Origin of the sequence: Aquimarina sp. AD10, from assembly GCF_003443715.1 — a bacterium.
In the GTDB taxonomy this organism is placed as follows: domain Bacteria; phylum Bacteroidota; class Bacteroidia; order Flavobacteriales; family Flavobacteriaceae; genus Aquimarina; species Aquimarina aggregata.
Window position 1 is genome coordinate 5,304,401 of record NZ_CP031965.1, and the last position, 115,343, is coordinate 5,419,743.

The 115,343-nt window shown below is 33.2% G+C and carries 108 protein-coding genes (2 of these 108 running past the window's edge); 74 read left to right on the forward strand and 34 right to left on the reverse strand.

The annotated features are described in order from the left end of the window. Nucleotides 1–143 carry the start of a 5-(carboxyamino)imidazole ribonucleotide mutase gene (purE, locus tag D1816_RS21985; protein ID WP_066314523.1) on the reverse strand. 343 nt of this gene lie to the left of the window's left edge, so only the first 143 of its 486 coding nucleotides appear in the window; it begins with the start codon at nt 141–143; the stop codon falls past the left edge of the window. A gap of 20 nt (nt 144–163) precedes the next feature. After that, complete coding sequence (locus D1816_RS21990; RefSeq protein WP_118506318.1) at nt 164–1,318, reverse strand: 5-(carboxyamino)imidazole ribonucleotide synthase; 1,155 nt, start codon at nt 1,316–1,318, stop codon at nt 164–166. A 157-nt stretch (nt 1,319–1,475) separates the two neighbouring features. Between D1816_RS21990 and D1816_RS21995 the strand changes: the two genes are divergently transcribed. Then, a complete protein-coding gene (locus D1816_RS21995; protein ID WP_082832441.1) occupies nt 1,476–2,582 on the forward strand; it encodes an adenylate kinase in 1,107 nt (368 codons plus the stop codon). A 56-nt stretch (nt 2,583–2,638) separates the two neighbouring features. Continuing rightward, complete coding sequence (gene obgE, locus D1816_RS22000) at nt 2,639–3,637, forward strand: GTPase ObgE (protein WP_066314519.1); 999 nt, start codon at nt 2,639–2,641, stop codon at nt 3,635–3,637. Between the two features lie 89 nt (nt 3,638–3,726). Here the strand turns inward: obgE and D1816_RS22005 are convergent, their stop codons facing one another. From D1816_RS22005 to D1816_RS22015, 3 genes are read right to left on the reverse strand one after another with little or no spacing between them, the layout of a single operon-like run. After that, entirely contained in the window at nt 3,727–4,869 is a 1,143-nt protein-coding gene (locus tag D1816_RS22005) for an FAD-dependent monooxygenase (protein WP_118505727.1), read from the reverse strand. Between the two features lie 37 nt (nt 4,870–4,906). Beyond that, a complete protein-coding gene (locus D1816_RS22010) occupies nt 4,907–5,329 on the reverse strand; it encodes a DoxX family protein (RefSeq protein ID WP_066314517.1) in 423 nt (140 codons plus the stop codon). A gap of 14 nt (nt 5,330–5,343) precedes the next feature. Continuing rightward, nucleotides 5,344–5,796, reverse strand: coding sequence for a carboxymuconolactone decarboxylase family protein (locus tag D1816_RS22015; RefSeq protein ID WP_118505729.1), 453 nt, complete (start codon nt 5,794–5,796; stop codon nt 5,344–5,346). Between the two features lie 193 nt (nt 5,797–5,989). Here D1816_RS22015 and D1816_RS22020 point away from each other — a divergent pair, with 193 nt between their 5' ends. After that, nucleotides 5,990–9,562, forward strand: a complete 3,573-nt coding sequence (locus D1816_RS22020) for a T9SS type A sorting domain-containing protein (RefSeq protein WP_118505731.1) — start codon at nt 5,990–5,992, stop codon at nt 9,560–9,562. A gap of 269 nt (nt 9,563–9,831) precedes the next feature. Here D1816_RS22020 and D1816_RS22025 read toward each other — a convergent pair whose 3' ends face one another. After that, nucleotides 9,832–10,419, reverse strand: coding sequence for a Crp/Fnr family transcriptional regulator (locus D1816_RS22025; RefSeq protein ID WP_118505733.1), 588 nt, complete (start codon nt 10,417–10,419; stop codon nt 9,832–9,834). 107 nt (nt 10,420–10,526) lie between these two features. Further along, nucleotides 10,527–11,573: a strictosidine synthase family protein gene (locus tag D1816_RS22030; RefSeq protein WP_118505735.1), complete on the reverse strand. Its 1,047-nt coding sequence runs from the start codon at nt 11,571–11,573 to the stop codon at nt 10,527–10,529. Between the two features lie 398 nt (nt 11,574–11,971). Between D1816_RS22030 and D1816_RS22035 the strand changes: the two genes are divergently transcribed. After that, complete coding sequence (locus D1816_RS22035; protein WP_066314509.1) at nt 11,972–12,592, forward strand: fasciclin domain-containing protein; 621 nt, start codon at nt 11,972–11,974, stop codon at nt 12,590–12,592. 78 nt (nt 12,593–12,670) lie between these two features. On the opposite strand, the gene D1816_RS22040 is transcribed toward D1816_RS22035, so the two are convergent. After that, entirely contained in the window at nt 12,671–18,703 is a 6,033-nt protein-coding gene (locus D1816_RS22040) for an alpha-2-macroglobulin (protein ID WP_233565304.1), read from the reverse strand. A 458-nt stretch (nt 18,704–19,161) separates the two neighbouring features. Between D1816_RS22040 and murC the strand changes: the two genes are divergently transcribed. Beyond that, on the forward strand, nt 19,162–20,514 hold the full coding sequence (gene murC / locus D1816_RS22045; RefSeq protein WP_118505739.1) for a UDP-N-acetylmuramate--L-alanine ligase: 1,353 nt from the start codon (nt 19,162–19,164) through the stop codon (nt 20,512–20,514). 6 nt (nt 20,515–20,520) lie between these two features. Here the strand turns inward: murC and D1816_RS22050 are convergent, their stop codons facing one another. From D1816_RS22050 to D1816_RS22060, 3 genes are all read right to left on the reverse strand, one after another. Continuing rightward, a complete protein-coding gene (locus D1816_RS22050) occupies nt 20,521–21,120 on the reverse strand; it encodes an FMN-binding negative transcriptional regulator (RefSeq protein ID WP_066314503.1) in 600 nt (199 codons plus the stop codon). Nucleotides 21,121–21,123: 3 nt separating this feature from the next. After that, nucleotides 21,124–21,567, reverse strand: a complete 444-nt coding sequence (locus D1816_RS22055) for a DUF1569 domain-containing protein (RefSeq protein ID WP_118505741.1) — start codon at nt 21,565–21,567, stop codon at nt 21,124–21,126. A gap of 113 nt (nt 21,568–21,680) precedes the next feature. Further along, nucleotides 21,681–22,130, reverse strand: coding sequence for a hypothetical protein (locus D1816_RS22060; RefSeq protein ID WP_066314499.1), 450 nt, complete (start codon nt 22,128–22,130; stop codon nt 21,681–21,683). Nucleotides 22,131–22,359: 229 nt separating this feature from the next. Between D1816_RS22060 and radC the strand changes: the two genes are divergently transcribed. From radC to D1816_RS22090, 6 genes are all read left to right on the forward strand, one after another. Next, entirely contained in the window at nt 22,360–23,058 is a 699-nt protein-coding gene (radC, locus tag D1816_RS22065) for a DNA repair protein RadC (protein WP_118505743.1), read from the forward strand. 243 nt (nt 23,059–23,301) lie between these two features. Further along, nucleotides 23,302–24,606 carry a hypothetical protein gene (locus tag D1816_RS22070; RefSeq protein WP_118505745.1) on the forward strand — a complete coding sequence of 435 codons (1,305 nt, stop codon included), beginning with the start codon at nt 23,302–23,304 and terminating at the stop codon, nt 24,604–24,606. Then, a complete protein-coding gene (locus D1816_RS22075; protein WP_369886797.1) occupies nt 24,599–25,285 on the forward strand; it encodes a YjjG family noncanonical pyrimidine nucleotidase in 687 nt (228 codons plus the stop codon). Before D1816_RS22070 ends, D1816_RS22075 begins: the two co-directional genes overlap by 8 nt. Before the next feature lie 72 nt (nt 25,286–25,357). Continuing rightward, entirely contained in the window at nt 25,358–25,909 is a 552-nt protein-coding gene (locus D1816_RS22080; protein ID WP_205504651.1) for a hypothetical protein, read from the forward strand. Further along, nucleotides 25,906–27,303, forward strand: coding sequence for a DUF5723 family protein (locus tag D1816_RS22085; RefSeq protein ID WP_118505751.1), 1,398 nt, complete (start codon nt 25,906–25,908; stop codon nt 27,301–27,303). Before D1816_RS22080 ends, D1816_RS22085 begins: the two co-directional genes overlap by 4 nt. A 5-nt stretch (nt 27,304–27,308) precedes the next feature. Beyond that, nucleotides 27,309–28,169, forward strand: coding sequence for a hypothetical protein (locus tag D1816_RS22090; RefSeq protein ID WP_147405096.1), 861 nt, complete (start codon nt 27,309–27,311; stop codon nt 28,167–28,169). Nucleotides 28,170–28,193: 24 nt separating this feature from the next. On the opposite strand, the gene D1816_RS22095 is transcribed toward D1816_RS22090, so the two are convergent. Continuing rightward, entirely contained in the window at nt 28,194–29,471 is a 1,278-nt protein-coding gene (locus D1816_RS22095) for a replication-associated recombination protein A (RefSeq protein ID WP_099098790.1), read from the reverse strand. 153 nt (nt 29,472–29,624) lie between these two features. Here D1816_RS22095 and D1816_RS22100 point away from each other — a divergent pair, with 153 nt between their 5' ends. Continuing rightward, nucleotides 29,625–30,386, forward strand: coding sequence for a rhomboid family intramembrane serine protease (locus D1816_RS22100; protein ID WP_118505755.1), 762 nt, complete (start codon nt 29,625–29,627; stop codon nt 30,384–30,386). On the opposite strand, the gene rlmB is transcribed toward D1816_RS22100, so the two are convergent. From rlmB to D1816_RS22140, 8 genes are all read right to left on the reverse strand, one after another. Beyond that, on the reverse strand, nt 30,381–31,115 hold the full coding sequence (gene rlmB, locus D1816_RS22105; RefSeq protein ID WP_118505758.1) for a 23S rRNA (guanosine(2251)-2'-O)-methyltransferase RlmB: 735 nt from the start codon (nt 31,113–31,115) through the stop codon (nt 30,381–30,383). The two genes, D1816_RS22100 and rlmB, sit on opposite strands and share 6 nt — an antisense overlap. 158 nt (nt 31,116–31,273) lie before the next feature. Next, nucleotides 31,274–32,704, reverse strand: coding sequence for a hypothetical protein (locus D1816_RS22110; protein ID WP_118505760.1), 1,431 nt, complete (start codon nt 32,702–32,704; stop codon nt 31,274–31,276). A 23-nt stretch (nt 32,705–32,727) separates the two neighbouring features. Continuing rightward, nucleotides 32,728–35,544 (reverse strand): TonB-dependent receptor plug domain-containing protein, encoded by a 2,817-nt coding sequence (locus tag D1816_RS22115; protein ID WP_118505761.1) that lies wholly within the window; start codon nt 35,542–35,544, stop codon nt 32,728–32,730. Between the two features lie 260 nt (nt 35,545–35,804). Next, on the reverse strand, nt 35,805–37,397 hold the full coding sequence (locus D1816_RS22120; protein ID WP_118505762.1) for a SusD/RagB family nutrient-binding outer membrane lipoprotein: 1,593 nt from the start codon (nt 37,395–37,397) through the stop codon (nt 35,805–35,807). Nucleotides 37,398–37,402: 5 nt separating this feature from the next. Further along, nucleotides 37,403–40,609 (reverse strand): SusC/RagA family TonB-linked outer membrane protein, encoded by a 3,207-nt coding sequence (locus D1816_RS22125; RefSeq protein WP_118505763.1) that lies wholly within the window; start codon nt 40,607–40,609, stop codon nt 37,403–37,405. A 304-nt stretch (nt 40,610–40,913) separates the two neighbouring features. Further along, complete coding sequence (locus D1816_RS22130) at nt 40,914–41,963, reverse strand: hypothetical protein (protein ID WP_147405095.1); 1,050 nt, start codon at nt 41,961–41,963, stop codon at nt 40,914–40,916. Nucleotides 41,964–42,007: 44 nt separating this feature from the next. Beyond that, entirely contained in the window at nt 42,008–43,726 is a 1,719-nt protein-coding gene (locus D1816_RS22135; RefSeq protein WP_118505764.1) for a SusD/RagB family nutrient-binding outer membrane lipoprotein, read from the reverse strand. A gap of 16 nt (nt 43,727–43,742) precedes the next feature. Beyond that, nucleotides 43,743–47,000: a SusC/RagA family TonB-linked outer membrane protein gene (locus tag D1816_RS22140; protein ID WP_233565303.1), complete on the reverse strand. Its 3,258-nt coding sequence runs from the start codon at nt 46,998–47,000 to the stop codon at nt 43,743–43,745. Between the two features lie 511 nt (nt 47,001–47,511). Between D1816_RS22140 and rpsL the strand changes: the two genes are divergently transcribed. From rpsL to D1816_RS22330, 38 genes are all read left to right on the forward strand, one after another. Next, entirely contained in the window at nt 47,512–47,886 is a 375-nt protein-coding gene (gene rpsL / locus D1816_RS22145) for a 30S ribosomal protein S12 (RefSeq protein ID WP_024770883.1), read from the forward strand. 22 nt (nt 47,887–47,908) lie between these two features. Then, on the forward strand, nt 47,909–48,385 hold the full coding sequence (gene rpsG, locus D1816_RS22150) for a 30S ribosomal protein S7 (RefSeq protein WP_024770882.1): 477 nt from the start codon (nt 47,909–47,911) through the stop codon (nt 48,383–48,385). A 10-nt stretch (nt 48,386–48,395) separates the two neighbouring features. Continuing rightward, complete coding sequence (gene fusA / locus D1816_RS22155; RefSeq protein WP_118505766.1) at nt 48,396–50,522, forward strand: elongation factor G; 2,127 nt, start codon at nt 48,396–48,398, stop codon at nt 50,520–50,522. Nucleotides 50,523–50,534: 12 nt separating this feature from the next. Continuing rightward, entirely contained in the window at nt 50,535–50,840 is a 306-nt protein-coding gene (gene rpsJ, locus D1816_RS22160) for a 30S ribosomal protein S10 (protein WP_010181931.1), read from the forward strand. A gap of 195 nt (nt 50,841–51,035) precedes the next feature. Further along, nucleotides 51,036–51,653: a 50S ribosomal protein L3 gene (rplC, locus tag D1816_RS22165; RefSeq protein WP_066314467.1), complete on the forward strand. Its 618-nt coding sequence runs from the start codon at nt 51,036–51,038 to the stop codon at nt 51,651–51,653. After that, complete coding sequence (gene rplD / locus D1816_RS22170; protein ID WP_118505767.1) at nt 51,653–52,282, forward strand: 50S ribosomal protein L4; 630 nt, start codon at nt 51,653–51,655, stop codon at nt 52,280–52,282. The genes rplC and rplD overlap by 1 nt, the downstream gene beginning before the upstream one ends. Before the next feature lie 5 nt (nt 52,283–52,287). Next, complete coding sequence (gene rplW, locus D1816_RS22175; RefSeq protein ID WP_066314464.1) at nt 52,288–52,578, forward strand: 50S ribosomal protein L23; 291 nt, start codon at nt 52,288–52,290, stop codon at nt 52,576–52,578. A 9-nt stretch (nt 52,579–52,587) separates the two neighbouring features. Then, complete coding sequence (gene rplB, locus D1816_RS22180) at nt 52,588–53,412, forward strand: 50S ribosomal protein L2 (RefSeq protein WP_066314463.1); 825 nt, start codon at nt 52,588–52,590, stop codon at nt 53,410–53,412. A gap of 6 nt (nt 53,413–53,418) precedes the next feature. After that, on the forward strand, nt 53,419–53,697 hold the full coding sequence (gene rpsS, locus D1816_RS22185) for a 30S ribosomal protein S19 (protein ID WP_019386271.1): 279 nt from the start codon (nt 53,419–53,421) through the stop codon (nt 53,695–53,697). 8 nt (nt 53,698–53,705) lie between these two features. Further along, nucleotides 53,706–54,113, forward strand: a complete 408-nt coding sequence (gene rplV, locus D1816_RS22190; RefSeq protein ID WP_066314462.1) for a 50S ribosomal protein L22 — start codon at nt 53,706–53,708, stop codon at nt 54,111–54,113. 8 nt (nt 54,114–54,121) lie between these two features. Further along, nucleotides 54,122–54,850, forward strand: a complete 729-nt coding sequence (gene rpsC / locus D1816_RS22195) for a 30S ribosomal protein S3 (protein ID WP_066314461.1) — start codon at nt 54,122–54,124, stop codon at nt 54,848–54,850. Nucleotides 54,851–54,870: 20 nt separating this feature from the next. Beyond that, on the forward strand, nt 54,871–55,290 hold the full coding sequence (rplP, locus tag D1816_RS22200; RefSeq protein ID WP_066314459.1) for a 50S ribosomal protein L16: 420 nt from the start codon (nt 54,871–54,873) through the stop codon (nt 55,288–55,290). Nucleotides 55,291–55,303: 13 nt separating this feature from the next. Then, the gene (rpmC, locus tag D1816_RS22205; protein WP_066314458.1) at nt 55,304–55,498 is read left to right on the forward strand and encodes a 50S ribosomal protein L29; all 195 of its coding nucleotides are present in this window, start codon (nt 55,304–55,306) and stop codon (nt 55,496–55,498) included. A 12-nt stretch (nt 55,499–55,510) separates the two neighbouring features. Further along, nucleotides 55,511–55,768 carry a 30S ribosomal protein S17 gene (rpsQ, locus tag D1816_RS22210; RefSeq protein WP_025741866.1) on the forward strand — a complete coding sequence of 86 codons (258 nt, stop codon included), beginning with the start codon at nt 55,511–55,513 and terminating at the stop codon, nt 55,766–55,768. A 2-nt stretch (nt 55,769–55,770) separates the two neighbouring features. Continuing rightward, nucleotides 55,771–56,139: a 50S ribosomal protein L14 gene (gene rplN / locus D1816_RS22215; RefSeq protein WP_027392543.1), complete on the forward strand. Its 369-nt coding sequence runs from the start codon at nt 55,771–55,773 to the stop codon at nt 56,137–56,139. 13 nt (nt 56,140–56,152) lie between these two features. After that, on the forward strand, nt 56,153–56,464 hold the full coding sequence (gene rplX / locus D1816_RS22220) for a 50S ribosomal protein L24 (protein ID WP_066314456.1): 312 nt from the start codon (nt 56,153–56,155) through the stop codon (nt 56,462–56,464). Between the two features lie 2 nt (nt 56,465–56,466). Beyond that, nucleotides 56,467–57,018 carry a 50S ribosomal protein L5 gene (gene rplE, locus D1816_RS22225; protein ID WP_066314455.1) on the forward strand — a complete coding sequence of 184 codons (552 nt, stop codon included), beginning with the start codon at nt 56,467–56,469 and terminating at the stop codon, nt 57,016–57,018. A 2-nt stretch (nt 57,019–57,020) separates the two neighbouring features. Next, complete coding sequence (rpsN, locus tag D1816_RS22230; RefSeq protein ID WP_025666456.1) at nt 57,021–57,290, forward strand: 30S ribosomal protein S14; 270 nt, start codon at nt 57,021–57,023, stop codon at nt 57,288–57,290. A gap of 69 nt (nt 57,291–57,359) precedes the next feature. Further along, on the forward strand, nt 57,360–57,758 hold the full coding sequence (rpsH, locus tag D1816_RS22235; protein WP_066314453.1) for a 30S ribosomal protein S8: 399 nt from the start codon (nt 57,360–57,362) through the stop codon (nt 57,756–57,758). 20 nt (nt 57,759–57,778) lie between these two features. Continuing rightward, the gene (gene rplF / locus D1816_RS22240; RefSeq protein ID WP_066314671.1) at nt 57,779–58,321 is read left to right on the forward strand and encodes a 50S ribosomal protein L6; all 543 of its coding nucleotides are present in this window, start codon (nt 57,779–57,781) and stop codon (nt 58,319–58,321) included. A gap of 10 nt (nt 58,322–58,331) precedes the next feature. Further along, nucleotides 58,332–58,688, forward strand: coding sequence for a 50S ribosomal protein L18 (rplR, locus tag D1816_RS22245; protein WP_066314452.1), 357 nt, complete (start codon nt 58,332–58,334; stop codon nt 58,686–58,688). Between the two features lie 6 nt (nt 58,689–58,694). Further along, nucleotides 58,695–59,219, forward strand: a complete 525-nt coding sequence (gene rpsE, locus D1816_RS22250; RefSeq protein ID WP_066314451.1) for a 30S ribosomal protein S5 — start codon at nt 58,695–58,697, stop codon at nt 59,217–59,219. Nucleotides 59,220–59,229: 10 nt separating this feature from the next. Next, nucleotides 59,230–59,409: a 50S ribosomal protein L30 gene (rpmD, locus tag D1816_RS22255; RefSeq protein ID WP_027392536.1), complete on the forward strand. Its 180-nt coding sequence runs from the start codon at nt 59,230–59,232 to the stop codon at nt 59,407–59,409. 9 nt (nt 59,410–59,418) lie between these two features. Then, nucleotides 59,419–59,871, forward strand: a complete 453-nt coding sequence (gene rplO / locus D1816_RS22260) for a 50S ribosomal protein L15 (RefSeq protein ID WP_066314449.1) — start codon at nt 59,419–59,421, stop codon at nt 59,869–59,871. 10 nt (nt 59,872–59,881) lie between these two features. After that, complete coding sequence (gene secY, locus D1816_RS22265; protein WP_118505768.1) at nt 59,882–61,219, forward strand: preprotein translocase subunit SecY; 1,338 nt, start codon at nt 59,882–59,884, stop codon at nt 61,217–61,219. Further along, a complete protein-coding gene (gene infA / locus D1816_RS22270) occupies nt 61,219–61,434 on the forward strand; it encodes a translation initiation factor IF-1 (RefSeq protein ID WP_010181908.1) in 216 nt (71 codons plus the stop codon). Before secY ends, infA begins: the two co-directional genes overlap by 1 nt. Nucleotides 61,435–61,551: 117 nt before the next feature. Next, a complete protein-coding gene (ykgO, locus tag D1816_RS22275) occupies nt 61,552–61,668 on the forward strand; it encodes a type B 50S ribosomal protein L36 (RefSeq protein ID WP_013621733.1) in 117 nt (38 codons plus the stop codon). Between the two features lie 2 nt (nt 61,669–61,670). After that, entirely contained in the window at nt 61,671–62,045 is a 375-nt protein-coding gene (rpsM, locus tag D1816_RS22280) for a 30S ribosomal protein S13 (RefSeq protein WP_066314446.1), read from the forward strand. Between the two features lie 8 nt (nt 62,046–62,053). Then, complete coding sequence (gene rpsK / locus D1816_RS22285; protein ID WP_024770858.1) at nt 62,054–62,437, forward strand: 30S ribosomal protein S11; 384 nt, start codon at nt 62,054–62,056, stop codon at nt 62,435–62,437. A 133-nt stretch (nt 62,438–62,570) separates the two neighbouring features. Beyond that, nucleotides 62,571–63,176 (forward strand): 30S ribosomal protein S4, encoded by a 606-nt coding sequence (gene rpsD / locus D1816_RS22290; RefSeq protein ID WP_066314444.1) that lies wholly within the window; start codon nt 62,571–62,573, stop codon nt 63,174–63,176. A 24-nt stretch (nt 63,177–63,200) separates the two neighbouring features. Then, complete coding sequence (locus D1816_RS22295) at nt 63,201–64,193, forward strand: DNA-directed RNA polymerase subunit alpha (protein ID WP_118505769.1); 993 nt, start codon at nt 63,201–63,203, stop codon at nt 64,191–64,193. A gap of 60 nt (nt 64,194–64,253) precedes the next feature. Further along, the gene (rplQ, locus tag D1816_RS22300) at nt 64,254–64,730 is read left to right on the forward strand and encodes a 50S ribosomal protein L17 (RefSeq protein ID WP_066314442.1); all 477 of its coding nucleotides are present in this window, start codon (nt 64,254–64,256) and stop codon (nt 64,728–64,730) included. Between the two features lie 128 nt (nt 64,731–64,858). Continuing rightward, the gene (gene carA / locus D1816_RS22305) at nt 64,859–65,974 is read left to right on the forward strand and encodes a glutamine-hydrolyzing carbamoyl-phosphate synthase small subunit (protein ID WP_118506319.1); all 1,116 of its coding nucleotides are present in this window, start codon (nt 64,859–64,861) and stop codon (nt 65,972–65,974) included. A 185-nt stretch (nt 65,975–66,159) separates the two neighbouring features. Continuing rightward, complete coding sequence (gene eno, locus D1816_RS22310) at nt 66,160–67,449, forward strand: phosphopyruvate hydratase (protein WP_066314440.1); 1,290 nt, start codon at nt 66,160–66,162, stop codon at nt 67,447–67,449. A 176-nt stretch (nt 67,450–67,625) separates the two neighbouring features. Next, nucleotides 67,626–68,912 carry a citrate synthase gene (locus D1816_RS22315; RefSeq protein ID WP_066314436.1) on the forward strand — a complete coding sequence of 429 codons (1,287 nt, stop codon included), beginning with the start codon at nt 67,626–67,628 and terminating at the stop codon, nt 68,910–68,912. A 261-nt stretch (nt 68,913–69,173) separates the two neighbouring features. After that, complete coding sequence (locus tag D1816_RS22320) at nt 69,174–70,028, forward strand: dimethylarginine dimethylaminohydrolase family protein (RefSeq protein ID WP_082832449.1); 855 nt, start codon at nt 69,174–69,176, stop codon at nt 70,026–70,028. A 39-nt stretch (nt 70,029–70,067) separates the two neighbouring features. Further along, nucleotides 70,068–71,003, forward strand: a complete 936-nt coding sequence (ctlX, locus tag D1816_RS22325; RefSeq protein WP_118505770.1) for a citrulline utilization hydrolase CtlX — start codon at nt 70,068–70,070, stop codon at nt 71,001–71,003. A gap of 75 nt (nt 71,004–71,078) precedes the next feature. Continuing rightward, entirely contained in the window at nt 71,079–71,489 is a 411-nt protein-coding gene (locus tag D1816_RS22330; protein WP_066314433.1) for an Rrf2 family transcriptional regulator, read from the forward strand. A gap of 5 nt (nt 71,490–71,494) precedes the next feature. Here the strand turns inward: D1816_RS22330 and D1816_RS22335 are convergent, their stop codons facing one another. Next, nucleotides 71,495–72,118 carry a chromophore lyase CpcT/CpeT gene (locus tag D1816_RS22335; protein ID WP_118505771.1) on the reverse strand — a complete coding sequence of 208 codons (624 nt, stop codon included), beginning with the start codon at nt 72,116–72,118 and terminating at the stop codon, nt 71,495–71,497. An 86-nt stretch (nt 72,119–72,204) separates the two neighbouring features. Further along, the gene (locus D1816_RS22340) at nt 72,205–73,626 is read right to left on the reverse strand and encodes an SDR family oxidoreductase (protein WP_118505772.1); all 1,422 of its coding nucleotides are present in this window, start codon (nt 73,624–73,626) and stop codon (nt 72,205–72,207) included. A 135-nt stretch (nt 73,627–73,761) separates the two neighbouring features. On the opposite strand from D1816_RS22340, the gene argS reads away from it, so the two are divergent. After that, nucleotides 73,762–75,540, forward strand: coding sequence for an arginine--tRNA ligase (gene argS, locus D1816_RS22345; RefSeq protein WP_118505773.1), 1,779 nt, complete (start codon nt 73,762–73,764; stop codon nt 75,538–75,540). Between the two features lie 264 nt (nt 75,541–75,804). Continuing rightward, entirely contained in the window at nt 75,805–76,272 is a 468-nt protein-coding gene (locus D1816_RS22350) for a GNAT family N-acetyltransferase (protein ID WP_066314426.1), read from the forward strand. On the opposite strand, the gene D1816_RS22355 is transcribed toward D1816_RS22350, so the two are convergent. From D1816_RS22355 to D1816_RS22365, 3 genes are all read right to left on the reverse strand, one after another. After that, nucleotides 76,269–78,686 carry a TonB-dependent receptor gene (locus D1816_RS22355; protein ID WP_147405094.1) on the reverse strand — a complete coding sequence of 806 codons (2,418 nt, stop codon included), beginning with the start codon at nt 78,684–78,686 and terminating at the stop codon, nt 76,269–76,271. The two genes, D1816_RS22350 and D1816_RS22355, sit on opposite strands and share 4 nt — an antisense overlap. An 86-nt stretch (nt 78,687–78,772) precedes the next feature. Continuing rightward, complete coding sequence (locus tag D1816_RS22360) at nt 78,773–79,681, reverse strand: FecR family protein (protein ID WP_066314423.1); 909 nt, start codon at nt 79,679–79,681, stop codon at nt 78,773–78,775. 118 nt (nt 79,682–79,799) lie between these two features. Then, entirely contained in the window at nt 79,800–80,315 is a 516-nt protein-coding gene (locus D1816_RS22365; RefSeq protein ID WP_066314421.1) for an RNA polymerase sigma factor, read from the reverse strand. 102 nt (nt 80,316–80,417) lie between these two features. Between D1816_RS22365 and D1816_RS22370 the strand changes: the two genes are divergently transcribed. The 5 genes from D1816_RS22370 to D1816_RS22390 all read left to right on the forward strand — a co-directional run bounded on the left by D1816_RS22370 (nt 80,418) and on the right by D1816_RS22390 (nt 87,377). Next, nucleotides 80,418–81,080: a hypothetical protein gene (locus tag D1816_RS22370; protein WP_147405093.1), complete on the forward strand. Its 663-nt coding sequence runs from the start codon at nt 80,418–80,420 to the stop codon at nt 81,078–81,080. Between the two features lie 176 nt (nt 81,081–81,256). After that, a complete protein-coding gene (locus D1816_RS22375) occupies nt 81,257–82,603 on the forward strand; it encodes a fasciclin domain-containing protein (protein WP_118505776.1) in 1,347 nt (448 codons plus the stop codon). A gap of 134 nt (nt 82,604–82,737) precedes the next feature. Continuing rightward, nucleotides 82,738–84,906: a fasciclin domain-containing protein gene (locus D1816_RS22380; RefSeq protein ID WP_118505777.1), complete on the forward strand. Its 2,169-nt coding sequence runs from the start codon at nt 82,738–82,740 to the stop codon at nt 84,904–84,906. Between the two features lie 208 nt (nt 84,907–85,114). Then, complete coding sequence (ffh, locus tag D1816_RS22385; protein ID WP_118505778.1) at nt 85,115–86,443, forward strand: signal recognition particle protein; 1,329 nt, start codon at nt 85,115–85,117, stop codon at nt 86,441–86,443. A gap of 43 nt (nt 86,444–86,486) precedes the next feature. Continuing rightward, entirely contained in the window at nt 86,487–87,377 is an 891-nt protein-coding gene (locus tag D1816_RS22390) for a bifunctional 5,10-methylenetetrahydrofolate dehydrogenase/5,10-methenyltetrahydrofolate cyclohydrolase (RefSeq protein ID WP_118505779.1), read from the forward strand. A gap of 254 nt (nt 87,378–87,631) precedes the next feature. Here the strand turns inward: D1816_RS22390 and D1816_RS22395 are convergent, their stop codons facing one another. The 3 genes from D1816_RS22395 to rho all read right to left on the reverse strand — a co-directional run bounded on the left by D1816_RS22395 (nt 87,632) and on the right by rho (nt 91,868). Continuing rightward, entirely contained in the window at nt 87,632–88,780 is a 1,149-nt protein-coding gene (locus tag D1816_RS22395) for an SH3 domain-containing protein (protein ID WP_066314413.1), read from the reverse strand. A 558-nt stretch (nt 88,781–89,338) separates the two neighbouring features. Next, the gene (msrA, locus tag D1816_RS22400; RefSeq protein ID WP_118505781.1) at nt 89,339–90,004 is read right to left on the reverse strand and encodes a peptide-methionine (S)-S-oxide reductase MsrA; all 666 of its coding nucleotides are present in this window, start codon (nt 90,002–90,004) and stop codon (nt 89,339–89,341) included. A 169-nt stretch (nt 90,005–90,173) separates the two neighbouring features. Beyond that, complete coding sequence (gene rho / locus D1816_RS22405; protein ID WP_118505782.1) at nt 90,174–91,868, reverse strand: transcription termination factor Rho; 1,695 nt, start codon at nt 91,866–91,868, stop codon at nt 90,174–90,176. 197 nt (nt 91,869–92,065) lie between these two features. Here rho and D1816_RS22410 point away from each other — a divergent pair, with 197 nt between their 5' ends. Continuing rightward, entirely contained in the window at nt 92,066–92,476 is a 411-nt protein-coding gene (locus tag D1816_RS22410) for a DUF4293 domain-containing protein (protein WP_066314408.1), read from the forward strand. A 57-nt stretch (nt 92,477–92,533) separates the two neighbouring features. Here D1816_RS22410 and D1816_RS22415 read toward each other — a convergent pair whose 3' ends face one another. Beyond that, complete coding sequence (locus D1816_RS22415) at nt 92,534–93,028, reverse strand: metallophosphoesterase (RefSeq protein ID WP_066314406.1); 495 nt, start codon at nt 93,026–93,028, stop codon at nt 92,534–92,536. Between the two features lie 119 nt (nt 93,029–93,147). On the opposite strand from D1816_RS22415, the gene truA reads away from it, so the two are divergent. Next, the gene (gene truA, locus D1816_RS22420; RefSeq protein WP_066314405.1) at nt 93,148–93,894 is read left to right on the forward strand and encodes a tRNA pseudouridine(38-40) synthase TruA; all 747 of its coding nucleotides are present in this window, start codon (nt 93,148–93,150) and stop codon (nt 93,892–93,894) included. Continuing rightward, entirely contained in the window at nt 93,895–95,664 is a 1,770-nt protein-coding gene (locus D1816_RS22425) for an ABC transporter ATP-binding protein (RefSeq protein WP_066314403.1), read from the forward strand. It abuts the gene before it with no gap. 29 nt (nt 95,665–95,693) lie between these two features. On the opposite strand, the gene D1816_RS22430 is transcribed toward D1816_RS22425, so the two are convergent. From D1816_RS22430 to folP, 3 genes are all read right to left on the reverse strand, one after another. After that, nucleotides 95,694–96,479 (reverse strand): DUF3667 domain-containing protein, encoded by a 786-nt coding sequence (locus D1816_RS22430; RefSeq protein ID WP_066314402.1) that lies wholly within the window; start codon nt 96,477–96,479, stop codon nt 95,694–95,696. Next, entirely contained in the window at nt 96,479–97,255 is a 777-nt protein-coding gene (cdaA, locus tag D1816_RS22435) for a diadenylate cyclase CdaA (protein ID WP_066314400.1), read from the reverse strand. Before cdaA ends, D1816_RS22430 begins: the two co-directional genes overlap by 1 nt. Before the next feature lie 99 nt (nt 97,256–97,354). Further along, on the reverse strand, nt 97,355–98,194 hold the full coding sequence (gene folP / locus D1816_RS22440; protein WP_118505783.1) for a dihydropteroate synthase: 840 nt from the start codon (nt 98,192–98,194) through the stop codon (nt 97,355–97,357). A gap of 91 nt (nt 98,195–98,285) precedes the next feature. On the opposite strand from folP, the gene D1816_RS22445 reads away from it, so the two are divergent. The 7 genes from D1816_RS22445 (at nt 98,286) to D1816_RS22475 (ending at nt 104,558) form a co-directional block, all read left to right on the forward strand. Continuing rightward, a complete protein-coding gene (locus tag D1816_RS22445; RefSeq protein WP_118505784.1) occupies nt 98,286–98,822 on the forward strand; it encodes a DUF1599 domain-containing protein in 537 nt (178 codons plus the stop codon). 95 nt (nt 98,823–98,917) lie between these two features. After that, nucleotides 98,918–100,012: a BT_3928 family protein gene (locus tag D1816_RS22450; protein WP_118505785.1), complete on the forward strand. Its 1,095-nt coding sequence runs from the start codon at nt 98,918–98,920 to the stop codon at nt 100,010–100,012. A 10-nt stretch (nt 100,013–100,022) separates the two neighbouring features. Beyond that, on the forward strand, nt 100,023–101,096 hold the full coding sequence (locus tag D1816_RS22455; protein WP_118505786.1) for an ABC transporter permease: 1,074 nt from the start codon (nt 100,023–100,025) through the stop codon (nt 101,094–101,096). A gap of 62 nt (nt 101,097–101,158) precedes the next feature. Next, the gene (gene tpiA / locus D1816_RS22460; protein ID WP_118505787.1) at nt 101,159–101,911 is read left to right on the forward strand and encodes a triose-phosphate isomerase; all 753 of its coding nucleotides are present in this window, start codon (nt 101,159–101,161) and stop codon (nt 101,909–101,911) included. A 106-nt stretch (nt 101,912–102,017) separates the two neighbouring features. Further along, nucleotides 102,018–102,857: a 50S ribosomal protein L11 methyltransferase gene (gene prmA / locus D1816_RS22465; RefSeq protein WP_118505788.1), complete on the forward strand. Its 840-nt coding sequence runs from the start codon at nt 102,018–102,020 to the stop codon at nt 102,855–102,857. Nucleotides 102,858–102,915: 58 nt separating this feature from the next. Next, nucleotides 102,916–103,191 (forward strand): ATP-dependent Clp protease adaptor ClpS, encoded by a 276-nt coding sequence (locus D1816_RS22470; RefSeq protein WP_066314389.1) that lies wholly within the window; start codon nt 102,916–102,918, stop codon nt 103,189–103,191. 527 nt (nt 103,192–103,718) lie between these two features. Next, complete coding sequence (locus D1816_RS22475; protein ID WP_066314388.1) at nt 103,719–104,558, forward strand: M57 family metalloprotease; 840 nt, start codon at nt 103,719–103,721, stop codon at nt 104,556–104,558. A gap of 65 nt (nt 104,559–104,623) precedes the next feature. Here the strand turns inward: D1816_RS22475 and D1816_RS22480 are convergent, their stop codons facing one another. Continuing rightward, entirely contained in the window at nt 104,624–104,989 is a 366-nt protein-coding gene (locus D1816_RS22480; protein WP_066314387.1) for a hypothetical protein, read from the reverse strand. A 244-nt stretch (nt 104,990–105,233) separates the two neighbouring features. Between D1816_RS22480 and D1816_RS22485 the strand changes: the two genes are divergently transcribed. The 6 genes from D1816_RS22485 to D1816_RS22510 all read left to right on the forward strand — a co-directional run bounded on the left by D1816_RS22485 (nt 105,234) and on the right by D1816_RS22510 (nt 113,074). Then, complete coding sequence (locus D1816_RS22485) at nt 105,234–105,908, forward strand: TetR/AcrR family transcriptional regulator (RefSeq protein WP_118505789.1); 675 nt, start codon at nt 105,234–105,236, stop codon at nt 105,906–105,908. A 3-nt stretch (nt 105,909–105,911) separates the two neighbouring features. After that, nucleotides 105,912–107,579, forward strand: a complete 1,668-nt coding sequence (locus D1816_RS22490; RefSeq protein ID WP_118505790.1) for a peptidase domain-containing ABC transporter — start codon at nt 105,912–105,914, stop codon at nt 107,577–107,579. Nucleotides 107,580–107,585: 6 nt separating this feature from the next. After that, nucleotides 107,586–108,935, forward strand: coding sequence for an HlyD family secretion protein (locus D1816_RS22495; RefSeq protein ID WP_118505791.1), 1,350 nt, complete (start codon nt 107,586–107,588; stop codon nt 108,933–108,935). Between the two features lies 1 nt (nt 108,936). Next, nucleotides 108,937–110,340, forward strand: coding sequence for a TolC family protein (locus tag D1816_RS22500; protein WP_233565325.1), 1,404 nt, complete (start codon nt 108,937–108,939; stop codon nt 110,338–110,340). A gap of 126 nt (nt 110,341–110,466) precedes the next feature. Then, nucleotides 110,467–111,963 (forward strand): xylulokinase, encoded by a 1,497-nt coding sequence (locus tag D1816_RS22505; protein ID WP_118505793.1) that lies wholly within the window; start codon nt 110,467–110,469, stop codon nt 111,961–111,963. A 70-nt stretch (nt 111,964–112,033) separates the two neighbouring features. Further along, entirely contained in the window at nt 112,034–113,074 is a 1,041-nt protein-coding gene (locus D1816_RS22510) for an aldose epimerase family protein (RefSeq protein ID WP_118505794.1), read from the forward strand. Here D1816_RS22510 and D1816_RS22515 read toward each other — a convergent pair. Beyond that, nucleotides 113,071–114,105 carry a LacI family DNA-binding transcriptional regulator gene (locus D1816_RS22515; protein WP_118505795.1) on the reverse strand — a complete coding sequence of 345 codons (1,035 nt, stop codon included), beginning with the start codon at nt 114,103–114,105 and terminating at the stop codon, nt 113,071–113,073. The two genes, D1816_RS22510 and D1816_RS22515, sit on opposite strands and share 4 nt — an antisense overlap. Before the next feature lie 340 nt (nt 114,106–114,445). Here D1816_RS22515 and D1816_RS22520 point away from each other — a divergent pair, with 340 nt between their 5' ends. After that, a protein-coding gene (locus tag D1816_RS22520; protein WP_118505796.1) for a PAS domain-containing sensor histidine kinase crosses the window boundary here: on the forward strand, nt 114,446–115,343 show its 5' portion. It continues 341 nt past the right edge of the window; the window shows 898 of its 1,239 coding nt (coding positions 1–898); its start codon is at nt 114,446–114,448; its stop codon lies beyond the right edge, outside the window.

The following is a 115,343-nucleotide window of genomic DNA, read 5'->3' on the forward strand; positions in this document are numbered from 1 at the left end:
TAATCAAATAGTTTTTCGGGTGTTCGATGTGCAGAAACAATGTCTACTTCTATTTCTATATCAAAACCTTGTAGTATATCAATAGCTTTTTCCATTACTGGCATGTCACTAGTACTACCCATTATAATCCCAACCTTGCTCATTATGATATTTATTATATTATTTATCTACTAATTACTTTTATAGTCTTTTTTACCTTTTCGGCTATTATTCTGGCTTCTTCTATGCTTTCATGAACAATTGTAACATGTCCCATCTTTCTAAAGGGGCGTGTTTGTTTTTTTCCATAGATATGGGGGGTTACACCACTCCAAGCCATTATTTTTTCTATATTTTTATATACAACGTCTCCTGTATGTCCATCGGCACCAACCAAATTAACCATAATACCAGCTACTTTACTTTCTGTTGCACCTAAGGGCAGGTCAAGAATTGCTCTAACATGTTGCTCAAATTGATTAGTGTAGCTAGCTTCAATACTATAATGTCCACTATTGTGAGGCCTAGGAGCAACTTCATTAACTAAAATTTCATCATTTTGCGTTAAAAACATTTCTACAGCTAATATGCCCACATGCTCAAATGCAGTTGATACATTTTTAGCCACTTCAATCGCTTTTAAAGCAATTTTTTCATCAATTCTTGCTGGACAAATTACATATTCTACTTGATTAGCTTCAGGATGAAATTCCATCTCTACTACAGGATAAGTTTTGATTTCTCCTTGCGGATTACGAACGACAATTACAGCAATTTCATTTTTAAAATTGATCATTTCTTCAGCAATGCATTCTACATCAGGTAATTTTACTAGATCTGCTCCTGATTTCACAATAGAAACTCCTTTTCCATCATATCCACCTTGTGTACTTTTCCATACAAAGGGAAGTTTAACCTTGTTGTCGGTTATTCCTTCTGTGAGATGCGCTTTATTAGAGAACCTTCTAAATTTAGCTGTGGGAATATTATGATCTTCATAAAAGAGCTTTTGCTTTCCTTTATTTTGTATTTTTTCTAAGGTTTTGGCACTAGGAAAAACCTTTTTGCCTTCTTTTTCTAGATCAGCAAGTGCTTTAATATTAACGGTTTCAATTTCAAAAGTTAATACATCGACTTTTTTTCCAAAATTGTAGACGGTCTCATAATCCATTAAACTACCTTGTTCAAAATGATTACAAGCGATCTTACATGGAGCATCAGGATTTGGATCCAAAACATATGTTTGAATATCATATTTACGGGTTTCATAAAGCATCATTTTGCCTAATTGACCACCTCCTAAAATTCCTAATTTAAAATTTGATGAAAAAAAGTTTATCATTACGGGGATTTGAAATTAACCTACTGTGAGCAAAAATAAATTTTTCATAAAGAATAACCATAATAATACGAAGTAAATGCTATAGTCAAACTTTTATAATCACTATCTTTGCCGCTTTAAATTGAAAACCAGTAGAGAGTAAGTAAACGAAGGCATGATAAAACTGCACGATTTACAATTTGTTCCATTCATTGCAGAGGATGAAATAGCTACAGCAATTGATAGGGTTTCTGATCAGTTAAATAAAGAGCTATCGGATAAAAAACCCTTATTCATTGGGGTGTTGAATGGTGCATTTATGTTTGTTTCAGAAGTAGTTAAACGTTTTAACTATGATTGTGAGGTAAGCTTTGTGAAATTTTCTTCATATGAAGGTACCAAAACAACTCATGAAGTTAAAGAGTTAATTGGCCTCAATGAAAAATTGACAGGAAGAACCGTTGTTGTTCTAGAAGATATAATTGATACGGGAAATACTATTGCTTTATTATCCGAAACTTTAAAGGATAAAGGGTGTAGTGATGTGAAGATAGCTACTTTGTTTTTCAAGCCAGAAGCATATACAAAAGAGATTAATATAGATTATATCGGATTTGAAATTCCGAATAAATTTATAGTAGGATACGGTTTAGACTATGATGGACTAGGTCGCAATCTTACTCAAGTTTATCAACTAAAATCAAATAACATGACAAATTTGGTGTTATTCGGCCCTCCAGGAGCTGGAAAAGGAACACAAGCAGAAGTTTTAAAACAAAAATATGATCTAGTACATATCTCGACAGGAGATGTGTTTAGATATAATATAAAAAATGCAACAGATTTAGGTACTTTAGCAAAATCTTATATCGATAAGGGACAATTAGTGCCTGATGAGGTTACTATTAATATGCTTAATGCCGAAGTTGATAAAAACCCAAATGCTAAAGGTTTTATATTCGATGGTTTTCCAAGAACCGAAGCACAAGCGGATTCATTATCCGAATTATTAACTTCTAAAGGAACAGAGGTAAGTGCTATGGTGGCATTAGAGGTGGATGATGAGGTATTGGTGCAACGCTTACTTGAAAGAGGAAAAACCTCTGGACGTGCTGATGATGCTGATGAAGGAGTAATTCGTAACCGTATCAAAGTATATTATGACGAGACGGCTATCTTAAAAAATTACTACCAAAAACATGATAAATATTTTGGGGTAGATGGAGTAGGAGCTATTGAAGAGATTACAGAACGTTTAAGTTCTACTATCGATAAACTTTAATTGTTTTATTTATTACCAGTTCTCCGCAATTTATCGGGGATAACATGCACTGAGTTATGACAGAAGGAAATTTTGTAGATTATGTAAAGTTACATGTGACTTCCGGAAACGGAGGGAAGGGATCTGTGCATTTACATCGAGAAAAATATATTACTAAAGGAGGCCCGGATGGAGGTGATGGAGGACGAGGTGGTCATGTTATCCTTCGTGGTAATCCCAATATGTGGACACTTCATCATCTTAAATTTAAACGACATTTAAGAGCTGAACATGGTGGGCATGGAAGTAAAAGTAGAAGTACTGGAGCAGATGGAACAGATGTTTATGTTGATGTACCGCTGGGAACTGTAATACGCGATACAGAGACTCAAAATATTATTTCCGAAATCACTGAGAGTGGCCAAGAATATATTGCTGCAGAAGGCGGTATGGGAGGTAGAGGAAACTGGCATTTTAAAAGCTCTACAAATCAAACACCTAGGTATGCGCAACCTGGAGTCGAAGGACAAGAACATGATATTACTCTTGAACTTAAGATATTAGCAGATGTGGGATTAGTAGGATTTCCAAATGCAGGAAAATCAACCTTATTGTCTGTAATTACATCAGCAAAGCCTAAAATTGCAGATTATGAGTTTACCACACTTAAACCTAATTTAGGGATTGTAGAGTATCGGGATTTTCAAACTTTTGTTATGGCAGATATCCCGGGTATTATAGAAGGAGCTGCAGAGGGTAAAGGGATTGGTCATCGTTTCTTACGACATATAGAACGTAACTCAACACTTTTATTTTTAGTACCGGCAGACGCTCCTAATATTACTGAACAATATGAGATTTTACTAGACGAATTAAGGCGCTATAATCCCGATTTATTAGATAAAGAAAGACTCGTTGCGATTTCTAAATGTGATATGCTAGACGATGAGCTTCAAGAAGAATTAAAAGTAGAACTTGATAGTCAACTTAAGGTTCCATATTTATTTATATCATCTGTCGCACAACAAGGTTTACAGGAATTAAAAGACAAGCTTTGGCAAATGCTTAATGCATAGTTTATCTTACTTCAATCATTAACTAGAGATAGAGTTTGAAAAGTTGATTTATTTTAAAAATCTATAGTGTTTTGGACTTGAATTTTTACTCAATTCATTTTTTCAATCTGATACATTTTAATCATTTTCTTTTCTAAAATTTTATTTGGAGTACTTTTTAGTATAAAATTTCGAAAGCTCTGTCCGTATTTCCAATGTGCTATTTTTTCGGTACGTCTCGATAATTTAACAATAGTATTTACTTTACTGTATCTTTTCTTTTGAAATTTAGAAAATGCTATTTCCGTATTTTCTTCATTATTGATAAAATGAGACAGGTAATACGCATCTTCAATTGCTTGAGCACCTCCTTGTCCCATATCTGGAGTAGCACTATGGCAAGCATCGCCAATCAAACAAATAGTATCTGTATGCCATTGTTGTAAAGGAGTTATATCATTAATATCACCTCTAATAATTTTATCATTCATTGTATTGGAGATGAGTTGATGTACAATAGGATGAAATTTTGAAAAGATTTCTAAAAGTTTGTTCTTAAGATGTGTTGTATTATCTTTTTGATTTGGTTTACTAGTTACTACTGCAAACCAATATACTTTTTGGTCAGATATTCTCGAGATTCCAAATCTAATTTGATTTCCCCACATTTCAATACCTCTATGTTCAAAACCTGAGTCAATTTTGATATCTGCAACTCCCCTCCAGCAGGTTTGACCAGAGTAACGAATTTTGCTTTTTGGAAATAACTGTTTTCTAATTTTAGAATGAATACCATCGGCACCAATTAAAGTGTCTGTTACCGTAGAAGAATTGTCTTCAAAAATCACTTTTATTTTTTGAGGAGTTGCTTTTTCGAATTTATGAAAAGCCTTACCCAAAGTGATTTTATGTTTCGGGATGGAGTTTAATAGAATTTCTTGAAGTTCGGCACGATGAATTGCTATTGTAGAAAATCCAAATGTATCAACTACGAATCCTTGATGTGTGTCAGAAAGAGGCGACAAGTCTTGATTAGTGACAGATATTCTGTCAATAGTATTTCCTTTTTCTGCTATTTTATCTAAGATACCAAGCCAATCTAGTACCTGCAAAGCATTAGGGGCAAGCCATATACCAGCCCCTGCCGTTTTTAAAGAAGGTGCTTTTTCAAAAATATGATAATCAATTCCGTGTTTTTCGAAAGCTAAAGCAGTTGTCAGCCCTCCTATTCCTCCCCCTATAATTGTAATCATAGTATGCGTATTTTATTTAGCTTAAAATTAAAGTAAACTATTGTTTTTCTGTATGTATTAGTGTGTCTATTTCAAAGAATTTCTCTTTAATGAGACTTAAACCAAATGCAGCTGCAGCGGCTGTAAAAACAGAATAATCTAGAGGTGCTTTTATACCTGTTGAAATAGTCATTGCCAATGCAAAAGTAAGTAGTATTACACCACTCAATTTGGCTACAAATGTAGTTTTGAAGCCTATAATTAAGAATATTGCAAGTAACAATTCTGCTATTGTAACCGCTATGGCAATTGGATTTATAACAGCGTCTGGAAACCAGGGATTAAGTAGTTGTGTGTACTCTAAAAAGTTATCCCAATTTCCCCATGCAGATTTTTCTTGTGACCACATTCCAAACCTATCAGCTATGGCAGATAAAAAACCTATAGCTAAGGTTAGTCTTAAAAACAGTTTGATGTACATAGTTTTATATTTGCCTAGTTTTGCGATGGAATAGGTGTCATTAATGTAGCTCTACCAATTCTGTTCCATGTGTTAATACAGCATATGCCCATGATGATATCGGCTACTTTTTCTTTGCCAAAAATAGTAATTGCATTTTGATATAGGGCATCCTGTAATCCATCAATAGAAATGTTGGTTATTTGCTCTGTCATTTCAAGAATAATTTGCTCTTCTGTACTAAAAAAAGGAGATTCTTTCCAGTTTGCTAGGGCATGAATTCGAAATTGTTTTTCTCCTTGTTCAACAGCTTCTTTAATATGCATTTGTATACAATATGCGCACCCATTAATTTGGGATGCTCTAATCTGGATTAATAAAAATTCTGATGCTGTTAATGAACTTTTTTTTATGTCGTCATATAATTTATATAGAGGTTGATATGCGTTAGGATTAACTTCATTGATGTTGATTCTTTCGGTATTCATGTCTTTGTTTTTATAGTACAATACAAAAATCCGAATAAGGGATGGTCAAAAAATTAATCTAGATTAAGAAATAGTTCGTGATTATTACATCTGGAGATTTTATTTAGCATTTGAAATTAAATGATAATGGGGTAACATTTTGTTTGATTAAGACACCTACCATTGATATTAATCAAAACTATAAAAAAACAAAATGAAACTTAAAACCTTATTATTAACCAATTCAGCAATACTTGAGTATTCTCAGATAAAAATTGCAGATTTAAATTTTGCCTTTTATAAATTCAAAACTTCATATAAAAACTTTAATAAACAAAGTGTTCTTGTAGTAATTTTATTACTTTTTTCTACTATTTTTTATGCTCAAACAGTTACAATTCCTGATGCCAACCTTAAAAACACATTAATTAACAATTTAAGTATCAATACAAATGCGGATACTGAAATACAGGTAACCGAAGCGAATGCCTATACAGGATATTTAAATTTGTTTAATAAGAATATTGGAGATGCAACAGGTATTGAAGCTTTTGTAAATATTAAGGGACTAAATTTATCGAGTAATAATTTGTATACTGTAGATGTGTCTAAAAATATAATGCTTGCTAGTTTAGCATTAAATAGGAATAACATTGCTGAACTAGATGTTACCAAGAATACAAAATTAGTATCATTAGGAGTTGGAGAAAATGATTTAAAAAGTATTGATATATCAAAAAACACATTTCTTAGAACATTTTATTGTAATGATAATGCGTTACGGTCATTGGATTTTTCTAAAAATATATTGTTAGAATTTTTGATTGTTTCGTATAACGAGATAAGTGTTCTAGATGTCTCTAATTTATTGTATTTAGATACATTAGTTTGTACAAAAAATTCATTGTCTAGTCTAGATTTGTCCACTAATGTTAATTTGACGTATTTGCTTTGCGATCAAAATCAAATATCACATTTAGATGTTTCCGGTAACGATAAGCTTGAGATTTTTGCATGTGGATATAATGATATGACCACTTTATTGTTACCATCGTTATCTACTTCTCTAAGGAGTTTTTCATGTAATAATAATTTATTAGAATCAATAGATGTTAGTCCTTTTCCAAATTTAGAAGTTTTAACATGTTCTAGTAACCCTATTCCATCATTAGATTTGTCTGAGATCTCAAGTTTGAAGTCTATTACTTGTGGTAATAATAATGTGATTACCAAATTAGACGTTTCTACTCAAAAAGGGTTGACCTATCTTTCTGCAGGGTTTAGTCGTAAATTATCTTCAGTAAATGTTAACAATGGGAACAATACAAATATGACCACTTTGTATTTAAGAAATATAGCTCCAACGGCTAAAATTTGTGTTGATGATGTAGCGTATGCTAGTGAGCAGTTTACCGATATTGATAGCTCTACTATATTTACAAATCAATGTTCGGTTGTTTATATTCCGGATGTTAATTTAAAGCAAGCATTAGTCGATAACTTAGTTATTAATACGAATGCAGATACAGAAATACAGGTTACAGAAGCAGAGGCTTATACAGGAAATCTAAATTTGTTTAGTAAGAATATTGTCGATATGACAGGTATTGAGGCTTTTGTAAATATTAAAGCATTATTTGTCGAGGACAATAATATTTCTAGTGTTGACCTTTCTTCTAATACTCTTTTAAAGTATTTAAGTATTAGTAAAAATCAATTAGATAGTTTAGATGTCTCAAATTTATTGAATTTAACTAATTTAGTATGTACAAAAAATTCACTGTCAAGTCTAGATTTGTCCACTAATATTAATTTGACGTATTTGCTATGTGATCAGAATCAACTATCGAGTTTAGATGTTTCTGGTAATGATAAGCTTGAGACTTTTATATGCGGATATAATGATATGACCACTTTAATATTACCATCGTCATCTACTTCTCTAAAGCGCTTTGCATGTAATAATAATTTATTAGAATCAATAGATGTTAGTCCTTTTCCAAATTTGGAAGTTTTAACATGTTCTAGTAATCCTATTCCATCATTAGATTTGTCTGAGATCTCAAGTTTGAAATCTATAACTTGTGGTAATAATAATGTGATTACCGAATTGGACGTTTCTACTCAAAAAGGATTGACCCATCTTTCTGCAGGGTTTAGTCGCAAATTATCTTCAGTGAATGTTAAAAATGGTAACAATATAAATATGACTACTTTGTACTTAAGAAGTATAGCTCCAACAGCCAAAATTTGTGTTGATGATGTGGCGTATGCTAATGAGCAGTTTACAAATATTGATAGCTCTACGGTATTTACAAATCAATGTTCTATTGTTTACATTCCAGATGTTAACTTCAAAAATCGAATATTAAGTCATGACCCTATAATAGATAGTAACGCAGATGGAGAAATTCAGGTTTCTGAAGCAGAAAAATTTAATGGTTTTTTGAAAGTAGGAAATTATAATTTTAGTTATGAAAACTTAATAGAAGATCTTACGGGTATTGAAACTTTTGTAAATCTTAAGGGTTTTGATTGTTCAGAACAATCGGTAAATCAAGATTTAGATTTTTCTACCAATACATCTCTTATAGAAATAAATATTGGCGGAAATGAGATTTCAAATATAAATCTGTCTAAAAATCTATCATTAAAAATACTAGATGTTTCGGGTAATTATTATTTATCTAATCTTGATGTAAGGGCAAATATTAACTTAGAAGAGCTTAACATAAGACATACAGAGTTTTCTGCTATCGATATATCTAAAAACACTGTTTTAGTGAAATTAGAAGCATTTGCAAGTGATTTAACCTCTCTTGATTTATCAACCAATATAGAATTGAAAGATCTTTCTCTGGGAGGTTCTAAAATAACTACTATAGATTTAAGTGCTAATACTAAGTTAGAAAAATTAGAATGGCAATCTGATTTATATAACGAGATTGATTTATCTTCTAATATTAATTTAAAAAGTTTTGCAGGTTATGGCACTAATTTTTCCGATTTTAATATATCTAATAATGTTAATCTGGAAAGTTTGTACATAGGAAATAATAAAAACCTGAAAACTTTAGATGTAACAAATAATGTAAAATTAAAAATTCTTTCGATTGCAAATACTGAACTCTCAATATTAAATCTTTTAAATAATGTAGCCTTAGAGCGATTAGATATTGCGAATGCAAAGTTTACTGAACTTGATCTTTCAAATAATAAGATGTTGCAGTCGTTGAATGTGAAAAATAATAAATTTGCCAATTTAGATTTATCATGTGTAAATTCATTGACTAGTTTAGATGTTAGTAATAACGCATTTTTAGAATCTTTAAATATTAAAAATGGTAATACAAGTAATATATTCTATTTTGTAGCTACTGGTGCTCCTTTGTTGCAATTTATATGTGTTGATAATGTTGATGTTGCAACTGTAAAATTTAAAAGAATCGATAGCAGTATCACAACTTTTACTCAAAATTGTAATGGTGATACATGTAATTCTAATACGATAAAGGCTGATGTGGTTTATAACGATAAGTTTATTGCGAACAATTCATATAAAATATTTCCGATGCCATTTAATGATGAACTTATTGTGAATGGCATAACAAATGAGAAGATATTTGAGGCGGACTTTTATTCTATAACAGGGAAACATTTTTCTGTAGGTTATATTACAGAAAATAATAAACAAGTATTTAATACAAGTCAACTTCCATCAGGTGTTTATTTTTTAAAATTTAGAACAGATAAAGGCTTCTTAGTAAGAAAAATTATTAAACAATAAATTATAACTAAACCACCCTGAAACAGGGTGGTTTAGTATGTGTTTAATGCTTTTTCCTCATTAGATTTGCTTTAATAGATATAGAACTTGCCTTGATTTTTATATTTCCTAAAAAAATGGATAAAACTGATTCGTTTTTTTTTATTCTCGACTCTTCTATGCTGTGCACAAAGTGTTTAATCTGTATAATTTATATCTTATTTTGATTAAAAAGAAAAAATCAAAATAGTTCTACTTTATGAAGTTTTAGACTTAAAAAAGGAATTAAATTAAAAAAGAGTTCTTGGTTTTTTACGAGCTCTTATTTTACTTAAAAATTCAGGAGTAAATCCTAGATATGAGGCAAGCATATATTGAGGTACACGTTGAACGAAATCAGGATTATATTTGCAAAAAACAGTATACAGCTCTTCACCTGATAATTTATACATAAATTGAATTCTACGTTGATCTGCTATACGTACTTTTTCATGTATGATTCTAAAATATTGATTTAAGGAAAGAGAGTCCTTTAGAATACAATCTAATTTTTCTTTATTAATTTTTAAGATCAATGAATCTTCTGCGGCTTGGATACTAAATTCTGAAGGAGTTTGATTAATAAAACTATCAAAATTGGTGTACCACCAATCTTCTATTCCAAAATTAATCACTTTTTCGACACCTTTACTGTTTAAGAAATAAGATCTAAAACAGCCTTTTATTATAAAATATATATGTTTGCAGTATTGCCCTTCTTTTAAAAGGTATTCTTTGTTGTTGACATCTTGATATTCTAACGCTCTTAAGAATAAGGAGAGTTCATTACTAGGTGGGGTGACAAACCTTAATATGTGATTTTTTAATGGTTCTACCATGATAAGAATAGCGTAAAGGTTTTGTGCTATAAAAATAATACATTGTATCAAAATTATGGTAAGAATTCTATGTAAAGAAATGCTAATATGGTAGATAAGTATTGATATTACTTTTTAGGTTTTAAAATTAAAAAGTCCTTATCCATGACATTTCCGGTAATGATTAAATCTTCATAAGGTGTGGCAACTGTCGAGCCAGACATTGTACTGCCATCTTCTACATAAATTTTTTCTACAGAATAATCATTTTTTTCACGATAACTAATTTTTAAAATTTCTGAGGGAGAGGTTTCCTTTTTTCCTTGGGCATATGCTTTAAATCGTAATAAGTTAGGATGAGCCCCTACCCAAAGGTTGCCTTGCGGATCGATTTCAATATTATCCACGCCTGTACCGCAGGGAATATCTTCTATGAATTCTAGATCTCCATTTTGTTTGATGCTATAGACCTTAATTAAGAAACCACGAGGAGAGGCTACATAGAGTAATTGTCGTTTAGGGTCATGATTTATTCCGTTAGCATATGCGATACCATTTGCTACTTCTCTATAGTTTTTGCCGTCAAAGTAGATCACGTTAGCAACAGAAAGCCCACCATATTCTTCCATGAATTTTCCGAAGCCTTCATTATAACCATGATCATTAGTGAAGTAGAATCTATTTTCGTCTACCAAAACAATATCATTAGGACTAATCATAGTTGAATCGATTAATGATTTTTCGAAAATAAGTTGCTCTTTATTTTTCGTAAACACCTCTATTGAATGTCCTTTTGGAGTGTGATTGACCGCCATAACGATATAGGTGCTATCTTTTTTAAGTATAGAAATTCCATGTGGAGCAAAAGACTTAGAGAAAGACGAAGTAAGATGTGTAAGATTAAAATTACCAGATGTTAGGTCCATGCTATATAAGCCTCCATGCTCTTCTTTTGTAGGAGGGTAAATCTTTCTATCTGTTGACGAGATTAAGGCAAATCCATCTATATGACTCACTGTAATATCTTCTGCACCTACTAAAGGTATTTTTTTCAAGATTTCACCATTAAAATGAGGTTCAATGGTTCTGAAATAACCAGTAGATATTAAGGTGTATGCTACAAAACTTATAACGATTAGAGAGAGTGCTAAGATAATTTTTTTTAAAAAACTCATGAATTAATTTTTTCAGATTACATCGATTAAGATAGCGTTACTTTTTAATGCAATCTAAGATACCTAAAAACTATATATTTTAAGGTATGTTAAAGCACATGAAGGTTATTTATAGTAACAGTAAACGATAATAGCACATTAAATTGAATGATAAGGAAAGTAAAAACGAATTCTAAAAGAATGGCTACAGATAATAATTTTACATCACGTATGTGCTGATCATGATACTATATTTATCCTTTATTATTACTGTATTATTTACGTCTTTTATATTCTATGTGATAGAATGAATTTAAGATTCTGTTAAGAGTTATTTAACCTAAGATTACCAAAGCTAAATAATTTTTCAACGTTTAAAAAAAGCTAGATTAAATTAAACTAAAATCAAACCCGTCATAATGAATATTAGAAATTTATTTCCTGTTTTTGTAGGTGCTATTTTATTATTAACCACTGCATGTAGTGACTCTGAAAAATATATAGTCACAAAAGATGAAAACGGAAAGTTAATAGCTCAAAAAATATCAGATTTGCCTGAAATTAATGCAAATAAGGAGCTGGAAGAAAAATTACCAACCATTATAGAGTTTACTTCTGTTGATAAGGGTTTTTCGGTTCTTTCTGATGCTATTAAAACAGCAGAAGTTACAGAAACATTCACGCAAGAAGGAGGTTTTACTATTTTTGCTCCCATCAATAATGCATTTGATAAATTTCCGCCAAAATCAAAAGAAAAGTTGCTGAACCCTGAAAATAAGGAGCAATTAGCAACAGTATTAAAATACCATATCATTCCAAGTGTAATATCTAAAGGAGATATTGTAAAAGCGATAAGAGAAGGTGGAGGAAGTATTCCTTTAAAAACTCTTGAGGGGTCTCGTATAACAGCTTCTCTAAAAGGGGATACTGTATATTTGATAGACGAAAGTGGTAACGGAGGTCGATTGATTACAACTGATGTTGAAGCATCTAACGGATTTATACACACAGTGGATGCTGTTATGATGCCTAAGAAATAAGACTTTATTTTTAAGTCCCAATATATAATTGAAAAAAAGGAGCGCTATTTATAGCGCTCCTTTTTTTATTGCTAATATCTAATTTACTTTAATTCTTACACCTTCAGAATGACTAGAAAATTCGGGAGCATACATACTTTGGATTGTTGTAATACCGTTAGAAAAATCTCCTTTATTATTTACGCGTAAGTCATATTCAAAAACGAATACTCCTTTTGGTAAATAATCGAAGAAAAAGTTAGTTGATGCATCTTTAGTGCTTTCATAGTATCCTAGATTATCCTGCCATTTGTATTGTGAAATTACATTGATAGGCTCAAGTCCAGAAGCACGCATGTCTTTCATATGTACAAACTGCATTGCACGATCAGATCTTAATTCGATACGCACTCGAACCAGATCTCCTAGTGCTAATTTGGTTTTATCGGTAATCTCTGTAATTTTTTCACCAGTATCCGTATTCTTTTTTAAGTATAGTTTTTTCTTAAGGAATAATGGGGTTTTTGCAGGTGTAATCTTATCTAGGTTTTCAAAATATTGCCAGTATAAAGCTCCCCAAGCAATACCTTTTCCTTTTTTTGAAATTTTAGCAGTTCCCATTTCAGGTTTGATATCGTTTCCGTTCCAGGATGTTTTAAAGTAGCCCGTACCTGCTTCTACCTTTACATCTTCTAATTGATTTGGATCAATAGTTTGATTACCAAGTACAATTGATACCATATCTGTAACAGATAACCAATCATTTCCTTGTAGCAACAAAGCATATACAGCATCAGCTGTTGCTTTAGTTGTTTTCCAACGATTAGTTTGTTTGTTTTTTAATAACCAAACCTTTAGATTATCTACAATCTTCGTTTTTAGCGGTTCTTTTTCAATTTCAGAAAATACTTCGATCATTAAAGATTGGGTTTCTATAGGCGCTTGATACCAATACCAACTAGAAGTGTTAGATTTCCAATACATTCCTAATTCTTCACTTGTAATACTTTTCTCATCTAATGATCTAATGATTTTTGTAGCAATGTCTGGATTATTATTTCGGTGCAAAACAAGAGCCAGTAAGCCTTGAGTATATAGACTTTGCTTTAACCAATATTTTTTTGATTGACCTAAATAATAGTCCCAAGCTTCATTCGTTTTTTTCGGCCTAGCAATGTCTTCAAAGAAACTACGCATGTATAGATAATGCACTTGTGTGTAGCTTAAGTGATTCTTATTGATATCTATCTTATTTTTTGCACAATATCGTTTTAAATCGGTATACTCTTTAACAAATTCGGTGTCTAAAAAACGAATTGCATTTTGTAACATATTCTTAGTATTGCTATCAAATTGCGTTACACCAAGTTTTTTAAGATGCCCAAATCCAGTAGCTATATGTTGTGTAATAAATCGATTTTCTAGTCCTCCTTTAAACCAAGGAAAACCACCCGAACCATATTGCATTTGCTGTAGTTTTAGCAATGCAGATTGTAGCTCATTATTCATTTTGTTTAAGTCAAATAATAAAGCAATTCTCTTCTTTTGTTCTGTTTCACTTTGTGCATCACGTAGCCACGGAGTCTCTTGTATTATTAAAGATTTAAGTTCCTGATTCTTTTCAAGATTACTTACTAAAGCATCACTAGATTTCCATTGATTAAAAACTTCCTGAATTCTAGGGTTGCTGTTTGCAATATGACTAGCTAGTGCGTTGGCATAATACCTTGAGAATGTTTGTTCTGAACACTCATAAGGATATTCCATAAGATACGGAAGTGCCTGTACGGCGTACCATGCAGGATTAGAGGTCATTTCTAGAGTTAGCTTATGGTGTTTTAAAGTGGTAGAATTGTTATCTCTTAGTTTAGTAAGCGTAAATGTTTTAGTTTGATCAGAACGAATCCACATAGGCAGTGTTTCGGTTACTAACATTCTATTACTTAACACAGGTAAAACATTTTGTTCTCCATCAGAAAAATCCCCTGCTTTTGCAACGATTTTGTATTGTACTGTTTGTACGTTATCAGGGATTGATAGCTCCCAAGAGATATTTGTATTTCCTTTGCTTTTTACTTCGAAATTTTGACGTGCAGTAGTATTTTGTAACTGAGTATCAATTGCTTTATTTGTTAAAGCATCAAATAATTGTAATTCTACTATACCATTTAAATCTTTGGTAGCTAAATTAGATATTTTAGAGCTTATTACAATTTTATCACCTTCTCTAAGAAACCTTGGAGGATTCGGAAGAATCATCAATTCTTTTTGAGTAACCGTTTCTAATGTGGTGGTCGCAGAGTTTAGTGTTTTAGTATGCGCTAGTAGTTGTAGTTTCCATTTTGTTAAGGCTTCTGGAGCCGTAAAATTAAAACTCACATTACCCTCTTTATCTGTTGTAAGTTTTGGAAAGAAAAAAGCAGTTTCTTGAAGATTTTTCCGGATTTTCACACCTTCTAAAGAAGTTTCTTTTTGAGACTTGTCTTCTTTAGTTTTTTCAGAAGATGCTAGAGCAATACTATCTCCTTCTACAGATTCTTTATCTGTATTAGCAAAGTTTTCTACGGTTATCTCTTCTAATTCTGCATCATCAGCCATTTCCATTGCAGCCATAGGAGCAGGAGAAGATTTCATCATTCGTCTACTTCTAAAATATTGTTGTTGACCAAAATACAATCCAAACCAATTTAATCGATCATATTCTTGATTTGAATAATAGTACCCAGACCCACTGTGGTTTTGTAGATTAAAAGATATACTACCAAAACTTTGTGTGGCAGTCCTTTTGTTTTGAGAATAATATTCTGGACGATTAATTGGGTCAAAATACCATTGATGCGGAGAAAACTGATCTAAAGAAATGTCATACATGCTTGCAAGAAGTTCTGCACTTACACGATCTCCTTTAGGGCCTTTGATAGTGAAACTCCAAGTTTCTTGTTGACCGGGTTTTAATTTGTCTCTAAATGTCTTAGTTTCGATACTAAGTGATGTTGGAGCATATGGCACGGGTATCAAAACCGAACCATTTTGATATCCATTATAATTCACAAAGCTATAACGTATTGCAAAACCACCTAAGTCTTCTTTGGTGACTGGGATTTTTATGATTTTACTGTTGTTAGAAAGCTTGATGAATCTCGTTTCTATAACCTTGTGGTTTTTTTCGATATCAACAGTAATTGTAATATCATTTGATGCAGAACTTAGTTTGACAATAGCTTCATCACCAATGATATATGAGTTTTTGTTCGTAGTAACTTCAAATAATTGTTTGTCACTTATGTTAGTATCCTTTTGACTATACATTGTTGTGTAACGTATGTCCTTTACAGATTGTCCAAAACGATCTTTGGTAGTTAGTTCTATGACATACTTACCGGATTCCCACTTTTTAGTGTTGTTTAAGACAATTTCTTGTATTCCTTTTGTGTTGTCTTTCGTTTTTGCAGTATTAAAAGCTTTTTCAAAAACTAATGTCCCTTTTTTCCAAGTTCTATAATCATGTTCGTTTTCAAAAGCGTCATGAGGGAATAATTTTTCAAACTCTTCTTTTTTAAAGCCTTCATAATCGGGTGCTTTCCATGGGCGTATACGTATTGGTTTGTTGGGAGCTTTTAGTTTGAATATTTTTATTTTCCCAGAAGCTGCAATTGCTTCATTGTTCAGGTTTAGAGTGCTTACTTTAAGTGAACTTCCTTTTTGGGTTTTGTCAATCTTATCTTTTAATTCGATACTAGCAATCATAGCATGATATCCCACACGAACTGTGGTAGTTGTACTTCTAGTTTCACCATTTATATCTGTAACATCAGCTGTGACTTCATATGTAAATATGGGTAAATCATCTTTGTTTGCACTAAGGTCAGGAATTGCTTGAAAATCGATGAAATATTCTCCTTGATCATTGGTTTTAGTTTCACCATGTGTGATTTCTTGTGGTTCAACATTGTACCTTGGATACCAATAGCACCATCTAGGGTATTGTACTTTTCGATGTACTCGATATACCACTTTGGCGTCTGTTATCGTACTACCTGCGTAGGCAGCTGCAATAGCTTTTAACTTGATGGTGTCATTTACTTTATACGTTTGCGTTACAGGATCAAATTTTGTTTCAAATTTTGGTCTTTTGTATTCTTCTACAGAAAAAGAAACGCTATGATAGTCATTAGTTTGTATGGTATAGGTACCTGTAAGTCCAGATGTTGGAAGAATAAATTCACCATTAAAAGACCCATAATCATTTGTGGTGTGATTGGCAACCTTGACTTCTTGACCATTTACATCTCTAAGTGTAATGTATGCAGGTTGTTGCGGTGAAACTTTAAAATCATCTTTTCCACCAGATTGCATTACAATTCCTTTATAATATACTGTTTGGCCAGGTCTGTAAATACTTCTGTCTGTAAACAAAAATGTTTGTTGTCTACTCTGATTATTATGTTGTGGCTGGTACGATTGATTTAAGTAATAACCACTAAAATATGCGTTATCTTTTTCGTAAGAAATAGTAATAGTAACATCGTAATAATGTGTATTTACGATAAGACTTGCCTGGCCATTTTTATCAGTCATTAAGGTTTTATCTAATTTTTTACCATATCCTCTTCGGTCATTCGCTTTAAGGTGCATTTTTGCATTGGCAATAGGCGTACCTGTAATTCGATCAAGGACTTGAAAAATAGTCTTTTCAGGCGTCTTATTTTCAATAAGTGCTAAATTGCTTACTTGCACAGTACCATATGAGAATAAGTTTTTTTGTGAAAGATCTTTTGTGATTGTACTAACGATAAGATAGTTGCCATTTTCTAAAGGCGGAAGTAGGACTTCGGTTGAGTGTGATTGAAAATCATGTTCGTCACAAATTTCAGATTCCCAAACTTTACTTGCTTTAAGATTGTTTAAAAATTTAATTTGATCTGCAGATTGATATAATTTTCTTAAAGCTACTAGTTGATTTTGATTTATTTTTAAAGCTTTAAAGTATAATTTATTTAAATTCTTATAGTTAACGAGTAATCGCCCAGATTTGTTGATCGGAACATATTTCTCAGTCTTTAAAGAAAGTTCGATATGCAGTATCTGACTTTTTAGAGACTTACATTTATAAGCACCTCTTGAATCAGGAAATTTTTTTATGATACTATCACATAACTCTAAAGCTTCTTTTAGTTTCCATCTGTGTGTTTTGTTTTCTTTAGGAATATATGTTTCTCCTTGATGTTTATATTGATTAGCTATTTCATATGCATATAAAGCAGATGTTTTATTCGTGCCTATTTTTTCTTGTTCTTCGGATAGTGTTTTTAGTAAAATATCTTGTTTGTTCGAAAAATTAGCATTTTGATAAACAAAGTTCAAACGCTCAATATTTACCTCTGTTAGCGCTTCTGGAGAATTATCCTTACTATGAAATCGTATTAAATTTTGATATAGTTTTAATGCATTTCCTTGTAGGGATAATGAATCTTTTGGGATTATAACTAAGGTAGAAAACTGTTTATGCTCTTTAAGGTAGTCTGAGCTATTTATGGTAAATGCATAAGCTGGTTTGGTAATATTAGTTTCTGAAGTTTTATAGAAGGACAAGGCATTATGGACTAGAAAATCATATAGCGTAGGGCGGTATTTTTTAGAGCCTTCTTCTTCGTCTAGTATTTGATTAAAGATAGAAAGATCGGTTTGTTGTGCCAAAACCCCATTTTGTATAGACTTTTGATAGTATAGATGTACTTCTGTAAACAAAGTTTCTAAATCCCAGGTTCTAAAATCTTCTTGGTCAGATTTTTCTGAAGTTTGAGTCCTGTTATAAAATTTCCATCTATTTTGTTGGAAATATTGCCAATACATATTGGCAAGAATGCTTTCAAGAATATTTCTTTTGGGAAATTTACTTTCATCAATTTCTCTTTTAAAGTCTTTTATAATATTAAGCTGTGCATCTTCTTCAAGGGTAAGCATATATTTAGCTTTGTGAAGAAGCGCTTTTATGATCTGATTATCGTTATTTTCCTTTTTAGCACTGGTATATATGGTCTGGACTACCTCTAATGCAGATTTAGGAAGCCCTTGTTGGTTAAAAACTTCAACTTTTTTCCAATTAGCTTGGTATTCATTTTGACCTTTCATAGTATATTGATTTGATATACATAATATAATAAGGATGATAAATTTTTTCATCATAAAGATTTTAAGTTGTTAAATTAACATAAGCAAGAGATGTACCAAATTAATGCTCTTTTATATATCTTTTAAATAACATGATAAAGCTAAGTATTTGTATTGAACCCTAACAATTTTGTTTTGATAAAACATTACTAATAAAATACTAAAATGAATAATGGCGAAGTAATATTGAGGGAAACCCTGATTTCAATTATTCTAACACGCTATTAGTTTAGTGAATAAGTTTTCTTAAATAATCAAGAGAGAAGCATATAAACTAGGTTTATTTCTTTTTTGTTCTCTGGTGCTTTTATTATTCATTGTAGGTTGTATCTTTACTTCTTTATATAAAATCATTCGGGCTTTGTTGTTATACTTTTGTTAGTATTCAATCAGTTTCGGATTTGAAGATTATTACAATTATGCGTGTACATTTTATAGCAATTGGAGGAAGCGCAATGCATAACCTCGCTATTGCATTACATCAAAAAGGATATAAAGTAACAGGAAGTGATGATACTATTTTTGAACCTTCGAAATCAAGATTAGATAAGTACGGGTTACTGCCTGCTGCATTTGGTTGGTTTTCGGATAAGGTGACTTCTGATCTTGATGCGATTATTCTAGGGATGCATGCTAAAGAAGATAATCCAGAATTACAAAAAGCAAAGGAGCTTGGTTTAAAGATTTATTCCTACCCAGAGTTTTTGTATGAACAGTCCAAAAATAAAACGCGAGTAGTAATCGGGGGATCTCATGGTAAAACAACTATTACTTCTATGATTTTACATGTGTTACATTATCACGATAAAGAAGTAGATTATATGGTAGGTGCCCAATTAGAGGGATTTGATACTATGGTACATCTTACAGAAGATAATGATTTTATGGTTTTAGAAGGGGATGAATATTTGTCGTCTCCTATAGATCGTAGGCCAAAATTTCATTTATACCAACCAAATATTGCTTTAGTCAGTGGTATTGCATGGGATCATATTAATGTATTTCCAACTTTTGAGAATTATGTTGATCAATTTAGAATATTTATGAGCGCTATTGTTAATGGTGGAGCATTGGTATATAATGAAGAAGATACAGAAGTCAGAAAATTGGCAGAAGCTACAGAAGCCCCTATTCGTAAGTTCCCATATGTGACGCCAAAATATAGTGTAGTAAATGGTGAAACCCTCTTAGATACTCCAGATGGTGAAATGCCTGTTGAGGTATTTGGAGCACATAATCTAAGTAATCTTGCAGGAGCGAAATGGATATGCCAGCATATGGGTATTGATGAAGAAGATTTTTATGAAGCTATAGCGTCGTTTAAAGGAGCTTCGAAACGATTAGAAAAGATAGCAGAAAACGCTACAGGTATAGCTTATAAAGACTTTGCACATAGTCCTTCAAAAGTAAAAGCTACAACTAATGCTGTAAAAGAACAGTATGCAAATAGAAAAGTGATTGCTTGTTTGGAGTTACATACATATAGTAGTTTAAATGCCGAATTCCTTAAAGAATATGAAGGAGCTCTTGATGCAGCCGATGAAGCAGTTGTTTTTTATTCTCCAAAAGCAGTTAAAATTAAACAATTAGAAGAGGTTACCGCAAATCAAATAGGTGAATCATTTAATAGAAAAGACTTAATTATTTATACCAATCCAGAGGATTTTCAAGAATATTTAAAACAAAAAGATTTTTCTGATACTGCCTTAGTTTTAATGAGTAGTGGCAACTATGGTGGGTTAAATTTTGATGAAGTGAAAACTTGGTTTTAAGAGATTTTAAAAATGTTGTTCAAATAATTTGTTGACAAAATTAGCAACATCCTTTTGGTTATTTAAAATCAATTCTTGTTTTGCGTTTTCAATATCTGAAGGCACTTTGTCTTGACTTAGCTTAAACTTTCCTTCCCAATGTTCTACCTCAATCTCAAAACAATGAATATAGGGAACTAGTCGATCCATTCTTGTATCATCAAGATCTAGTATAAATTTTTGATGGGGAGCTTCAAGAAATTCTGTCATAGTGACTATTGATTTTTTGATCGCATCTGTATCTCTTAGCTCTGTTACCGTTCCTGTAGCATGAGCAATGATGTAGTTCCAGGTAGGTAATTGCTTTGTAGTATATATCGAAGGGGAGATATAGGTTTGAGGACCTTGAAAAATAGCCGTAATAGGGTAACCGTCCTTTAGTAATCTAATATGTGGGTTGTTTTTATCGATATGTCCAATTAATTTTTCGCCATGAAATACTAGTGGAGCATGGGTGATAAAGGGAGTCTTATTTTCTGCGGATACTAATACCGAGAACGGATAAGATTTAGCAACTTCTTTACTATTTTCGGGGTTGTAATCTTGGTGATGTTTAGGTGGATACACAGTTTAAACGTTAAATTGTTGAAGATGATGATCTAAATGTTTGTATTGCATTTGGCCCCATTGCTCGTTAGTGAATTTCCCAAACATAGGATGTGGGCCCCATTCTTTTTTATTTCTCTGGTTAGCGAATTCAGACACAAGAGACAATAGCTCATCTTTTTCCTTAATAAATTCTTTCTGGTCTGTTACTTTTAATTTAGCATGTGTAGGTAAGCTTTTTCTCCAAGGTTTATCATTATATAAACTTTTCTTGAAAAATATTTTAGCCAATACGTTAGGCTTAAGATGTGGATGGTTTTTTTGAAGTGCTATTTTTAATGGAAATTGACAATGATTAAGCATTTGTGATGTGGTCATTTTTCCCCACAAAGGTTTTTCGTCATCAGATAATTGTTTAATTCTATTTTCTATTTCATCCAAGGTAGACTTTTCAAACAAAGACTTCATAACTAAAAAATTATAGTGAATAGCTATATCCAAAAATACTGCATTAAAACTATAGAAACAAATAAAGGCAAATCATATGATTTGCCTTTATTTCTATTTATATGTTGTTCTGATTAACTTGCTTCGTCAAAAAATAAACCTAAAAACCCTTCAAGATCATCACTGGTATTAATATCTTTAGGTGTACCTAAATTCATCATAAGCGGTTGATCTTTTATTGTTCCTTGTAGAAAATACTGAAATGTAGTTCCCATTTTAAATTTATATCCTTTCAATTGACTACCAAAAGAAGTAAAAGTTACTTCAGTTGCTGCATCATCACTTTTTCCTTCAGTAAAGGCAGTGATTGTTGCATAAAAAACATCTTTTAACATGTCTGCACTATAGTAATCCCATCTAATTGATGTTCCATCACAGGCTTGCAATTCATACTCTGATGTAGCTTCGCATCCTCTAGGAACTTGTATGTTATTTCCTACTAAATTTAAAAAGGAAACCTTCTTGTCTTGACCGTAAAAACTTAACGCTGTAAATAGTAAAACGAAAGTAAAAATATTCTTCATAAATAGGTTAATTTGAAGTTGTTAATTTGTTCATTTTGGGATTTCGGGTGCCCAAATATAGTAAAACTTTCATTTTCAAACAAATATATATGTAAATTAATGTTAAAAAAGTATAAAATCAAATGTTAAATCCCTGCTTGATTGAGGTAATAATGTGTTGTTATTGAGGGAAATAGTTTATACTTTAGAGGATAAAAAAATATTGTATTATTATATATAAATTAAGCAAATGAGTGAGTTAAATTCTTCATTTTCTATCAAGAAATGGAGTGAAAATGATCGTCCAAGAGAGAAATTGATCGCTAAAGGGAAGAATTCTTTGTCTGATTCAGAATTAATGGCAATTTTAATCGGTTCTGGTAATCGTGAAGAAAGTGCAGTTGCTTTAAGTAAACGAATATTAGCTAGTGTGGATCATAAAATTAATACTTTGGGTACACTATCTATAAAACAGTTAACAAAATTTAAGGGTATTGGTGAGGCTAAAGCAATTACGATAATTGCAGGTTTAGAACTAGGGCGAAGAAGAAAAAAAGAGGAAGTAGAAATTAAACCTAAAATAACCAGTAGTAAAGATGCTTTTATTCTTTTACAACCTATTATCGGTGATCTTGATCATGAAGAATTTTGGGTGTTGTTTTTAAATAATGCCAATAAAGTTCTGTACAAAAGACAAATTAGTATTGGAGGAAAGACAGGAACGTTAGTAGATGCGCGTATCGTTTTTAGAGCAGCTTTAGAATCAGGAGCCACTGCAATTATACTCGCGCATAATCACCCTAGTGGAAAATTATCCCCAAGCCAATCTGATAAAGATTTAACTAAAAAACTAAAAACTGGAGGGGCTAGTTTAGATATCAATGTGCTAGATCATTTAATTATTACAGAAAAAACCTACTTTAGCTTTGCCGATGAAGCAATGATCTGAAAATTTATTAAGCTAATAGAAGCAATACTTTACGTGTAGATTTGAATTATTCTTAAGAATTTAGAAAAGTTAAAGTTTATTCTTTTTCAATTTTAGGAGTAGGGTGTTTCAAAGTTAGTTTGTTTTATATGTAACATGATTACAAAAAAAGGAGTATTTAGATAGAAGAACTAATAGAACTTTATATAGAAATATCGTTCGATTAGTCAAGAAGATAATCATAATTAGGGATAAAATTAAAATATGGTATTAATCCATGTACAAAAGGTTACACCAAGAGTTTCTTATACATTTAAACATATTTGTAGACGAATTTTAAAATTGGATGTTGATTTTACAGCCAAAATAGAAACTTTTATAGCACATGATGGGCCTAAATTTTCATACGGAAAACAACCATTAGGAAAAGAGTTGTATTTTCAAAGTGTAGAGTTGTTATTTGAACATGGGTTAAATGATGTAGATATTCATGTTCAGGATTGGGAAGAGACGAAGTGTTTTTTTCAAGTACAACATGAAAATGCAGCATTGCCTTTTGATATTTTTGCGGCGACATTCTATCTTTTAACCCGTTATGAGGAGTATCTGCCGCATGTAAAAGATAACCTAGGACGTTTTCCTGCTACCGAAAGTATTGCATACATACATGACTTTTTAAAAGATCCTGTAATAGATATTTGGGCATACAAATTCAAAAAAATCCTTTTAGAAAAGTACGCCAATCTTGAATTAGAGGAGAAAAAATTTAATATTATACCTGTTGTTTCGGTATCTCAGGCATTTGCATATAAAAATAAAGGCTTTCTAAGGTCTATAGGAGGTGGTTTTCGAGATTTATGGGGATTAAAATTAGATGAATTAACAGATAGAATAAAAGTTTCATTAGGTTTAAAAAAAGATCCCTACGATACTTTCGACTTTATAATTGATTTACAAAAGCAAAAGAAGAGAAAAGCTAAAGTTTTATTCGGCTTAGGTGATTATTCTAATTATGAGAAAAATATTGGTTTTAACCATTTAAAACATAGGACATTAATTAAACATATTGCTGATTATCTTGATGTAGGTTTAAAAGTATCATATGAAGCGATAAGTAATTTGTCTATACTAACCAAAGAAAAAGAACGAAGCGAAAATATTCTTAACAGAAGACTTAAATATGTGATTTGCGGTTTTTTTAAGATTAAGCTGCCAGAAGCGTATCGCAATTTTATTGAATTGGAGGTAGAAGAAGATTACTCTATGGGGTATTCTGGATATCCTGGGTTTAGAGCAGGTACATGTACTCCTTTTATGTTTTATGATTTGGATTATGAAGTACAAACTCCATTAGTAATATATTCTTTTTGCCTGGCTAATTTAGGAGGAGAAGAATTTGTTAAAAATGAAACATTTGCCCGAAATGAAGTAGTTGCTTATATAGAAAAAATTAAAAAGGTAAAGGGATGTTTTATTCCAGTTTTCGGTAACACCTTGTTTAGCGATTTACAAGAACAACCCTACTGGAAGTCAATCCTTGAAGATATTTGGAATATAGATGATGAATAAAAATATAAAACATGTTTTTTTTGATTTAGATCACACGCTTTGGGATTTCGATAAGAATTCATCTTTGGCTTTCGAAATGATTTTTGAGAAGTTCAATATCAATCTTGAAGTTGATGTTTTCTTAAGCCAATATCAACCCGTTAATTTGAAGTATTGGAAATTATATCGAGAAGAAAGAGTAAGTAAAGAAGAATTAAGAAGAGGCCGGTTAATAGATACGTTTACTAAACTAGAAAAGAAGTATTCATTACAAGTAATTGATGAAATATCTCATGATTATATAGCCTTTCTTCCACTTAATAACTATTTGATTGAAGGTACACTAGAACTGCTTGAATATCTTAGACCGAAATATCACATGCATATTATAACAAATGGTTTTAAAGAAGTGCAAAACACTAAGTTAAATAATGCTGGTATAAAAAAATATTTTAAAACGGTTACAAACAGCGAAGAAGTAGGGGTAAAGAAACCAAATCCGTTAATTTTTGAGCATGCTTTAAAGGTTTCTGGAGCACAAGTATTTGATAGTGTTATGATTGGTGATAATTATGAAGCAGATATTTTAGGTGCTGAGTTATTTGGATTAAATACGATATGTTTTAACTATCATAAAGAGAAATTACCCAAAGACAATGTAGAAGTTTCAAAGCTAATACACATTAAAAATTACTTATAAGTGATAAAAATTCGTATTTTAGGAGGCTATAACCTATTATGCCCCAAGATGAAAACAAAAAAAATATGCGTAATGCTAAGCATTATTTGCACAGCATTATTAATGGCTTCCTGTGTCAAAGATCTAGATTTTGATCAAAGCGAGGATATCGTTCTAACACCAATTGTAGAACTAGATTTTATTTTTTCTAAGTTTGATACCAATCAATTTGTGGACCCTAGTATCGACCCTGCTATTACGGTACCAGAGGTTGAAGTTGATGATACTTTAAATTACGATTTATTAGGTTCAAGTTTTGCTGTTGATAACCTAGAAAGAATTGAGCTTTCTTTTGAATTTAGAAATACTATTGAGAGAGATTTTGTTTTTGAGTTTGGATTCTTAAATGAAGCAGATCAACGTATTGGCCCATTTTTTACACTTACTGCTAATGCAGGTAGGGGAGAAGGAACAACCCCTGTCGTTACAGCCGAAATAATTGTCTTAGACAATGCAACCATTAGAACTTTAGCCCCTACAAAGAGACTTTTCTCAATCATTCGAGTGCAGAATGTAAATAGTGGTTTAAGAGGGATTCTAGATGTGAGATCCAAGGGTACTTACTTCATTAATTATGACTTATGAGAGTTTTTATATTCGTTTTTATAGGTATATGGAGTATTTCTGTGTGTTCTCAAAATAAAGAAACTCTATATGATTTTACAGACATTCCTCAGGCACTGTTATTAAACCCAGGAGCAGAAACTAACTTTAAATTTCATGCTGGAGTTCCATTTTTGTCTCAGTTTCATGTAAATGCAGGATTAAGAGGTGCGTCTCTTTTCGATGTTTTTGGTGATGATGGTAGAAATATTAATGAGAAAATCGAACAAACATTAAATAAACTAACGAGTAATGATTTTGTGACTTTGACCCAACAATTAGAATTGTTTAATTTTGGGTGGCAAAGCAAAAAAGATCCTAATGTTTATTTTTCGGGTGGTGTATATCAAGAGTTAGATCTAATAGGGTATTTTCCAAAAGATTTTGCAGTTTTGGCTTATCAAGGAAATCGAGATTTTATTAATCGACCTTTCCGTTTTTCGACAATAAATGGATCGGGCGAATTGCTTATGGTATATCATTTTGGATATAACAAAAAGGTAAGCAAAAAATTAACTTTTGGTGCAAGAGCAAAATTATATTCAAGTATGCTTCATGTACGTAGCGCAAGAAATAGTGGTACGTTTACAACTGTAGAAACTCCTCAAGGAAATAATTTTTACCAACATATAATTAGTAATGCTGATGTTACTTTGCGAACTTCTGGCCTTGCATCTCTTAGAGAATTAGAAGGTGAAAATAGCGGAAAAGAAGTTGTTAATAAATTGGTAGGAAGAGCACTTCTTGGAGGAAACTTAGGTTTAGGTGTTGATGTAGGTTTTACTCATCATATAGATGAACAATGGTCTTTAACAGGTAGTATTAATGATTTTGGAGCAATTTTATACACCAAAGATGTAGAAGCCTATAGGGCAAGAGGTAATTTTGTTTTTGAGGGTTTTGAAACACCAGTTCAATTTTCAGGTAATGGGGATCAGGATTTTCTAGATGAATTAGAAGCGGCAGTTCCTTTAGATACTTTGTCTACAACGTACTTAACCATGCGTCCTTTAAAACTCAATGGATCTATTAAATATTCATTTAACCCTTATGAGGACGAGAGTTGTAATTGTTCCCTTTATGGGGATAGTCCTGTTTATCGAGATGCTTTTGGCTTACAAGTGTTCTCACAATTTAGACCCAAAAGGCCACAGTATGCAGCATCTTTATTCTACTATAAAAGGATTTTTAATTTTTTAAGAGCTAAAGTGACTTATACAATAGATGATTATTCATATAATAACATAGGTTTTTTGTTATCTACCCATATTGACAAAATTAATTTTTATATTTCGGCTAATAATGTATTAGAATATTCTAATCTTGCAAAAGCAAGATCAGTTTCTATGCAATTTGGGTTTAATTTTATAATGTGATAGGTATGTTACGCTTTTTATTTTTGGGGATTATCTTAATGTCAAGTTTTAATTCTTTTTCGCAAAAAAATGTCAATGATTATAAATATGTATTAATTCCGCAAAAGTTTGATTTTCTTAAAGAGAATGATGCATATCAATTGAATTCTTTGACAAAATTTTTGTTTAATAAGCATGGGTATAAGGCTTTTATTCAAGGAGAAAATATTCCTGAGGACCTGGCAAAAGATGGTTGTAAAGCTTTAAAAGCTAATTTGGTTAAAGGTTCAGGACTTTTTATTACAAAAGTAGCTATTAGGTTGACTGATTGTGGAAATAATGTTGTTTTTACTTCGTCTGAAGGTGCGAGTAGAGAAAAAGAGTTTAAAAAAGGGTACCATGAAGCAATTCGCAAAGCTTTTAAGGATGTTCAGGCACTCAATTATGTTTATAATGGAGGAAGAGAACAACAATTAGAAAGTAACAATATAGCATCCAAAGATATTGGGGCTAAGCCTAAAGTGTCTAAAGTAGAAGAAAAAAATACTATTTCGACAACTGTAGCAGTAGAACAGTCCAAAACAGAAATATCCTCAAAAGAAATTCCTGCTGATAAACCTCAGTCAGTAAAAACATTAAGATATCTTTTAAATGAAGATGCTTTTGAGTTTAAAAAGGAAGAATACGGATATGAACTGCTAAAAGGCGACAAAGATAAGGCTGCTCTTGTGGGTAAAATTTATGTGTTAAAAAGAAGTAATACTTATTTAGTTAAAGCTGGAGATTTAAGTGGTGCAGGACATTTTGATAGCTATGGAAACTTTATACTAGAAAGAGTCAATCCTATAACCAATAAGTTAATATCTGATATTTTTGCAAGGCAGTAGATACTTTACATTTCCTGTAAATATTTAATAATTATACTTATCACCCCATCGGGATTTTAAAAATGCTCTAAAAGAGTTTTCTCTTTGATTGTTTCCTGGTTCGTAAAGTTTTGTGTTTACAATTTCTTGAGGTAAAAACTCTTGACTTATAAAATTATCTTTGTGATTATGAGCATACTTGTAATCTTCACCATAACCTAGTTCTTTCATTAATTTTGTAGGTGCATTTCTAATATGTAAAGGAACAGATAAATCTCCTGTTTGTTTTACTAATTGCTGTGCTTGGTTTATTGCCATATATGATGCATTGCTTTTCGCAGAAGTAGCCAGATAAACAGCGCATTGACTCAAAATAATTCTTGATTCTGGATATCCGATAGTAGTTACCGCTTGAAAAGTATTGTTGGCCATAATCAATGCTGTAGGATTTGCATTTCCAATATCTTCAGAAGCCAAAATAATCATTCTGCGAGCAATAAATTTAAGATCTTCACCACCTTCAATCATTCTTGCAAGCCAATAAACAGCAGCATTGGGATCACTACCTCTAACCGATTTAATAAATGCAGATATAATGTCATAGTGCTGTTCGCCTGTTTTATCATAACGCACTGTGTTTTGTTGAATTAATTTTGTTACTAAGTCATTCGTGATAATAATATTCTCTTGGTCTTGACTGGATATAATAAGTTCAAATATATTGAGTAGTTTTCGGGCATCTCCTCCGCTCAATCTTAGTAATGAAGAGGTTTCTTTAAGCTCAATTTTTTTTAATTTTAAATACTCATCCTCACGCATAGCACGATCTAGCAGTGCTTCCAGTTCTTCTTTGCCAAAAGCATTTAAGACATAAACTTGACATCTTGATAAAAGTGCAGGAATAACTTCGAAGCTGGGGTTTTCCGTAGTAGCTCCAATAAGAGTTATCCATCCTTTTTCTACAGCACCTAACAGTGAATCTTGCTGTGATTTACTAAACCTATGAATTTCATCAATAAATAAAATAGGATTTTTTGACGTGAATAAGCCACCACTTTGTTTAGCCTTCTCGATAACGTCTCTAACTTCTTTTACACCACTATTTATCGCACTGAGTGAGTAAAAAGGTCTGCCTGATTCTTTAGCAATAATATTGGCAAGAGTTGTTTTTCCTACACCAGGAGGTCCCCAAAGAATTAATGATGGGATTATACCTTTTTTAATCTGTTGGGTAAGAGAACCTTTATCTCCAACCAAGTGTTCTTGACTAAGGTATGATGATAGTGTTTTAGGGCGTATTCTTTCTGCCAAAGGCTTATTTATATCCATATCTGCAAAGTTACAAAGCTTTATATAATCTAAGATATAAATAATATTTCTTGAAGAATTAATTAGCAGCTTATGATGATTTAATAAAAACCTGCCATTTTAGCGGTTCATATTGGTTTGGAATTTTTTTTGATATATAAAATCATTATGAGTGAAGAACAAGATGTTTTTAAGTTTAATACTGGTGTAATAGGGTATCCCTTATTATTTGTGCTAATTATTTGGATAGTTTTTTGGTTTGAGATTCGTTTTGGTTTTGATTTCAATTATCTGGGTGTTAATCCAAGAACTTTTTTAGGACTTAGAGGAATCTTTCTTTCTCCATTTATTCATGCAGATATCACTCATTTATGGCACAATACTTTGCCACTACTTATCTTATCATCGGCGCTTTTTTATTTTTACCAAAGCAATGCTTGGAAAGTAATGCTTGTAGGGCTTCTGTTAACAGGTGTCTTTACTTGGTTACTTGGTCGACCCGCTAATCATATTGGTGCAAGCGGGGTGATTTATATGCTTTTTGGCTTTCTGTTTTTTAAAGGGATTGTAGCCAAGCATTTTAGGCTCATAGCGTTATCATTAATTGTTGTTTTTATTTATGGAAGTATGGTAATGTATGTATTGCCCATAGATCCAAAAATTTCTTGGGAGGGACATTTATCAGGTTTAGTGTCTGGTGCAGGTTTGGCATTTTTTATAAAAAAGGGGATAGCAAAGCCTAAACTGTATACATGGCAGTCAGAAACCTATGACCCTGAAGAAGATGAATTTTTAAAGCATTTTGATGAAGATGGTAATTTTATCGAAAATATTCCCGAAGACTTTCCTGAAGTAGATATTACCATTACTTATGACTATACGGATAAAAGTAATAATCAGAAAGGGTATGATAAAGATAGTTCTTTATAGTCGCTGTCTTACAGTTTCATAAACAATTACACCACAAGCAACAGAAACATTAAGAGAACCAATTTCTCCATACATTGGTAATTTAGCTTTATGGTCAACAAGTTTTAATACAGAAGATGCTATTCCTTTACCTTCACTTCCCATAATAATTGCTGTAGGCATAGTAAGATCTACATCATAGATAGTAGTCTCTGCTTTCTCTGTAGCAGCTACTGTCTGTATCCCTGATCCTTGTAGATAAAAAATTGCATCTTTAATATGGTCAACTTTACATATTGGGATCTTAAACACTGCTCCTGCAGAAGTTTTAATAGTGTCTGCATTTACAGGTGCTCCACCTTTTTTTTGTATAATAATACCATGAACTCCAGTGCATTCTGCTGTTCTGATGATAGCACCAAAATTTCGAACATCAGATAATTGATCTAAAACTAAAAACAGAGGAGTTTGTCCCGATTCCACAACATTCATGACAAGATCTTCTAAATTGTGAAAGTCAATAGGGGATATGTTAGCTACAACACCTTGATGGTTGTTTCTAGTTAATCGGTTTAACTTTTCTATGGGTACATAAGTAAAAGTAATGTTTTGTTTCCTAACAATTTGCATTAATTCTTTAGCTAAATCTCCTTGCAGTCCTTTCTGAATAAAAAGCTTGTCTACGGTCTTACCAGAATGTATAGCTTCAAGAATAGCTCGAATACCAAAAATTAATGTTTCGCTTTTCATTTGTTAACTTTTATCACTTTCTATGCTATAGAGTAATTGATTATATATCTGAACTCTTTAAAGCTTGAATCTATTGAATAGGGGGCAAATATACTATAAAAAAACAACCCTCTGAATATTTTCAGAGGGTTGTGAATTATTTTGATTAAATCTCTTTCTTAGTGGAAAGGTAATACTTGATTAGATGTTTTGTTAGCAACTAAAATAGCATTTAAATCTATAGCTGTAGTTGCAGTAGTTCCACCTTCAGTAAATGTGATTGTGTCTAAATCACCTTTGATTGCATCAATAAAAGGAGGTATTACTGCTACAGTACTAGGATCTCCATCAGAAATATTTGGATTTTGAAGAATTTCATTGTCATGGATTACTAATTTAACTCCCATGTCAGCAAAACGAATTCCTTCTGCGATAAAAACTTCCTGTCTTGTTCTGTACAATAAAGCTAAAGTTGCATCATCAGCTGCAGTTAAAGCATCTACATCTCCTTGCACAAGTGATGTTCCAGATACAGAAGGTATCATTACATCACCAGCCTGACGGTCTAATACTAATCCAGGTCTTCCATTTACAACAACATTTGTAGTTTTAGGACGAGCTGGAAAAACAGAACTTGCATCAGGTCTTCCTTCAATTGAATCATCAATTTCTCTTACTTCTCTTGATGCAATAAGTGTTAATAGGCTTGTTAAATTAGTACGAGCACCTGCGATGTTGTTATCTGCTAGAGCAGCTTCTGCAAGTATTAAATATGCTTCTTCTGCTTTAAGAATGTGAATAGGCGCGTCATCATTAGCATCAATACGAGAATACTTAGGATCTAAGAAATCTAGTGTTGGTAATGGTTGTAGATCATCAAAAGTAGCTCTTTCATAAAGTGCGTCTTCAAAGGTATTATCAGGATTATTTAATTCATCAAACTGAATTGAATTAAGAAAATCGTCATCAAGTGCTAAAGCAGCGTTTGCAGAAGCAACAGCCTCAGCCTGATTTCCTAAATAGTAATTAGCTCGTGCTTTGGCAAGATGATATTGTGCTTGTGGATTAGCCGCAATAGCAATATCAAATGAAGCAATAGCACTTGCATAGTTATCAGCAGCCGAAACAGGAGCTCCACCGTCTTCTTGAGGTAATGCAGAGAAATACATTGCTGCATATAAGTAAGATAGTCCTTCAAAGAAATTAAATTCAGCTTCAGTAGCTGCATCATATGCTGGATCATTAGGACCAACAGATTCTATTCCAAACTTAGACATAACTCTTAAACGAGCTATTGCAAACTGAGTTTGAGAAATTTCAGGATCATCAGTTCTAATTTCTAAACCATCTAAAAACTGATCAAAAAAGGTCTGAGTGTTAACATAGTTATCTGAACCAAGTTCAGCCAACATAACAGCCTCATTTAATAAGTTTGATGTTTGACGTCTCAAACCTGAAAGCCAAATTGTAGCAGAGTTTTCTTTCCCGATGATAGCCGCTTCATCTAAATTAGGATTTGTTACCGATGTAAAATCCGTAGCATCCTTTAGGTTATCTGTACAACCCACCAAAAGACCGATTGCTAAGATATATATTGATATTTTTTTCATTTTAATTATATTTTTAAATTATCTTAAAACTGGAATCTAAGAGATGTCATGAATATTCTTGGAGCAGATTCTGTACCATAAGCGAATCCACCACTACCAAATCCATTTTGGTTTCCGATACCGGAACCAGTTGTTTCTGGATCAAACTGACCGTCAATTGCAAAGTTGAAAGGATTGGTTACTGTAAAGCCAATTTTTAAATCATCAAATAGACCTAAAACGTCTCCAAAAGCATAGCTTGCTCCAATATTTCTAATTTTTATAAAGTCATTATCAAAAGTAAAGAAGTTTACATAATTAAAAGGACTAGTAGTTCCCACTAAATCAGCTGGAATACCAGTGTCATCCACACCTCTTAAGTGTCTTAATAAGAAACTTAAATCTACGATTTTACCTCCGAACTGATAATCACCAGTCATGAATATATTTAACTTGTTATTCCAAGTATAATTAAAACCAAACGATCCGAAGTTTGGAGCAAAAGTATCTCCTAATGCATCATTTGGAGTTTGTAAAAATGTTCCATCGGCTTGTCTTACAGAGCTTGTACCTCTTAAATATCCAAGGCTTTGACCTTCTTCAACCCATGAACCAATTACGTTAAATCCACCTACGTTAAAAGCAGGAGCTCCACCAGTACTTACTACAACATTGTCATTAATGTTGTAAGAAGCATTAATGTTTAAATTGTGCTTCTCTGTTTTGATAACATCTGCACTTAGAGCAAATTCCCAACCTTCATTTTTAATTTCACCAATATTTCTGATTTGATTTAATTGACCAGATGTTGGTAGAGAAGGAGGAGTAAACAATGCATCTTCAGTAGTAGCTACATAACGAGTACCACTTAAGTTAATTCTATCATTAAATAAACCTAACTCCATACCAAATTCTGTCGTTATAACCGTTTCCGATATAAGGTCTGGGTTTCCAGGGTTAAGGAATGTAAATGAAGGTTGTCCTAAGAAAGGATTTAAAGCAAATGTTCTATCTTCTGAGAATGCCTGAGCGAAGTTTGTTGCTTCACCGTAGTTTGCTCTAAGCTTAACAGTTGATAATACTTTACTAATACCACTGTCATAATAAAAATCATGATCAGATATATTATAAGTAATACCTACTTTAGGTAATAATAATGGATCTGTGTCATCACCTGCTTGAGTATTCTGGTCTAAACGAGCTCCAAATTCAAGGAATGCTACGTCATAAATACCAATATTTTCTAAGAAATACACACCGTAGTTTGCATTTTCCAAGAAGAAATCATCAGTTAATTGCGTTGGGAATAATCCAAGGTCAGTAGTACCATCAACTCCACCTGATCCACTTGTTTGGTATTGTCTATCTGTTGTTCTAAAGAATTGACCACCTAAAACTGTAACAAATTCAAAGTTATCTATTCTTCCTCTGTGTGTGAAGTTAAGATCTCCTGTTACTGTAAAAGCATTTCTTATCAATCTATTAAGTATTGCTTGATCAGATGTACCTGCAGCAATAGATCCTAGAGCAATTTGAAAAGCATTTGTTTGATTTTCTTCTTGAACTTGAGTTCTAGTATCTATACCAATAGTAGCATTAGCTTGAATGTTGTCAGTGAAATCGTATATAAATTTATTTGAATTTGTAAGACGATTTACAGTGTTGTTAATTGATACCTCTTCTCCAATAGCATTAGAACGATCTAATTCTGCTTGCCATTGTGCATCAGTTAATTCATCAAGATTTCCACGACCTCCACCTTCAAATGCAGAGAATCTAGAAAAACTAGTGTTTGCATTGTAATCAAGGTTTGATTCAAATCCTACATAAGAAAAAGATCCTTGGTATCTTAATTTGTCATTAACTTGAGCACCAAGACCAAATGAAAGGTTTCTTCGTACTTGTTCATTTAATAAGTTAAATGAATCATCAGCATATAAGCTACCGGCAAAATTGTAAGTAACTTTTTCGTTACCACCATTGATACCTATTTTATGTTCTATAGAAAGTCCTGGCTTAAATAATGCTTCTCCAGTTCTTTCATACCATAAATAATCATCGGTTGCTTTGATAACACCAACTCTTGCTTCATATGAAAAACGAGCTTTTCCTGAAGTACCTTTTTTAGTGATAATCTGGATAACACCATTTGCCGCATCGGCACCATATAATGTAGTTGCCGCACCACCCTTAATATATTCTATTTTTTCAATAGATTCAACAGGGATATCTGCAAGAGCTGATACATCTGCACCACCTGTTGCAAGACCAAGTTGTGGATTTGAGTTAAGGTTGTCTACACGAACACCATCAATGATAACTACTGGAGTAGCAGAAGAAGAAGCTGAAATAGCACCCCTTGTTCTAATAATAGCAGCAGTACCTGGTTGTCCAGAACTTAACCTAATCTGCGCACTTGGCGTTGTAGATTGTAATAATTGGTCGATTTGGTTTGAAGGAAGTTTATCAACTTCGTCTGCTGTAAGAAAATCTACAGTAGTTGAAAGTTTTCTTCTAGAAATTCCCGAACCTTGACCTGTAATTACTACCTCTTCAAGTTCTGCAGCAGATGGCGCTAATTGGGCATTAACAGTATCCCCGTCGCCTACTACTTTGTCAACAACCTGAAATCCTACATAACTAAAGGATAATACAGCACCTTTATTCGCAGTGATGGAATAGTTACCATCAAAGTCGGTTTGTGTACCGTTCGCAGTGTTTTTAATAATTACATTAACTCCAGGTAGAGGTAAACCTTTATCGTCGGTTACAGTACCTGAAACTGTTTTTTCTTGTGCAAAAGTGAATTGCACAATAAACGCTAGAAATAGCGTTAAAATTCCACTAAACTTTGTTCTCATTTTACAATTTATTTGAATTAGCCAGTTCCAAAAATGATAATAATATCTTTATAAAACAACTTTTTAGTATTAAAATTTGAATTATTGAGTAATAGGGAACGTGACTTATTAAAATCTTACTATAACGTTATAGTAGGGGTTTTTGAGAGATTTGTGTAATGTTTTATTTGGGGTTTGATTGGCATCCGAAGAGTGTTTTAAAACAAAAAGAGCCTGAAAATCAGACTCTTTTTAATTTTATTTTTTAGATGACAATCTAATTAATTCTGATCCCAGAATAGTTTACTTGTTATGACATCACCATCACTTAATCTTGAAACCGCTGTAGCTCTATTGGTTCCGTTAAGAGACTGTAATGTAACTGGGTAACGCAATCTTGTGGGTAAATCTGTAATTGATACTCTAGGAACAAAAGTATAAGTAGATGCAGATCCTGTAGGTAAATCAGCAGCTTGAGCTGTAGTTAAATTGGCCATTTGTCCTGGTAACAGTAATGTCTGAGGAAAGCCTGTTCTCCTGTATTCTGCCCAGGCTTCATATGGCTGCATGTATAAAGCAATATATTTTTGAGTAAGTACGTTTTCTTCTGAGGCAGCTGGTAAAGTACCTATATATGTTGTGATGTCTGTATCCGCAACACCCCAACGCTCCATAGAAGCTCTTACTCCTTGCTCATATTCTGCTTGACTCCACCCATTACGTTCTGATATAATAAAAGATACTTCGGCATATTCCATTAAAACTTCGCCATAATCGGCACGTAATACTTGGTCGCTAGGAAATGAGTAGTTTGTGAACTTGATGAAATTTACACTTTCAAACGCATAAGGAACACCTTCATAATCATCAAAATTAGTAGAGACTGTGTAATTTTGATCTCTAATGTCCTCAATTGATACTGTAATTGGTGCTGCAAATTGAAATAATCTTGGGTCAGGACCAAAGTTTCCTGTGCGATTCTTCAATAAATTAATAAAAGGAGCCGCTACACCAAAATCTGTTCTGTTATTAACAAAATAGGCTCTGTATAAAGGAGATCCGGTAGCATCTGTATTTTCATAAGCTTGAATAGCATTGTCTGCATTAGATGTAAAAACTCCCGAAGCTATGGCTTCATCGATTGCTGCATTTGCTGCAGCGGCATCGACGCTTCTTAATCGGTTTGCAACTCTTAAAATTAAAGAGTTTGCAAATTTTCTCCATTTTTCTGCATTTCCGCCAAAAATATTATCCCCACTAGTAAATACAGATTCTGTAGTAGTAAGCATGTTTACAGAAGCTCTTAATTCAGAAAGTATGTCGGCATATATTTCTTGTTGTGTTACAAAAACAGGAGATAATACATTATCCACATTTAATGCCTGAAAATTCGGATCATTGTTTCCAAAAGAGTAGTAAGGTACATCACCAAATGTATCTGTTAACTGATGAAAAATATATGATAGCATAATTCTACTTGCAGCAATTTGATTATCATTATTTCCAACAGAGGACATTTGTTCTCTGGTTTCAGCGTTGGTATTAAGCTCTATTATTTTCTTTAGATCTGTTCCAACTCTATAATAATTAGCCCATAAATCTTCTGCAGTAGATTCGCGATACAAGTAACGATCTTCATCTGCATAACTGTTTTGCCCCCAATACTGCATCCATGGTAAGGCTGCTCGTCCAGAAGAGAAGGCACCTCTTGAAATATCTGTCAATTCTTTAGTTGCACTGTTAAAAATTGTATTGGTGAGCACAACCTCTGGGTTGTTGGGATTAGAGTTTATATTCTCAAGATCATCCGAACATGAGGTAGACAACAGTGTAATAACTGTTGCTACAAATAATGTTATATATGTGTTTTTCATTTTTCTTAGAATTTTAATTGAAGATTAAAACCATAGTTTCTTGTAGATGGTAAAGAACCTCCCTCAGAACCTTGAATGTTTCCACTTCCAGAAGTTGCTACTTCGGGGTCAAAATTATCATTTGCTAATCCCCAAACAAATAGGTTTCTTGCAAACAATGATAATTTTATTGTATTTAAAGGTCCTCTCCATTTAGCTGGTAATGAGTACCCAAGAGTAACTTCTCTTAATTTTACATAACTTGCATCAAATACATTTTGAGCATCAGCTCTAAAGAAATGATCTTGCCCGTATTGTTGAGCAGAAAGTACAGTTGTATTGGGCGCGGTATTTGCTACAGTATAAGTGCCATCGGCATTAAATGTTACATCTCCGGTCACACCATCTAAAATAATACCTTGTTCACGAATATTATTTGCCGCTGTCTCTTCTAAAATACCAGAATAGTTACCCCAAATATTGGTTAATGATCTGTAAACACCACCCTCTTGTATGTCAATTAAGAAACCAAAGTTTATGTTTTTATAAGTAAGTGTATTTCGTATACCCATGTTATAGTCGGGTAAAACACTACCTAGGTTTTCAACATTTCTAGATTCAAGAAATCTACCATCAGCATCAACGACACGATTTCCTTGGTCGTCAAAAACAAAATTAGTACCTCGTATAACTCCATACGGCTCACCAACAACAGCATTAAGTGTTACTCCATTAAATGGGAACCTTGCTATTTCAAGAGTTTCTACTCCAGGAATTAATTCTTCTAGTTCATTTACATTTTTAGAGAAATTCCATGTAACGTCCCAGCTAAAATTTTCGTTTTGAACAGGTGTAACTGTTACAAGAGCTTCAACACCTTTATTTGATAGTTTACCAGCATTTACAAATGTAGAACTGTATCCGGTAGATGGATCTATTTGTACTGGTGTGATCAAGTCCTCTGTAAGTTCGTCGTAATAGGTGACGTCAAGACGTACTCTATTTTTGAAGAGCGCTATTTCTAGACCAACTTCCCAAGTTGTCTTTTCTTCTGGTCGTAGATCTGGGTTCCTATTCTCATCTGGTTGTGTGTATCTTATATTACCAAAAAAAGCAGTTCTGTTATTGAATACATTTCTTAAGCTGTAAGGATCGGTATCGTTACCTACACTTGCCCAACTTCCTCTTACTTTACCATACGAAAGCCAACCAGCATCTACTAATTGAGAGAAAAGAAAACTACCAGTTACTGCTGGATAGAAATAAGAATTGTTTTCTGGAGGTAAAGTAGAAGACCAGTCATTTCTACCTGTAACATCTAAATAAAGAAAGTTTTTGTAACCTAAAGATACAGAGGCGAAGATACTGTTTGTTCTTCTTTCTTCGTCAGTGTCAATAATTCTAGGGTCTTCGTTTGAGTTGTTTAGGTTGTAAATACCTGGAACAGCTAAACCACCTCTTGTGTTTCCTTCAAGACTAGAGAAAATAGAATTTCTTCTATTTGCTCCAACAATAGCATTAAGGCTAACTTTGTCTTCAAAAAGACTTTCGTTGTATTGAAGACGCAGTTCATAATTTAATTCCTGAAAAGTTCTGATATCCTCGTCATATCTTGATTGAGCTTGAGACCCTGATGCAACTCTAGTGCTTATTTTAGAATCGTAGCTATCTAAAAAGATACTTCCTAATGCAGAGATTTTATCGGTAAAATCATATTTGAATTTTGTGTTTCCAAACCATCTATTTCTTCTATCAGCAGAAGTGTTTTCAAATATTGTCCAATATGGGTTGTCCGAGAATCTTGGCGTGGGATCATCAAATGCTCTTCTGTTCCATGTTCTCTGATTTCCGTTTGGAAGAAGGTAATTTCTTAATCTGTCATAGTCCAAAGAAGTTTGACCAAATTGGTAGAACTTCTGTATTAAACTATTATCGCCATATCCAGATTCTGGTCGGTTAAAACCATCAGTGATAACATAGTTAATACCAGCATCTACTCTGAATTTTTTAGAAAGTTTAGTTGACCCACTGAAACTAATAGTTGTTTTTTCAAGCTCACTATTAGGAATAATCCCTGTAGTTCTTACATTAGAAAAAGAAAGTCTTAGTTTAGAATCTTCAAAAGATTTAGAAAAAGAAATACTATTGTTTAGGGATACTCCAACATCGTAGAAGCTTTCTGCATCAGCATTTGGATATACCCATGGTCTTGGGTTAAGAAATTCATTAGGGAATTCAGGGTCAAAGGCGTCCCATCCTAATACAGATATGTTAGGATCATATCTAGGACCCCAAGATTCATCTGTTGCATAGTCTACTAAATTAAATGTAGTTCCATTAATATTTTGAGTAGCAAAATTACTTTGGCCAATTGTTCCTGGATCTCCAGCACCTCCACCATATAGTTTTTGTACTTTAGGGAAAATATTAATGCTTTCAAACGAAACACCAGAGTTTACAACTATTTCTGCTTTACCATCTTTAGCTGTTTTGGTCGTGATAATAATAACTCCATTATTGGCACGGTTACCATAAAGAGCAGCTGCCGCACCTCCTTTAAGTACTGATATATTTTCTATATCATCAGGGTTAATGTCGAAACCTGTATCACCAAAGTCTCTACCACCTCCACCATCTTGAGTGTCTTCGTCGTTGTAATTCGAATTGTCAAGAGGTGTTCCGTCAACTACAATTAAAGGTCTGTTTTCTTGTGTTATTGAACCTGCACCTCTAATAAGGATTCTTGTAGAACCTCCAATGTTACCAGCAGCATTGTTGATTTGTACCCCCGCAACTTGACCAGTTAATGCTCCAAGTGCATTAGTGCTTCTGGTTTGGGCAATGGCGTTACCATCTACTTCTTGTACTGCATATCCAAGAGATTTTTTTTCCCTTGAAATTCCAAGAGCAGTGACTACAACTTCGTCTAGCTCTGCAGTTGAAGCCTGTAACTGCATATCGATTGTGTTGCTAGCACCTACAGTTACCTCTTGACTAGCAAATCCAAGATAACTAAATACTAAGATGTTGCCTTCAGAAGCCTGGATGCTGTAGAGTCCGTCGAAATCAGATTGTGCTCCATTGTTTGTTCCTCTGATAACGATATTCACTCCAGGAAGAGGAAGTCCGCTATCATCTGTAACTTTTCCGGTTACAGTTTTTTCTTGTGCATAACTAAAATGCACAATTAGCGCCATAAGCAGCGCTAAAATTGCTTTACAGTTTGTTTTCATTTGTTAATTGTTAGAATTAGCCTGAGCCAAAATTGATGATAATTATGTAAGTAGACAATTTTTTTTCCGACTAAAAATGCCTTTTTATGATAAAATTATCTACAAGAAATGTTATTGTTTTCCTAAAGAAAATGTATTGAGTTGAAGTTGTGAGTAGTGTGTTTGGATTTAAGGTATTGGGTGTGTGGGTTCTATGATAATTTTGGTAAGAATTTGAGTATTCGAAGTGATAATTTAAAATAAAAAAAGGTTTCTCATTTTGAGAAACCTTTTCTAGCTAATTTAAATTTGTGAATAAGATATGTTATTCCATTCTTCTAAGAAGTATTGGCCATACTTTGCCTGCTGGTCTTGTAAGTACGACTGTACCTCGATCTCCTTCAGAATTACTAAAGTCAATAGTCATATCTGATCCTGAAGTTTCTTTGATAGTATATACGTATGTAAAATCTATCTCTTTGTTAGTATCGTTTTCTACTGTCTCGATAGTTCCACCTGCTTTTAAATTGGTGCAATCCCACGTGATTAAAATTTCATCAAATTCGATTTTACTAAAAGTATCAACGTAACAGTTGTCAAATTGACCAAAACTAATATCTGATGTTGAATATTCACCTGGAGTATCGGTTTCGGACCAAGTTACAGTACCGCTTGGGAGATCTCCCGGATCTGTTTGGCACTGGCTTCTTCCACCTGGGGCTGATTGTAAAGAGGTTACTGTATACGTATAGGTGTCTGCAAGACTTTCCGTAATATCACAACTAATGCTGCTTCTATATGCAAAAGGGGATGAGAAATACGATCCACCTGATACATTACCATTTACATCATCTTCAGAAAAAGATCTACCATCTGTTAAGTTTATTTTAAACCTAAGTGCGAAATCATCACTTCCTTGAATCTTACTTTCGTCAACACCAGTAAAAGCTACAAGTTCATCTGCAGTGAATGTCACTACAGATTCTGGTAAGTTTCTTGGTCCTGTCGTGAAATCTGCTATTGTCAAAGTTCTAATTAACCCTTCGGTTGTAGTAAGGTTGTCATCGTCAATAGTGCCATCGCTATTTGCGTCATCTTTTGTGTTTTCAACAAACCGAGCAAAAATTTCAATGTTATCAAGTAAATCCCCATTACTAGCGTCCTGTTCTTCGAGTGTAAGGATGTAATTTGATGTCGCAGTAAATTCTCCTGTAAGGTTATTGTAAACCATATTATTGTCAGTGTCTCTCGTACGTAATACTGCTCCACTGGTCACATCGTCTAGAATTCTATCTACAATCTTATCATCTCCGCTACATCCTAAAGTAAGTATGCTGAGTAATGTAAGACTTAAATATTTTGTTATGTTTTTCATGTTTTTCATGTTTTTGGTAAATCCAATATTATTTATTCTTAGCATTAATTTGAGCTAGGAAATGTTGGAGAGTCTGGGTTATTGTCCCAGAATACTTTTTGATTAGTGTCTTTAGGACTAACAGATGAATTGTTAGTTGTTAAATCTGCCGGGTAAGGGAAAGACCTAATAAAGTTTCCTGGATTTGGTTCTACATTAGGTTGTAATGTATTTGGATAACCTGTTCTTCTGTAAAAATTATAAGCATCAACACCGTTCCCAAATAAAGCAACCCAATATTGCTGAGCAATAGCATTCCAGCGTTCTTGATCTGTTGTTGCGGCATCGAAACTACTTGTTCTTTCATTAACAAAGTTTGATACGGCAGTTGCATCTGGTTCGAAAGATAAATTTGCTGAAGGGTCTAGACTACTGAAAGTCTGAACTTTTGTAATAGATTTAGTAATTCCATTACTTAAAGCAGTTCTAGCAGCCATTATATTCATTTCTTCCATGGCAACTTCTGCAATCATAAAATCTACCCAAGATGATAACATGATAGGGGTAATACCAGCTCCTTGACCTCCATCTCCTTGAGAAGTTCCTTCAAAACTACTGTCGTCGAATCTTCCTCCTGCTGGATATACTCCAAAATTAGTTCTTAAGAACCCGTCTGGTGGAATACCATCATCGTCACCATGATCTCTACCCCAGTAACCGCTATTCAAGAAGCAAAAAGTAAACCCTCCGTCAATATAATGTTGGGGTGCACTTTCTAAAGAACAACTTAGTGTTTCTTCATTTGGTGCAATTTCGGCACCTGGTACAGCGTTAGTTTGTCTGTAATAGTAGTATCTAATTCTTGGGTCATCCGTCGTGAGCATTAAATTCATTAGCCAATTAGACATATATTCATCGGCACCATCTCCTTCGTAATTGTTCGCATATCTAGGATGACGGTTGTCTGGTTGTATAACATTTGTTCCCCAAGTAAATTGAAAATCTTCGTCAACTGTTTGAATATAATTCCCTGCTGTGACAATAGCATTAAAACTAGAAATGGCATCACTATCAACAAGCCTTTGTTGTAGGTAAATTTTCATTCTTAATGTATTGGCAGCTTTAATCCATTTATCCCAATCTCCATCATAAAAGAAATCATTAATAGGATCATTTTGTGGAGTACGACCAAAATTTACAATTGCATCTTCTAATAGGTTTAATGCAGCTTGGTAAACAACATTACCTGCATCAGGTTCAGGATTGAAATTTCCGATATTAGCTTGTAATGCTTCAGTATAAGGGATGTCACCAAAAAAATCTACTAAAGTTACTATAGTATATGCTTCAATCACCTGGCTTATGGCGGTATGTCTGTATAGTTCTCCTTCTTCTGCTAGGGGAGTTAACGCTCTAATATCTGCTAGAATGCCATTAAATGTTTGGCTATGACCAAATTGATCGTTGAAAGAAACACCGGTAGATTGATAAGAACCACTCCATACGTCATTAAAGTCTGCAGGAGAATATGTGTTAGGGTAATCCCTACCATTCATATAATCGATTCGAGTTACTTGACCTGCGATCGCCCCAAAACGTTCAACTACTTTTCCAAAATCCACTTGAATAGAATTCAAAAATAGATCGGGATTAGATTGTTCAGGGGTTAACTGGTTTGGGTCATTTGCTAAATCCAACTCAGTACTTTCGCATGATATGAATAGTAATCCTAGTATTAAGGTCGTTACTATTGAAATTTTATATGATAATCTTAATTTAATCATGATTTTATGTTTTTTGTTAGAATGAAGCTTTGATACTTACACCATATCTTCTAGAACTAGGTCCATTTAAAAAGTCAAAACCTCGACCATTTCCTACACCTAGCCCTGCTACATTAGGGTCGAAATTAGTTCCATCAGGGATATTAAAGGCATTAAACCATAGGTTGTATCCCGTTAAGTTCATACTAACAGCTCCAAAAGGAGTGTTATCTAAAAATTTAGTAGGTAGACTATAACCTAAAGAAAGTTCCTGTAGTCTAAGAACTGTTCCGTCAAATACACCTAATTCATCAGGTCCAAATAATACATTTGAAAAGTAAAATGTTGAGTTGTTAATTTGAACATTGTTTGGTGAACCGTCTTCTTGCACACCAGGAAGAATAAAAGTATTTATACGATCTTCTGTGTCTGTTGTAAGTCCTCTACCTAATAATGTAGATACGGTTCTAGAATAAATATCTCCACCTTTTACAAAAGCGAAAAGAAAACTAAGATTGAAATTTTTATAAGAAAAAGAATTTGAAACATTCAATAAGTAATCTGGATTCGGATCTCCAATAACAAAAGTCCCTTCTTCTTCAACATAATTTCCAGCACTATTTACCAAGAAATTCCCATCGTCGTCTCTTTGAATTCTGCTTCCTACGATAACACCAAGAGGTTCTCCTTCGATAGCTGCATTTCCTAAGTTTGAAAAACCTGAATATACAATGATATCTGTATCTGCTCCTAGATCCTCAACAGTTGTTTCTGATGTGGTAAAATTGATGTTTGTATTCCATGTAAAACCATTATCTGGTGATGTAACAATATCAACTCCAAGATCTGCTTCGAAACCTGTACTTTTAATTTCTCCAATATTCTCACTTCTTATAGTTGCTCCTGTTGAATTGTCAAGAGGTCGATCAATGATTAAATCTTTTGTGATTCTACTGTAGTATGAAGTGTTTAAGCTGATTCTGTTTTTGAAGAAACGGGATTCGATACCAAATTCGATTTCGTTTAATCGTTCTGGTTTTAAATCTGGATTACCTAATCTTGGTGCTGCAGAGTTTGTTACGATATCTCTTCCTGAATCTCTAAAGTTTTGTGTATCTATAAGTAAGGTTGTTGCAATAGGAAAACCTGTAGGGAAGTTTGCAGAGGTTCCGTATCCAGCTCTCACTTTTAAGTAATTGATACCGTTCTCACTTTTTATCCCCTTAAAAGCTGTAGTTGGAAGAAAAGACATACTTGCACTAGGGTAGAATATAGATCTATTCTCTGTACTTAAATTTGACACCCAGTCATTTCGTCCTGCTACAGTTACATATAACATTCTTCGATAATCGAAATCTGCTTGACCATAAAGACCAACAATATTTCTTTCTTGTTGGAATTCTATCTCATCTTGTACAGCAAAATTTTTGTGTTGGAATACATTAAAAACTTGTTGGTTTGTACTAGCGACACCATTTCGTTCAAAAATTTCTCTTCTTGATGTAGCACCTACGTTGAATGTCATCCCAACATCATCATTTAAAGAGTAATCTCCATTTATGATAAAGTTATGATCGAATATTGTGTTAATGTTCGTCCACGTTTGGTAAACACCGCTTCGTAAACCTGCATCATCACTAACTCCTCCTCGGTTTTGTTGATTCGTGTTAGATTCGGTATAGTTATCTAGTCCAAATCGGTACACTAAATTTAAATTTTCAGAAAGGTCGTATTGCAAAGTTCCATTACCAAAAACACGATTTGTGATTTGTCTATTTTGAGCATTGTTTACTGTCCATAAGGGATGTTGAATACTATTATTCTGTCTGTAATAAGTACTTGATCCATCAATTGGATTTTGAAAAGGTAATCCAATTAAATCAACACTACGAGGAGTGAAAAATAACTCTCCAAAAACAGAAGAACCAGTACCAAAAGCTCCATTACCTTGACTTGCTGCAACGGGTGGAGTTCTAAAGTCTGTTTTAGAATAATTTAAAGTATTTGAAAGTGTAAATTTATTTGATAGTTTAGCTCTTCCACCAAACCCTAGAGTGTTTCTTCTTAGCTTGTTTCCAGGTGTAAAACCTTCATCTTCAAGATAACTGTAGTTTGCATTGTAACTTAATGTGTTGTCTGCTGTAGTGCCTCTAAAATTTATAGCGGTATTAGATACTGCACCTGTTTTGAAGAAATTATCTACACTGTCATAAGGTCTCCAATCATATCGAGCTCCTGCAAATTCTGGAAAAGCGGCTGGGATTCCAGTAGCAGATGATGCTGTGCTATATGGGTGTGCAAGTGTCCCGTCTGGATTAAATCCTCTATTTGGGTCATCGTTTATACCATTACCCCAACCAGCTACACCATCTCTTTCAAAACTTGGTCCCCAGTTACTAAAAAACCATCCAAAGGCTTGATCAAAACCGTTACCAAAGCTATCTTGGTAATCAGGTAAAGATGCTATTTCATTAAAGAAAAACGATGAGGTAATGGTTACCTCATTTTTCTTAACGGCATTACCTGCAGATCCGTTTTTTGTGGTAATTAGAATTACCCCATTTCTACCTGCAGTTCCATAAAGTGTAGCTGCTGCTAAACCTTTTAATACATTAACACTCTCGATACTATTAGGATCTAAATCTAAGAACCTACTAGATCCTGAGTTTCCATCGATAAAGTCATTTTGACCATTGCCATCATTTCCACCCTGTGAGTTTGTGTCACTACTAAATGGAACACCGTCAACAATAAATAGAGGCTGATTACTACCACTAAATGAGCTGAGTCCTCTAATCACGATGTTTGTTCCAGAACCAGATAATCCGTTCTGCTGTGTAATGTTAACACCCGAAGCTTTACCTAGTAAAACTCGACCAATATCACCTTCTGCTCGTTGTTCTAATTGTTCGTTTTTTACCTCTGCAACAGCGTATCCAAGAGCTTGTTTCTCTCTTTTAATACCCTGCGCTGTTACAATAACTTCTTCTAATTGAGAAGTTGAAGCATCAAGTTGTACATTAATAGTAGTGCTAGCTCCTACGGTAACTTCTTTATTAGTGAAGCCGACAAAACTAAAAACCAGAACGCTTCCTGCAGAAGTTTCAATAGAGTATAATCCATCAAAATCTGATTGGGTTCCATTGTTTGTGTTTTTGATAATGATGTTTACTCCGGGTAAGGGAGAACCGTTATCATCTGTTACTTTACCAGTTATGGTTGTTTCTTGTGCAAAAGAAAATTGCACGACTAATGCCATGAAAAGCATTAGAATTTGCCTCCTAGTTAAATTCATTATTTGTGTGTTTATTTTAATTAGCCTTTACAAAATTGATAATAAAAAGCGATAAAAAAGGTTTTTTTTTGAATATTTTAACGTTTATTAACGTGTAGGTTTGTTAATTTATAATAATTTAATAATCTTTTTGTTTTTTCATAATTAGAGGTAATTGAGACTAGAGTAGTAGGTTTTTTTCTTTTCTTTTTTTAGCGTCTGGTGTTTGAATTCGTGTATGTAATATACTGTTTTTCAGAATATTAAAACATGTTTCTGTTAAAAAGGTGTAGCTTGAAAGTGTCTCTAAAATCTTGTAGTAGTCTATGTTTGAAATGTAGGAATTGAGTTTTAGCAATGCGATTTTTTGCCATACGGAAAAACAGTAATTCTTGTGTACTTCTTTTGTTGCTTTTTAAATCTATTTGAAAATTAATCCCTTAGGATTTGATTTGCTGAAAAATATTTCTACCTTTGCAGCCCTTTAAAAAGGGATATTATAAAATTATTTAAAAATAGTGTAAAGCAAATTATGCCAACAATTTCACAATTAGTACGAAAAGGTAGAGCCAAAATAACTAAGAAGAGTAAATCGGCTGCTTTGGATTCGTGCCCGCAACGCCGCGGTGTTTGTACACGTGTTTATACTACTACACCTAAAAAACCAAATTCAGCTATGCGTAAAGTAGCTCGTGTTAGGTTAACTAATGGTAAGGAAGTAAATGCGTACATCGGTGGTGAAGGTCACAATCTCCAGGAGCACTCGATAGTATTAGTTAGAGGTGGAAGGGTAAAAGATTTACCAGGAGTTAGATATCATATCGTTAGAGGAGCTTTAGATACCGCGGGTGTTGAAGGTAGAACTCAACGTAGATCTAAGTATGGTGCAAAACGCCCTAAGAAGTAATTAAAAACTTTAAGAAGAAGACATGAGAAAAAGAAAGGCTAAAAAAAGACCTATTTTACCGGATCCACGTTTTAACGATCAATTAGTGACTCGTTTTGTAAATATGATGATGTGGGATGGTAAAAAGTCAACTGCTTTTAAAATTTTCTATGATGCTATTGATATCGTAGAAGAGAAAAAACAAAATGATGAAAAGACATCATTAGAGATTTGGAAAGACGCATTGTCAAATGTTATGCCACACGTAGAGGTAAGAAGCCGACGAGTTGGTGGAGCTACTTTTCAGATTCCAAACCCAATCAGACCAGACCGAAAAATTTCTACTGCTATGAAGTGGTTGATCCAGTTTTCGCGTAAAAGAAATGAAAAATCTATGGCTCAAAAACTTGCTGCAGAGATTATAGCTGCAGAAAAAGAAGAAGGAGCAGCTGTTAAAAAGCGAGTAGATACTCATAAAATGGCTGAAGCAAATAAAGCATTCTCACACTTTAGATTTTAATCATTAAGAAATGGCTAGAGATTTAAAATACACAAGAAATATAGGAATTGCTGCGCATATTGACGCAGGAAAAACTACAACTACAGAACGTATACTTTATTATACAGGTGTTAGTCACAAGATAGGTGAGGTGCATGATGGTGCAGCAACTATGGACTGGATGGAGCAAGAGCAAGAGCGTGGTATCACGATTACTTCAGCTGCTACTACCTGTGAATGGAAATTCCCTACTGAAAATGGGCAGCCAATTGCTGATACAAAAGGTTATCATTTTAATATTATAGATACACCAGGTCACGTTGATTTTACGGTAGAAGTTAACCGTTCTCTTCGTGTTCTTGATGGTTTAGTATTTTTATTTAGTGCAGTTGATGGTGTTGAGCCTCAGTCTGAAACTAACTGGAGACTTGCTGATAATTATAAGGTGCCACGTATTGGTTTTGTAAACAAAATGGACCGTCAAGGATCTAACTTTATGGCAGTTTGTCAGCAGGTTAAAGATATGTTAGGGTCAAATGCTGTTCCAATAGTTATGAATATTGGTGACGAAGCTGATTTTAAAGGTATTGTAGATTTAGTGAAAAATCGGGCTATTGTATGGCATGATGAGACACAAGGTTCTACATTCGATATAATAGATATTCCAGAAGAATTAAAAGCGGAAGCTGCAGAATTAAGAGGTAAACTTATTGAAGAAGTAGCTGCTTATGACGAAAATCTTTTGGAAAAATTTATGGAAGACGAAGATTCAATTACAGAAGACGAGGTGCATGCTGCTCTTCGTGCTGCGGTAATGGATATGTCAATAATTCCAATGATTTGTGGTTCTGCATTTAAAAATAAAGGGGTTCAGTTTTTATTAGATGCTGTATGTCGTTATTTGCCTTCTCCAACCGATAAGGAGGGTATTGTAGGTGTGAATCCAAACACAGATCAAGAAGAAATCCGTAAACCAGATGTGAAGGAGCCATTTTCGGCTTTAGCTTTTAAAATTGCAACTGATCCTTTTGTAGGTCGTTTAGCATTCTTTAGAGCGTATTCAGGTCGTTTGGATGCAGGGTCATATATTCTGAATAATCGTTCAGGTAAGAAAGAAAGAATATCTAGGATATATCAGATGCACTCTAATAAGCAGAATGCTATAGAGTATATAGAGGCTGGAGATATTGGAGCTGCGGTTGGATTCAAAGATATCAAGACTGGTGATACCATGACTGATGAAAAGAATCCAATAGTTTTAGAATCTATGGACTTTCCTGATCCAGTAATTGGTATCGCGGTTGAGCCTAAGACTAAGGCAGATGTTGATAAATTAGGAATGTCATTGGCTAAATTAGCTGAAGAAGATCCTACGTTTACAGTAAGAACAGATGAGGCTTCAGGTCAGACTATTATTTCTGGTATGGGTGAGCTGCATTTGGATATTATTGTTGATCGTTTAAAGCGAGAATTCAAAGTAGAGGTTAATCAAGGTCAACCTCAGGTAGAATATAAGGAGGCTATTACACAATCTGCAGATCATAGAGAGGTTTATAAGAAACAATCTGGTGGTCGAGGTAAATTTGCTGATATAGTCTTTACTATTGAGCCTGCTGATGAAGGACAAGTAGGACTTCAGTTTGAATCTACAATTAAGGGAGGAAATGTTCCTAAAGAATTTATACCTTCTATTGAAAAAGGATTCAAAATGGCGATGGTAAATGGTCCTTTAGCAGGTTACGAGGTTGATGCTGTTAAAGTAACCCTTAAGGATGGATCTTATCATGATGTCGATTCTGATCAATTATCTTTCGAATTAGCTGCAAAATTAGGTTTTAAGAATTCAGCAAAAGCTGCAAAAGCCGTAATTATGGAGCCAATTATGAAATTAGAAGTTATTACTCCAGAAGAAAATATGGGTGATATCGTTGGTGATCTTAACCGTCGTAGAGGACAAGTTAGTGATATGGGAGATCGTGCAGGTGCGAAAACTGTAAAAGCTACTGTTCCACTTTCAGAAATGTTTGGATATGTAACAACATTAAGAACATTGTCGTCTGGTAGAGCAACATCTACAATGGAATTTTCTCACTATGCTGAAACACCTTCTAATATATCTGAAGAGGTAATAGCAGCAGCAAAAGGAGTTAACGCTTAATTTATTACAGAAATGAGTCAAAAAATTAGAATAAAACTGAAATCTTACGATCATAATTTAGTAGATAAGTCTGCTGAAAAAATCGTAAAGACGGTAAAGAGCACAGGAGCTGTAGTAACTGGGCCAATTCCTTTACCAACACATAAAAAGATATTTACAGTGCTTCGTTCTCCACACGTGAACAAAAAATCAAGAGAGCAGTTCCAATTAAGTTCTTACAAAAGACTATTGGATATATATAGCTCGTCATCAAAAACAATTGATGCTTTGATGAAACTAGAGTTACCGAGTGGAGTAGAAGTGGAAATTAAAGTGTGATAAGAAACTTTAATTTCTAATTTCTGATAAATAGATCAGAGATCTCTACAAGAGATATGAAAATGTCCCGAGCTGCGTGCAAGGGAAAAACGGCAAAAAGTACATTCAGGGTTGAAGTATTTTGACCCTGTTTTTTTGCAAGAGATTGAAAGCAATTTCAAATATAAATAAGAATAATTAATAAATAATTTAAATATGTCTGGGTTAATAGGAAAAAAGATCGGCATGACCAGCATTTTCGATGAGAATGGAAAAAACATTCCATGTACTGTGATCGAAGCTGGACCATGTGTGGTTACCCAAGTCAGAACTAATGAGGTTGATGGTTATGAAGCTATTCAGCTAGGTTTCGATGACAAAGCAGACAAAAATGCTACAAAAGCGGCTTTAGGTCACTTTAAAAAAGCAGGAACTGTTGCTAAACGTAAAGTTGTCGAATTCAAAAGTTTTGATGAGGAGTACAAATTAGGTGATACGGTAACAGTAGAGCACTTTGCTGAAGGAGAGTTTGTTGATGTTTCAGCAACTTCTAAAGGTAAAGGTTTTCAAGGTGTTGTTAAAAGACACAACTTCGGTGGGGTTGGTCAAGCGACTCACGGTCAGCACAACCGATTAAGAGCTCCGGGTTCAATTGGTGCGGCTTCATATCCTGCGAGAGTATTCAAAGGTATGAAGATGGCTGGAAGAATGGGTGGAGATCAAATAAAAGTTCAAAACTTGAGAGTGCTAAAAGTAGTTCCTGAAAAGAACTTACTTGTGGTTAAAGGTTGTGTCCCTGGGCACAAAAATGCATACGTAACGATTCAGAAGTAATGAAAGTAACGGTAATTGATATAAACGGAAAAGAAACAGGTAGAAAGGCAGACCTTTCGGATGCTGTTTTTGGTATTGAACCAAATAATCATGCTGTGTATCTAGATGTGAAGCAGTATTTGGCTAATCAACGTCAAGGTACTCACAAAGCTAAGGAGCGTGCAGAGATAGTTGGTAGTACAAGAAAAATCAAAAAACAAAAGGGTACTGGTACGGCTAGAGCTGGTAGTATTAAGTCTCCAGTTTTTAAAGGTGGAGGTAGAGTGTTTGGTCCAAGACCACGTAACTACTCTTTTAAATTAAATAAGAATCTTAAGAAATTAGCGCGTAAATCAGCATTAAGTATTAAAGCTGGAGATAAGGCAATAACAGTTGTAGAAGACTTTAGTTTTGATACTGTTAAAACAAAGAATTTTACTGCTGTTTTGAAGTCTTTAGGACTTGAGAACAAAAAATCTTTGTTTGTGTTGGCTGAGTCAAATAAAAATGTATATTTGTCGTCACGCAATTTGAAAGATTCAGAAGTTATAACTTCCTCAGAATTAAGTACTTACAAAATACTTAATGCAGGAAGTATTGTTCTTCTGGAAGGTTCTTTGAAAGGAATTGAAACGAATTTAAGTAAATAGAAGCCATGAGTATCTTAATAAAACCTATTATTACAGAAAAGGCTACCGCTGATAGTGAGGTATATAACCGCTATGGTTTTGTGGTAGAGAAAAAAGCGAATAAGGTAGAGATCAAAAAAGCAGTCGAGGCTGTTTATGGTGTTTCTGTTACTAAAGTTCGTACAATAAATGTCCGTCCAGACCGTAAAACTCGTTATACAAAAACGGGTATGGTAACTGGTAAAACAAGCGCTTATAAAAAAGCAATTGTACAGGTGGCGGAAGGTGAAGTAATTGATTTATATAGTAATCTTTAAGACTAAAAAATGTCAGTAAGAAAATTAAAACCAATTACCCCAGGTCAGCGTTTTAGAGTAGTAAATGGGTTTGACGCCATAACTACTGATAAGCCGGAGAAGAGTTTATTAGCTCCGAAAAAAAGATCTGGAGGTAGAAACAGTCAAGGAAAAATGACTATGCGCTACAAAGGTGGTGGTCATAAAAGAAGATATCGTATTATAGACTTTAAGCGTGATAAGCAAGGAATCCCTGCTACCGTAGCTACAATAGAATACGATCCTAACAGAACTGCATTCATAGCACTTTTAAACTACCAAGATGGTGAAAAGCGTTATGTAATAGCCCAAAACGGTTTACAAGTAGGTCAAAATATCGTTTCAGGTAGTGATATAGCTCCAGAAATTGGTAATGCAATGCCGCTTAGTAGTATACCTTTAGGAACAATCATTTCATGTATAGAACTTCGTCCAGGTCAAGGTGCTGTTATGGCACGTAGTGCGGGATCATTCGCGCAGCTTATGGCTAGAGATGGTAAATTTGCAACTGTGAAATTACCTTCTGGTGAAGTAAGAATGATCTTGGTTAACTGTATGGCGACTATTGGAGCTGTTTCTAACAGTGATCATCAATTAATTGTTGGTGGTAAAGCTGGTAGAACACGATGGTTAGGTCGTCGTCCACGTACTAGACCAGTAGCAATGAACCCGGTTGATCACCCAATGGGTGGTGGAGAAGGACGTTCTTCAGGAGGTCATCCACGTTCTAGAAAAGGTCTTCCTGCTAAAGGATATAGAACCCGTTCTAAGACGAAAGCGAGTAATAAATATATTGTAGAACGTAGAAAGAAATAATAAGATATGGCACGTTCATTAAAAAAAGGACCTTACGTTCACTATAAGTTAGAAAAGAAAGTAGCAGCAAATGTTGAGGCTAATAAGAAATCTGTAATCAAAACTTGGTCAAGAGCCTCTATGATTACTCCGGATTTTGTAGGACAAACAATTGCAGTTCATAATGGTCGCCAATTTGTACCTGTATATGTTACAGAAAATATGGTAGGTCATAAACTAGGAGAGTTTTCGCCAACACGTTCGTTTAGAGGACACGCTGGTGCTAAAAATAAAGGTAAAAAATAATTTAAGTCATGGGAGTTCGTAAAAGAGAAATGGCAGATAGAATTAAGGAAGAGAAAAAGCAAGTTGCTTTTGCTAAGCTTAATAACTGCCCTACGTCACCTCGTAAAATGCGCTTAGTTGCAGATTTGGTTCGTGGTGAGAAAGTTGAAAAAGCGATTCATATTCTTAGATTTAGTCCTAAAGAAGCATCGCGACGTTTAGAAAAGTTATTGCTTTCTGCAATAGCTAACTGGCAAGCGAAAAATGAAGACGCTAGTATCGAAGATGCTGACCTTTTTGTAAAAGAAATTCGTGTAGATGGAGGAAGTATGTTAAAAAGACTACGTCCTGCTCCACAGGGTCGCGCGCACAGAATAAGAAAACGCTCTAATCACGTTACAATCGTGGTAGCAGCAAACAATAATACACAAAGCTAATATAGACTATGGGACAGAAGACAAATCCAATCGGAAATCGCCTTGGTATTATCAGAGGGTGGGAATCCAACTGGTACGGAGGTAATGACTACGGTGACAAACTTGCCGAAGACGATAAGATTAGAAAGTATGTACACGCACGTTTATCTAAAGCTAGTGTATCTAGAGTAATAATTGAGCGTACGCTTAAACTTGTAACCGTTACTATCACTACTGCTAGACCTGGTATAATTATCGGAAAAGGTGGTCAAGAGGTAGACAAGTTAAAAGAAGAGCTTAAAAAGATTACTGAAAAAGAAGTACAGATCAATATTTTTGAGATTAAAAGACCAGAACTTGATGCGTTTTTGGTTGGATCTAGTGTAGCAAGACAAATAGAAAGCCGTATTTCATACAGACGTGCTATTAAAATGGCTATTGCTGCTGCAATTCGAATGAATGCAGAAGGTATTAAGATCCAGATTTCAGGACGTTTGAATGGTGCAGAAATGGCACGTTCTGAGTCTTATAAAGAGGGTCGTATTCCTTTATCAACATTTAGAGCTGACATAGATTATGCTTTAGTAGAAGCTCATACTACTTATGGTAGACTGGGTATTAAAGTATGGATTATGAAAGGTGAAGTATATGGTAAAAGAGAACTTTCTCCTTTAGTTGGTTTATCCAAGAAACAAGGAAAAGGTGACAACCGTGGAGGTGGACGAGGAGGTAATAACAAATCTCGTCGTAGAAAGTAATTTTTTAAAGTAAATTAACAATGTTACAGCCTAAAAGAACAAAATTCCGTAAACAACAAAAAGGACGTATGAAAGGTTTGTCTCAAAGAGGACATACGCTTTCAAACGGAACCTTCGGAATTAAATCATTGGATTCAAGTTTTATTACTGCTAGACAAATAGAAGCAGCTCGTATATCTGCTACTCGTTATATGAAAAGAGAAGGTTCTCTGTGGATTAAGATTTTCCCAGACAAGCCTATTACAAAGAAACCTCTTGAAGTACGTATGGGTAAAGGTAAAGGTGCTGTAGAATATTGGGCAGCAGTTGTAAAACCAGGAAGAATATTATTTGAAATAAGTGGAGTGCCATATGATGTAGCTAAAGAAGCATTGCGTTTGGCCGCACAAAAACTTCCTGTTAAAACTAAGTTTATTGTAGCTAGAGATTATCGAGCTTAATATTTGAGAAACTATGAAACAATCAGAAGTTAAAGGATTATCGACAGCTGAATTACAAGAGGAACTTGGTAAATCTCAAAAAGCGTATTCAGATTTAAGAATGGCTCATGCGATGTCTCCATTAGAGAATCCTTTGCAATTGCGTAAAGTAAGAAGATCTATAGCGAGAATGGCTACAGAGCTAACAAAAAGAGAATTAAACGGTTAATTCTGCTGAAAGATGGAAAAAAGAAACTTAAGAAAAGAACGTATAGGTGTTGTTACTAGTAACAAAATGCAGAAATCAATAGTGGTTTCTGAAGTTAAAAAAGTAAAACACCCAATGTACGGAAAGTTCGTGTTAAAAACGAAAAAATACGTTGCACACGACGAAAAGAACGACTGCAATATTGGTGATACTGTAAAGATCATGGAAACAAGACCTATGAGTAGAACCAAGTGCTGGAGATTAGTAGAAGTAATTGAAAGAGCGAAGTAATTATGGTACAACAAGAGTCTAGATTAAAAGTAGCAGATAACACAGGTGGTAAAGAAGTTTTAGTCATTCGTGTTCTAGGTGGTACAAAAAGAAGATACGCCTCTGTAGGAGACAAGATCGTTGTCAGTGTAAAAGAAGCAACTCCAAATGGAAACATTAAAAAAGGAGCGGTTTCTACTGCAGTTGTAGTTCGTACCAAAAAAGAAGTGCGCAGACCAGATGGTTCGTATATCCGTTTCGATGATAATGCATGTGTTTTATTAAACCCTGCTGGAGAAATGAGAGGAACTCGTGTTTTTGGTCCTGTAGCAAGAGAACTTCGTGATAAGCAGTTCATGAAGATTGTATCACTAGCGCCAGAAGTGCTTTAAAACATTTGAAAAGATGACAAAGCTAAAAATTAAATCAGGAGATACAGTACGTGTTATCGCTGGAGACAATAAAGGTCAAGAGGGTACAGTGCAAAAAGTATTGAAAGAAAAGAATAAGGCGATTGTAGAAGGTGTGAACTTAGTTTCAAAACACCAGAAGCCTAGTGCAGCTAATCCACAAGGTGGTATAGTAAAACAAGAAGCACCTATTCATATCTCTAACTTAACTTTATTAACTTCGAAAGGAGAAACAACAAGAGTTGGATATAGAGTAGAAGGAGATAAGAAAGTGAGATTTTCTAAAAAATCTAATGAAGTAATATAGTTATGGCTTATATCCCGAGACTAAAACAAGAGTATAAAGACAGAGTAATGTCTGCTCTTACAGAAGAATTCAGCTATGATAATGTAATGCAAGTACCGAAACTTAAAAAAATAGTTTTAAGTAGAGGAGTTGGAGCAGCCGTAGCTGACAAAAAGTTAATTGATTATGCTGTAGACGAGTTAACAACAATAACTGGTCAAAAGGCTATACCTACAATATCTAAAAAAGATGTCGCTACTTTCAAATTACGTAAAGGAATGCCAATTGGTGCTAAGGTTACGTTAAGAGGCGAAAGAATGTATGAATTTTTAGATCGTTTGATAACTACAGCACTACCACGTGTTAGAGATTTCAATGGTATAAAAGCAACAGGTTTTGATGGTAGAGGTAATTACTCTTTAGGAGTTTTAGAACAAATTATCTTCCCTGAAATTAATATCGATAAGGTAAATAAAATTTCAGGAATGAATATCACATTCGAAACTTCTGCTAAAACTGATAAAGAAGCAAAATCATTGTTAACCGAACTAGGTTTACCTTTTAAAAAGAATTAATTATGGCTAAAGAATCAATGAAAGCCCGTGAGGTGAAGAGAGCTAAGACAGTAGCAAAATATGCAGAAAAACGCAAAGCTTTAAAAGAAGCTGGTGATTATGAAGCATTGCAAAAGTTACCAAAAAATGCTTCACCAATTCGTAAGCATAATCGTTGTAAGCTTACCGGAAGACCAAAAGGATATATGCGTCAATTTGGAATTTCTCGTGTAACGTTTAGAGAGATGGCTAACAAAGGATTAATTCCTGGAGTAACTAAAGCTAGTTGGTAATAATAAAGTAAATTAATTGATCTAAGGTTCGATACTTTTATTGAAAACCAAGATCATAAATTAGATACAATGAATACAGATCCTATAGCAGATTATTTAACCAGAATTAGAAATGCAAACAGTGCACAACATAGAGTTGTTGAGATACCTGCATCTAAGGTTAAGAAAGAGATCACTAAAATATTATTCGATCAAGGATATATTTTAAGTTATAAATTTGAAGATAATACTACTCAAGGTACTATTAAAATTGCACTTAAATACGATAAGTTTACAAAAGAACCTGTAATAAAGCAATTACAAAGAATCAGTAAGCCTGGTCTTCGTAAGTATGCCGGTTCTGGAGAAATTCCAAGAATTCTTAATGGTTTAGGTGTTGCGATAGTTTCTACTTCTCACGGTGTTATGACTGGTAAACAGGCAAGACAAGAGAATGTAGGTGGTGAGGTACTTTGCTACGTATATTAACAGAGAAAAAGACAAAAGAAATGTCAAGAATAGGAAAAAATCCAGTAATTATACCGTCTGGTGTCACTGTTGAAGTGACAGGAAATGTTGTTACTGTTAAAGGAAAATTAGGAGAACTTTCTCAAGAGATTGATAGTATCACTCTAAAAGTTGAAGAAGGTAAAGTGGTTTTAGAAAGACCAACAGAAGCAAAAGATCATAAGGCAAAGCACGGTTTATATAGAGCTTTGATTCAGAATATGGTTCAAGGTGTTTCTGAAGGGTTTACTAAAGAGCTAGAATTGGTAGGAGTTGGTTACAGAGCCTCTAATCAAGGTCAAAAATTAGATTTGGCTCTAGGATTCTCTCATAACATAGTTTTAGATTTAGCTCCCGAAGTGAAAATCGAAACTATTTCTGAAAAAGGTAAAAACCCTATCGTAAAATTAACTTCTCATGATAAGCAGTTGGTGGGTCAGGTTGCAGCTAAAATTAGAGGCTTCCGTAAACCAGAACCTTACAAAGGAAAGGGAATTAAATTCGTAGGAGAACAATTAAGAAGAAAAGCAGGTAAATCTGCATAATAACCAAGTTATGGCATTCTCAAAAGACTTAAGAAGATTAAAGATAAGAAAGCGAATCCGTGGAAATGTGAGCGGAACAGAACAACGTCCTAGATTATCTGTTTTTAGAAGTAATAAAGAAATCTATGCTCAAATCATAGATGATGTTACTGGTAAAACTATTAGTGCTGCTTCATCAAGAGATAAAGATATCGCTTCGGCATCTGGAAATAAAATTGATAGAGCAAACCTAGTAGGTAAAGCACTTGCTGAAAAAGCAAAGAAAGCTGGTATTGAAACAGTATCCTTTGATAGAGGAGGTTATTTGTATCATGGTAGAGTAAAATCATTAGCAGATGGTGCTAGAGAAGCAGGACTAAAATTCTAAGAAATTATGTATCAAAAATATAAAAACGCAGAATTAGTAAAACCAAGTGGACTTGAACTAAAAGATCGTTTAGTTGGTGTGCAACGTGTTACTAAGGTAACAAAAGGTGGTAGAGCATTTGGATTCTCTGCAATCGTTGTTGTAGGTGATGAAAACGGAGTTGTAGGTCACGGTTTAGGTAAATCTAAGGAAGTAGCTGAAGCTATTGCTAAAGCAGTAGAAGATGCAAAAAAGAATTTAGTTCGTATTCCGTTGCATAAAGGTACTTTACCTCATGAACAAAAAGGTAAGTATGGTGGAGCGAGAATATTTCTTAAACCAGCAGCAACAGGTACCGGAGTAATAGCAGGTGGTGCTATACGTGCTGTATTGGAAGCAGTAGGTGTACACGACGTACTTTCTAAAAACCAAGGATCTTCTAACCCACACAACGTGGTGAAAGCAACATTTGATGCTTTATTGCAAATGCGTAGTGCACAGCAAGTAGCAAAACAACGTGGTGTTTCACTAGAAAAAGTGTTTAAAGGATAAAAACAGAACGATGGCAAAGATTAAAATCACTAAAGTAAAAAGTGCAATTAACCGCACTCAAAGACAAAAGAGAACTTTAGAAGCTCTCGGTCTTAAGAAAATCGGCCAGGTTGTGGAGCATGATGATACTCCTAATATCCTTGGGATGGTAAATAAAGTTAAACATTTAGTTTCGGTAGAAACAAAATAATATAAGCAAATGGATTTAAGTAATTTAAAACCTGCTGCAGGTTCGGTAAAAAATAATAGTAAACGAGTTGGTCGTGGTCAAGGTTCTGGTAAGGGCGGAACTGCAACACGTGGACATAAAGGTGCGAAATCACGTTCTGGTTATTCTAGAAAGATTGGTTTTGAAGGTGGACAAATGCCACTTCAGAGACGTGTGCCTAAATTCGGTTTTAAGAACATTAACAGAAAAGAGTATCAAGGGATTAACCTAGACACACTACAAAAATTAGTAGATGATGGGAAAATCAAGGATGCTGTAGATTTGGAAGTGATCTTAGCAACTCGATTAGCGGGGAAAAATGATTTGATTAAGATACTGGGAAGAGGTGAATTGAAGGCGAAATTGAAAGTCTCAGCTCACAAATTTACGGCCACAGCAAAAGCAGCTATCGAAGCTGCGGGTGGCGAAGCAGTAACCTTATAATAGACAACTCATGAAATTTATTGATACAATAAAAAACATTTGGAAAATTGAAGAACTAAAAAATAGAATCCTAGTTACTCTAGGTTTACTTTTAGTATATCGCTTCGGAGCGCAAGTTGTGCTTCCTGGAGTTGATGCTTCTCAATTAGCAAGTTTGGCATCACAAACAGATCAAGGAATACTTGGTCTGTTAAATGCATTTACAGGAGGGGCATTTTCGAATGCTTCTATATTTGCATTAGGAATTATGCCTTATATTTCTGCATCAATTGTAGTGCAGTTAATGGGTATAGCGATACCATATTTGCAAAAACTACAAAAAGAGGGAGAAAGTGGTAGGAAAAAAATTAACCAAATAACACGTTGGTTAACAATAGCTATTACACTTGTGCAGGGACCAGGTTATATCTATAACTTATTCTCAATATTACCTCCTGAAGCTTTTGTAATTTCTAATCAGACAGTTTTTGTTGTGTCTTCAGTAATTATCATATCTACTGGTTGTATTTTTGCAATGTGGTTAGGTGAGAAAATTACAGATAAAGGTATTGGTAATGGTATTTCCCTATTAATTATGGTAGGTATTATTGCAACACTTCCTCAATCATTTGTACAAAACTTTGTTTCTAGAGTTTCTGGAGATGGTGGTGGTATGATCATGGTACTAATTGAATTGGTAATCTGGTTTGTTATTATTTTAGCATCTGTATTGCTTGTAATGGCTGTACGTCAAATACCGGTTCAGTATGCAAGAAGAACAGCTGGTGGCGGATATGAGAAGAATGTTTTTGGTTCACGCCAGTATATTCCATTAAAATTAAATGCTTCTGGAGTAATGCCAATAATTTTTGCTCAGGCTATTATGTTTGTTCCTTCGGCAGTTGCAGGATTATCTGATTCTGATATGTCACAAAGTATCAAAGCTGCATTTAGTGATATTTTTGGCCTTTGGTATAATGTTGTATTCGCATTGTTGATTATAGTATTTACTTTTTTCTATACAGCAATTACGGTACCAACAAATAAAATGGCAGATGATTTAAAAAGAAGTGGTGGTTTTATTCCAGGGATTCGACCAGGAAGTGAAACTTCAGAATATTTGGATAGAATAATGTCACAAATAACTTTACCAGGATCTGTTTTCTTAGCACTAATAGCTGTATTTCCAGCAATTGCAGTTAAGTTGTTAAATGTTCAACAAGGATGGGCATTGTTTTTTGGTGGTACATCGTTACTGATTATGGTAGGTGTAGCAATAGATACAATGCAACAAGTTAATTCGTATTTGTTAAATAGACATTACGATGGATTAATGAAATCTGGTAAAAATAGAAAAGCAGTAGCATAATGGCAAAGCAACCAGCAATTGAACAAGACGGAAGTATCATCGAAGCATTGTCAAACGCAATGTTCCGAGTAGAACTTGAAAATGGTCATGTTGTAACAGCTCATATCTCAGGTAAAATGAGAATGCATTATATTAAGTTGTTACCAGGTGATAAGGTAAAGTTAGAGATGAGTCCTTATGATTTATCAAAGGCTCGTATAACATATAGATACTAATAATTTTAAGAATATTAGATAATTAAGATTTTTTGTGTAATTTTGCAGGCTGAAAAATCTTGTTAAAGATATCTTCTGAAAGTGTATATTGTACTTTCAGGAATTAAACAAAAACCGATGAAAGTTAGAGCATCAATAAAAAAGAGAAGTGCCGAGTGCAAGATTGTGCGTAGAAAAGGCCGACTTTACGTGATTAATAAAAAGAATCCTAGATTTAAACAAAGACAAGGGTAATTATGGCAAGAATTGCAGGGGTAGATATACCTAAACAAAAGCGAGGAGTTATAGCATTAACCTATATCTTCGGAATTGGTAGAAGTAGAGCTAAAGAAATTTTAGATACTGCCAAAGTAGATGAGAGTATAAAAGTTTCTGATTGGGATGACGATCAAATTGGTCGAATCCGTGAAGCTGTAGGAACCTACACCATTGAAGGAGAATTACGTTCTGAAGTGCAATTGAATATCAAACGTCTTATGGATATAGGATGTTATAGAGGTATTCGTCACAGAGCTGGTTTACCGCTTAGAGGACAACGTACTAAGAATAATTCTAGAACACGTAAAGGAAGAAGAAAAACAGTTGCTAACAAGAAAAAAGCAACTAAATAATAAGTAGTATGGCAAAGTCAACTTCAAAAAAACGTAAAGTAATAGTTGAATCAGTAGGAGAGGCACATGTTACCGCTTCTTTTAACAACATTATTATTTCGTTAACGAATAAAAAAGGAGACGTTATTTCTTGGTCTTCAGCGGGTAAAATGGGATTTAGAGGTTCTAAAAAGAATACTCCCTATGCAGCACAATTAGCAGCAGAAGATGCTTCTAAAGTTGCTATCGAAGCAGGACTTAAGAAAGTTAAAGTGTACGTTAAAGGTCCAGGTAATGGAAGAGAATCAGCAATACGTTCACTACATAATGCAGGAATTGAAGTTTCAGAGATTATCGATGTAACACCAATGCCGCATAATGGATGTCGTCCTCCTAAAAGACGTAGAGTATAATTAGAAACCGTTTTCTGAATAAAGTTCAGAATGTGTATTTCTAGTATATATAAGTAAATCGAAATGGGGAACTATGATTATCGAAGGAAAGAGACCTTAATTCATAATCACCTCAATAACTAAATTATTAATAATGGCAAGATATACTGGTCCAAAAACTAAAATCGCTCGTAAATTTGGTGAAGCGATCTTCGGAGACGATAAGTCATTCGAAAGAAGAAATTACCCTCCTGGGCAACACGGAAACAACAGACGTAGAGGTAAAAAAAGTGAATATGCTATCCAGTTAATGGAGAAGCAAAAAGCTAAATATACATATGGTGTTTTAGAACGTCAGTTTCGTAATATGTTTGAGAAGGCAACACGTTCTCAGGGTATTACGGGTGAGGTTTTACTTCAATTATGTGAATCTCGTTTAGATAATGTAGTCTTTAGAATGGGGCTTGCAAATTCTCGTAGAGGAGCAAGACAACTAGTATCTCATAGACACATTACTGTAAACGGACAACAAGTAAATATTCCATCTTATCAATTGAAAGCTGGAGATGTTGTTGGTGTAAGAGAAAAATCAAAATCATTAGAAGTTATCCAAAATTCACTAGCTAATAATAGCAAAGTCTATGAGTGGATTACCTTCAACAACGATACTAAACAAGGTACTTTTGTATCTGTTCCGGCAAGAATCCAAATTCCGGAAAATATCAACGAACAATTCATCGTCGAATTATACTCTAAGTAATAACGCTAAAGAAGAAAAACTAACATGGCAATATTAAATTTTCAGAAGCCCGATAAAGTTATCATGATCGACTCTACTGAGTTCGATGGTAAATTTGAGTTTAGACCATTAGAGCCAGGGTATGGATTAACGGTTGGTAACGCTTTACGAAGAGTTTTGCTATCTTCTTTAGAGGGATTCGCTATAACTTCTCTTAGAGTAGAGGGTGTAGATCATGAGTTTTCAACTATTTCTGGAGTAGTAGAAGATGTTACAGAAATTATTCTAAATCTTAAGCAGGTACGTTTCAAGCGTCAGATTGAAGATATAGATAATGAATCTGTGACTATATCTATTTCTGGACAGGAACAATTAGTAGCTGGAGATTTTCAGAAATTTATTTCTGGATTTCAAGTACTAAATCCTGACTTGGTTATCTGTAATATGGATAAAAAAGTAGCACTTAATCTTGAAATTACCATTGAAAAAGGTAGAGGTTATGTGCCTGCTGAAGAAAATAAGAAAGCTAATGCTCCTATAGGAACAATTTTTACGGATTCTATTTATACTCCGATAAAAAATGTGAAATATAGCATTGAGAACTATCGTGTAGAGCAAAAAACAGATTACGAAAAATTAGTTTTCGAAATTGTTACAGATGGATCTATACATCCAAAAGATGCATTAACTGAAGCGGCTAAAATATTAATCCATCACTTTATGTTGTTCTCTGATGAGCGTATAACATTAGAAGCTGATGAGATAGCTCAAACTGAAACTTATGATGAAGAATCACTTCATATGAGACAGTTATTGAAGACCAAATTAATCGATATGGATCTTTCAGTAAGAGCATTAAACTGTTTAAAAGCTGCAGAAGTTGATACTTTAGGTGATCTAGTATCGTACAATAAGAATGACTTAATGAAGTTCCGTAATTTCGGTAAAAAATCATTAACAGAACTAGAAGAACTAGTAAATGTTAAAGGTCTTAACTTCGGAATGGATCTTTCAAAATATAAATTAGATAAAGACTAATCCATCATAATTTGCTCCTCAAAATGGGTTGTAGCAAGATGATGATTAAATTAAAATGTCATGAGACACGGAAAAAAAGTAAATCACTTAGGAAGAAAGACTGCACATCGCAAGTCGATGCTTGCTAATATGGCTTGTTCTTTAATAGAACACAAAAGAATTAATACTACTGTTGCAAAAGCAAAAGCGCTTAAGCAATTCGTAGAGCCATTAGTAACAAAATCTAAAGAAGATACAACACATAACCGTCGTATTGTATTTAGTAAACTACGTAATAAATATGCAGTTACTGAATTATTTAGAGATGTTGCTCCTAAAGTAGGGGATAGACCAGGTGGATATACAAGAATCATTAAACTTGGTAATCGTCTAGGTGATAATGCTGATATGGCAATGATTGAATTAGTAGATTACAACGAGTTATATAACGCTGGTAAACCTGCTAAGAAAAAATCAACAAGAAGAGGTAGAAGTAAGAAAAGTGCAGATGCTCCTGTAGCCCCTGTAACTGAAACTGCAAATTCTGAAGAAGAATAAATGAAAAGTGTGAAAAACACATAGTGAAAAAGGATAAACGTTTTAACGTTTATCCTTTTTTTTTGAATTATCGTAAACTAGGTTTGTTTCCGCCGAAAATGGAAATACTATTTTAATAAATGCAACAGATGAAATATCAATCTCGAAAAAAAGCAGTTCTTGTATTAGCTGATGGTACTATCTTTCATGGCAAAGCCGTAGGAAGAGAAGGTAGTGCATTTGGCGAAGTGTGTTTTAATACTGGAATGACAGGTTATCAGGAAATCTTTACAGACCCTTCATACTATGGGCAATTAATGGTCGCTACAAATGCACATATTGGTAATTATGGTACTAATAAAGAAGAGGTAGAGTCGGATTCTATTAAAATTGCAGGTCTCATCGTTAAGAATTTTAGTTTTGATTATTCCAGAGACCGAGCAGATAGTTCTTTACAAGATTTTTTAGAAAAAAATAATTTATTAGCTATATCCGATGTAGATACTAGAGCTTTAGTAAGTTATATTAGAGATAATGGAGCAATGAATGCGGTTATTTCTACAGAAGTAGATAATATAGATAGTTTAAAAGAACAACTAGCCAAAGTGCCAGACATGAACGGTCTAGAATTAGCGTCTAAGGTTTCTACTAAAGAACCTTACTTTGTTGGTAATCCTAATGCAACATATAAGATTTCTGCTTTAGATATTGGAATTAAAAAGAATATTTTAAGAAACCTTGCTCAGCGTGATGTGTACATAAAAGTATTTCCTTATGACACAAATTTTTCTGAATTGAGTGAATGGGGACCTGATGGATATTTCTTGTCTAACGGACCTGGAGATCCAGAGCCTTTAAGTGTCGCAATCAATACAGCTAAAGAAATATTAGATAAAGATTTGCCTTTGTTTGGAATATGTCTAGGACATCAAGTTATTGCACTAGCCAATGGCATAAGTACATATAAAATGCACAATGGACATAGAGGAATTAATCATCCGGTTAAAAATTTAGTAACTAGTAAAGGAGAGATTACATCGCAAAACCATGGATTTGCTATTAATAGGGAAGAAACCGAGGCACATCCTGATGTTGAAATAACACACGTACATTTGAATGATAATACTGTGGCTGGAATTAAAATGAAGAATAAAAATTGTTTTTCTGTACAATATCATCCAGAGGCTAGCCCAGGTCCAAATGATTCAACATATCTATTCGATCAATTTATTGAAAATATCAAAAAAGCAAAAATTACAGCTTAGTATCAAAGTAAAATTGATAGTTAACTAAGTATTTTGATAATGAGTTAATCTATAACGTTATAGTTGATAACTTAACAGTAATATTGCAATTTCGACAGTAAATTAAGGCTTTTTTGAAGGGGTCAAGATTTACCTGTTTTGTATATTGCGAAGAATTAAAATTATCCAACAAAATAAATAAAAAAATGAGTGTAATTATTAATATTCACGCTAGACAGATTTTAGATTCAAGAGGAAATCCTACAGTAGAAGTAGACGTGATCACAGAAAACGGTGTTTTAGGAAGAGCTGCTGTACCATCAGGAGCTTCAACAGGAGAACATGAAGCTGTTGAGCTGCGAGATGGGGGTGATACCTACATGGGTAAAGGAGTTCTTAAAGCTGTTGAAAATGTAAATACAATAATTGCTGAAGAATTATTGGGGTACTCAATATTTGATCAAAATCTAATAGATCAAACAATGATTGAGATAGATGGTACACCTAATAAATCAAAACTTGGAGCAAATGCTATATTGGGAGTTTCATTGGCAGTGGCAAAAGCAGCAGCTAACGAACTAGGGATGCCTTTATATCGTTATGTTGGAGGAGTAAGTGCTAATACACTTCCGGTTCCTATGATGAACATCATAAATGGAGGTTCTCATAGTGATGCACCAATTGCATTTCAAGAATTTATGGTAATGCCCGTAAAGGCTGAAAATTTCACGCATGCTATGCAAATGGGAACTGAAATTTTCCATAATTTGAAGAAAGTATTACATGATCGAGGACTAAGTACAGCAGTAGGTGATGAAGGTGGTTTTGCTCCTACATTAGATGGTACCGAAGATGCGCTAGATTCAATTGCACTGGCAGTAGAGAAAGCCGGGTACAAATTTGGAGATGAAGTAATGGTAGCTTTGGATTGTGCTGCAGCAGAATTTTATGTTGACGGAAAATATGATTATACGAAGTTCGAAGGTGATACAGGCGTAATTCGTTCAAGTGAAGAACAAGCAGATTACTTGGCAGAGTTAGCAGCTAAGTACCCTATTATTTCTATCGAAGATGGGATGGATGAAAATGATTGGGATGGATGGAAATATCTAACAGATAAAATTGGAGATAAAGTACAATTGGTAGGAGATGATTTGTTTGTTACTAATGTGGAAAGACTTTCTAGAGGAATAGAAAATGGTATTGCAAATTCAATCCTTATTAAAGTTAATCAAATAGGTACATTAACAGAAACTATTGCTGCTGTAAATATGGCGCATAATGCAGGGTATACTTCAGTAATGTCACACCGATCAGGAGAAACAGAAGATAATACTATTGCGGATTTAGCAGTAGCTTTAAATACAGGGCAAATAAAAACTGGTTCTGCCTCTCGTAGTGATAGAATGGCTAAATATAATCAGTTATTACGTATCGAAGAAGAATTAGGAACTGTTGCTTTTTATCCTAAAGAAAAAGCTTTTAAAATTAAATAAGAGCAGAATTAGTGTTCTTAAAATAGACTGTCCTCGAGGGCAGTCTATTTTTTTTTATGAATAATTTAAAAAAAGACTTGTAAGGTTAAAATTGATCATACGATTAATACCATATTAACGCTATATTTTGTAATTTAGCGACCCTTATAATAACAGTAAAATCCTTATATAAACAGATGTCAAAAACAGCTACTTTAGAAATCGATGGTAAAAAATATGAGTTTCCAATCATAGAAGGAACAGAGAACGAATTAGGAATTGATATTAAAACGCTTAGAGGAGCTACAGGTGGAGTTACGACAATAGATCCTGGATATAAAAATACAGGAAGTTGTGAAAGTGCTATCACTTTTCTTGACGGAGAAAAAGGAATTTTAAGATATAGAGGATATTCTATTGAAGAATTAGCAGAGAAGGCAGATTTTCTAGAAGTATGTTATTTGCTAATTTTTGGAAACTTACCTACAGCTACTGAGTTAGAAAAATTCGACAAAGATATAAAAGAAGAGTCTCATGTAGATGAAGATATGAAGAAAATCTTAGATGGTTTTCCGAAGAGTGCTCACCCAATGGGCGTATTATCTTCTCTAACTAGTGCCTTAATTGCATTTAATCCAGGATCTGTAGATGTGGATTCAGAAGAAGAGATGTATAATGCAATAGTGAAAATACTAGCTAAGTTTCCTGTTCTTGCAGCATGGACAATGAGAAAAAGAAAGAGTTTACCACTAGATTATGGTGATAGCTCATTAGGATATGTAGAGAATTTACATAAAATGATGTTTGCAAGACCAAATAAAACATATGAGGCTAATAAAATTGTAAATGATGCATTAGATAAGTTGTTAATTCTTCACGCCGATCACGAACAAAACTGTTCGACATCTACGGTAAGAATTGTAGGTTCTTCTCATGCAGGATTGTTTGCTTCATTATCAGCAGGGATATCTGCACTTTGGGGACCTCTTCATGGTGGAGCAAACCAAGCTGTTATAGAAATGCTAGAAGCTATTAAGGAAGATGGAGGAGATACTGCTAAATACATAAACAAGGCAAAAGATAAAGAAGACTCGTTCCGTTTAATGGGATTTGGACATAGAGTTTATAAGAATTTTGATCCTAGAGCTAAGATTATTAAAAAATCTGCAGAAGAAGTACTTGGTAACTTGGGTATTGAAGATCCTGTTCTTGATATTGCTAAGGGATTGTCAGAAGTTGCTTTAAAGGATGAGTACTTTGTGCAAAGAAAATTATATCCTAACGTAGATTTTTACTCAGGGATTATTTATAGAGCATTAGGAATTCCAACAGAAATGTTTACAGTGATGTTCGCTCTTGGAAGATTACCAGGGTGGATTGCACAGTGGAGAGAAATGCGTCTTAGAAAAGAACCTATAGGGAGACCAAGACAAATCTATATTGGAGAAAATCACAGAGATTTTAAAGAAATCTCTGAGCGTTAGTAGAAATAAACTAAATAAAAAAGGGCATTGAAGAAATTCAATGCCCTTTTTTATTGAATATATAAAAGCAAGACTTAAATCTGTTGTTTTTTGAAAAATTAATAAAAATTAGGTGTTTTTTTTGATTAAAGTTTTACGATGAAATAGTCTCTTTATATATTTGCCTAACTACTTCAACTAACATATTTAAACACTCGATTTTTGAAATTAAATATAAAAAACGAAACATCCCGACTTAGAGCCGTGGTTTTAGGAACAGCAATGAGCAATGGACCTGTTCCTAAAATTGAAGATGCTTATGATCCAAAGTCAATTGAGCATATAAAAGCAGGAACTTATCCAAAGGAGTCAGATATGATTTCAGAAATGAATGCTGTGGCAAAAATTTTTGAAAAATATGATGTAAAAGTTTACAGGCCAGAGGTTATTGTAGACTACAACCAGATTTTTGCTAGAGATATAGCATTGGTGATAGATGATAAATTTATTAAGTCAAATATTCTTCCTGATCGAGAAAAAGAAATTAAGGCAATTCAACATGTAATAGATAAGATTTCTCCTGAAATGGTTTTTAAGGCACCTTCAGAAGACATCCATTTTGAAGGGGGAGATATTATTGTTCATAACGATCATATTTTTATAGGAACCTATAAAGGGGAGGATTATCCTGATTGTATTGTTGCAAGAACAAATATGAAGGGAGTAGAATATATTAAGTCGCTTTTTCCAAATAAAAAGGTAAAAGAGTTTGATCTTAATAAATCTATGGATGATCCTAGAGATAATGCTTTGCACTTAGATTGTTGTTTTCAACCAGTAGGGAAGAATAAAGCAATAATTCATAAGGAAGGATTTCGAAATCCGGAGGATTACCAGTATTTAGTTGACTTTTTTGGAAAAGAGAATGTATTTCATATTGACAAGAATGAAATGTACTATATGAATTCTAATGTTTTTTCAATCTCAGAAGATGTAGTTATCTCAGAGAAAAATTTTGTAAGATTAAATACTTGGCTAAGAAGTTTAGGTATTACGGTCGAGGAGGTTCAGTATGCTGAGATTGCAAAACAAGAAGGGCTATTACGTTGTTCTACAATGCCTTTAATAAGAGACTAATTATTTTATAGATTTTGAATGCTATAAGTTTATAGAGATATGAGACAAGTAACCAATACCATTGTAATGATTCGTCCCGTGCAATTTAGGATGAATGAACAAACTGCTGTTAATAATTATTATCAGGAAGATGCTGGGATAAGTCAAGAAGATGCAAATAAAATTGCAAAACAAGAGTTCGAGAATTTTGTAAATGCATTGAAAAAGGTAGGAGTTGATGTAATCGTTATTGATGATGACCCTAAAAATGATACTCCTGATTCTATTTTTCCAAATAATTGGGTCTCTTTTCATGAAAATGGAGACGTGGGTTTGTATCCTATGTTTGCGGTGAACAGAAGAAAAGAACGTAGACCAGAGATTTTAGATTTTATTGAAACTTCTGGCTATGATATACATAATATTATAGACTATACGGCTGCCGAAGAAGAAGAGGTTTTTTTAGAAGGGACTGGTAGTTTAGTTTTAGATAGAGTTAATAAAAAAGCATATTGTGCTCTTTCTCCAAGAGCAGATGAAGAGTTGTTCATAGAGTTTTGTGAAGATTTTGAATATACTCCAGTTATCTTTACGGCTTATCAAACTGTAAATGAACAAAGACTACCAATCTACCATACAAATGTAATGATGGGAATTGCAGAAACATTTGCTGTAGTTTGTTTAGATTGTATAGATGATAAAAAAGAGCGTAAAAATGTGATCAACCACTTAAAAACAGATAATAAAGAAATTATTGCGATTAATGAAGATCAAGTGAATAATTTTGCAGGCAATATGTTACAAGTTGTAGGTTCGGGAGATAAGCGCTATCTTGTGATGTCAACGGCGGCTTTTAAAAGCTTGACAAAAGATCAAATACTTAAAATAGAAAAACATTGTTCAATTCTTCACAGCGACCTTAATACTATTGAGACATTAGGAGGAGGTAGTGCAAGATGTATGATGGCAGAGGTCTTTTTACCGAAAAGCATGTAATCTATGTACCTTGTTTTATGGTTTAGATTACAAATGCTTTTAGCAATTTAATAGTAAACCTGAAACTCGTCAAATATGCTTTCAAAGAAAACAAAATATGGCTTAAAAGCACTTACCTATATCGCTAGAAAAAATTGTGATCACCCTGTACAAATATCAGAAATAGCCCAAAGTGAAAATATTTCTCAAAAATTTTTAGAAAGTATATTATTGACTTTAAGAAAAAATGGAATTTTAGGATCAAAAAAAGGAAAAGGTGGTGGATACTATCTTATTAAAGAGCCTAAAGATATTGTAATGGCTTCAATAATACGTATTCTAGAAGGACCTATAGCTATGTTGCCATGTGTTAGTCTTAATTTTTATGAAAAGTGTGGTGATTGTCCCGATGAGGATAGGTGTACCGTTCATAGTCTTATGATAGAGGTAAGGGATAATACTTTAAAGGTTTTAGAAAACAAAACATTAGCAGACTTTACAAATTAACAAAATTATCGTTTTGCTATTTTCTTATATTTATATGGACCACTGATTTTACCAAAAATGTGTTTTCCTTCTTTACTGTAACCCCGGGTCCATACAGATATTTTATTTTTACTTACTACGAAAGAACTGGTAATATGGTTTACAGACTTAATTGAGCTTAGACATGAGTCTCTATTTGTCTTTCCTGAGTATATTGTAGACGTTTTTTTCTTGAAATACACTTGGCACCCTTCTTTTAATCGTAAACTATCTAAAGTTAATTTATTAAATACTTTAGCATTTTGCCAACCAAACTTGTATTCTTTTTCATTTAATATTTTATAACTAGTACTTTTAAAATTTAAAGAATCTACTCGTTCGTACTCTAATATTCGTTGACTATATATATTGTTGTTTTCAGAAGCTTCATGAACTTCGGTGTATACCCAATACCCTGGTCGATCTTTCCAGATTCTAACTGATTTAAGATTTAAATGTCTAAAACTAGCATCCTTTTCTGTTTGCTCTGCATTAGAAAATTCACCCAATATCATCGTTACCAAATTATGCAACTCTACATCTTTTACAGGAGCAGAATTGCATGAGAATAATGCTAGTACAGTAAAGATGATAAGTGAGAGTTGTTTCATTTGTATGTTTTCTTAAATATATGAAAAAAAGCAAAAATATGCAATTAATCGATAAAACTTAGCTTTTAATCCTTTAAAGTCAATTTTCAAGATGCTATTCTTCGTATCATACCATCAAAAATAAAGTAATGAAAAGGAACCATTGCATACCAATATAATCTTCCCCAAATGCCTTTAGGTCTAAAGGTTGCTGTTTGGTGTAATACCCCATGTTGGTCAATGTCAAATTCTAGCCATGCTTCTCCAGGAACCCTCATTTCTGCAAATAATAATAATCGCATTTCTTTTTTATCAGCCACTAATACTCTCCAAAAATCTAAGGCATCTCCAGAAAATAATTCATCAGGATGTGTACGTCCTCTTCGCAATCCGACACCGCCAAAAATTTTATCAAAATACCCTCTAATTTTCCATAGCCAATTTCCGTAGTACCAGCCTGTTTCTCCACCAATACCCCAAATTCGATTTAAAGCACTTTCTGAATTTTTTAGTTTTATCTTTTTTTGGTCCTTAAAACACCCACGTTTAGGTACTGTGACATATTTCTGAATGTTTTTTTCAAAACGACCACTTACCATAGAGTCTTTCCAACTAGAAACAACCTGATTTTGTTCAATTTTGATAAATGCTAATTCTAAAGCCTTGACATAGCTCATTGGTGAAATATTCAATTGTTCTTGTAGCCTATTGTCATTTGCAATAACAGGAATAGTCATACTATCTACTAAATTAAGAGCTAGTTTATATGATGTAGAAGTAACAAAATAAAGCCAATATGATGATAGTTTGGGTGTCATCACAGGAACAGTAAGGATAAACAATTTTATTCCCCTAACTTTAGCATACTGTTTAAGCATTTGCTTATAAGTCATTACATTGGGTCCACTAATGTCATAAGATTGATTAAAACATGTGGCATTCCCTAACACTCCAATCATAAAGTTAAGTACATCTCGAATTGCAATCGGTTGCGTTTTAGTATTCACCCATTTCGGAGTGATCATTAATGGAAGTTTTTCGCACAAATCTCTAATAATTTCAAAGGATGAACTACCAGATCCCACAATAATACCTGATCTTAAAACAGTGAGATTATATTTTCCTTTGTATAGCGTTTCTTCTACATTTTTTCTTGACCATAAGTGTTTCGAGAGGTTTTTTTCGTTCACAATACCACTTAAATAAATTACTTGCTTGATATTGGTGTTTTCAACGTAAGTATTAAAGTTTTTAGCAGCAATTTCCTCTTTCTTTTCAAAATCAGTAGTAGACGAACTCATAGAATGAATTAGATAATAAGCTGCATCTATATCTTTTGGAAGTTTTGATGAATCTGGAGGGATTAAAAAGTCGATTTCGATAATAGAAACTTTTTTTCTTGTTTCAGAATCTATAGAGAGTCTATTTTTGTCGCGTACACAACAAATCACTTCATGCCCATTAGTAATAAGTAAGGGTAAAAGGCGCATCCCGATATACCCGTTGGTTCCCGTAAGAAGAATTCGCATTTTTCTGTTTAAGTTACAAAGAATTTATGTTAGATAAAATAAAAGTAAATTGATTTTTTATTATAAGATATTGAAATGTTGCAGTGGTACAGGACTATAATTTCTATTATCTTTGCACCTTAATTTTTTTAGCATATGAGCCTACAACAAACTATTATAGATAATGTAAAAAAAGCAATACAAGACTTGTATAGTGTTACGTTAGAATCTGTTGAATTACAAGGAACCCGGAAAGAGTTTGAAGGGGATGTTACAGTTGTTGTATTTCCAATGTTAAGAGTGGTTAAGGGAAATCCTGTACAAATAGGAGAGGCAGTTGGGAAATATTTGGTTGAAAATATTGTAGAAATCGATGATTATAATGTAGTCAAAGGGTTTTTAAACCTAGTAGTTTCTAATTCATATTACCTTGATTTTTTTGCAAGTATTAAGGATAACGAACAGTTTGGTTTTATAGCCCCTTCACAAAATGGTGAAGCTGTAATGGTAGAGTACTCTTCGCCTAATACCAATAAACCATTACACTTAGGACATATAAGGAATAACTTATTAGGATATGCAGTAGCAGAAATTATTAAGGCTAGTGGTAAAAAAGTGTATAAAACTCAAATTATAAATGATAGAGGAATACACATTTGTAAGTCAATGGTTGCATGGCAGAACTATGGCCATCAGGAAACTCCAGAAACATCAAATCTAAAAGGAGATAAGTTAGTTGGTAATTATTATGTGAAATTTGATCAAGTATATAAAGAACAAATACATAATCTTATTGCAGATGGTAAATCTGAAGAAGAAGCGAAGAAAGAAGCACCTATTTTAATAGAAGCTCAAGAAATGCTTAGAAAGTGGGAGTCAGGAGACGAAGAAGTAATTGCTTTGTGGAAGACCATGAATAATTGGGTATATCAAGGTTTTGATCAAACTTATAAGACGTTAGGAGTAGATTTTGATAGTTATTATTATGAAAGCAATACGTACCTTTTAGGTAAAGACAATATAGAGGAAGGGTTAACAAAAGGTATATTTTTTAAAAAAGAAGATGGATCCGTTTGGTGCGATCTTACTGATGAAGGGCTTGATGAAAAACTGGTACTACGAAGTGACGGAACTTCGGTGTATATGACTCAGGATATTGGAACGGCAATTCAACGCTCGAAAGATAAACCAGATGTCACCGGTATGATTTATACAGTTGGTAATGAACAAGACTATCATTTCAAAGTGTTATTCCTAATCCTTAAAAAATTAGGATATGATTGGGCACAAAATTTACATCACCTAAGTTATGGAATGGTAGATTTACCAAGCGGTAAAATGAAAAGTAGAGAAGGTACTGTAGTTGATGCAGATGATTTAATTGTTGAGATGACAAAAACAGCTGGAGAAATCTCTAAAGATCTTGGTAAGCTTGAAGGGTATTCTCAAGAAGAAAAAGAAAATATATATAATACTATTGGATTAGGAGCATTAAAATATTTCATTCTTAAAGTAGATCCTAAAAAGAGAATACTTTTTAATCCTGAAGAATCTGTAGACTTTCAAGGAAATACAGGTCCGTTTATTCAGTATACGTATGCTAGAATACAAGCAATTTTACGAAAAGCAAATTTTGACTATACTGAATCAATAACTACTATAGCATTGCATGATAAAGAGAAAGAATTGATTAAGCAATTAGAAGTATATCCAGAAATTATCCAAAACGCTGCCAACGAGCTTAGCCCAGCAGTTATTGCCAATTATACTTATGACCTTGTAAAAAGTTATAATTCATTTTTTCAAAACGTATCTATTTTTGGTGCAGATAGCGAAAAAGAAAAACAATTTAGAGTACAACTCTCTAGTATCGTAGGAAATACGATAAAGAGTGCATTTGGGCTTTTAGGTATAAATGTTCCGGAAAGAATGTAGTCGCATTTATAGTGTGATAGGTGCAAAATACAGGTAGATGTTTTGAATGTTAATATATTTTAGAAACGGAATTATGTATTTTGTCGATTTTTTGTTAATTTCATCGACGATTCAATAAGAAATTTATGTGATTTTTTTGTGTATACTAGTTTTTTTTCTAATATCTTGTTAGAAATACAAAGTATCAAAGAAAAAGTCTATGCATATGCAAAACTATTGTTATCGGTATTTTAATATATAGTTTTAAGCGGGAGTAATAACTGGATGAAGTATCAAATAACCAAAGCGACCGATAATGATTTATCACTTATGCAACGTTTGTTTTATCAAACGGTGACTACCTATGGTTCTAAGATATTTACTAAAGCAGAAATTAAAGTTTATTCTCGTTTAGCTACCAATAAAGGGTATTGGTTGAAAAAGTTTGCTAATGCTTTTGTTTATAATGCTAAATTAAATGGTGAAATTATAGGATCTTTTTCTATGGATACTTCTGGAACTATAGAATATGTTTTTGTTCATCAACGTTATCAAGGACAGGGTATTGCAAAGGATTTGTATGCAACCATTGAAGAAGTCGCTAAAGAAGCAAATATTAAAACGCTAACAACCCAAATTAACTTATTGACTCGTCATTTTTTCGAGAAAAATGGATTTGAAATTATTAAAAATGCAGTAAAAGTTGTGGGTGGAGAAGAAATAGTAAGCTATAGTGGTGTAAAACATATTTAAAAATTAATCCTTAGTACTGCATTTGGAGTAAACCCAAGTCCTCGTTCTTGGATTTCTCTTACTCTGTTTTCAGAATCAATTCTATAGTAGTTGTTTACAATATTTTCTTGACTTAAAATATTCCAGATAGATAATCCCATATTGCCGCTAACTTTTGAAGAAAATTTAAAATTGTAAGTAGCTGATACATCCCACCTAAAGTAATCAGTTAATGTATCACTATTAGGGTGTTCATAATTAATATTGCCTTGCGGATCTATTGGGTTATCGATAATAGGGCGTGTGGTAGGTTTACCACTATGCCAATTTATACCAGAAGAGATTTTTAGATTTTCATTAGTATAAGCTAATGCAATATTAAGATTATGTGTAATATCAATTGTATTAGGAAAACTTTGTTCACTAAGTTGATTAAACTCATATTGGTTATCGGCATAAGAATAGCTTAGCCAAGTGCTAAATTTTGCAAATCTTTTATTAATCAAAAAATCGACTCCTTTTACAATATAATTACCATGATCATCGGCAAATTCAAGTTGATTTTGAAACCCTTGACTCTGAGCAATAATACCATCTACTTTTTTGTAGTAACTGTCAGCGCTGATTAACCAGTTATTATGCTTATAACTTAGCCCTAAAGAAGTCTGTTGGCTTTTTAATATAGGAATGTTATCATTGTTTGAAAGCACCCATTTTTTGTTTTCTATTCCTAAAAAGTCATTTTGTGATTCTATAATTTGTGAAGTTACTTGACTTTTTAGTTCTCCTAAAAATTCTAAACTTAGATGATTAGTAAATCTATGATTAAAACCTATACGAGGTTCTAACCGAAAAGCACCAAACTTGTCAAAATGGTTTAGACGGGCTCCGATATTTAAATAAGTGCTTGCATTTTTAGATTTAAATGCAATTTCAGAAAAAATACTATTTGTTCTAATGACTTCTTTGATTAAATCCCTGAAAGTTGGATTATTTACATCACGAAGATTAGAAATACCTGTTTCGTTAAATTGATAGCCAGACTTAAGATGAACATTTGAATTTAAAATAACCATTGTATTCAACTTAATGCCACTTTCTAAAACTTCATTTTCTTGCTGTAATCGTTGATTATTTATAATATCAGAGTTAATGGCTTCTAACTTATAATTTGTTCCATAAATAAGAAGTTCACTTTTAAAAGCATCTGTCCAGTTTCTTTCATACATGATACTGGCAGCGCTATTATTTTGTTTTACAGTGCTTTCTCGACTAATGTTAGTTTCATTAATTATTGCATTTTCTTGAAACCCTAAATCATTTCTAATAATCAATCCATTTACTTTAATTAAATCCTTAGGAGTGAATTGATACAGCCATCGTAGGCTAGTATCATAAAAAGAAAATTTTTCATCAGTATTTAAACTGTTTACTACTTCAGAATCCTGAAAAGCTTTGTCAAAAAATTGTTCATATGTTGGTGTTTCTGCAATTTCGCTAATAGATTTTCTGGCTGATAATTGTAGTGATGATTTTTTACCAATAGGAGTATCTATAAAACCATCTGCGCTAATCATATTTATACCTAGTCCTGCATCAAAGTCTTGATTGATTTCATTAGTAGTATTCATCGCAATAACACTAGATACACCATCTCCATAGCTTGAACTAGAACCGTTCTTTGTTAGTTGAACGTTTTTGGTAAGATATGGGTTAAATGCAGAGATTAAGCCAAAAAAATGACCAGATTGATACATTTTGATTCCGTCCCATAAAATAAGATTTTGATCATTGGTACCTCCTCGAACATTAATATCAGATACAGTTTCTTCAACACTAATAATACCAGGCAAGGCCTGGATTGTTTGTAATAAATCAGGCTCTATTAATCCAGGAAGTAAACCAAAGTCTGTATAATCAATAACTATAGAGCCATCTGGATTTCTTGCAATACCCTTGACCAGATAATCATTTAAAACTACTTCGTTTAAATATTGAATTTCGGGTATTAATTGAACAGTTTTGCAGGGAGTTCCTAAAAGCTCTTTAGCAAGAATTTTTAATGTTTTGAAACCTACAAAAGAAATTTTTATGTAGTCGTTCGGGTTTTTAACGGGGATTGAAAATTCTCCCTTAGCATTACTAATAAAAAGATCATCATTAATTTGTATTGATGCATTTGCTAGAATTTCATCTTTATAAAGTGATTTCAGAGTTCCACAAACGTTTTGTGTGTTGTTCGTAAGACTTAGTACAATAGTATTGTCATTTAAGAAAGTATAATTTAGGGGGGTATTGTATCTTAAATATGCTATCGTCTTTTGTAAATTTAAGGTGTCAGAAGGTTTTTTAAGTCGTAATCCAGATACATCTTTGTCTAAATAAGTAAAGTTACAATCAAATTTATTTTGTGTTTCATCTAATATGATGCTCAAAGGCACAATAATATTATCAGATTGAGAATATACCTGATTTAAAAAAAATAAAAGAAGAATAAATAATGTTGTGACTTTGATTTTGATCACTCTTTGTAATATAGGGTTATGTTGTTGTCATTAATTGTATAATCCAAACGCATAGGTATAGTAATAGATTGTATTGCGGTTTGAATATTTGAATGTACAAAATTGCCCGTAAAAAGTTTATTAAGATCAATATTTTTTGCTGTAATCGTCACATTATACTGTCTTTCAAACTCTTTCAATATGTATTTATAAGGAACACTAGTAAAAGTACTATTGTTTTCTATCCACTTAGGTTTTAGTAATGAAGTGGTTTCATTTAAAGTTCGATTCTGGATCACTTTAAAGACATTACCAGCAGGCAGTTTAGTTGTGTTACCTTTGTGTAATACACTTACTAACCCTTCGTAGCATACCACTTCAAAATAGTTTTCTCTCTGTTTGATGTTAAACTCCGTTCCAAGTACAGAAATAATACCAGTATCAGTTTGTACATCAAACTTTTTGCCTTTAGCAACATCAAAATATGCCTCGCCTTCTAAAACTATTAATCTGTTATTCTGCCATTCCTCTTTTTGATATTGTATAGATGAAAGCGCGTTTATATTCACGGTACTTCCATCGGGTAAATCAATTAAAGTTTTTTGACCTGCTAAGGTTTTAATAACTGTTTGTGAAGAATAGAAAAAAGAAAAGTAAATTCCGAATCCTAACACTAAAATCGCTGCAACCCTCATCATCATATTTCTGTTAAAAAGAGAGTTATGTTCTGTTTTACGATCTGAAATTTTAGAAGTTAATTCTTTTAAATTACTATCAAGGTCGTAATTAGGAGCTTTAAAGTTTTTTGCTGTTTGAGCAATTTTAATATAAGAATCATAGGCGTCTAAATTTTTAAACGCCTCTGATTCTAATGAAGTTAATTGGTCATTATCCAACCACTTTCGTATGAGATCTTTCTTTTTCATAGCAAGATTTCTATCTATATAACAATTGTCGTGTTAAAATTCCTACCCTGGCACCTGAAATTATTTCTTGTTTTTCCATTTTATCATATTTCTAGTTAGATAGAATTATTTGACTTTTCTATATACCATCAATTTCTTTACGAAGTTTTTCTAATGCTCCATAAATCCTTTTTTCAACTGCTTTTCTAGAAATCCCTAATAATTCGGCTATTTCCTTATGTTTTTTACCTTCAATTCTGTTTAACAAAAATGCAACACGTTGTGGTTCGGTTAAATTAGCCAGAGCATTTTGATATTTTTGAAGATATTCTTTTTCTTCAAGTACGAATTCGGGGTTGATATTGGTTCTGTCGTTATATTCTGACTGTTGGAATTTTATTTTTACCTTATTATGTTTTAATTGATTTAAAGTAAGGTTGTTAGCGACTGTAAAAAGAAAGCTTCTTGCTTTTTGTAGCGAAGTTTTTTTACAATTGTCCCAAAGCTTTATAAATGCCTCTTGTACTTTGTCCTTAGGATCTATATGTTGCCCATATTTATAATAAATAAAATCATGAAGCTCTGTAGCATGTTTTTTAAAAAGCTCAGAAAACAACTTTTCATCACATACATCTTCAAATAAATCTTTTGGCATTTGTAGTTATTTTTGTTAAAATTAAAAAAAAATGTATTTACAAGTAGGAATTTTATCTTGTATATTGTTTTACATACACAAGTATTGGAAAAAAATAAAAAAATGAGGAAGATTTTATGTTTTTTGTTAATTATAATGTCAATAGTTTCCTGCCAAAAAGAGGAAAAAGAATTCATTGACCCTAATGAGGATAATAGAATACCAAAAGATTCGCAATTAGCTAATCTTATGAAAAATATGGTTATTCATGATGGGTCTTTTGATGACATTGTAGATAATGCTAATTGTTTCAGCATTAATATACCTTACACTATCATGCTTGGTGGAAATGAACGTGAAATAAACGGTATAAGCGATTATCAGGGAATTTCTAATATAGATGTAGTAGAAATTAAATACCCAGTTACGATAACACTAGCAGATCATACGCAACGTGTGATTAGAAATGATAGCGAACTTTCTACTTTTGGAGACAGTTGTCGAAATGAAGATGATGATGATATTGAGTGTATAGATTTTGTATATCCTATTCAATTATCTACTTTTAACAGTAGATCAAATATAATGAGCTCGGTTAAAATAGATCATGATGCGAATATGTTTAATTTTATGGAAACCGTAGATGAGAATGTATCAGTAAGTATTAATTACCCAATAAGTTTACTTTTACATAACGGTCAAAATATAGGTGCGCAACATAATAGTGAACTGCTATCGAATATTTTAAGAGTAGCTAGTGCTTGTGATGAAAATGATACTAGATGATACAATGAAATCATTACTAAATACAAAGAAGCCATTCATTAAATAGGATGGTTTTTTTTGTTTAACAAATATTTTAAAAGATTAAACAAAAAGTTAAAAAAATGCTAAAGTCCAAATTGAGGGTTAGAGTTTTTTTGATTGAGTTGTTTAATCACCAAACAATAAATACAAACACCATGAAATTTAAAAACCTTTTTAGAACAGTTTTAGTTGCTTTATTTGTTACTACACTTATTTCTTGTAGTGATGATGATGATACTTCATTTCCCCCTGCAACAACAACAATAGCAGAATTCGTAGCTGCAAATGCAGATTATAGTTCTTTACTAGCTGCTCTGGAAAAAGCAGAATTAGTGGCAACACTATCCGGAAGTGGTAATTTTACTGTATTCGCTCCAAACAATGCCGCTTTTGATGAGTTCCTAACTGCAAATGGCTTAACATTAGAAACAGCTACCAAAGAACAATTAACGCCAATATTACTTAATCATGTTATCGGGTCTGAAATAACTTCAGCACAATTATCAACAGGATACTTTCTTAACCTTGCAGATATGAGCTCGTATATTAATACTTCTAGCGGAGTAGTAATTAATGGAGTTGCGACAGTTACAACAGCAGATATCGATCAATCTAATGGTGTTATCCATGCAGTAGATAAAGTAATTCCAGTGCCAACAATGCTTACATTTGCGGCAAATGATCCAGACTTAAGTACATTAGCTACAGTTGCTACAACGACTACAGGGTTTGATACTGATTTTGCAGCAGTCTTAAGTGCAGCAGATAGTAATCTAACACTGCTAGCTCCTGATAATACTGCTTTTACTGATTTAGGAGATATTTCAGGCTTAGCAGTTGAAACATTAGAACAAATTTTATTAAATCACGTTATTGCTGGAGTAAATCTTTCAACAGGCTTATCTACTTCTTATGCTAAAACTCTTGCCACATATGGTGATACTGATAAAAATTTAAGTATATATATTAATACTAGTAGTGGAGTTACTTTTAATGGAAATTCTACTGTTACAACAGCAGATGCTATAGCTAGTAATGGGGTGATTCATAAAGTAAACACAGTAATAACGCTACCTACAGTGGTGACTTTTGCTACGGCAGATACAGATACATTTTCAACTTTAGTTTCGGCACTTACAACGTTAACGCCAACCACCGATTTTGCGGCAGTGCTAAGTACTGGTTTAGGAACAGACCCAGCGCCTTTTACAGTATTTGCACCGACTAATGATGCCTTTGCAGCTATTACAGTGCCAACAGATGAAACTGTTTTGGCTGGAGTTTTAAATCATCACGTAGTCGCAGGAGCAAATGTAACTTCTGATATGTTGGCCGCTACTCCAACTGCCACAACATTAAACGGTGATATTACTTTAACAGCAATGCCAGCAACGGTAACAGGAGCAACAAATATGACAGCTAGTAATATTGTAGTTGCAGATGTACAAGCTGCTAATGGAGTAATACATGTTATTGATCAAGTATTATTACCAATGATGTAATACTATAAAGTTCCCCCCCCCAAAAAATAGTTTTCTGAGCTATCGTTGTTCTCATGCTACGTTTAGTTTAACGGTAGCTCAGATTTATTCTTATCACACAATTTTTACATACTAATTTTTAAAACTTTACTATAATGAAAACGCTAATCAAAAGGTTAACGGTACCCTTCTTGTGCCTATTTTTAATGAACTTTTTTGTGTCCTGTCAAAATGATGATGGATCCGAAGTCCTTCCAGAACAAGAGGTTCAGGAATTTAAAGAATCCCCTATAATTAGTTTTGATGCCATTGACAAAATGACACAAAGTCCAATCGAAGGAGAGTTGAGAGTTGAAGAAGGTAAGAATTTTGGTTTTGATATAAGTAGAGAGAGAAGAGTTTATGATTTCTCGGCTACAGTTACAAATGGACAAGGTGAAGGTTCTGAAATAGCTGGAGAACTAAATCTGAATTTTACACTTTATCATGCAAGTTTTACAATTGTTAGAGGGGATTTGGTATTACCTGATGGTACCAAAGCAAGAACTCGTGGTGCAATTGTAAGTGACGGAATCGTATATTTAATTATTAATCCACCTGGTAGAGATTTAATATTTGGTGTAGGAAGAGTAGGAGATGACGGAAACATCCAGGGTGGTTTTAGATTATTTACTTCTGGAGGAATAGGTAGGGGTCTGTGGACTGCAGAATTAACAGAAGCTACTTTTCCAGACAAAACAATTGTTGAATTAATTGTTGAAGATGGTAGGTTTACATCGTTAGTAGGAGCACTACAAGCTACTGAATTGGTTGAACCATTAACAGGAGCTGGGCCATTTACAGTGTTTGCACCAACAGATGATGCTTTTGCGGCATTAGAAACAATTCCAGGGGCCGAAACTTTAAAAGAGATTTTATTGTATCATGTAGCAAGTGGAAGATTTAATACCTCACAATTGCTGCAAGAAGAAATGGTCGCTTCTCTTCAAGGAGAAAATATTAAAGTAAGTCTTAACGATAATAATGAAATTGTAATTAATGATACGGTTAAACTACTTTCAGCAAATATTGGTGGTTCAAATGGTGTTATTCAAGTTATAGACGCAGTACTTTTACCACCCTCTTTTGAAACGCTTCAAAGTATTGTTGAAATAGCGGTAAATACGCCAGAGTTATCGACTTTAGTAGGAGCATTGCAGGCTGCAGAATTAGTTGAGGCACTTAGTGGTGACGGACCTTTTACTGTTTTTGCTCCAACCAATGATGCATTTGCAACACTAGAGACTATTCCTAGTGGAGATGCATTAAAAGAAGTATTGTTGTATCATGTTGCCGCAGGAAAATTTACAGCCGAAGATCTACTGCAAAAACAAACTGTTACTACACTTCAAGGAGATGAGGTAAGTATAGAGATTGATGAATCAGGAAATGTGTTACTTAACGGAAATATAAAAGTAGCAATAGCAGATATCGAAGCCTCTAATGGTATTATCCACGTCATTGAAGGTGTTTTACTGCCAACAGAAGATTTACAGTCTATCGTTGAAATAGCAATAAATACTCCAGAATTATCAACTTTGGTAACGGCGTTGCAAGCAGCAGAGCTAGTAGATGCACTTAGTGGTGATGGACCTTTTACTGTTTTTGCTCCGACGAATGATGCATTTGCAGCACTAGAGACTATTCCTGATGGCGATGCATTAAAAGAAGTGTTATTGTATCATGTAGCGGCAGGGAAATTTACTGCCGAAGATTTACTTCAAAAGCAAACGATTACTACGTTACAGGGCGATGAAGTTAGTGTTGAAATGAATGAAGAAGGAGATGTGTTGCTTAACGGAAATATAAAAGTGGTTTTGGCAGATGTGGAGGCATCTAATGGAATAGTTCACGTTATAGAAGGTGTTCTATTACCTGCTCCTGGATTGTCATCTATTGTTGAAATTGCAGTAAATACTCCTGAGTTATCAACTTTGGTGGGAGCATTACAAGCTGCCGAACTAGTAGAAACATTAAATGGAGACGGTCCTTTCACTGTGTTTGCGCCAACTAATAATGCCTTTTTAGCACTGGATGCTATTCCTAGCGGAGATGCACTAAAAGAAGTATTACTGTATCATGTAGTATCAGGAAGATTTACCGCAGAAGAATTGATTACGGGTCAAACAGTAACTACTGTACAAGGAGAAGAAGTTACAATAGAAATGACATCTAGAGGAAATGTGCTTTTAAATCATGAAATTAAAGTAGCTATTGCAGATATTGAAGCTTCAAATGGAATTATACATGTGATCAAAGGAGTTTTATTACCACCTTCTATCTAGTTATAAGTAAAATATAAGGATAATAATCTTTGGATTATGAATAAAGCCACTTGCTAGAGCTAACTTATTTAGTTCTGATAAGTGGTTTTTTGGTACTAACGAACTATTATATAATTCTATAAATCCATTCTTTATTTATACACTTCAAATTCTTAAATTTGCAGCTATCTATCGATGAAGATAGTTTTTTTTCAAAACAGAACACATTATGTTTGATAATTTAAGTGATAAGTTAGATAAGGCCTTACATATTCTTAAAGGTCACGGTCAGATTACAGAAATAAATGTTGCCGAGACACTTAAAGAGGTTCGTAGAGCCCTTGTTGATGCCGATGTAAACTATAAAATAGCAAAAGATTTTACAGCACGAGTTAAAGAGAAAGCCCTAGGTCAAGATGTATTAAAAAGTCTAAAACCTGGTCAGTTGATGGTTAAGCTAGTAAAAGACGAGCTTACCGAATTAATGGGTGGAGATGTTGCGGGAGTTGATTTATCAGGCACACCTTCGGTAATTTTAATGTCGGGGTTACAAGGTTCTGGTAAAACTACTTTTTCTGGTAAACTTGCTAATTTTTTAGTAACTAAAAAGACAAAAAAACCATTACTTGTAGCTTGTGATGTATATAGGCCTGCAGCCATCGACCAATTACATATTGTTGGAGAGCAAATAAATGTTGAGGTTTTTAGTGATAGAGGAAATAACGACCCTGTAGCAATAGCAAAAGCAGGTGTCGCTCATGCTAAGGCAAATGGATTTAATGTGGTTATTATTGATACTGCCGGTCGTTTAGCAGTTGATGAAGCTATGATGACCGAAATAGCTAATATTCATAAAGCAGTTACTCCTAACGAAACACTCTTTGTTGTTGATGCTATGACAGGTCAAGATGCGGTAAATACTGCAAAAGCCTTTAATGATGTTCTTAACTTTGATGGTGTTATTTTAACAAAACTAGACGGAGATACAAGAGGAGGAGCTGCGATATCGATAAAATCTGTAGTTAATAAGCCTATAAAATTTATAGGTACAGGAGAGAAAATGGAAGCAATTGATGTCTTCTATCCTTCTCGTATGGCAGATCGTATACTAGGAATGGGGGATGTTGTATCCTTAGTAGAAAGAGCTCAAGAACAGTTTGATGAAGAAGAAGCAAGAAAACTTCAAAAGAAAATCGCAAAAAATCAGTTTGGATTTGATGATTTCTTAAAGCAGATTCAACAAATTAAAAAGATGGGGAACATGAAAGATCTTGTCGGAATGATACCTGGGGCAGGAAAGATGATGAAAAATATGGATATTGATGATGATGCCTTTAAGCATATCGAAGCTATTATTCATTCAATGACACCAGCAGAAAGAGCTAAGCCACAAATTATTAATTCAAGCAGGAAAAAACGAATTGGTAAAGGTTCAGGAACCTCTATTCAACAAGTCAATCAATTGTTAAAACAATTTGATCAAATGAGTAAGATGATGAAAATGATGCAAGGCGGTGGCGGCAAGAAGATGATGCAGATGATGGGGAAAATGAGATAATCAAATAATAACTTAACTTTATAAAGCATATTAATTTAGGGGAATGGAAATATTAGATGGAAAAAAAGTAAGCAATGATATAAAAGATGAAATTGCTGCCGAAGTTCAAAAAATGAAGAAACGAGGAGAGAAAGTTCCTCATTTGGCTGCAGTTTTAGTGGGTAATGATGGTGCAAGCTTAACTTATGTAGGTAGTAAAGTTAAATCTTGTGAGCGTGTTGGGTTTGAGTCAACTCTTGTAAAAATGCCTAGTACAACTAGTGAAGTTGAATTGCTGGCTAAAATCAAAGAGTTGAATGAAGATAATGATATTGACGGTTTTATAGTTCAGTTACCATTACCTCCTCAAATTGATACTCAAAAAGTACTTTTGGCTGTGGACCCAGATAAGGATGTAGATGGTTTTCATCCAATGAATTTTGGTAAAATGGCACTAGATATGTCTACTTTTATACCTGCAACACCATTTGGAATCCTTGAATTGTTAGAACGATATGATGTAGATACCAAAGGTAAGCATACCGTTGTTATTGGAAGAAGTCATATTGTCGGGAGGCCTATGAGCATTTTGATGGGAAGAAAAGGTTGGCCTGGAAATTCTACAGTAACATTAACACATAGTCATACCAAAAATATTACACAGATTATTTCGCAGGCTGATATAGTAATTTCGGCATTAGGCGTTCCCAATTTTCTTAAGGCAGAAATGGTTAAGGATGATGCAGTTATTATAGATGTTGGTATTACTAGAGTCCCTGACGAATCAAGACCAAGAGGATATAAGATTGTTGGAGATGTAGACTTTGACAATGTGAGTAAGAAAGCTTCATTTATAACTCCAGTTCCGGGCGGTGTGGGGCCAATGACGATTGCAATGTTATTAAAAAATACTTTATTGGCAAGAGAAAGACATCGTAATAGTGTGTCTAAATAGTAGTTGTCCTTGTTTGTTATATTTAAAGTAACTAACATTAAGATAAAAAAACAGAACCAAATAAATACAATAAAAACAAAGCCTGAGAATTTTAAATTCTCAGGCTTTGTTTTTATATACTCCTTTTAAATTAATTAAAAAACTAACTGTAAAAAGTAATAAACCAAAAATGCTAGGACTATACAGTCCTAGCTATTTTGTTACATTTATAATTTGGTGATTATATGTATGTTGTTATTTTTTGTTTTGTGATATTAGTTATCGTTAAACTTATCTGCAGAAATACCTTCTCCATTGTTTGTAGCATACCCGTTACCACTAGGCAATAAGTCAAGAGATAAGTTGTAAGAAGGTACATTAATACCTTTACTTGTTTTAACAGTGTTGAAGTCTAGTACAGATTGTACTTGCTCGTATAACGCGTTTTGTGTAAAAGTACCAAATCTTTTACCATCTTTCATGGTTTCTTTCCATACTTTACCGTATGCAATTTTTAGATAATACTCACCTTCAGGTATATTTCTAATAAATTGAGTAGTGTTAGAATTGATATATACAACTCGTACTAACTGATCATCCTTACTAGTCTGACCCATTTTGTAAAGTTTAGCAACAAGTTCTGTGTTTTTTCCAACTTTAATTTTTAAGTAGTTGTCTAACTTATAGTCGAACTTACCTTTAAAGTTAAATGATTTCGGAGTTGCACCCGATTTATATGTTTTCTTTTCCCAACTAGAATATTTATCTTCTCTAGTTACCGATATTGGTGCTGCCTTTGGAGCACTAGATCCAGAATTAGCACCTGCAGAAGCTGTAGTAGATTCTATAGGAGCAGAAATTCCAGTATTTCCTTTAGCCGCACGTTGTCTAGCTAGTTCTAAAGCTTTCCTTGTTTCTTCGGTATCTGCCAAAGCTTTTCTTTCTGCTGCAGTTTTCGATCTCTTCGCTGCGTCTGCATCTGCTGCTGCCTTAGCTGCTGTAGCTTGTGCTTCTCTTGTTAAACGTTCAGCTTCAGCAAAAGCAATTCTTGCTGCTTCTTCAGCTGCTCTTTTTGCTGCTTGTGCTCTTGCGATTGCCGCTTTAGCTGCTGCCGCTGCTGCTGCTTTCTTAGCCTCAGCTTCTCTAGCAGCTTTTTCTGCATCTGCAATTGTACTATCTTGTGTTAAACGATTTGTAAGAACAAATCCGTTCATACTCTTAAACTGAATAGCACTCCAGTCACCGTAGTTTGAACTCATCACATATACTTGAGTTCCTTGAGGAACTTCAGCAATAGTATTAAAGTTTAGACCAGGACCACTTCGTACTTCTAGTTTCTGAGCAGACATTAAGTACTGCTCGGACTGAGCCTGAGCAGAAAAGGTAATCACCAAAAGCAGAATAAATGTAAAAATTGATTTCATAATCTCTTGTTTTAAGTAGATTGGGTTATAATTTAATTTCAATAATAATTAGTTACTAATTAAAATTTAAACACAAATATTAAGTGTTTTTCCGTCAAAAAATGCAATTCAAAAAAGATGCCAAACTAAGTTTAGTGTCATTTTCTGCCTAAACAAACGTTTTGAGCTTAGGAAGTGAATAGCATTATTTTAAATGAACGTTTTTAGATTTAATTTATTGTTTTTCAGTACTTTATATTGCTTTTTCTTTAGTAAAACTTTAATAATTAAGCTTAAAATACTGAAAAGAAAACCATTAAATCAGATTCAAAAGTAATGTTTTAATATTAAAAACACAACATCTTTTCATTTTATTTCTATAAAAAAAATAATTTTTACTCTTTATTTTGTGTTTTTCATCGATTTTTATGTGTATTATAACCGATATTTAAGTTTTTTTTAGAGATTTCTGTCGGTTCTAGTCTAAGTGTAGTTGAAAAGTAGAAAAACGAGGGTTTAACCTTAGTATGTGAGGTTAAACTCTCGTTTTGTATACAATTTGGCTAATTGAGAATTCTTTTAATGTTTTTCTTTGATAAGTTCAGGGAAGTTTTTTTGAAATTTTAGTAGTCTGGGAATAGATACATTACGTATATATGGATTTCCAGGATTTCTTTTTTCATAATCCTGATGATAACCTTCGCCTTTCCAAAATTTTTGAAATGGAAGTATTTCTGCAGCAATTCTTCGATTCAGTTTTTTGGCTAGGGCGGTTTTCTTTTCTTCAATTATTTTTTTCTGATCTTCATTTTGATAAAAAATGATGGATCGATATTGTGAACCATGATCAGGTCCTTGTCCATTGATTTGCGTCGGATTTTGAGATCCAAAATATACGTCTACCAGAGTGGCGAAGGATATGATTTTAGGGTCATAAATAATTTCTACAGCTTCAGCATGACCTGTTCTTCCGGTGTTACTGGATTGGTATGTAGGGTTTTGGGTGTGTCCTCCAGAATAACCAGATATTGACTCTTTAACTCCTTTAACGCTTTCATAAACTGCTTCTACACACCAAAAACATCCACTAGCGAAATATGCTCTTTCTAATCCATCCGTAGATTCAACTTGAACAGGTTCTATGTTTTGAGTGTTGTTATTTTTGTTCGTAGCGGATTGACTATTGCTTTGGCAACTAGTTAATATAAAAGCTGCAGTCAATATTATGTATGCTATTTTTTTCATTATTCTTATTTAAATTTTATTGATTGGTCAACTTCTTTCTGAAAAACTTTCACAGTTTTTTATGAATTGTAAATTTAACAAGATGCAAAATAGATTATCTTAAAGAACTGCAAAATAAAATGGCTACCTGCATAGGTAGCCATTTTGATATTTATTAAAATTTATTTTTTTATCCGTTCATCGAAATCAAAAATTCATCATTATTGCGTGTTTGCTTGAAGCGTTCGTTAATGAATTCCATAGCTTCTACAGGGTTCATGTCGGCAAGATATTTGCGCATTACCCACATTCTTTGGATAGTTGTTTCATCAAGTAATATGTCATCCCTACGTGTACTAGATGACGTAAGATCAATGGCAGGGAAGATTCTACGATTAGAAATTTTACGATCTAATTGAAGTTCCATGTTACCAGTACCTTTAAATTCTTCAAAAATAACTTCGTCCATTTTTGATCCGGTTTCGGTAAGTGCAGTTGCAATTATCGTAAGAGAACCTCCATTTTCGATATTACGTGCAGCTCCAAAGAAACGTTTAGGTTTGTGTAGCGCATTTGCGTCAACTCCACCACTTAAAATCTTTCCACTTGCGGGTTGTACAGTGTTGTATGCTCTTGCAAGTCTTGTGATAGAGTCAAGTAAGATCACCACGTCATGTCCGCACTCTACAAGTCTTTTGGCTTTTTCAAGCACAATATTGGCAACTTTTACGTGTTCATTTGCTTCTTTATCAAAAGTAGAGGCGATTACCTCTCCTTTAACATTTCGTTGCATATCTGTAACTTCTTCAGGTCTTTCATCTATAAGAAGTATCATTTGGTATACTTCTGGATGATTTGCTGCTATAGCATTAGCAACATCCTTAAGTAACATAGTTTTACCTGTTTTGGGTTGTGATACAATCATACCACGCTGCCCTTTCCCGATTGGGGCAAACAAATCCATTATTCTTGTAGATATTGTACTTTGTCTCTCTGCTAGGTTAAATTTTTCTTGCGGAAATAAAGGCGTTAAATGTTCAAAAGAAACTCTATCTCTAACGACTTGCGGATCAAGTCCATTAATTTTGTTCACCTTTATTAAAGGAAAGTATTTCTCTCCTTCTTTAGGAGGTCTTACTTGTCCTAAAACAGTATCTCCGGTTTTTAAGCCAAAAAGTCTTATTTGAGACTGCGATACATATATATCATCAGGAGAAGAAAGATAGTTGTAGTCACTTGAACGTAAAAAACCATATCCATCTTGCATAGTGTCTAGGACACCTTCACTTTGTATTATAGCATCAAATTCGAAATCAGGTTCTTTATAACGGTTTCTGTTATCCCTGTTTCCGTTTTCCTTTTTGTTGTTGTTATTTCTGTTTTTGTTTTGTTGAGACTTATCGTTATTTCTACTTCTGTTATTGTCTCTTTTGTCCTCTTTATTGTGTTGAGGTTTGTTAGTCTCTTTGTGATCTTCCTTTTTAGACGTTTTTTCGAGACTATTATTTTTGGTAGTGTCTTCGGTTTTAGTCGAAGATGTATCTACTGTCTTGTTTTCTTGTGGCGTCTTTACTTCTGGTTGATTGTTTGTACTCGCGGTACGAGGGCCATCATTTTTTCTGGTTCTTGGTCTCCTTTGACGGGCGTCTGGATTCTTTTTTACCGGAGCGGCTTTTTCTGGGGATTTTTTTTCTGGAGACTTTTTTTCTGGAGATTTCTCCATTGTAGTCGTTTTTAGTTTATCAGGGTTTGCGGCCTGGTGATCTAGTATTTGGTATACAAGGTCAAGTTTTTTTAATGTACGATATTTAGGTACATTAAGGGCTTTTGCAATCTCCTGTAACTCAGGAAGCTTTTTCGCTTTTAATTCAGAAATCTCTAACATTTAAATTTGTTATATAATTTACGTTTTGATATAAATTTTCAAAAGAAGAATTCTAGGAAAATTTTATTTTGAAGGTAAGTAACCTAAAATTGAAGAGGTTACATGTTTTGTGCTGCAAGTATACGACTTTATTTTTATTTTTTGCACATATTTATGAAAAGAAACTCTTATTTTTGCTTTTCTCTAAGAAAAAATTAATGATCCAAAGAGTTCAAACTATTTATCTGTTATTGGCTGCTGTATTATCAGGAGTTCTTTGTTTATATGTGCCATTTGCCATAGGTTCAGATGGGAATCCTTTGTTTGCTATACAGAAGCCTATGGTTATAGGAATGTTTATAGGATCTGCTATTTTATCTTTGATTTCTATATTTTTATTTAAAAAAAGACAGCTTCAATTTGTGTTGGGGCGTATCAATATCTTATTAAACTTTATTTTACTAGGAGTATTTGTTTATTGGTCGCTAACGGTATCTGGAGAAACTATGGTTTCTGAGAAAGGTATTGGGATGTTGATTCCTATTATTTCTATCGTTTTATTAGTGATAGCCAATAAGGCTATTAAAAAGGATGAGGATCTCGTAAAATCTGTAGACCGATTACGATAAACCTAAAATCTTAGTAGTATTAGTGCGTTAAAACCCGAAGTATGCCAACTTCGGGTTTTATTTTTGCCCTAGTTCTATAACCTCAAGATTTTCAATATTACCTGCATTTAAACTGAATCGTAACATGGTTCTTTTTTTGTGAAATCCATGTTTTCCGGCAGCTCCTGGGTTCATATGTAATACGCCATTGCTTTTGTCGGGAATCACTTTCAAGATATGTGAGTGACCGCAAATAAACAGTTTAGGAGGATTAGTCTTAATTTCATCTCGAGTAGTACTATTGTATTTTGGGGGATACCCACCAATATGAGTGATCCATACAGAAACGTCTTCGCATGTAAATCGTTGATGTAAAGGAAAAGTAACTCTGGCCTTTTCGTCATCAATATTTCCAAATACGGCTCTTAGAGGCTTTATAGCTTCAATGGCATCGGTTACTTTTAAGTCACCAATATCGCCTGCATGCCAGACTTCGTCAGCCTCTTTGCAGTAGTGTAATATGCGATCATCAATATAACTATGTGTATCGCTTAATAGAAGAATTTTTTTCACAAATATTTTATAAGAATAATTTATACTGTAATAAGAAAACTGAGGATAGAACGTTATACACATCTGTATTATAAAAAGTATATTTGCGATCTATTTGACTGCAAAAATAAGCTATTGATTTGAGATATTTTTTAGAACTTTCTTATAACGGAACTTTATATCATGGTTGGCAACGTCAACCTAATGCGATTTCAGTTCAAGAAGTTTTAGAAGATGCTTTATCCTTAATTTTAAGAGCCAAAATTGTAATTGTAGGCGCCGGAAGAACAGATACTGGGGTGCATGCAAAACAAATTATGGCTCATTTTGATTTTGCAGGAAAATTGGAATATGATGTTTTGAAGTATAAACTTAATTCGGTCTTGCCTTCGGAGATAGCTATCCGGTGTGTGCGAAGTGTGAAAGAAAATGCACATGCAAGATTTGATGCATTAAGTAGATCCTATGAATATTTTGTTACTTTAGAAAAAGATCCTTTTGAAATTAAAAGATCTTACTATATAAAGAAACCATTGGATCTGGATCTAATGAATGAAGCTGCTAAATTACTGTTAAACTATACGAATTTTAAATGCTTCAGTAAGTCCAAAACCGATGTAAAAACGTATAATTGTACCATTACAAATGCGATTTGGGAGAAAGATAAAGATCAACTTGTTTTCAAAATTTCAGCAAATCGTTTCTTAAGAAATATGGTAAGAGCAATTGTCGGAACCCTTATCGAAATAGGAGAACATAAATTGACTAAAGAAGATTTAATAAGGATTATTAAAAGTGAAGATCGCGGACAGGCAGGCTATTCTGTGCCCGCACACGGTTTATACTTAACAAAGGTAGATTATCCTAAAACAATATATACAAAATAGATGGCGGGAAAGAGTGGAAAAGCTTTTGATTTTAGTTTGTTTAGACGATTGATTACATATACAAATCCTTATCGTCTGACTTTTTACTTTGTTGCGTTTTCGGCAATTTTACTTGCGGCATTATCTATCGTTAATCCTTACCTTCTTAAACAAGTTATAGATAAGACAATAACACCTAAAAACGGTGATTTATTAGTGTATTATATTACATTAATGTTGGTCTTTTTAGTAGTAGATGTTATTTCGCAATTTCTGTTTATTTATTTTGCGAATTGGCTTGGTCAAGAAGTTATTCGGGATATTAGGGTCAAGCTTTTTAAACATATGCTTGGCTTTAAAAAACAGTATTATGATAAATCAGCTGTTGGGCGTTTGGTTACTAGAGCAGTAAGTGATATCGAAACTATTGCTAGTATTTTTAGTCAGGGATTATTTATGATTATAAGTGATCTTCTTAAAATGCTTGCGATACTTGGGTATATGGCATATCAAAGTTGGGAGCTTACCTTATTGGTTTTTGCTGTTTTACCGCTTATCGTGTATGCAACAAGAGTATTTCAGAAAAAAATGAAAGCTGCTTTCGAGGAAGTAAGAACTCAGGTTTCAAATTTGAACTCTTTTGTGCAGGAGCGTATTACAGGAATGAAAATAGTACAGCTTTTTACAAGAGAAGAAACGGAGTATGCTAATTTTAAAAAGATTAATGAAAAACATAAAAAAGGTTGGATAAAAACAGTTTGGTATAATTCTATATTTTTTCCTATTGCAGAGATGGCTAGCTCTATTGTTATAGGGCTTATAGTTTGGTATGGAGGATTAAAGGCGGCACAAGTAGACGGGATGACATTAGGTCTTGTTATAGAGTTCATACAATTATCTCAAATTTTATTTAGACCGTTACGCCAAATTGCCGACAAGTTTAATACATTACAAATGGGAATGGTTGCTGCAAATAGAGTCTTTGCTGTACTAGATACTCAATCGGTAATTGAAGATAATGGAGAAGAAGAATTAATACATGTTAAAGGAGATATTTCTTTTGATAACGTTCGATTTAGCTATATCCCAGGAGAGGAGGTTTTAAAAGGAATCTCTTTAGAAGTCAAGTCAGGAGATACTGTCGCTATTGTGGGAGCAACAGGGGCAGGAAAATCTACAATTATAAATTTACTAAGTAGGTTTTATGAAATCGACAGCGGTGTTATTGCTATAGATCATACCGATATTAAAACAATAAAACTAAAAAGTTTAAGAGATCATATTGCAGTAGTGTTACAAGATGTATTTTTATTTGCGGATACAATTCTTAACAATATAACACTTAATAATCCTAATATTTCTCAAGATAAAGTAGAGCAGGCTGCTCGAGAAATAGGGATACATGATTTTATAACAAGTCTTCCAGGAGGATATAATTATAATGTGAAAGAAAGAGGAGTAATGTTATCTTCTGGACAAAGACAATTAATATCTTTCTTAAGAGCCTATGTTTCTAATCCTGAAATTTTGGTCCTTGATGAGGCTACATCTTCAATAGATTCACATAGTGAGCAATTGATCCAAGATGCTACAGATAAGATAACAAAAGATAGAACTTCCATCGTAATTGCGCATAGGTTGGCTACTATTAAAAATGCAGATAAAATAATTGTTATGGATCAGGGAACGATCGTAGAGCAAGGAAGTCATAATGAACTTCTTGAGATTACCGATGGATATTATCGAAACCTATATGAAGTGCAATTTGCATCAGCCACTACTACAGAGTAAGTTTTTTTTCTTTTGTTACAAAGAAGAAATTATTTTGTTGGCATTTCGAATGTGCCATTGATAAGCATTACCAAAAAGCTAATTATTCCTATAAGTATATATAGAAACCCGCCTAGAATTAAAAACAATATTGTTTTTATAATAATTTTTTTGAGATTGATCTGATAAAGTCGTTTTAAAACGTATGCGATATATGTTATGTAAACTACAAATTGTACTATGGTAATCGTAATAATACTATCAGATAAAAAAGTTATTGGTAATAAAAGAATAGTCATTAAACCTACAATGTGAGAATAGGAATATAAATAGATTACAAAATGTTCTGTGAGGTTATATTTTTTATAATTAACAAAAACTAATCTTGAGATTAAAGCAAGTATAGGTATTAGTAGTAGACTTATTATTGATTGATACTGAAAACTAGTATCCATAGCTGCTTGTTGTATTTCTAACTGCTCTTTAGAAAGTGTATCAATAGTATTCATTAATTCTTCCAAGCGCTTTTCTGTAAGAAAAGAATATATCCCTGTTATGGTTATAGAAAGTGCAAAATAACTAAAAGGATTTATATATCTTTTTCTAAGTCCGTGTATATATCCATCAATTACTTCATCAGGTTTTGAAAATAAGTGAATAAATGTTTTAAAAAAAGAGTTATCTACATTTAGAAAACGATTTACAAAATCAGAAACTAGATTTTTAAAAGTAATTCGTTTAGTAATTTTTTTTGCACCACAATCTGGGCAAAAATTATAGGTTGTTATTTGTTGTCCGCAATTTTTGCAATCGGTAACGGTTATTAAGTCACTCATTAAGTTAAATCCCTTTTTATTTTTTCTATTATTTCTTCTTGCGTTTTATAGATAACAAATTCTCCGTTTTTTATATAAGAGAGTTTACCTGTTTCTTCACTTACAACAAGAGCTAAAGCATCTGTCTTTTCTGTAATGCCAACGGCTGCTCTATGTCGTAGACCAAATCGCAGAGGCATGCTATCACTATTAGATACAGGTAAAATAACCCGGGTTGCAACAATATGATTATCTTCAATAATCATTGCTCCATCATGCAGTGGGCTATTTTTGTAAAAAACACTTTCAAGAATAGGTGTGTTTACTTGTATGTTCATTTCATCACCAGATGTTTTTACAAAATCTAAAGAAGTATTTCTCTTGATAACGATAAGAGCTCCTGTATTAGTTTTCCCCATGCTATTACATGCTTCTATAATTGCTTTGATATTTGTAAGGCTATCTTCTGGGGTGTCTCTAATAAATTTTAATTGGCGTAAAAATTTACGTCTTCTTCCAAAATTAGTAGACCCGATCATTAAAAGAAACTTTCTGATTTCTTGTTGAAAAACAACAATAAGAGCAAACATACCAACGCCAATAAACTCACCAAGTACACTGCTTAACATTTCCATAGCAAGAAACTGAGTCAGTTTCCAAACCAAATAGATAATTACTATACCAATGAATATGTTAATTGCTGCTGTACCTTTTACCAACTTGTATATGTAGTATAGTAGAAAAGCTACTAATACAATATCTAGTACATCAAGTATTCTAAGATTGATTAAATCCAAATGTCAGGTGTTTTTGTAAAAATAGAAAAATTAGTGAAAACCTAGATTTGAAAACTTTAAAAAGCTGTATTGTCTAATAAAGAATTCTTGTTATGCTTGTTAATTATATGAGTTGCTTTCTTTTAATGTGTTTAATAACGAGATGCATTCTACTGCTTCTTTAACATCATGAACTCTTATGATAGAAGCTCCATTTAGTATAGCTACAGTGTTTAAAACTGAGGTGCCATTTAAAGCCATATGTGCTTTAATATTTAAAGTTTTGTAAATCATTGATTTTCGAGAAACTCCTACTAAAATTGGTAATTCTTGAACTTTTAGAAGTTTAAGATTTTGTAAAAGGTTAAAGTTCTGAGTACTGTTTTTTGCGAAACCAAATCCAGGATCAATAATGATATCATTAATTCCATTTTTTCTAGCTTCGAATACTTTTTTGGCAAAATATAAATTCATTTCACCAATCAAATCATCGTATTGGTCTAAATCTTTCATAGTCTGTGGTGACCCTTTCATATGCATCATGATATATGGAACCTTCAATTCACCCACCACAGAAATCATATCAGGATCTAGACTTCCGCCAGAAATATCATTTATAATTGCGGCTCCCAAACTAATGCAACTTTTGGCAATTTCACTTCTGAAGGTGTCAATAGAAAGGAGGATTTCAGGAAAACGGTTAACTAATAATTCAACAATCGGCAAAATCCTGTTTTTTTCTTCTTCGATAGAAACGTGATCAGCACCTGGTCTAGATGAATAGGCTCCAATATCTATAAAGGTAGCCCCTGCAGTAAGCATTTTTTCTGTTTGGTTTAAAATTTGAGTTTCATTTTTATAAAGACCACCATCATAAAATGAATCAGGAGTAATATTAAGAATCCCCATTACTTTGGGGGTTGATAAATCTATTAAAGAACCATTGCAGTTAATTGTCATCTTAGAGATTTTGTATTTTTCAGGAAATTTGAACGTTTAATTGGTTTTATTCCCATATTAAAGCGAAATTTACGCAAAATTGAACAGTTATATGCAAGATACGTCTACACAATATGACACGATAATTACAGTGTGTCGTGATCTATTTATAAAAAAGATGAAGGACTACGGAAGTGCTTGGAGAATACTAAGACTACCTTCATTGACAGATCAGATATTTATTAAAGCACAAAGAATAAGAAGCTTACAAGAAAATGATGTTCGTAAAGTAGACGAAGATGAAACTTCCGAATTTATAGGTATTATAAACTATAGTATTATGGCTTTGATACAAATAGAAAAAGGAATTGCGGACCAACCAGATCTATCATCAGAAGAAGCCTCACGATTATACGATAAACATATTGCGATCACTAAAGAGTTAATGATGAATAAAAATCATGATTATGGTGAGGCATGGAGAGACTTAAGAGTAAGTTCTTTAACAGATTTAATTCTTCAAAAACTACTTAGGGTAAAACAAATAGAGGATAACAAAGGAAAAACGCTTGTTAGCGAAGGAATCGATGCAAATTATCAAGATATGATTAACTATGCAGTATTTGCTATGATTCATTTAGAGGCATAAACTTAGAATTTTAAAATACTGTTAAACCAAAGGTAATAAGATTTAAACTGTCACTATCTTGTAGGCACTTAAAGTAAACATCATCATTTAATACTATGAAAATACTAGTCACGTTTTCCAGAATATTTGTAGCGGCTTTGTTTCTGTTTTCTGGATTTATAAAACTAAATGACCCTGTAGGGTTTTCTTATAAACTTCAAGAATATTTTGGGGAAGGAGTTCTTAACTTAGAATTTCTTATACCATTTGCGTTACTTATAGCGATCTTTTTAGTGATTTTTGAAATAATATTAGGTATAACATTGATTTTAGGGTATTTGCCCAAATTTACAGTATGGTCATTATTGTTAATGATTGTATTTTTTACTTTTTTGACCTTTTATTCAGCTTATTTCAATAAAGTTACAGACTGCGGTTGTTTTGGAGATGCGTTACCGTTAACACCTTGGGAGTCTTTCTCTAAAGATATTATTCTTTTGGTATTAATTATTGTTTTATTTATCGGAAGAAAATATATAACTCCTATTAATCCACTTTCAGCTCATAAATGGATAGTGTTTGGAGTTTTTACAGCTTGTTTGGCTTTTGCTTATCACGTATTGATGCATATGCCTGCATTAGATTTTAGAGCCTATAAAATAGGCACAAATATAGAAGAAGGGATGAAAGTGCCTGCAGATGCTCCTAAGGCTGAATTTGATTATCATTGGAAATTTAAAGTAAATGGTGCTGAGAAAATAGTGACAACAAAAGGAGACTATCCAAAAGTAGATGGAACTTTTATTAGTGTCGATACCGAAACAATTAAAGAGGGATATGAGCCACCAATTCATGATTTTGCTATAGAAAAAGGAGGTGTGGATTATACAACCGAGTTTTTGAGAAAAGAAAACTTAATTGTCATAGTAACCTATAATTTATCCAAAAGCGAAGCAGAAGGATTACATGAAATCAAAGAAGCAACAGATAAAGCTATAGCAAAAGGGTATGAAGTAATAGCACTAACAGCTTCAACACCTAAAGCAATGTCAGAAGTAAAAACAAAATACAATCTTAATTTCGATTTTTATACTACAGATGAGACCGCTCTTAAGACAATTCTTAGGTCTAACCCTGGGATAGTGCAACTTAAAAAAGGTGTAATTGTAGAAAAGCTGCATTGGAATGATGCAGACGATCTTTCTTTATAAAAATTAAAGAATGCTCAATTATCTAATTCATAAAATAGGATATGCATTACTTACTCTGTTAGGAGTGGTGACAGTGATCTTTTTTCTTTTTACAATTTTGCCTGGGGATCCTGCACAAATGATGTTAGGGCAAAACGAAAGCAAAGAACAATTAAATAATGTGAGAAAAAAGTATGGTTTTGATAAATCTTTAATATCACAATATTCTTATTATGTTAATGATCTTTCTCCAGTTTCTTTTCATAGTTTAGATAAAGATGATTTTTCTTACCTGGATACTAAAAAATATACGGCAAGTACATTGTTTACTAACGGTAATACTGCTGTGGTTCTTAAATTCCCGTATTTAAGAGATTCTTTTCAAAAAAGCGGAAAAAAAGTGAGTGATGTGATTAAAGAGACATTGCCAAACACGGCAGTCTTAGCTGTTTCAGCTATTCTTATTGCTATTTTTATTGGAGTGTTATTGGGAATTATTAGTGCTTTAAATAAGGATAGCTGGATGGATAGACTTATTCAGTTATTAAGCACTTTAGGAATGAGTGTTCCTTCGTTTTTTAGTTCCATTATTTTTGCTTGGTTGTTTGGATATGTCTTGCATAAGTTTACTAATCTTAATATGAATGGTAGTCTTTATGAGGTAGATGATTTTGGCGAAGGAAGTTACATTCAATTAAAAAACTTAATTCTTCCGGCAATTGTTCTTGGTATTCGACCACTAGCAGTGGTAACACAACTAATGCGTAATTCGTTATTAGAAGTTCTAAGTCAAGATTATATACGTACTGCAAAAGCAAAAGGACTTTCAATGTTTCAAATTATAAGAAAACATGCATTAAAAAACTCTTTAAACCCTGTAGTAACTGCCATATCAGGATGGTTTGCATCAATGCTGGCAGGTGCCGTATTTGTGGAATATATTTTTGGATGGAACGGTTTAGGAAAAGAAATTGTTGATGCATTAAATACTTTAGATCTTCCTGTGATTATGGGTTCTGTATTAGTTATAGCTACTATGTTTATACTTATCAATATATTTGTCGATATTATATATGGATGGCTTGATCCCAGAATAAGGACATAACGCCTAGACATTCATATATACTATATAACCATACTGTTAACCACAACATAAATTTTAAATTAATGAGAAAAAAAATTGTAGCCGGAAATTGGAAAATGAACAAAAATCTGGCAGAAACCGAAACATTGCTTTCAAACTTAAAAACCAAAGTGGGTAATGTGTCAGGAGTAGAAGTTATTGTAACTCCTACGTTTACAAATCTATATAAAGCAGTAGAAGAGTTAAAGTCAGTAGATATCACAGTTGCCGCACAAAACATGCATCAGTCTGAAAATGGAGCATTTACAGGTGAGATTTCTGCCGATATGTTAAAAAGCGTAGGGGTGCAAACTGTTATTTTGGGGCATAGTGAGCGTCGAGCATATTTTGGAGAAACAGATGATTTATTGGCGAAGAAAGTCGATGCTGCTTTAAAAAACAATATGACAATTATCTTTTGTTTCGGAGAAGAATTGAAAGATCGTAAAAATGAAACACACTTTTCACTTGTAGAAAGTCAATTAAAAAACGGATTGTTTCACATAGCTGAAGACAATTGGAAAAACGTCATTCTAGCTTATGAACCAGTTTGGGCAATAGGTACAGGAGAGACGGCTTCACCAGAACAAGCACAGGAAATGCATGCATTTATTAGAACTACTATTAGTAAAGCATATTCTCAAGAAATTGCCGATGAAGTTTCTATTTTATACGGGGGTAGTGTTAAACCAAATAATGCCGAAGAGATATTTGCAAAGCCCGATGTTGATGGAGGATTAATCGGTGGTGCAGCTTTAGATGCAGATAGTTTCGCGGCAATAGCAAATGCACTATAAGCACATATAAGAATAAATCAATTAGGTAGTAAAAGAGCATCTCAGGTAACAATTGAGATGCTCTTTATAGCTATAAAGAGTATTTTTGAATTAAAACAAATTAACTATGTCAGTCCCAATATATCTTGGATATTATTTTAAAATCAAGCCTCTGCAGCCCGCTTCTGAGATTCTAATAGCAGAATTAGGAAATGCTGGGTTTGAAAGTTTTGTTGAAACAGAAGATGGTGTAAATGCATTTATTCAGAAAGGCGAATGGAACGATAATATACTTAATGATATTCATATTCTTAGTTCTGGTGAATTTGAAATCGAGTATACCTCAGAAGTTATAGAACAGGTTAATTGGAATAAAGAGTGGGAAAAGAATTTTAACCCTATTATAGTTGAAGATGTTTGTAGTGTAAGAGCTCCATTTCATGAAAAACCTAATACGGATTATGATATTATTATAGAACCTAAAATGTCATTTGGTACTGGACATCATGAAACCACACATATGATGATTCAACACCTTTTGAAAACTGATTTGAAAAATAAAAAAGTTTTAGATATGGGCTGCGGAACCGGAGTATTGGCGATTTTAGCAGAAATGAGAGGGGCAAACGAAATTGATGCAATAGATATTGATAATTGGTGTTATCTAAATACTATAGAAAATGTAGAACGTAACCACTGTGATCATATAACGGCCTATGAAGGAGATGTATCCTTATTATCAGGCAAAAGTTATGATATAATCATAGCGAATATTAATCGTAATATATTATTGAACGATATTAAGCATTATGCAAGTGCTTTAAGATCAGACGGGAAATTGTTTCTAAGCGGGTTTTATAAGGAAGATCTAGATATGATTTCTGAAGAATGTGTAAAATATAAGTTAAATTTTACTAAGCATATCAGTAGAAATAATTGGATAGCAGCGTCTTATACGTTAAAATAATATGCGAATTGATAAAGTAGTTGACTAAGTTATTATATTTGTACAAAATAATTCTCTCATGAGTACTCAGGAAAAAGTAGAAGAACAAGTTTTAGAAAAGACGGTTGATCACGATAATAGCGAAATTGTGTTATACAATGATGATGTTAATACTTTTGATCATGTAATAGAAACTCTAATTTGTACCTGTGAACATAGTCCAGTACAGGCTGAACAGTGCGCTTTATTAGTTCACTATAAAGGAAAATGTACAGTAAAAACAGGAGCGTATAACGAATTAGTTCCTAGATGTTCTAAATTACTACAAGCAGGTCTTAGTGCAGAAATAGTATAACAACATTAAAATAATCAAATAAAAAAAGCCCATTTTAATAGGCTTTTTTTATTTGATTATTAGTAGGTTATGGGTTTTTTTAGAAGATTCGTATATTATAAAAATCATTCAGTTTTTAACAATTCGATTAAATTAAGTTTTTTTTAACATTTGCAATTTAAAATTTATAATTTGTAGGAAAAAGATTTCTTTTTATATTTTTTTTAGCTTTTTTCATGGACTATGATTATTATCATTTTTCTACTGTTTTAACAGTTTTTTAATAGATTAATGGCCAGTGCTTAACTTGCATTTAATCGATTTTTTGGTTTTTCGGGAATTAATGTTTCCTAGTTTTTTTTAAAGTAATCTTACGGTTTTACCATATTTCCAGAGAATAGTTCAAAAAATTAACTCAGAATTAAAAAAAAATATCATATATTCAGCTCGCAAAATATAAAAAAGTTCAAAGTTTTTTAAAAAATTGCATAATAGAAGGGAGCTAACTACTCTTTTTTATATAACTACACAAACTCAACTTATTAGAAATGAAGAAAATCAAAGTATTAGCGCTATGCGCTATCGTGGCTGGAGTCGTAACTTCTTGCCAAAAAGACGAAGTTTCAAACGAAACTGCACCGGTTGTAAATCAACAATTATCTAAAGCACAAATCAACGCATTATTAGCTGGGGGAATTAACCCTAACAATGCTTTCATTACAAGCCAAACTACATTAGATGGCGTTACTAAAGAAGGTATCATGGCTGATGATGTATTTGTGGCTATGAGTCAATTAAATGAGATTGCTTTGTCAACAAATAAAGACGGTACTAAGCAATTTAGAACAAACAATCTTGTTACAGGTGCAAACAGAACTATCGATATCTTAGGATATACTGGTTCAGGTAATGCGTTAACAGGTACAATGCAGACAGGATTGCGTTGGGCTGTTGATAATTATAATAGATTAGGTCTAAGACTTAATTTCAGACTAACTTTTGGAACTAATTTCCAAGCTGCTGATATGGTTGTTTATAATAATAACCGAGGAGGTGGTGGTGGATCTGCTGGATTCCCTAGCGGTGGTAGAGCAAACAAATTTATCCAGATCAATGCTGGTACTAGTTCTTTTGGTAACAACGTAAATGAGCACGTTATAGGTCATGAGATAGGACACTCTATAGGGTTCCGTCACCAAGACTGGAGATCTCGTCAAAGTTGTGGTCAAAACTCTAACGAAGGTACTGCTGGAGTTGGAGCAATTTTAATTAATGGTACTCCAAGTTCTGATAGAGCTGATTCTATTATGTTAGCTTGTTTTGGAAGTAACGAAGATGGAGAATTTACAAATACTGATATAACAGCATTGAGAGCACTATATCAGTAATATATAAAATTATAAAAACTTTGAACTTTTATAGACCATCCCAAGTATACTTGGGATGGTTTTTTTTATCGAGCTAATTTAAGTTCGTTTTGGACTAAGGCATTTTCTAGATGTGCCTGTATTTGAGTTATACTATTAAAAAATTTCTTACCATCTTTCCGTTTTAAAGAGATTTTAGTACTACCCTCCTGGTCTTTAGTAACTGATGTTGTAACTACATAAGTTCCTCTAATCCTTTTATAATTTGGAATTCCTCCTTTTTTGATGATAAAGTTGTTTTTAGGAAAAAAAACAGATTGATAATTAGAACTAGATGGAGCGCCAATAATGAATATATCTCCTACTTTAACAGAGTTTTGTGAGGTCGTATTGTCTTGTTGCCCATAAACAGTACATGTTATGAATAAAGCAATTATTATAATGTTTTTCATTGTTTTACAGGGTGTTATGGATTAATTTATAAATACAAAATTATAGATAGTACAACGAATTTGTAAAAGAAATTGGTTAAATAAAAGTTAATCTATTGAAACATAATAGTAATACTTTTAATTTTGCGTGAGATAATTTTAAGTTAGTTTAGTAATTAGCGCTTTTAAAATTGTAATTAATATATGCATACAAGTAATTAAGGGATGTATATAAGATAATGATAAATAGTAATAAAGACAAACGATGAAATATTTACTTCAAGATTTAAAGGTTAGAATTAATGATAAGATTTATATCAAGGATCCAGAATCATCATTGTTAGGTAAGAGAATAATAGAGCATAGTATCCTAATGATTCAGGAAATAGGTTTTGAAGGTTTTACTTTTAAAAAGCTAGGAGAAAAAATAGGGTCTAACGAAAGTTCTATTTACAGATATTTCGAAAACAAACACAAGCTACTTTTATATTTAACATGTTGGTATTGGGGATGGTTAGAATATCAATTGGTTTTTTCAACCAATAGTATTTCTAATTCTGAAGAAAAATTGAAAAAAGCTATAGATATTGTTACCAGATCCGTTAAAGAAGATTCCTCCTTCTCGCATATTAATGAAGTTTTACTAAATAAAATTGTTATTAATGAATACTCAAAGTCGTACCTAACAAAAGAAGTTGATGAGGAAAATAAAGAGGGGTATTTTTCTATATACAAGCGCTTAGCTAACCGAATTAAGGATATAATCATAGAATATGATAGTGAATACCGTTATCCAGCTAGTCTGTCAAGTACTATAATTGAAGGAGCCTTGCATCAACACTTTCTTAAGGAGCACTTCCCTTCGTTAACCGATTGTGATCAACAGATTACACCTTCAGCTTACTTCATCGATTTAGTGTTTAATTCATTAAAAAAATAAAAAATGCCCAAAAAGAATTTGACCGCTTGGCAGAGGCTAATTGGTCTTCTGCAGCTGGATAGAAAGGATATTTTGCAAACATTCTATTATGCAATTTTTGCAGGTTTAGTTAACCTTTCACTTCCATTAGGGATTCAAGCAATAATAAATTTAGTACAAGGAGCCCAAATTAGTACTTCTTGGGTGGTTTTGGTAATCCTGGTAACCCTGGGGGTTGTGTTTGCAGGTGTTTTACAGCTTATGCAAATTAGAATCATCGAAAATGTACAGCAAAAGATTTTTACAAGAGCTTCTTTTGAGTTTTCTTATCGATTTCCTAAAATTAAGATGAGTGAGTTGCGTGATTATTATCCGCCAGAACTCGCAAATCGTTTTTTCGATACATTAACAACTCAAAAAGGTTTAGCTAAAATATTAGTAGATTTTCCTGCTGCATTATTACAAATTTTATTTGGGTTAATGCTACTGTCTTTTTACCATCCGTTTTTTATCATCTACGGTATATTGTTATTGCTTCTTGTTTACATCGTATTTAAATACACGGCAAAAAGAGGGCTCGAAACAAGTCTGAAAGAATCAAAAAGTAAATATAAAGTAGCACATTGGATACAAGAAATTGCAAGGTCCATAGTAAGTTTTAAATTATCGGGTAAAACAAATCTTGCCTTACAAAAAAATGATGTTTTAGTAACCGAATATTTGTCTGCAAGAGAAAGTCATTTCAAGGTGTTAGTACTACAGTTTATCCAAATGATAGGTTTTAAGGTCTTAGTGACTGCAGGACTCTTACTAATTGGAGGAATATTAGTACTTAATCAAGAAATGAACATAGGGCAGTTTGTCGCTGCCGAAATCATCATTGTATTAGTTATAGGCTCGGTTGAGAAACTAATTACAGGTTTAGAATCATTTTACGATGTCCTAACATCTTTAGAAAAACTTGGACAGGTTGTTGATAAAGATCTTGAACCACAAGAAGGAGAAAAACCTTTTAAAGAAAATCATGGATTTACTGTAGAGTTAGATCATGTTTCTTACGCTACTCCAGAAGGGAGAAAGAAAATTTTAGATGATGTTTCATTAAAAATTTCAGAAAAATGTACAATTTTGGTTCAAGGATCTAATGGTTCCGGAAAATCAACATTACTACGTCTTATAGCAGGCCTAATAGAACCAAATAGCGGTAGTATTTATATCAATAACGTAGAACTTAGTGGTATCAACCTGAATTATTACCGTTCTCACTTAGGTCAATCCTTAACAGAAGAGTCTCCTTTTGAGGGGACAATTTTAGAAAACATCACTTTTGGTGATAGTCATATTCCTATTGAAGATGTATACTGGGCTATAGAAAAAGTTGGATTAACTCAGTTTGTAAAAGAACAGACAAAAGGATTAAATACAATTCTTCATCCTGAGGGAAAACAAATGTCTTATACAGTTTCTAAAAAAATAGTTTTGGCAAGAAGTATTGTTAGAAAACCTAAACTTTTGATATTAAAAGATCCTTTGGATCAGTTTGAAGAAGTTGAGGTAACTCGTATCATGAATTTTCTTACAGAATCTTCTAACCCATGGGCACTTGTTGTAGTAAGTCAGAACAACAAATGGATAGGTAAATGTGGACGAGTAATAAATATTGAAAAAGGAAAAATTGTTAGTGAAAAATAGGTTGCTATGCTAAACATCACACATAATACATTAAATAAAAAAGTAGATTTATCGCAGTATAACGCGGTACAAAAAGTCTCTCATAAAAAGCATTACAAGTATTTTAATCGCTTTTTAAAGGTGTTTGCAATATCAGCAGTAATTGCTTTGTTTTTACCTTGGACTCAGAATATTTCTGGTAATGGTTACCTGACCACTTTAAAACCTGATCAAAGACCTCAAACGATTCAGTCACCAATACCGGGTAAAATAGAAAAATGGTACGTAAAAGAAGGTGACTTTGTATCAAAAGGAGATACGATCTTGTTTGTATCAGAGATTAAGAATGAGTATTTTGATCCTAATCTAGTGGCACGTACAGGACAACAGATCAAAGCAAAATCTATGTCGGTAACTTCATACGAAGGAAAAGTAAAAGCACTAGAAAATCAGGCAGCAGCCCTTGTTAATGAAAGAAGTCTAAAACTACAACAAGCCAAAAATAAACTTTTACAATCCAAGCTTAAGGTACAGAGTGATAGTATTAATTTTGAGGCTGCGAAGACTAATATTACAATAGCAGAACGCCAATATAATCGTGTTGTTCAACTTGAAAAAGAGGGATTAAAAGCACTTACAGATGTAGAAGAGAAACGGTTAAAGTTGCAAGAAACACAGGCCAAATTGATCTCTCAAGAAAATAAGTTGCTTGCCAGTAAAAACGAAATAATTAACGCTCAAGTAGAGATAAATCGTATACAAGCAGAGTATACAGATAAAATATCTAAATCCCAAAGTGATCGTTTTACAGCACAGTCAAATCAATTTGATGCAGAAGCGCAAGTAACCAAACTAGAGAATCAATATACGAATTATGAAATGCGTAATGATTTGTATTATATCAAAGCTCCGCAAAGTGGTTATATTAATAAAGCATTGAGGTCTGGAGTTGGTGAGACATTTAAAGAAGGAGATAAATTAGTAAGTATTATGCCTTCAGTTTACGATCTGGCAGTAGAAACGTACGTAAAACCATTAGATTTACCATTAGTTCATATTGGAGAAAAAATACGAATTCAATTTGATGGTTGGCCGGCAATCATATTTAGTGGTTGGCCTAATGTATCTTATGGAACATACGGAGGTAAGGTAGTGGCTATAGAAACTTTTATAAGTGACAATGGAAAGTATAGAATACTAATAGCTCCAGATCCAGATGATCATGAGTGGCCAAAAATCCAGATTGGTTCCGGAGCAAATACAATGGCCTTGCTTGAAGACGTACCTATTTGGTTTGAACTTTGGCGAAAACTTAATGGTTTCCCTCCTAATTATTATCAGCCTAATGGAAAAAAAGAGAAATCCGAAAAAAAATAACATGAAGAACTACCTGTTTTATGTCTTGTTTTTTATTGTGACTTCTATATGTTCTCAAGAAAACGATAATGTCGCTCTCAAGTTTAAAGAATACTTGGGGTATGTAAAAAAATATCACCCTGTAGCTAAACAAGCACAGCTAAACATAGGGATAGGTCAAGCCAAACTTATGAAGGCCCGCGGAGGTTTTGACCCTAAATTGGAGATAGATTATGATCGTAAAAAATTTAAAGGACTAGAATATTACGATCTGTTAAATGCTACATTTAAAGTGCCTACGTGGTACGGTATAGAATTTAAAGGCGGTTTTGAGCAAAATGATGGAGATTTTTTAAACCCACAGAACTCTGTCCCTCAAGACGGACTGTTTAATGCAGGTATTTCTATTCCTGTTGGACAAGGTTTAGTGATCAACGATAGAATGGCTACACTTCGTAAGGCTAAATTTTTTAGAGAACAAACAAAAGCAGATAGAGATATTTTAATTAATACTATCCTTTACGATGCATCATTGGCCTATTTTGATTGGTTAAAAGCATATAATGAAAAAGAAATATATGATAGTTTTTTAAAAAATGCTAAAATACGTTTTGAAGGTATTAAAAAAAGTGTGCTTTTAGGGGATAAAGCGGCAATTGATACCGTAGAAGCCAAAATTACATTTCAGAATAGAGCGCTTAGTCTTGAACAAGCAAAAGTGAAGCTAACAAAACAATCTTTAATCTTATCAAACTTTTTATGGTTTGATAATAACATTCCGGTAGAGTTACAACCAAATGTCATTCCTGATCCCAACGTAGAAACAGATATTGATGTGACTTTAGAAATAGAAGGAAGTCCGTTAAGTGATTTTACATTAGAAAATCACCCTAAATTGAAATCATTAAATTATAAAATCGAAGGATTAGAAATCGATAGAAAATTAAAAGCCAATAAATTATTGCCTAAAATAGACCTAGAATATAATTTTTTAACCGAGACTCCAGAAGTGTCTAGATCTTTTACTACTGCAGAGTACAAGGGTGGTGTTTCATTTAGGTTTCCTCTTTTTCTACGAAAAGAACGGGGAGATTTAAAATTGGCCAAATACAAAGTGCAAGATGCCGAATTTGAATTAGAGACTACTCAACTACAAATCAAAAATAAAGTAATAGGTATTTATGCAGAGTTAGAGTCTTTTACAACACAAAATCAACTTATAGCAACGATTGTTACAGATTATAATACATTACTTGCTGCAGAAGAACGTAAATTTAGTTTTGGAGAAAGTTCTTTGTTTTTAATCAATTCTCGAGAGCGTAGTCTTATTAATGCTAAATTAAAATCAGTAGAGGTACAAAATAAGTTTTTTAAAGCTAAAGCGAAGTTGTTTAATAGTTTAGCCGTTAATCCGCAAAGTCTATAGCACAACCTATTTAATTTTGAAAACTAATTACGAAAACTTATTGCTTATGTTTTCGATAATTTTTAGGATAGATGTTTTGTTTTTCTTTAGTAAATTCAATTTTTGTCATAACTAAAAAAATGCAAGATGTATTATATAGGATTTGATATAGGTAGTTCTTCTGTAAAGGCAGCTCTAGTAAATGCAACAACAGGAAAATCCATAGCATCCGTAAATGAGCCTGAAGAGGAAATGGAAATTGTCTCGGTTCATGAAGAATGGGCAGAGCAAAATCCAGAGCTTTGGTGGAAACACGTTTGCACCGCTTCAAAACGAATACTTAAAGAATGCAAAGTAAATTCAGAAGAAGTTATTGGCATTGGTATTTCGTATCAGATGCATGGTTTGGTATTAATAGATGATAAAGGTTCCCTGATTAGAGATGCGATCATCTGGTGTGATAGTAGAGCTGTTGCTATTGGTAATAATGCTTTTGAAACGATAGGAGAAGAAAAATGCATGAGTACACTACTTAATTCACCTGCCAATTTTACGGCGTCTAAACTAAAATGGGTTAGAGATAATGAGCCAGAAGAATATAAAAAAATTCATAAATTCTTACTCCCTGGAGATTACATAGCGTATAAGTTTACTGGTATTGCCAATACGACAAAATCCGGTTTGTCTGAAGGTACACTTTGGGATTTTAAAGAAGATAAGCCCGCGCAATGGTTATTAGAACACTATGATATAACTCCAGATCTAATTCCTGAAATAGTATCTACATTTTCAGATCAAGGAAAATTATCTCCAGAAGGAGCAGAGGCTAGTGGTCTTGTAAGTGGCATTCCAGTTTTATATAGAGCAGGTGATCAGCCTAATAATGCATTATCACTTAACGTGTTCAACCAAGGAGAAGTAGCTGCAACAGGAGGAACTTCAGGGGTGCTTTATGCAGTAACAGATACGTTATATGCCAAAGAAGGATTAAAATTAAATAATTTTGCGCATGTAAATCATGATACAGAACAGGTTCGAATAGGAAAACTATTGTGCATTAATGGCGCTGGGATTCAATATAGATGGTTAAAGAAGAATCTTAAATTAGAAACAGATTCTTATCAAATGATGAATAGTTATGCTGCCGAAATTCCTGTTGGATCTGATAATTTACAACTTATTCCTTTTGGTAATGGAGCCGAACGTATGTTTGATAATAAAACTATTGGGACCCATATTAGCAACCTTAATTTAAACATACATACACGATCACATATTTTAAGAGCAGCTCTTGAGGGAATAGCTTTTTCTTTTGTATATGGTATGGAGATTTTAAAAAAGGACGGAACACCAATCAAAATTATACGAGCTGGAAATGACAATTTATTTCGCTCAGATATATTTTCAAATACCGTAGCTACGCTCATAGATCAAGAGATAGAAATTTATAATACTACAGGAGCAATAGGCGCGGCTAGAGCAGCTGGATTGACTAATGGTAGTTTTAAGGATTTTGGAACAATAGTTACGCAAAATGATTATGTCAAGACATATTCACCTCTTAAAAATCAAGAAGAATATAAAGTAGCTTACGAGAATTGGAAAAAAGAATTAAAAAGAATTATAAAAAATGATATAGAGTAGTTACTTTTATCATAGATAAAGACTATATCAAACTAAGTCAAAGAAAGAACGGATATTAAGAAACTTAAATTTGAGGACAAAAAATATAAAGATAAAACAGAAATCATTTGGTTTTCATCAACAAAAAGAAGTTTTTGTTTTATCATTAGAAAATGACCACGGAATGCGCCTTCGCGTAACTAATTTTGGAGCAAGTATTATGAGTTTAGATGTTCCTGATATATCTGGGGGATATACGAATGTTGTTGCTGGGTTTGACTCAATAACAGATTACATACAAAAATCTAAAAATAAAGAGTCAAAATTTCTTGGTGCTTCTATAGGAAGATATGCAGGTAGGATTTCCAACAAAAAAATAGAAATAAATAATATAGATTATCCACTTTATCATGAAGAAGGAGTGCATTTACATGGTGGAGAACATGGTTTTGATGAAAGTGTTTGGGAAATAGCTTATATAGATGACGATCAATCTGCAATAACACTCTCTTACCAAAGTGAAGATATGGAAGAAGGGTACCCTGGTAATCTTAATGTAAAGGTAATTTATCAATTAACAAATGATAATGAATTAAAGATTACCTACCACGCAGTTTCCGATCAGGATACTATAGTAAACTTAACTAACCATGCGTATTACAATCTTAATGGTGAGGATTCGATAAAGGATCATACTCTTCAATTAAATTGTTCGAAGTTTGTAGATGTAGACGAAAAACAATTGCCAACAGGGATTTTAAAACCAGTAGTAGGTACAAAATATGATTTTTTAGTATCAAAAGGACTTCATAAGCTAGAACCTGATAATATTATTGATAATGCTTTTGTTTTTGATCCTGAACAAGAAGCTAAAGCTACTTTAATGTCTGAGAGAACAGGGATTAGAATGGATATTTTAACCAATCAACCAGCTGTAGTTATTTATACGGTAGAAGAATTCCCAGATTGGGATTTTAGAAAAGGAATAGCCTATACAGCGTTTCCTGCTATATGTTTTGAAACGCAAAACTTTCCGGATGCACCAAATTATGATCATTTTCCTTCGGCTTTTTTAAAAGCTGGCGAATTTTACGAAAATAGTAGTACTTTTCGTTTTAGTAAGATGGTTTAGTAGCCTAGAGGTTTAGTAGTTTCTCGTTCTATAAGGTTGGTTTTGATAACTTTGGTAACGTGAGATGTTTGGGTGTTTTCATTTTCCAATTTTTCGATCAACATCTGTGTAGCGGTTTCACCTAAATAAATACCATGTTGGCTAATGGTTGTTATCGCGGGTGTAACATATCTTGGCAAAACACCATTTGTAAAACCGATTAAAGAAATATCCTCAGGTACCTTGTATGCTTTTGAGTGTAACATTCTTAGTGTATTTACAGCAGAATCTTCTTCTAAACACAATATTGCATCAACAACTTTAGAGTCTAGTAGAATTTTTAATAAAGTATCTATATCATTAAATTCATCTACTTTTAAAATCATTGACTCATCTAACGGGATACCAGCTTCACGTAAAGCTTTCTTATATCCTTCTAACCTCAGTTTACCTACACTAAGATTATGAATTGTAGATACAATGGCAATATTTTTGCATCCTGTTTCTATAAAATGATTAGTGGCGTTATATGCGCCCTCTTTATCATTAACAATGACTTTATCACAAGAAATCTCATCAGCTACACGATCAAACATTACAATTGGAATTCCTTCATTAATTGCATTTTGAAAATGACTAAAATTTTGTTTTATCTGTGTTTCTTCGGCAATTGATAGTATGAAACCATCTAGTGCAGAGTTTTTAAGAAGCTCCATTGCATTAACTTCTTTTTCATAAGATTCATTAGATATACAAGTGATAAGGTTATATCCATTGGCAGTAGCGGTTTTTTCTATACCAACAAATACTTTAGTAAAAAAATGATTCAAAATGTTTGGAATGATTACGCCAATTGTTTTAGTTTTTTTTTGATTTAAATTAAGAGCAACACTATTTGATCTGTACTTATGTTCTTTGGCATATTCCTGAATTTTAGTTTTAGTTTTAGTGCTTATTTCATAACTGTCGTTTAAAGCTTTTGAAACAGTCGCAATAGAAACACTAAATTCATTTGCAATATCTTTTAGCGTTATTCTTTTCTTTTTTTTCATGAGATAAATATAGTAACCTTTTGCTTTAGCACCGAATTTAAGGCCTATTCTTCAAAAACGAGTCTAGGTTCTTAAGTTTTTTAATTCGTATAATTTCCCGAAACGAATCGCCATAATTGTTTCTAATCTAAAAATTATAAAACTATATAGGTTTTTAGCATTTTTGGATTTAGAAATTTAATCGTTTCGCTATTGTTAGTAAAGATTTTTTGCTAATCTTAATATTCTCTTTTAGTTAGTGTTTTTGGAAACTACTTTATGATAATTTTAGCAGGGACTATACTCTTTTTTATGAGATATATCAGTTATTGTAACTTTATAAAATCACTATTTTTGAAGAATGAAGGTTTTTGAAAAAAACAATAATATTTTTAGGTTGCTTTCTGAAGCTATTTCAGAAGCTATAGTTGTTGTTAATAACGAACAATTTATTGTTGCTAATAATGGGTCTGCAAATGAGATTTTTGGATATGAAGAGGATGAATTAGTAGGGAAACCATTAAATATTTTAATTCCTAAAGAGTATCATCATAGTCACGATGGGCATTTTGATAGGTTTACAAAACATAAATCTAAAAGGCACATGGGCGCCGGGCAAGATCTTTTTGGAATACGAAAAGATGGTACTATTTTTCCTGTAGAAGCAGGACTTAATCCATTTACAATTTATGGCAGTAATTATGTAATGGCTTTGATTACGGATATTACCATTAGAAAACAACAACAACAACAGATAACAGAATTAAATTCTCAGTTAGAACGTAAAATCGAGTTGCGTACAGAAGAACTTCATAGTACAATAGAAGAATTAAAAGAAGAAGTTAAACTTCGTAAAGAAGCAGAAGCAAAAACTAAAGAGTCCTTAAAAAAAGAACAAGATCTTAATGAGTTAAAAACTAAGTTTTTATCGCTAGTGTCTCATGAATTTAAAACACCATTAAGCGGTATCCTTACCTCTGCCACCTTAATAGGTAAATATACCCAAGAAGACCAACAGTCTAAAAGAGAAAAACATCTGGGTACCATAAAAAACAAAGTAAAATATCTAGATACTATTCTAAATGATTTTTTATCTATCGAACGACTAGAAACAGGAAAAGTATCCTATAAGTTTAGCTCGTTTCCATTAAGTAAAGTGATTAACGAGGTAATTTATAACGCTAATATGCTTCTTAAGGATGGACAACGTATTAATTATCCTCAAGATGTAGATGATTACACTATAGATTTTGATGAAA

Excerpts from the sequence above, each read along its gene's own strand:
- D1816_RS22485 (WP_118505789.1), top strand. The coding sequence starts at position 105,234 with ATGAAATATTTACTTCAAGATTTAAAGGTTAGAATTAATGATAAGATT.
- D1816_RS22030 (WP_118505735.1), bottom strand. The coding sequence starts at position 11,573 with ATGAGTTTTTTAAAAAAAATTATCTTAGCACTCTCTCTAATCGTTATA.
- rpsK (WP_024770858.1), top strand. The coding sequence starts at position 62,054 with ATGGCAAAGTCAACTTCAAAAAAACGTAAAGTAATAGTTGAATCAGTA.
- D1816_RS22365 (WP_066314421.1), bottom strand. The coding sequence starts at position 80,315 with ATGCCAAAAGATTTATTTGAAGATGTATGTGATGAAAAGTTGTTTTCT.
- secY (WP_118505768.1), top strand. The coding sequence starts at position 59,882 with ATGAAATTTATTGATACAATAAAAAACATTTGGAAAATTGAAGAACTA.
- rplR (WP_066314452.1), top strand. The coding sequence starts at position 58,332 with ATGGCATTCTCAAAAGACTTAAGAAGATTAAAGATAAGAAAGCGAATC.
- D1816_RS22480 (WP_066314387.1), bottom strand. The coding sequence starts at position 104,989 with ATGAAAAACATTATAATAATTGCTTTATTCATAACATGTACTGTTTAT.
- D1816_RS22055 (WP_118505741.1), bottom strand. The coding sequence starts at position 21,567 with ATGAAGTCTTTGTTTGAAAAGTCTACCTTGGATGAAATAGAAAATAGA.
- D1816_RS22025 (WP_118505733.1), bottom strand. The coding sequence starts at position 10,419 with ATGGTAGAACCATTAAAAAATCACATATTAAGGTTTGTCACCCCACCT.
- D1816_RS22375 (WP_118505776.1), top strand. The coding sequence starts at position 81,257 with ATGAAATTTAAAAACCTTTTTAGAACAGTTTTAGTTGCTTTATTTGTT.
- ykgO (WP_013621733.1), top strand. The coding sequence starts at position 61,552 with ATGAAAGTTAGAGCATCAATAAAAAAGAGAAGTGCCGAGTGCAAGATT.
- D1816_RS22450 (WP_118505785.1), top strand. The coding sequence starts at position 98,918 with ATGAAAATACTAGTCACGTTTTCCAGAATATTTGTAGCGGCTTTGTTT.
- rpsD (WP_066314444.1), top strand. The coding sequence starts at position 62,571 with ATGGCAAGATATACTGGTCCAAAAACTAAAATCGCTCGTAAATTTGGT.
- D1816_RS22430 (WP_066314402.1), bottom strand. The coding sequence starts at position 96,479 with ATGAGTGACTTAATAACCGTTACCGATTGCAAAAATTGCGGACAACAA.
- rplB (WP_066314463.1), top strand. The coding sequence starts at position 52,588 with ATGTCAGTAAGAAAATTAAAACCAATTACCCCAGGTCAGCGTTTTAGA.
- D1816_RS22330 (WP_066314433.1), top strand. The coding sequence starts at position 71,079 with ATGCTTTCAAAGAAAACAAAATATGGCTTAAAAGCACTTACCTATATC.
- folP (WP_118505783.1), bottom strand. The coding sequence starts at position 98,194 with ATGACAATTAACTGCAATGGTTCTTTAATAGATTTATCAACCCCCAAA.
- argS (WP_118505773.1), top strand. The coding sequence starts at position 73,762 with ATGAGCCTACAACAAACTATTATAGATAATGTAAAAAAAGCAATACAA.
- rpsH (WP_066314453.1), top strand. The coding sequence starts at position 57,360 with ATGAATACAGATCCTATAGCAGATTATTTAACCAGAATTAGAAATGCA.
- tpiA (WP_118505787.1), top strand. The coding sequence starts at position 101,159 with ATGAGAAAAAAAATTGTAGCCGGAAATTGGAAAATGAACAAAAATCTG.
- D1816_RS22070 (WP_118505745.1), top strand. The coding sequence starts at position 23,302 with ATGGTATTAATCCATGTACAAAAGGTTACACCAAGAGTTTCTTATACA.
- D1816_RS22390 (WP_118505779.1), top strand. The coding sequence starts at position 86,487 with ATGGAAATATTAGATGGAAAAAAAGTAAGCAATGATATAAAAGATGAA.
- D1816_RS22340 (WP_118505772.1), bottom strand. The coding sequence starts at position 73,626 with ATGCGAATTCTTCTTACGGGAACCAACGGGTATATCGGGATGCGCCTT.
- D1816_RS22410 (WP_066314408.1), top strand. The coding sequence starts at position 92,066 with ATGATCCAAAGAGTTCAAACTATTTATCTGTTATTGGCTGCTGTATTA.
- ffh (WP_118505778.1), top strand. The coding sequence starts at position 85,115 with ATGTTTGATAATTTAAGTGATAAGTTAGATAAGGCCTTACATATTCTT.
- rpsG (WP_024770882.1), top strand. The coding sequence starts at position 47,909 with ATGAGAAAAAGAAAGGCTAAAAAAAGACCTATTTTACCGGATCCACGT.
- D1816_RS22090 (WP_147405096.1), top strand. The coding sequence starts at position 27,309 with ATGTTACGCTTTTTATTTTTGGGGATTATCTTAATGTCAAGTTTTAAT.
- D1816_RS22470 (WP_066314389.1), top strand. The coding sequence starts at position 102,916 with ATGAGTACTCAGGAAAAAGTAGAAGAACAAGTTTTAGAAAAGACGGTT.
- D1816_RS22505 (WP_118505793.1), top strand. The coding sequence starts at position 110,467 with ATGTATTATATAGGATTTGATATAGGTAGTTCTTCTGTAAAGGCAGCT.
- rplX (WP_066314456.1), top strand. The coding sequence starts at position 56,153 with ATGACAAAGCTAAAAATTAAATCAGGAGATACAGTACGTGTTATCGCT.
- radC (WP_118505743.1), top strand. The coding sequence starts at position 22,360 with ATGAGTGAGTTAAATTCTTCATTTTCTATCAAGAAATGGAGTGAAAAT.
- D1816_RS22320 (WP_082832449.1), top strand. The coding sequence starts at position 69,174 with ATGAGCAATGGACCTGTTCCTAAAATTGAAGATGCTTATGATCCAAAG.
- rplO (WP_066314449.1), top strand. The coding sequence starts at position 59,419 with ATGGATTTAAGTAATTTAAAACCTGCTGCAGGTTCGGTAAAAAATAAT.
- ctlX (WP_118505770.1), top strand. The coding sequence starts at position 70,068 with ATGAGACAAGTAACCAATACCATTGTAATGATTCGTCCCGTGCAATTT.
- rpsJ (WP_010181931.1), top strand. The coding sequence starts at position 50,535 with ATGAGTCAAAAAATTAGAATAAAACTGAAATCTTACGATCATAATTTA.
- rpsE (WP_066314451.1), top strand. The coding sequence starts at position 58,695 with ATGTATCAAAAATATAAAAACGCAGAATTAGTAAAACCAAGTGGACTT.
- D1816_RS22315 (WP_066314436.1), top strand. The coding sequence starts at position 67,626 with ATGTCAAAAACAGCTACTTTAGAAATCGATGGTAAAAAATATGAGTTT.
- D1816_RS22085 (WP_118505751.1), top strand. The coding sequence starts at position 25,906 with ATGAGAGTTTTTATATTCGTTTTTATAGGTATATGGAGTATTTCTGTG.
- D1816_RS22130 (WP_147405095.1), bottom strand. The coding sequence starts at position 41,963 with ATGAAAAACATAACAAAATATTTAAGTCTTACATTACTCAGCATACTT.
- rplC (WP_066314467.1), top strand. The coding sequence starts at position 51,036 with ATGTCTGGGTTAATAGGAAAAAAGATCGGCATGACCAGCATTTTCGAT.
- rpmC (WP_066314458.1), top strand. The coding sequence starts at position 55,304 with ATGAAACAATCAGAAGTTAAAGGATTATCGACAGCTGAATTACAAGAG.
- rpsL (WP_024770883.1), top strand. The coding sequence starts at position 47,512 with ATGCCAACAATTTCACAATTAGTACGAAAAGGTAGAGCCAAAATAACT.
- eno (WP_066314440.1), top strand. The coding sequence starts at position 66,160 with ATGAGTGTAATTATTAATATTCACGCTAGACAGATTTTAGATTCAAGA.
- D1816_RS22350 (WP_066314426.1), top strand. The coding sequence starts at position 75,805 with ATGAAGTATCAAATAACCAAAGCGACCGATAATGATTTATCACTTATG.
- D1816_RS22120 (WP_118505762.1), bottom strand. The coding sequence starts at position 37,397 with ATGAAAAACACATATATAACATTATTTGTAGCAACAGTTATTACACTG.
- D1816_RS22080 (WP_205504651.1), top strand. The coding sequence starts at position 25,358 with ATGCTAAGCATTATTTGCACAGCATTATTAATGGCTTCCTGTGTCAAA.
- D1816_RS22490 (WP_118505790.1), top strand. The coding sequence starts at position 105,912 with ATGCCCAAAAAGAATTTGACCGCTTGGCAGAGGCTAATTGGTCTTCTG.
- D1816_RS22495 (WP_118505791.1), top strand. The coding sequence starts at position 107,586 with ATGCTAAACATCACACATAATACATTAAATAAAAAAGTAGATTTATCG.
- rplV (WP_066314462.1), top strand. The coding sequence starts at position 53,706 with ATGGGAGTTCGTAAAAGAGAAATGGCAGATAGAATTAAGGAAGAGAAA.
- fusA (WP_118505766.1), top strand. The coding sequence starts at position 48,396 with ATGGCTAGAGATTTAAAATACACAAGAAATATAGGAATTGCTGCGCAT.
- D1816_RS22455 (WP_118505786.1), top strand. The coding sequence starts at position 100,023 with ATGCTCAATTATCTAATTCATAAAATAGGATATGCATTACTTACTCTG.
- D1816_RS22015 (WP_118505729.1), bottom strand. The coding sequence starts at position 5,796 with ATGAATACCGAAAGAATCAACATCAATGAAGTTAATCCTAACGCATAT.
- rpsS (WP_019386271.1), top strand. The coding sequence starts at position 53,419 with ATGGCACGTTCATTAAAAAAAGGACCTTACGTTCACTATAAGTTAGAA.
- obgE (WP_066314519.1), top strand. The coding sequence starts at position 2,639 with ATGACAGAAGGAAATTTTGTAGATTATGTAAAGTTACATGTGACTTCC.
- infA (WP_010181908.1), top strand. The coding sequence starts at position 61,219 with ATGGCAAAGCAACCAGCAATTGAACAAGACGGAAGTATCATCGAAGCA.
- D1816_RS22475 (WP_066314388.1), top strand. The coding sequence starts at position 103,719 with ATGAAGAAAATCAAAGTATTAGCGCTATGCGCTATCGTGGCTGGAGTC.
- D1816_RS22335 (WP_118505771.1), bottom strand. The coding sequence starts at position 72,118 with ATGAAACAACTCTCACTTATCATCTTTACTGTACTAGCATTATTCTCA.
- carA (WP_118506319.1), top strand. The coding sequence starts at position 64,859 with ATGAAATATCAATCTCGAAAAAAAGCAGTTCTTGTATTAGCTGATGGT.
- rpsQ (WP_025741866.1), top strand. The coding sequence starts at position 55,511 with ATGGAAAAAAGAAACTTAAGAAAAGAACGTATAGGTGTTGTTACTAGT.
- D1816_RS22020 (WP_118505731.1), top strand. The coding sequence starts at position 5,990 with ATGAAACTTAAAACCTTATTATTAACCAATTCAGCAATACTTGAGTAT.
- rpmD (WP_027392536.1), top strand. The coding sequence starts at position 59,230 with ATGGCAAAGATTAAAATCACTAAAGTAAAAAGTGCAATTAACCGCACT.
- rpsC (WP_066314461.1), top strand. The coding sequence starts at position 54,122 with ATGGGACAGAAGACAAATCCAATCGGAAATCGCCTTGGTATTATCAGA.
- D1816_RS22005 (WP_118505727.1), bottom strand. The coding sequence starts at position 4,869 with ATGATTACAATTATAGGGGGAGGAATAGGAGGGCTGACAACTGCTTTA.
- D1816_RS22425 (WP_066314403.1), top strand. The coding sequence starts at position 93,895 with ATGGCGGGAAAGAGTGGAAAAGCTTTTGATTTTAGTTTGTTTAGACGA.
- D1816_RS22500 (WP_233565325.1), top strand. The coding sequence starts at position 108,937 with ATGAAGAACTACCTGTTTTATGTCTTGTTTTTTATTGTGACTTCTATA.
- D1816_RS22060 (WP_066314499.1), bottom strand. The coding sequence starts at position 22,130 with ATGAAGAATATTTTTACTTTCGTTTTACTATTTACAGCGTTAAGTTTT.
- D1816_RS22125 (WP_118505763.1), bottom strand. The coding sequence starts at position 40,609 with ATGAAAACAAACTGTAAAGCAATTTTAGCGCTGCTTATGGCGCTAATT.
- D1816_RS22445 (WP_118505784.1), top strand. The coding sequence starts at position 98,286 with ATGCAAGATACGTCTACACAATATGACACGATAATTACAGTGTGTCGT.
- D1816_RS21995 (WP_082832441.1), top strand. The coding sequence starts at position 1,476 with ATGATAAAACTGCACGATTTACAATTTGTTCCATTCATTGCAGAGGAT.
- D1816_RS22380 (WP_118505777.1), top strand. The coding sequence starts at position 82,738 with ATGAAAACGCTAATCAAAAGGTTAACGGTACCCTTCTTGTGCCTATTT.
- D1816_RS22370 (WP_147405093.1), top strand. The coding sequence starts at position 80,418 with ATGAGGAAGATTTTATGTTTTTTGTTAATTATAATGTCAATAGTTTCC.
- D1816_RS22295 (WP_118505769.1), top strand. The coding sequence starts at position 63,201 with ATGGCAATATTAAATTTTCAGAAGCCCGATAAAGTTATCATGATCGAC.
- rplQ (WP_066314442.1), top strand. The coding sequence starts at position 64,254 with ATGAGACACGGAAAAAAAGTAAATCACTTAGGAAGAAAGACTGCACAT.
- murC (WP_118505739.1), top strand. The coding sequence starts at position 19,162 with ATGCGTGTACATTTTATAGCAATTGGAGGAAGCGCAATGCATAACCTC.
- D1816_RS22135 (WP_118505764.1), bottom strand. The coding sequence starts at position 43,726 with ATGATTAAATTAAGATTATCATATAAAATTTCAATAGTAACGACCTTA.
- D1816_RS22010 (WP_066314517.1), bottom strand. The coding sequence starts at position 5,329 with ATGTACATCAAACTGTTTTTAAGACTAACCTTAGCTATAGGTTTTTTA.
- rho (WP_118505782.1), bottom strand. The coding sequence starts at position 91,868 with ATGTTAGAGATTTCTGAATTAAAAGCGAAAAAGCTTCCTGAGTTACAG.
- rplE (WP_066314455.1), top strand. The coding sequence starts at position 56,467 with ATGGCTTATATCCCGAGACTAAAACAAGAGTATAAAGACAGAGTAATG.
- D1816_RS22040 (WP_233565304.1), bottom strand. The coding sequence starts at position 18,703 with ATGAAAGGTCAAAATGAATACCAAGCTAATTGGAAAAAAGTTGAAGTT.
- rplW (WP_066314464.1), top strand. The coding sequence starts at position 52,288 with ATGAGTATCTTAATAAAACCTATTATTACAGAAAAGGCTACCGCTGAT.
- msrA (WP_118505781.1), bottom strand. The coding sequence starts at position 90,004 with ATGAAAAAAATAGCATACATAATATTGACTGCAGCTTTTATATTAACT.
- rplN (WP_027392543.1), top strand. The coding sequence starts at position 55,771 with ATGGTACAACAAGAGTCTAGATTAAAAGTAGCAGATAACACAGGTGGT.
- D1816_RS22515 (WP_118505795.1), bottom strand. The coding sequence starts at position 114,105 with ATGAAAAAAAAGAAAAGAATAACGCTAAAAGATATTGCAAATGAATTT.
- D1816_RS22035 (WP_066314509.1), top strand. The coding sequence starts at position 11,972 with ATGAATATTAGAAATTTATTTCCTGTTTTTGTAGGTGCTATTTTATTA.
- rlmB (WP_118505758.1), bottom strand. The coding sequence starts at position 31,115 with ATGAAAAGCGAAACATTAATTTTTGGTATTCGAGCTATTCTTGAAGCT.
- D1816_RS22140 (WP_233565303.1), bottom strand. The coding sequence starts at position 47,000 with ATGAATTTAACTAGGAGGCAAATTCTAATGCTTTTCATGGCATTAGTC.
- D1816_RS22110 (WP_118505760.1), bottom strand. The coding sequence starts at position 32,704 with ATGAAAAAAATATCAATATATATCTTAGCAATCGGTCTTTTGGTGGGT.
- rpsM (WP_066314446.1), top strand. The coding sequence starts at position 61,671 with ATGGCAAGAATTGCAGGGGTAGATATACCTAAACAAAAGCGAGGAGTT.
- rplP (WP_066314459.1), top strand. The coding sequence starts at position 54,871 with ATGTTACAGCCTAAAAGAACAAAATTCCGTAAACAACAAAAAGGACGT.
- rpsN (WP_025666456.1), top strand. The coding sequence starts at position 57,021 with ATGGCTAAAGAATCAATGAAAGCCCGTGAGGTGAAGAGAGCTAAGACA.
- rplD (WP_118505767.1), top strand. The coding sequence starts at position 51,653 with ATGAAAGTAACGGTAATTGATATAAACGGAAAAGAAACAGGTAGAAAG.
- D1816_RS22100 (WP_118505755.1), top strand. The coding sequence starts at position 29,625 with ATGAGTGAAGAACAAGATGTTTTTAAGTTTAATACTGGTGTAATAGGG.
- D1816_RS22115 (WP_118505761.1), bottom strand. The coding sequence starts at position 35,544 with ATGAGAACAAAGTTTAGTGGAATTTTAACGCTATTTCTAGCGTTTATT.
- D1816_RS22360 (WP_066314423.1), bottom strand. The coding sequence starts at position 79,681 with ATGAAAAAGAAAGATCTCATACGAAAGTGGTTGGATAATGACCAATTA.
- prmA (WP_118505788.1), top strand. The coding sequence starts at position 102,018 with ATGTCAGTCCCAATATATCTTGGATATTATTTTAAAATCAAGCCTCTG.
- D1816_RS22395 (WP_066314413.1), bottom strand. The coding sequence starts at position 88,780 with ATGAAATCAATTTTTACATTTATTCTGCTTTTGGTGATTACCTTTTCT.
- D1816_RS22075 (WP_369886797.1), top strand. The coding sequence starts at position 24,599 with ATGAATAAAAATATAAAACATGTTTTTTTTGATTTAGATCACACGCTT.
- rplF (WP_066314671.1), top strand. The coding sequence starts at position 57,779 with ATGTCAAGAATAGGAAAAAATCCAGTAATTATACCGTCTGGTGTCACT.